The following is a 115,343-nucleotide window of genomic DNA, read 5'->3' as shown; positions in this document are numbered from 1 at the left end:
AGCCTCAAACTTAACAATATGGTCAAGTTTGTTTAACTGAGCGTTGCGAGTCGCCTGCGCCACTGCATTTTCACTAATGTCCAGCCCCAAAACGCTTTTAGCGCCATAATGTGCCGCGTGAATCTCAAACGTGCCTGTGTAAGTAAAGGCTCCCAGAACGTCAGCACCTTTTACAATATGCTGAATGGCGCGACGGTTATCCTGTTGATCAAGAAAATAGCCGGTTTTCTGGCCGTTTTCGATATCTACATGGAATTCTAAGCCATTTTCGTTAATGACAATGTTTGTATCGAATGGATCGCTTAAAAAGCCTTTTTGTTGCGACAAACCTTCCAATTCACGAACGGGTACGTCATTGCGCTCGTAAATGCCTTTGGGATTGAAAATAGACTGAAGGGCTTTTACAATAGCTGGCTTCCATTTGTCCATTCCGAGCGAAAGTGTCTGAATAACAAAGTAATCGTTGAATTTATCAATGATCAAAGCAGGCATTTCGTCGGCTTCTCCAAAAATCAGACGGCAGTTTTCTGTATACCCAATATGTTTTCTGTAATTCCAGGCATCAGCTATTCTTTGATGGAAGAAATTATCGTCTACCTGCTCTTTTTTACGGGTCAATAACCTGACAATGATTTGGGATTTGGGATTAATGTAGCCCCTTCCCACAAACTTTTCATCATGAAAAAAAACATCTACAGTATCTCCGCTCGTAACCGGTCCATCTATTCTATCTACTTCATTAGCAAAGATCCACGGGTGGCCATTGGCAATGCGGTGAGCAATTTTTTTCTTTAAAAACACTTTCGTCATGCCGCAAAAGTAAGGAAAAGCGAGAGGTGCGAGGTATCAGGTTTCAGGTATCAGCATATGTACGATGTACGGTGTAAGATGTACGATGTGCAGTCCGCACATCAAATAAACGTCAGATGCAAGACGTATAGGTTAAAATGGCGGGAGTCTCATTTGCACATTCGCCCATCCGCACATTCGCACATCTGCACATTCGCACATTCGCCCATTTTCAATTCTCCCTTTTCAATTTTCAATTGTTCTGTTCGCTACAGAACAACTTTTGTATCGATACCGTACACAGCCTGCCTTTCAGGAAATTTTGAGCTGTTTTGGAAGAATGCCATTTGTCGTTTTTTTTGAACCGGTCATCGGTATAAGTAGCCATTTGTCATGCAAAAGACCTTTTGGTGCCAAATGGGGCTGCCCTTTTGATTTATTCATGCCAGAAGAGCAATTCAAAAAATTCTAAAAAATTAAAATACTGTTTTATGAAAAAGATTATCCTTTTAACTTCTGTAATCGCAGTTCTTGCCGCAGTCGTTTTCAATCGTAAAATTAAAGAGGTGGTAAACCCCGAAAAACCGGTTTCAAAAGATATCAGTTTCGCTGTTTATGCCGGCGGTAATTATTCAGCCAGCGTGTATGATGCATCAAAAGCTCAATTGCACGTAACCATTTCTAAAATGAAAGGTCACAGGGAAAGCATTTTGTGGCAGAAAAATTTTGACGCTATGGAGTTGAAAAATATACCTGCAGAATGTAATGCAATTTCCCAGGTGGTACATATCAATAACCTGTTTGAAAAGAAAGAAGAATTGATAGTTACCTATACACTTACCTACGATTCAAGAGGAAGCATATTGCAACGTTACAGCGGCGAAGTTATAGCCAAAGGCAACCATGCCAACAAGCTGCTGATAGGTATATAATGCAGGGTTAAGCGCTGTTGGAATTGAGTTGGCGCGTTGACGCGAATCAGCTACATTCGCAATAGTGCTTAATCTCCTCTGTATGAAGAAAATATCGCTTTTTTGCTGCCTGGTTTTAATGACTGTCGTTATCACGAATGCAAAAGAAAAAATCAACATAATACCACGGCCCGTTAGTGTAACAGAAAAAGATGGTTCTTTAACATTAAATAGCAAAACAAACGTTTACGTTGCAGGTGATAAGGACCTGATCAGTACTGTTCAGTTTTTCACAAAGAAGATTCAAAGCGCAACGGGAATTGATCTCAAAATAAAAAACGTTGTGCCGAAAACCCTCCCAGCTTCAAGTATAGTAGTTCAAATTGCGAAGACATACGATAAAACGCTCCAGGAAGAAGGCTACTCACTAAAGGTTTCTCCGCTTAAGATTGAAATAACTGCAAACAAGCCACAAGGTATTTTTTACGGAATGCAATCCCTGCTGCAATTAATGCCTGCGGATGTTGAAAGTATTGAATTGAAAAGTCTTTCACAGGTTTCTGTTCCCTGTGTTGATATTACCGATTATCCAAGATTTGGATGGCGTGGAATGATGCTGGACGTAAGCAGGCATTTTTTCACTAAAAAAGAAGTAAAACAATATATTGATGAAATGGTGAAGTATAAATACAATACACTTCACTTACACCTTACCGATGACAATGGCTGGCGCGTTGAAATAAAAAGTATCCCTGGGCTTACCCAAAAGGGAGCATGGCGCGTTCCGCGTTACGGCAGATGGGGAAAGTTTGAAAGCCCGCAGCCAGATGAAAAAACAACTTATGGTGGCTTTTACACACAGGATGATATCCGCGAACTGATACATTATGCCGCCGACCGTTATGTAACGGTATTACCGGAGGTAGATATTCCCGCACACAGTCTTGCAATGATTTCTGCATTTCCCGGTCTTTCCTGCACTCAATTACAATATCCTGTTAACCCGGGAAGCGAGTTTTACAAAAAAGAAGATAATGCTTTATGCATAGGCAACGATTCTGTATTTCTTATGCTGGATAAGATATTTACGGAATTGGCACAACTTTTTCCGCATCCTTATATGCATGTAGGAGGCGATGAGGCTTATAAGGGCTTCTGGGAAAAATGCCCAAAATGCCAGAAAAGAATGGCGGATGAGCATTTAAAAAATGTGGACGAACTACAGAGTTACTTTATCAAGCGAATGGAAAATATGTTGTTGGCTAAAAATAAAAAGCTGATCGGCTGGGATGAAATATTGGAAGGAGGTCTTGCTCCCGAAGCTACTGTTATGAGCTGGCGCGGAATGAAAGGCGGTATTGAAGCTGCAAAAATGAATCATCACGTAGTTATGACACCTTATGACCACTGTTACATAGATCTGTACCAGGGAGAACCTACAAACGAGCCGGCTACTTATAGCATGTGCCGTTTATCTGACTCATATAACTGGGATCCGGTTCCGGACGGTGTTGATGAAAAATTTATTCTGGGCGGACAGGCAAATCTGTGGACAGAATCTGTTCCTAATTTTCGCCACGCCCAATATATGACCTGGCCAAGAAGTCTTGCACTGGCTGAAGTATATTGGAGTCCAAAAAATCAAAAAGACTGGAATAATTTTGTGGACAGGATGGAAACGCAATTGCCAAGATTGGATAAATCCGGCACCAAATACGCAACAAGTTTCTATAATGCCATAGTGAAGCCGGTAAAAGCTGACAACACAGAATCGCTTGCCGTAACACTGAGCAGTGAATTAGGCGGAACTGAGATATATTACACTTTTGATGGCACAGACCCGGACAACCACTCTCCAAAATACAAAGGAGAACCGATTGGTTTTTGGAAGGGTGCCGATGAAATAAGAGTAATAGTATATAAGAATAATCAGCCAGTAGGAAAACAGGTTAATTTAAAACTGGATGAATTAAAGAAGCGATTAAAATAACAGGTGTAATTTTTTCAGCATTACACCTGTTTGAAACATTTTACTTAAAAACTTCGTATCCGGAAAGCTGTTTCTTTAAACAAAACAATATCAGCAAATGCCCACAGTACTAATAACAGGAGGAACGGGAACAATCGGCAGCCAGCTAACGCACTTGTTGTTGCAGAAAGGATATAATGTAACGATACTGACAAGAAAAGTAAAAACGCATCAAACGCCACATGTACACTTTGCTGAATGGGATGTTACCAAAGGGACAATAGATATAAAAGCTGTTCAGGCCGCAGATTACATAATTCACCTTGCCGGTGCAGGAATTGCTGATAAGCGGTGGACCGGGAGCAGGAAGAGAGAAATAGTTGAAAGCCGCGTTAAAAGCAGCGCTCTGCTCGTAAAAGCTTTGCAGGAAAATCAGCATAATATAAAAGCTGTGATAAGCGCATCAGCAATTGGTTATTATGGAGTAGACACCACAGCAAGCAAACAAAACGGTTTTCGTGAAGATGATCCGCCGAGCAATGATTTTCTTGGAAGCACTTGCCAGCAGTGGGAAGCAAGCATACAGCCGGTAGAAAAGCTTGGCGTCAGATTGGTTAAGTTACGGACAGGCATTGCGCTAAGTACCAGGGGCGGTGCTCTTTTAGCCTTTTTAAAACCACTTAATCTTGGTCTCGCAACCATCCTGGGCAGTGGTGATCAAATGATGAGTTGGATCCATATAGATGACTTATGCAGGATGTATTTGTATGCGCTTGAAAATGAAAGTTTGAAAGGTGTTTACAATGCATCCGCCGCAGAAGTTGTAACCGACAAAAAGTTTGTACTTGCTCTTGCCAAAGAAACACGCGCGAATGCATATATACCAGTTCACGTGCCGGGCTTTGTGCTAAAGCTGGTTCTCGGCGAAATGAGCCAGGAAGTGCTGAAAAGTACAACGATAAATAATGCAGCGATAAAAGCAACGGGTTTTCAGTTTTTATACCCTTCGCTTGAGGCAGCGCTGCAAAACCTTAAGTAATGGAAAATTGAAAATTGACAATTGAAAATGTGGGCAGATGTGCAAATGTGTGAATGTGCAAATATGCGAATGTGCAGATGTGCAAATGTGCAAATGCGAGAATATGCAAATGTGCAGATTAAACATTAAACATCTAAAACGCCATCAAATATTAAATCGGACATCGCATCTTTGCATTACATCGTACCCGCCCGAACGTGCCGTCGGTACGGGCAGGCATCTGACATCGTACATCGTACATTGCCTGATACCTGACACCTCACACCTCCCCCTCACAAATCATCCCTTTCAAACTTTCTAAACGAAAAAAAGCAATAGATGGCAATATATACAAGAACGACTGCCAATAATACTGAGTCAGCGGGTGCATCTTTGTAGATCACTTTTTGTCCGAATGTAATGGGGATCAGTACATCGCTTGCTTCGAGCGGCATGTAATACCAGAAGCTGTGGCTCTCCAAAACTTTATTATCCATCAACCCTCCGATAAGTTGTTCAAATATTAATCCATACAGAAAAAAGATGGCCAAAGCAAGTCCGCTTCTCCTTAAAAGAACAGCTAATATCATCGCGAAAAACAGGTAGCATAAAGATTGTAAGAAGCAATACAAAATGTATTCAATTCCTTCAAATGAAAATGATCCGCTGAAATAGCTGCCATAAAGAACAGCTATGACTAAAGTGAATATGGTAGTTATCAAAGCCAAAGAAAGAGCTACCAGTATTTTAGAAAGAATGAATTGTCTTCTTGTAAGTCCGTCAATAATATTCTGGCGATGCGTTTTAAAACTGTATTCATTTGAAATAACGAGAATGATGAGCATGCCCGGAAAATAGAGCAGCCAGCTACTGATCCACGCAATTGTTTGATAGACTCTGGGATAATTATAAGGAAGCAGTTCAAACGGCGCTCCTGATTTTTTTATCTCATTCTGAAACTGGTAGAGAATATAGTTGATGCTGAAAAGCCCGATAATATATAAGCCGAGGAAAATCCAGAAAGCTTTATAGTTTTTGAGTTTAAGCCATTCTATTTTAAGTAAGTGTAACATGTTGAAATTTTTTCTGAGAAAGGAGACTGTGATGTTTTTTATCCTTCGTTAGTAAGTTCAAGAAATTTAGATTCAAGACTTTTTTTCTTTAGCTGAAGGTGCGTCAATACGATACCGTTATTAAAGCAATGCCTGTTTATTTTTTCAAGGTCGGCAGTTGCTGTTGGATAATGCAGTTGAATTTGCCTGTCGTCAACTTTTATAGATAGATAGCCATTCAACAAATGAAGTGCATTTTCTAGCCCGGTAATATCTTTCGCACTTACTTCAACAATGTCTTCGTTCACCAGCACTTCATCAACATGTCCTGAAGTGATGAGATTTCCTTGTTTTAAAATAGCGACATGCGTACAAACTTTTTCTACTTCATCAAGTAAATGACTTGCCATAATGATGGTTTTACCTTCACCTGCCAGTTGCTTTATCAGGGATCTTATTTCCGCGATGCCGACAGGATCAAGCCCGTTGGTAGGTTCATCAAATACCAGCACTTTAGGATCGCCTAATAAACAAGAGGCAATTGCAAGACGTTGTTTCATCCCCAGGGAGTACGTGCTGAATTTGCTTTGTCTTCTTTCATAGAGGTTGACGCGTCTAAGCACGGACGGGATTTGCTCATGGCCCTTACCTTTTATCTCCGCAGCGATGCGAAGATTTTTTTCCCCGGATAAATAATGATAGAAGTTAGGAGTCTCCAACAAAGTTCCAACCTGCTTTCTCACAGTAGCAGAAGATGCTTGTCCGAAGAACAGAAAGGAGCCGGATGTAGCTCTTAAAATGTCCATAATAATTCCGAGCATTGTCGTCTTACCACTGCCATTGGGGCCAAGTATACCAAATACGCTGCCTTCCGGCACATTAAAGCTTATATTGTTCAGCGCACGGATCTGTCCGTAATATTTCGTAAGGTTATTTACTGTTAGAACAGGAGGATTCATTGAATTATTTGAAAATTGATAATTGATAGTTGACAATTGAAAATTCAATGCGGTTTGATCAAGTATCAGGGTTGCATGTTGTTGGGCGTGTTCGTCCCAAAAACTTCACCAAACAGGTTGAATTAAAAACTGAATTTAAAAGTAAAACGCCACAATTCAAAAAAGGCGCTTAAAGTGATGAGCGGCGGGAGGAGTGAGGTTTCAGGTATCAGGCATCAGGTGTAAGGTATCAGGCTAAGGTAAAAGGCGCGAGGTATAGGAAACAAGTTATTAAGAATAATGAGATTCTGCGAGCGATGGTAACAAGTAGGTTTATTCACACATTTGCATATCCGCACATTCACCCATTTGCAAATTCGCACATTCGCACATTTACCCATCCGCACATTCTCAATTATTTAAAAGTTTTTCCAGCACATAATAAACCGCCGGGCAAAACGTGGAATTCTTCAGTGTAAGGTTCGGACGTTTTAAAATAACATCTTCATTTGTGTAGGGATAGCGCTCACAATCGGAAGGTCGTACTTCATAAATGCTGCAGTAATTGTCGCTGCCGAGAAATGGGCAGGGTGATTGCTTTACCACATAATCACCATCTTCATCGAGGCGCAGGTAAGTATCTATAAACTCGCTTTCGCGCATTTTAAAATGCTTGCTTATGCGCTTTATATCGGGAGTTTTAAAGCGTGGAGAATAATTCTTGCAACAGGCTGCACATTGCAGACAGTCAATTTTTTCAAATGCTTCTTCATGCAGATCCGGAAGTTTTTTTAATACTTTGTTCTTATCAGCTCTTTGAAGAAATTGTTTGTACTGCTTTTGATGCGCGGCAGATTGTTTTTGCCAGTTACTATTCAGATCGAAGGAGCTATTTTCTTTTTTATTGTCCATTATCTTTTACCACTGATACTGTTTTTATACCTTGTAACAGGTAATATTCAAACGAATATCATGTTTTCACATTTATTTGTAATGTTTGCTCTTACTTTGCAAAAATATTGAAACTTACCCCTTGTAGCATGGAAGCGCTAAGAGAATATTGGTTAATAATTATTACTACGCCTATTTACTTCATTATAATAGGTTTAGAACTGCTGCTTTCGCATCTTCAGCATTTCAAAGCATACACGCTGAAAGATACATTCACCAATTTGTACCTGATGCTCATTAATACTGCTATCGACATCCTTTTCAGGGGAATATATGTAGGCGTAATCTTTCAATATTTTTATGAACACAGGATAACGAACTGGCATCAGCCCATCAGTTACTGGTTGTTGCTGTTGTTTGCCGAAGACTTTCTCTATTATTGGTTACATAGATTTGATCATGAGATCCGTTTTTTCTGGGCAGCTCATGTAACGCACCATAGTTCTGAAAAATTCAACTTTACTGTAGGCTTCCGGTCATCTGTTTTTCAGCCTCTATACAGATTTATTTATTTTATTCCGCTCGCATGGTTGGGATTTAAGCCCCTGGATATTGTATTTATGTATTCAGCCACGCAGATCTGGGGAATATTTGTGCACACAGAATTTATAAAGAAGATGGGCTGGTTGGAACATATTCTTGTTACACCGTCGCACCACAGGGTACATCATGCCTCAAATGCTAAGTACCTGGACAAAAACATGGGTATGTTCCTGATCATCTGGGACAAAATGTTTGGAACCTTTCAGGCTGAGCTGCCGGAAGAAGATTACCAGCCGATCAAATATGGCCTTACTTCAAATCTCGAAAATCCTAATGCAGTAAGCATTGTGTTTCATGAATGGAACCAAATGCTTAAAGATATCAAACGGAAGGATATCGGTTTACAGGACAAGATGAATTATATTTTCGGACCTCCGGGTTGGAGTCACGATGGAAGCAGGCTTACCAGCGATCAAATGCGACAAAAAGAGAAAATTGAGGAGCTATCCGGGCAGGGGGTATCGCCTGAAATGATAGTTCATGATATATCTAACGCAAACGCTTGATTTTTTACATTTTTTTATCTCATTCAACCACTCTTGCACCCCTAAATGTCAGTATGAGCGGCTTTTCTTAAGTTTCCGCCCTGTTTTTACATATTAACAAAATATGCAGGTTGTTATGTTCGTGGCAGGACTTTAGCTTTATTATACCGTTGCAACCACGTACCTTTGCACATCTTTTTTAAAGTGGTCAACTTTCGTATATGAACTTATTCCAGAAACAATCAAATGAATTTATAGCCCGTCATATAGGCACTATTGGAGCTGAAGAGGCTATGCTGAAGGTCATTGGTGTTAACAGCATTAATGAATTGATAGACAAGACAATTCCGGCAAATATAAGGGCTACAAAGCCATTGAATGTTCCGGATGCGGTGAATGAGGCTGAACTATTGAAAGAGCTGAAGGATATTTCACTGAAAAACAAATTGTTCAGAAATTATATCGGGCAGGGTTACTATGATACCCTTACTCCGAGCGTAATCCTGCGTAACATTTTTGAAAATCCGGGATGGTACACACAGTACACTCCGTACCAGGCCGAAATATCCCAGGGAAGACTGGAAAGTCTCCTGAACTTTCAAACAATGGTAAGCGACTTAACCGGCCTGCCAATTGCCAACGCTTCTTTGTTAGATGAAGCGACTGCAGCAGCAGAGGCTATGAACATGTTCTTCCACCACTCGAACAAAAATCACAAGACAAAATTCTTTGTAGATAACAATGTATTCCCCCAAACAAAAGACGTTTTGCTTACAAGGGCAAATCCGGTGGGAATAGAAGTTGTATTTGGTAACTACGCTGAGGCTGCCATTGACGATTCATATTTCGGTGCATTGATTCAGTATCCTGATAGCACGGGTTCTATTGAAGATTTCCGTTCGTTTATTGAAACCGTTCACAACAACAGTGGTTTTGTAGCTATGGCTACAGATTTGCTGGCGCTGGCACTGTTAACTTCTCCGGGTGAACTGGGAGCAGATGTGGCGTTTGGTTCTGCACAACGTTTTGGTGTGCCTTTGGGATATGGCGGACCCCACGCTGCGTTCCTCTCTACAAAAGATGACTTCAAACGTACCATTCCCGGACGTATCATTGGTGTTAGTGTCGATGCTCAGGGCAACCGCGCATTACGCATGGCACTGCAAACAAGGGAGCAACATATTAAACGCGAAAAAGCGACTTCAAATATTTGTACTGCCCAGGCATTACTGGCCAATATGGCTGCCATGTATGCTGTATATCATGGTCCGGACGGATTGAAGGATATTGCTTCCCGTGTAGCTGTGTTAAGCCAGGCGTTGGCTTCTTCTTTAAAAGAACAGGGTTATACTGTAGCAAATGAAACCTTCTTTGACACAATTACCGTTTCAGGTGCTGACGTTGAGAAAATAAAAGAACTTTCAGAAGCAAAAAAGATCAATTTCAGGTATACCAATGGTTCTATAGGTATTTCTATTGATGAAACAACAACGCCGGAAGATTTGCTTGACATCGCAATAGTTTTTGCGGAAGCAAAAGGACATAATGTTGCAGGGATCAACTTTGACGAAGATGGTCAGTTAGCAAATATTCCAACCTTCGCGGTACGTACTTCAGAATATTTAACGCATCCGGTATTTAACACGCATAACAGCGAGAGCCAGATGATGCGTTATATCAAACTACTGGAGAATAAAGATCTTTCGTTAAATACTTCAATGATCTCTTTGGGTAGCTGTACCATGAAATTGAACGCTGCTACTGAAATGATTCCTTTAAGCTGGGCACACTGGAGCAAGCTGCATCCGTTTGCGCCTAAAGGCCAGGTGGGAGGATATGCTCAGATCATTAAAGAGTTATCAGAATATTTAAGCGAGATCACCGGTTTCGACGCCTGCAGTCTGCAACCCAACAGTGGCGCGCAAGGCGAATATGCCGGGTTACTTACAATCCGCAATTATCATATTGCCAACGGAAATCACGATCGCAATGTTATTCTTATCCCGATCTCTGCACACGGAACAAACCCCGCAAGTGCTGTTATGGGAGGAATGAAAGTAGTGGTAGTAAAAGCTTTGGAAAACGGTTATATTGATGTTGCCGACTTCAAAGCTAAAGCTGAACAATACAGTGCAAATCTGGCAGGTACCATGATCACCTATCCAAGTACCTATGGGATATTTGAAGAAAGCGTGAAAGAGATCTGTGACATTGTTCACCAACACGGCGGACAGGTTTACATGGATGGTGCAAACATGAATGCGCAGGTAGGATTTACTTCTCCGGGCTTGATCGGCGCGGATGTTTGTCACCTGAACCTGCACAAAACATTTGCAATTCCGCACGGTGGCGGTGGTCCTGGAATGGGCCCTATCTGTGTGAAGGCACATCTTGCTCCATATCTTCCAAAACATATCTCAGACGAAACAGGTGATGATCATAATGGCGCGGTTAGTGCTGCAGCTTATGGTTCCGCATCAATATTGCTGATCAGTTATGCATACATCAGAATGCTTGGTTGGGAAGGGTTGCAAAAAGCAACTGCTCATGCCATCCTGAATGCAAACTATATGAAGGCATTGTTGGAAAAAGATTTTGATATTCTGTATACAGGACACGAAGGAACATGTGCGCATGAATTTATTGTTGACCTGAGACCATTCAAATCAACTGCAGGCATCGAAGCGGAAGACATTGCAAAACGTTTGATGGACTATGGATTTCACGCACCTACAATGAGCTTCCCTGTACCTGGTACAATCATGATTGAACCAACAGAAAGTGAAGATAAAGGTGAGCTTGACCGTTTCTGCGATGCGTTATTAAGCATCAGAAGTGAGATCGCAGCAATTGAAAGCGGCGAAGCAGACAAAGCAAACAATCCGCTGAAAAACGCTCCGCACACCCAATTTGCAGTAATCAGCAGCGATTGGAACATGCCTTATACACGTGAGCAGGCTGCATTCCCGCTTGAGTATGTAAAACAAAACAAATTCTGGCCTTCTGTAGCAAGAATCAACAACACGTTTGGTGACAGAAATCTTATCTGTACCTGCGAACCGGTTAGTTCTTATGCAACAGAAGAAGCGTAGATAAAGTCAAAATTTCCCGCCTGACCAGTCGGGCAGAAAAAGTAAAAAGTAAAAATGACCGTGCACAAGTGCGGTCTTTTTGCTTTTTCGGAGTGTAATCGTACCCAAAAAAAGGTGCAAAGCTCATCATTAACATGAAGCTTTACACCTTTTTCTTCTTTTTGCTTTTTTATGTTCTTCTACTCTTACTGTCTTACTGTCTTACTGTCTTACTGTCTTACATGTCTTACTGTCTTTCCTGTCTTCCGGCCTTACTCTCTTACTATTTTACCATTTTATAAATCGCCTGAGCAGAATCCAAATGTTTTTGTAAGGTTGGTAAGGATTGGAGTGCCAGATTTTTAACGTCGCTATCTTTCAGATCTTTTCCTGCCTTTTCAAAGTCTTTGATGTCTTTCTTATGATCGTCAACCATCATGCTCATATATGCTTTATCAAAGTCCTTTCCTGTTTTTTTACTCATGTCATTTACATGCTTCTGTGCATTATCGCCCAGGTTTGCCGGCAGGGTAATGTTCTTAGCAGAGGCAAGTGATTTTAGCTGGTCATTTACTTTGGTATGATCATCAACCATCATTTTACCGAAGTCTTTAACGCGTTGGCTTGCTCCGTTTTGTTGAGCGAGTTTACCCAGTTCAACTTCCATCATTCCTCCATTTGCAGCAGCCACGGCAAAGTCTGCTGTTTCCTTGTCAACAGGAGTGGTAGCAACTTTACTTGAATCGTGGGTGTCATTGTCAGATGCCCTTGGTGTAGTATCCTTGTTCGCATTCATGGTTTTTGCGCTGTCCACACTATCGCGATTTCCCGTTCCGCCGCCACAAGCCTGTAGTAAGCAAACACCTGCAATTACTATAAGAGAACTCAACTTTTTCATAATTCTATTTTTTTGTTTACAATTGGTTAAATGCTTTTGTTTGTGGTATATTAACCAAATAATTTGCCAAGTGTTATTTTATTAATTATCAGCTATTTATTTTTAAAATTGTGGGTAAATAATTCAGTAAGGTGTAGATTATTTATGCCCATGAGGCGTTAAGCCACTAATGATCAGGCTGGAATTGCCGGGTGTTTTTTTAAGTACGAATTACGAAGTACGAAGTACGAAGTACGTTAGGTCAAAAAGGTTTATTTTTTACAGTCTTCATCATTTTCAATCTTTTCCTCTGTCTCCGCTGGGATCTCTTACATGTCTTACGGTCGTACATGTCTTACAATCTTACGATCTTACGGTCTTACGATCTTACTGTCTTCCCACGTGGCATTTTTTTTGAAACTTATCTTACAGTTAAACGATAAACATATTATTTATGGCAAAGAAAGAAACAACTCCCAAAAACGATTTACAGGATTCTCCGTCTGACAATAAAAAAATGCAGCAGGATGAAACGACCCTGGATCTTCCGGAAGTAAAGGATATTCCAGGTCAGGAACATGTGCGCCCAATGCCTTTTAATGAAATGAAGGATACAACGCCATCTTCTGCCGATGAAGAAGCTGAAGAACTGCTAAGTGATGTGAATGAAGATGATGAGGTTGAAGACGACGATTCAAACGTTACGGCTGAAGAAAAAGAACTTTTGCGCCAAACATCTGAAAGCATGTCCTCCGATGAGGATCAGGACGTCAGAAACGCACGCGTTGATAATGTTGATGACGAAGGTGATCAATTGAACGAGGCGATAGATGGATCAGGCCGTGAGCTGGATGTACCGGGTGCTGAAGATGATGATGACAATGAAGACATTGGCGAAGAAGATGAAGAAAATAATGATTATAGCTTAGGCGATAATAAGTAAGTTGTACGTGATACGTTATACGTTTTTTGTTTAAGGTCAAAAATAAAAGTCAAAAATGTCGGAAGAATATGGGAAACTGTAGCTAGTAGTTTTTTGACAGCAAATAAGACCTTGATGAGTAGAAAGCAACCACCGGCAACGTTATAACGTACAACGTACCACGTAAAACGTCCTAATTCTCCTGCTTGGTTAATATATCTCTTTTCAGTTTCTTCCAAACACTGTCAAAGCTGGAATGATTTTGCTGTTGCCATTCATGTAACTCGTTCATCAGGTTTTCTTTGCGCTGTTCTTCAGCCTTTTCAAAGAATTCCTGTAAAAAGGCTTTATCCTGATCGAATGCCATTTGATTATACAGCTCTTTCAGCGCCTGTTCTTTTTCAGTATTTTTTGTAGCAATGAGTTTTTCCATGTCTTCTCTTAGCCGCACTTTTTCATCATAAGAGCCGGCCGGGAGAAGATATTTTGCAATTACCGGCATCAGTTCAATCAGCATCAGCAATGCAACGAGCAAATAATACCTGATCTTAACTGCATCATTGTTTTGAACAAGATGTTGCAAGGCTTCTATGCGGGTTAAAAAGCCGTCATTCAATAGTTGATCAAAAGCCTTTTGTTGAAAATTTTTTTCGGCTTGTATGGCAGAAAGGCTGCTATCTAATGCATTTAGCTTAGGCTGGCTCTCAGCTTGTAGCTGTTTGTATTGCCCGTCTAGCTTTTCATATTCGTTCTGTTTTGCGCGTGCAATATCTTTTAATCCTACTTTACCGCTACCACCGGTTCCATCAGTTTCAGCAATAAAGCTTTCGCGCGCCTGGCTCACTTCATTATAGGAGCTCGTTAATTGTTGTTGAAGGGCAGCTTTTTGCTGCAGTATAAAAGTTGTTTGGCTGTTGTAGAGAGAATCCAGTTGTTTGGCCTTTAATCTTTTCTTTTGTTCATTGTCGAGGGATATCTGCAGATGTACTTCTTTATTGAAAAGAAACAACAAGGCTGGCTGAGCCATGAAAAAGCCAATTGTGCAGGCCAATAAACCCCTGAATAACAATGGTGCTATCTTTTTCTTGTTAGCTGATGTGATGCCCTTTATAAGCGCACGATCAATGCAAAGAATAATGCCTCCCATAAAAAGACCGAGGAGAATAGCCAATATATACTCGTGTGTAACGGTAATAAAGAAAAACGTCCATGCCAGCGTAGCAAACAGCCAGGTTCCCAGGACAGTCATGCCGGTGATGGCATACCGGTTTCTGTCAATTACGCATTCCTTCAGTAATTCCGGCTCTGCGGTCGCAAGCCACCATAAAAAGCGTGTAAACGGTGAAATTTTGTATGTTTCCCTTTGCGATAATGAATGTAGCGGTTGTTCCATATACGTAAGTTGTATCGGTTAGACCGGTTTTACCGGCTCAAAAGTTGGGAAACTTTGTCGTGTAAAGGTAAACGATAAAGACCCGGAAAAAGTATGCGGGGAAGGTTTCTTTGTGAAAATATTAGATAGGTATGAGGTGGCAGGTATCAGGCGTAAGGGCATAGTAATTGAAAATTGAAAGTTGACAATTGAAAATGATGGGTGAAAGTGCAAATGCGTAAATGTGCGGATGTGCAAATGAGTTGAGTCGCGCCATCATTTTCAATTTTCAATTCGCCATTATCAATTAAAACTACGGGTTTGTAGACCACATTCCCGCCTCTTTAATAAAGATTCTGCGGTTGAGTTTTAATTGAGCAATAATGATTTCTGCAATGTCTTCCGGCTGCATAACGCGGTCCGGATTGCCATCGGTAAGATTTAATGTCTTGGACAGTTCGGTAGCAACGGTGCTGGGCGTCAATGCGCTTACGCGGATATTCTGTTTTCTTACTTCCTGCATCAAAGATTCAGTCAATCCCATCAACGCGAATTTAGAAGCACTGTATGCGCTTGTAGAAGCAGCTCCGCGTTGACCCGCTGATGAAGAAATGTTGATGATATCACCCGCCTGCTTTTCGATCATTCCTGGTAGCACTGCTCTGGTAACGTAATAAACGCCCAATACATTTATGCGCATAATATTTTCCCAATCTTCCGGAGCCAGTTCAAGAAACTTTCCAAATTTGCCGACACCGGCGTTGTTTATTAGTATGTCAATTGATCCGAGTTCCTGCTGAATCTTGTTTACTGCATTTTCAACAGCAGTTCTGTCGCCAACGTCTGCCATAGCGATGGAAATTTTTATACCCGTGTCTTTAAGTTCTTCTTTCAGCTGCTCAAGATCTGACGCTGTTCTTGCCAATAATCCAACATTCACACCTTCTTTAGCTAATGCAATAGCAACACTTCTTCCGATTCCTTTGCCTGCGCCGGTAACCAACGCAACTTTACCTTTAATTGAGTCCATAGTTTAATTGAATTGAAAATTGAAAGTTGAAAATTGAAAATGATTGCAGCGAAAAATAGCAACACGATCCATGTATCTTACCTATTTTTCGTCACAAAAATCCGGCCCTAATAAATGACCAGAAAATATCTTTTGCAAATATCTTAATAAAAACAGGAAGACGTTCAACCTCATTTTCAATTGTCAACTTTCAATTTTCAATTAAAAAAAGTTTTTCGTCTTCCTGTAGTTTATCTTTTTTCCGCCTTGGCGTCTTCGTGGCCTATCTACCGCCCGGAGGGCAATGTTCTTTCAGATATGCTGTGAAAAGTGTGGCAAGATGCTTGCTTGTTCCCTCACCTTCACTTATGGCATGTGTTCTGTTGGGATAGCTCATCAACTGGAACTGGCGATTGTATTTTATCAGCTCATTGATCAGCATTTCCGCATTTTGATAGTGCACATTATCATCGCCGGTGCCATGGATATAAAGCAGGTTGCCCTTTAAATTTTTAGCGTGTGTAATGGGTGATCCTTCAACAAAATCCTGCAGGTTTTCCTGTGGAAGGCCCATATATCTTTCCTGGTAAATATTATCGTAGGTTAGCTGGTTGCCTACTGCTGCGATTGCAATTCCCGTAGAATAGATTTCAGGATATTGGAATAACAGGTTCAGCGTAGTAGATCCGCCACCGCTCCAGCCCCATACAGCAATGCGGCTTGCATCAACAAATGTCCATTTCATGATTTCTTTAGTTGCCATTGCCTGGTCACGAATGTTAACAACACCGATTTTCCGATAAATAGATTTGCGCCATTCACGGCCTTTAGGAGCAGGCGTTCCTCTTCCGTCAAGGCTCATATAGATATAGCCGTCTTCAGCCATATTACCGGTATAAAGACGATTTCTGCCGCTTCCCCAGCTATCTTTCACCGTAGCGCCCGCAGGCTCCGTATAAACGTTGAAAACGACAGGGTATTTTTTTGTAGAATCAAAGTTGAGTGGCTTTACCATCCAGCCATCTAAAGTAACTCCATCAACAGTAGTGACCTTAAAGAATTCAACTGTTGGTTGAGGAGATGCTGGTTTAGCTGGTGCAGATTCTTTTATGACTGCATGTTTCGCAAGGCTGATAAAATTTCTAACGGTTGGTGTATTTGCGTTGGAGAAAGTATGTTCTGCAAATGCGCCATTGGGAGAAACTGTATAATTGTGTGTGCCTTTTTCATTAGCAGGCGATAATAGCTCAGGCTTTGCATTTGCTTTTAATCCTATGCGGTACAGATATTTTTGTGTAGCGTTTTCAGGAGATGCAGAGTAGTAAACATAACCAGCTTTAGCATCGATTGCTTTGATGTCAATGATATCGAAGCTACCATTTGTGATCAATGTTTCTTTACTGCCATCGCGACTGATGAGATAGATATGACGCCAGCCGTCTTTCTCGCTTACCCACAAAAATGATTTCCCATCAGGCATCCATTCCCATCCTGTCGGATCACCTTCGTTCCATCGTTCTTTAGGATCTATCCATGCATTATCAGTTTCCTGGTAAATAGTTTTTGCTTCACCGGTAGTTGCGTTGCAGTACATGATCTTACTTTCTTGTTGCTTACGGTTAAGCTGTTGTATAACCAGCTCATCTGAATTAGCAGCCCATTCCATGCGGGGAATATAATGCTGACGCTGATCACCGGGAATATTCATCCAGGTTGTAGCTCCGGTGGCAATTTTGATCACACCAATCCTGCACGCAGAAGGACTTTCTCCTACTTTAGGATATTCAACCGGAACGGTGAAAGAATAAATTGAATCAGTATTATTGATCATCAAAAAATTCCTGATCTGAGTTGCATCAATCTGCCAGTAAGCAATTGACTTGCTATCATCGCTCCATCTGAAACCATCTCTGCAGCCAAACTCTTCTTCATACACCCAGTCAAATGTGCCGTTGATCATTCTGTCTGTTCCATCTTTTGTCAATTGTTGTTGGTTGGTACCGTTGGCATCTTCCATGTAAATATTGTGACCGCTTACATATGCCACTTTGCTGCCATCAGGAGAAAACTTGGCAAACATCAACGAAGAGGAAGGGAGCGATTTTCCCAACTTAACAAGTGAATTATCGGCCAGGCTCAATACCCAATAATCTCCCCGGGTATCATAGCGCCATACTTTTTTGGAGTTGGTGTAAATGAGTACCTTTTTTCCGTCCTGTGAGAAGAAAAAGTTGCGGACGGTTAATGGTTTGGATGAATCTTTTGGGGTAAGATTTGCACTTCCTGCTACAATACGTGTTGTAAAAGCAGGCAGTGCATATTGCACAATGTTATTATCTTCAAAGGCATAATAACCGTTTCCATCTTTGGTCCACTTGTATCCTTTCGGAGGTTGTGCAACAAGCGAAATGCAGCTAAGTAAAAAGATAAATACGAGTAGATTTCTCATTCATTGAAAGTTTAAGGGAAATTACATGATATGATTGAAAGTTTGCACGAATGCTAATATTGGTTAAGTAATAGTAAAAGGATGTAAGATGTTAGATGTATGGTGTACGATGTATGAAGACAGTAAGACCGCAAGACGTGTAAGACCGTAAGACATGTAAGACCGTGAGACATGTAAGATGCAAGAAAAAGGGCACGTTATATGTCTGATTTTTTGATGTCTGATTTGTTTAGGTGCTGCGGCTTAATTAAATCTAACCTGTCACACTCTTAAAAATGCAAATCATCCTCGCCACCTTTTTGAATTTTTACTTTTGAATTTTGATACACATTCCTGATACCTGAAACCTGAAACCTGACACCTGCACCCCAGCTAAAAAAGAAGGCCGTCGTGAGTACTACTCCGACGGCCGTGTTGATGATAAACGAAGTATTGTAAGATCAAACCTGAGCAACTGCTGATAGCTGATAGCTAATAGCTGACAGCTCTACTGTCTTCCCCCGCCTTGTTGCATTCTTCTTTGACGTGCTCTCTCTTCCATTGCTGTAAGTTTCTGTAATTCATCATCAGTTAAAATTCCTTTCAGCTTTTGATTTCTTTCGTCCTGCAACGTTTTCATCCTGGCCATTTTATCTTCACGGCTCATGCTCTGATCCATGAAGATCTCACGTTGCTTTGGCTGGTAGGATTGCACGATTGCAGCTACTGAGTCAGCCTTTGCATCAGAAAATTGTAATGAATCTTTCAGACGTTGCTTATACATCTGCATGTATTGCTCACCTCTCTGCCCGTTTTGTGCATTTGCTAAAGTGCAAACGGAAAGCACTATGGTTACTAAAGCGAGGATCTTTTTCATAACTAAATATTTAGAGTTAATGACTGCAAAGTGAATGCAATGTTTAAACTAACTATCTGAAGGCTTGTTCGTATTCGGCAGATCTGTTGATTTATGCGGCGAATTCCTCCTGTTTTGAGATCTCAGGCTCTTCATTTTTTGTTTTTGCTCGTCTGTCAATACTGAAGCCATTTGTTTTTTCCTGTCTTCCCTTAATTGTTTTAATTGAGCAGATTTTTGTTCCTGTGTAAGCGACTGGTCGTTTACAATTTTATCATGCTGTTCCTTCGCGCTTTTTCCATACTCTTTTAACTTACTTTTTTGATCAGCTGTGAGATTGAGTTGTTTATACATCTCATGCTGATGTTTGCCCTTGTGGTATTTGTGCGTTGTAGAATCGGGTGTTTGAGCAAAAGACGCACTCACTCCCAACACCAATGCTGCACATACGATCAATAGTCTTTTCATGTTTTTATCTTTTAGTTGAAGGATAGATGCAGGCTTATTAATGAAGTTTAAATCGATCTTGTTAAAAGGGCTTATGTGTCGGTGATAAGCCTCGGTGTATCGGCGAATCAGCTTTGAGCTATCAGCTGTCAGCTATGAGCTTGGAGTAAGGTATCAGGTGTCAGGTATCAGGTATCAGGGGTAGGGTGTAAGGCATTAGGGATGAAGTCAAAATTAAAAAGTAAAAATTCAGAAGGTGGCCAGGATGCAATTTGTATTTAAGCGAAAGGTGCGTCGGGCTTAATTAAATTGCGACATCTTACATGTCTCGCGGTTTTACATGTCTTACGATCTTACATGTCTTACGGTCTTAATAAAAAAAGCCCCGCCAGAAGACGGAGCCTTTTTATGTCATTAATACCAGTTATTATCTTAAGAACAACATTTCGCGGTATTTAGGTAAAGTCCACTCAGCATCATCAACAAGGTGTTCCAGTTTGTCAACATGGTAACGGATCTCGTCGAAGAAGGTTGCTTTAACCTGGCTTTCGTAAGCGATTGCTTTAGTGCGGATATCGCTGATGTTGTTAGCAATTTTTCTTGCTTCAACCATCGCGTCTACGCGAGTATAAACGATCTGTAAGTGCTCAGAGATCTGAGTCAGGATATCAAGCTGTGCCTTGAAATGGCTTTCTGGTAAACCTGCAGCTTTTAATGCAGCAATGTTTGCAGAAAGTTTGTTCTGATAGTTAACAGCAGAAGGAATAATATGATTAAGAGCCAGATCACCCATTACGCGGGCTTCAATCTGTACTTTCTTAATGTATTTTTCCAGTTCAATTTCATGACGAGCTTCTAACTCAACATGGTTGTAGATATTGTTTGATTCAAACAGGTGCTTGGCTTTTTCAGTAACCATTGCATCCAGTGCAAGCGGAGTTGTAGGGATGTTTGGCAAACCTCTGCGCTCAGCTTCGTGGTGCCATTCCTGGCTGTAGCCATCGCCTTCAAACAATACTTTTTTGCTTTCAACAATGTATTTCTGAATTACATGCATGATAGCAATTTCTTTCTTATCGCCTTTTTCAATTAAAGAATCTACTTCTTTTTTGAAGTTCTTTAATGTTTCAGCCATAATAGCATTCAATGCGATCATAGAGTTAGCGCAGTTTGCAGAAGAACCTACTGCACGGAACTCGAATTTGTTACCAGTGAAAGCGAACGGAGAAGTTCTGTTACGGTCAGTGTTATCCAACAGTAATTCAGGAATGCTCCTGTGAAGATCCAGTTTCAGGATAGCTTCATCTTGTTCGTCAAATTTATCACCAACTCTTGTTTCGATGTCTTCCAATACTTTAGCAAGATACTGGCCAACGAATACAGAGATGATAGCAGGAGGAGCTTCGTTTGCACCCAAACGGTGATCGTTTGCAGCAGAAGCGATAGCAGCTCTTAGAACGTCAGAATAGTCATGAACAGCCTTGATGGTGTTAACAAAGAATGTTAAGAACATCAGGTTTGTTTTTGGAGTTTTACCAGGAGCTAACAGGTTAACACCGGTATCAGTTGCCATACTCCAGTTGTTGTGCTTACCGTTACCGTTGATGCCGGCAAATGGTTTTTCGTGCAGCAATACGTGCAGTTTGTGACGTTTTGCAACACGCGTCATAACGTCCATCAACAAAGTGTTGTGGTCAACAGCAATGTTAACTTCTTCAAAGATAGGAGCAGCTTCAAACTGTGAAGGAGCTACTTCATTGTGACGTGTACGCAAAGGAATACCCAGTCTGTAGCTTTCTGCTTCGAAGTCGCGCATGAAAGCGTAAACTCTTTCAGGAATAGAACCAAAGTAGTGGTCTTCCAACTGCTGACCTTTTGCAGGAGCAGCGCCAAATACTGTACGGCCAGTTTGAACTAAGTCTGGACGCACACTTGCTAAACCTTCATCAATTACAAAGTATTCCTGTTCCCAACCTAAGGTTGCAGTTACTTTAGTAACGTTTTTGTCGAAGTAGTTACAAACTTCAACAGCTGATTTATTTAATGCTTCCAGTGCTTTCAACAAAGGAGCTTTGTAGTCTAAAGATTCACCTGTATAAGAAACGAAAATGGTAGGGATACATAAAGTCTTACCATTGCTCATTTCAATAATGAATGCAGGAGAAGAAGGATCCCATGCAGTATAACCACGTGCTTCGAAAGTTGCACGGATACCACCGCTTGGGAATGAAGAAGCATCAGGCTCTTGCTGAATCAAAGCAGCGCCGTCAAACTCTTCGATAGGTGTACCATCACCTTTTAAAGTAAAGAATGAATCATGTTTTTCAGCAGTAGTTCCTGTTAAAGGTTGGAACCAGTGTGTAAAGTGCGTAACACCTTTGCTTTCTGCCCATGCACGAATACCATTAGAGATCTGGTTTGCAACTGCACGATCAATTTTCTTTCCGCCTTTAATGCTCGCAAGAAGACTCTTATAACCTTCATCGCTCAGAAATTTACGAGCCGTAGCAAGTGTAAAAACATTCTCTCCGAAAATAGCAGTGATTTTTGGTGAACTGTCCACAGGGGTCTCTGTGCCTGTGATTAAATTTTTTAATGCCTCTGATCGTAATGACATAAACTGTTGGTTTTTTTATTGGTACTTGTTATAGGTGGTAAAAATAAGAAGGAATTGAATAAAAATTTAAAAAAATAATGTTGTTTGACGAAAATTTATAGAAAAAATTTAGTGTGCTAAAAATATATAAAAAAACATAATGCAAAATACAGCCGCTATATGTAATAATTTTAAAACCTGTTGCAGCAAGGGGTTTCAAAAAACTTTTGCAGTTGTGTAACCTGCTTTGCAGAGCATCGTTACATGATAAATAAAATATCATTCGCAAACTTGCATAATAAAAGCAATGCGATAATTAAACCTAAAACTATGCGTACAATAAAATCTTTGCTGCTGTTAACAATTGTGCTTGCCTCCCTGAGTTTTGTTGGCTGGAAGACCATAAAAGGGAATGGTGTTCTCAAAAAAGAAACCAGGCAGATGGCTGACTTTAATGGTCTTGCTTCCGGCGGACCGGTAAATGTTACGATACTTTATGGAAGTAATAATAGCATAGAGGTAGAGGGCGACGAAAACGTTCTGCCGCATCTTGAAACTTATGTAAAAGATAATAAGCTGAATATAAGACCAGAGAACGGGGTTACACTCAAATCGCAGAATCCGATCAGGGTAACGGTCAGCATGACCAAAATGACCGAAATATCAATGAGTGGCAGTGGAGAAATAAATGGTGAAGGAAATTTCTCAAATGATGCAGAGACTGAAATCAACATGTCAGGTTCAGGAAACATTAAGTTGGCTTTCGGTAAATTTAAAGATCTAAGCATCAGCATGTCCGGCAGCGGCAATATTCAGCTAAAAGGTAGCCCTACCGGTTCTTTGAGTACTTCTCAAAGCGGCAGCGGCAACATTAACTGTACTGATGTAGAAGCCGAAAACGTATCTGTAAAGATCAGTGGAAGTGGTAATGCTAAAGTGAACGCTACCAAATCAATTGACGCGCGCATTTCCGGCAGCGGCGATATATATTATAAAGGAACGCCTCAAAATGTGGATTCGAAGGTTGCCGGCAGCGGAAGAATCCAGAAGCTGTGAGCTTTTTAGCTATCAGCTATCAGCTATTAGCTTTCAGCCTGAATCACCTTGCCGGATGAGAAAACTCCTGCTATTAAATATATTGTTGTTTGGTTATAAGTAAAAGAGGCTTTAATTCAGTTAGATGAGTTAAGGCCTCTTTTGTTTCCTGGTTGGTTTTAAAATGTTTCGTTATAAAGAATTTACAAAAAACTGAACCAGCCCAAAATCAGGTACTTCGTACTTCGTAACTCGTACTTAGGAAGCGCCTGAGAATGTGACTCCAGTTTTAAGCTTTCAGCTTTGGGCTTTCAGCTTGTATTTACCTTCCAAGCCCTTACCTTTGCGCGGTAAAATTTATTCTTGCTGTGCGCTAAGCCAGTGGGAACCAAAATACTCAATCAATCTTTCAATGGAAGTTACCGTTAAAACCGCAGAAGAATTACGCCTCACCGCAGAAGAATTTGAGCTCATAAAACAAAAACTTGGCCGCGCGCCCAATTTTACCGAATTGTGCGCATTTAGTGGCATGTGGAGCGAGCACTGTAGCTATAAAAACTCAATCAAGTGGCTGAAAACACTTCCTCGTGAAGGCGGTCGCATGTTGGTGGCTGCAGGTGAAGAAAATGCAGGTTTGATGGATATGGGTAACGGTTTTGGTGTGGTGTTTAAAATTGAAAGTCACAATCACCCCAGTGCTATTGAGCCCTTCCAGGGTGCTGCTACCGGTGTGGGTGGCATTCAGCGTGATATTTTCACAATGGGTGCAAGACCTATTGCCTCTTTAAACAGCCTTCGTTTCGGTAATTTAAAAGATAAGAAGACACAGCGTTTATTAGCAGGTGTTGTACATGGTATTGGTCATTATGGTAACTGCTTCGGCGTTCCAACCGTTGGCGGTGAAGTATATTTTGAAGATTGCTATCATACCAATCCACTGGTTAACGCTATGAGCGTTGGTATTGTGAAAGTTGGTAAAACGATCAGTGCAACTGCAGAAGGACTGGGCAACCCGGTTTTCTTTGTAGGAAGTGCTACTGGTAAAGATGGTATTGGTGGTGCAAGCTTTGCGAGCGCCAACATTACGGAGGAAAGTACAGAGGAGCTGCCTGCTGTTCAGGTAGGTGACCCTTTCCAGGAAAAGAAACTACTGGAAGCTTGTCTTGAAGTGATTGATACAGGTGCTGTTGTTGGTATGCAGGACATGGGTGCCGCCGGGATCATCTGTTCAACTGCAGAAATGAGTGCAAAAGGTGGTGTAGGTATGCGCATTGATCTGGACAAAGTTCCAACACGCCAGCAGAACATGAAAGCGTGGGAACTGTTGCTGAGCGAAAGCCAGGAGCGTATGTTGATCGTGGTAGAAAAAGGCAAAGAAGAAGCTGTGTTGAAAGTGTTCGAAAAATGGGACCTTTCCTGCAGCCATATCGGTGAAGTAACGGACGACGGATTATTGAAGTTTTATATGCATGGTGAGCTTGAAGCTGAACTACCGGCTCATGAGCTGGTACTTGGCGGCGGCGCACCTCAGTATACACGTGAATATAAAGAGCCTGCTTACCTGGAAAAGGTAAAAGCTTTCTCAATTGATAGTGTTGAAGATGTTACTGATCTGAAAAAACAGGCGGAAGCATTGATTCAGATACCAAATATTGCCAGCAAACGTTGGGTGTACGTGCAGTACGACAGCATGGTGGGTACAGCAAATGCAAGTACCAACGCTCCAAGTGATGCTGCTGTAATCCTTGCTAAAGGAACAGGTAAGGCACTGACTGTAACTGTTGACTGTAACAGTAAGTATGTTTTTGCCGATCCATATGTTGGGGGAATGATTGCAGTTGCTGAAGCTGCAAGAAACATTGTTTGCAGCGGTGGTGAGCCTTTAGGTGTTACCAACTGTCTGAACTTTGGTAATCCTTACGATCCTGAAGTTTACTATCAGTTTGTAAAAGCCGTGACCGGCATGGGTGATGCTTGTAGAAAATTCAATACGCCTGTAACCGGTGGTAACGTAAGCTTCTACAATCAGAATCCCGAAGGTCCGGTATATCCAACCCCGACAATCGGTATGGTGGGTATTATCGATGATTTTGGCAATCGCATGACGCTTGACTACAAAGAAGCAGGTGATGTGATTGTGCTGATTGGTGAACAAAAGAATGATATTGCATCAAGTGAGTACTTGCATAAATTAAAGGGTGTCGAATTTTCTCCGGCCCCAGCGTTTGATCTTGATGAAGAATTTGCTATTCAGAAATTCATTGCTTCAGTTGTCAAAGAAAAACAGGTCAAAAGTGCGCATGACCTGAGCGAAGGTGGCTTGATCGTTACATTGATAGAAAAAGGATTTAACCGTGATCTTGGTTTTGATGTAACTGCTGACACAGATTTGCGTAAAGACGCATTCTGGTTTGGCGAAGCGCAAAGCCGTGCGGTAGTAACCTGCAGCAAACAACAGGCTGAAGATTTGAAACACAAGGCTGCCGCGGCTAATATTCCTGTAACTGTGTTAGGTACTGTAACTTCCGGAGAAATTAAAGTGAACGGCGAAAGCTGGGGTTCTTTGGTTGACTGGAAAGAGAAATATGATACAGCTATTGAGAAGATCATTAATGCATAGGCGTGAGGAGTGAGGTATCAGGTATCAGGTTTCAGGTGCCAGGTTTTTATGATGCCTCGTCTCTTATGTAGATGATAATTATATTAGAAGATTTATAGATAAAAGATCGCCGGCGAAGCCGGCGATCTTTTTTTTGTGCGTACCTGAAATGAATTTGCAAAATCAAAACTGAACAGCTGCTGATAGCTCATAGCTGACAGCTGATAGCTAAAAAAGCGCCAGCTTTTTGTTACATTTGTTGCCATTAAAATCGAAAAACGCATGTCGCAGCAAAATGAGTTGTCTAAGCAAAGTTCCATTGTAGTTACGGGAGCCGCGGGATTTATTGGTAGTTGCATGGTGCAATACCTGAATGAGCAAGGTTATGAGAATCTTATTCTTGTTGATGATTTTGGAGTAGAAGCAAAGCGGGTAAACTGGGAATCAAAAATATATAGCCATATTATCGAGCGCCAAAGCTTTTTTGACTGGATTGAGCAAAACGATCCGCAAATTGATTATGTTTTTCACTTAGGTGCGCGTACAGATACTACTGAATTTAATTATGCCATTCACCAGGAACTGAATGTCGATTATAGCAAAAGCATTTGGAAATATTGCGCAGCAAAACAGGTTCCGTTAGTGTATGCTTCTTCTGCTGCAACTTATGGTGCAGGTGAACTGGGTTATGATGATGAGCACAGTATTATAGATAAGTTGCATCCATTGAATCCTTATGGTGTTAGCAAAAACGAATTTGATAAGCTTGCGATCCTTCAGATACATACACCTCCGTTCTGGGCTGGATTGAAATTCTTTAATGTATATGGTCCTAATGAATATCACAAAGGCAGAATGGCCAGTGTAATATTTCATTCGGTAAACCAGATCAATAAAGAAGGGTATGTGAAGTTGTTCCGCAGCCACAAAAAAGAATTCCGTGATGGTGAGCAACTACGTGATTTTGTTTACGTGAAAGATGTCGTAAAAGTTATGTACTGGATGATGCAGCAAAGCCAGAAAGAAACGGAGAAACAACACAGCACAGCAGCAGGTGTATTTACTTCTTATACAAACAGCCTGAAAAGCGGCATGTATAACCTGGGTGCAGGAAAGGCAAGAAGTTTTAATGATCTTGTAAAATCAACATTTAAGGGACTTGATCTGCAACCAAAGATCGAGTACATCGATATGCCTGAAGATATCCGCGACAAATATCAATATTACACAGAAGCAAATATGCAGAAGCTGATCAGCGCCGGATATACAGAACCTTTCTATTCACTGGAAGAAGGCGTGGATGATTATGTTCGCAACTATTTAAAAGAAGGAAAAATCTGGTAGATCCGGCAAGTACGAAGTACGAATTAAGAAGTACGAATTAAGAAGTACGAATTAAGACGTACGAATTAAGAAGTACGAAGCGCATTGATTATTCAGGAAATCATGGGAATACATTTTACACATTGTCTGTTCTAAAGTTTTGAGCTTTAGGCTTTGGGCTTTAAGCTTAGAACTTTTAAAATTCTGTTTATGAGCAAAAAAATAGCCATCATCGGCGGCGGGAATTTAGGTTCAGCAATAGCTGAGGGATTGATCAACAGCGGTTTTACAAAACCTGAAAATATTGTCATAACCAAAAGAAACATCGTTACGCTACAACCGCTGGAGGAAAAAGGCGTAATGGTAACCAATGACAATAAGAAAGCAGTTGAGTTTGCAGATTATGTTATTCTCGCAGTGAAGCCCTTTCAGATAAAAGAGATCCTCGAATATTTGAAACCATCTCTTGATCCCAAAAAGCATGTACTGGTAAGCGTTATTACAGGCATATGGGTGAAGGATATCAAAGAGATCCTTGGTGAGGAATTTACTTTGTTCCGCGCCATGCCAAATACCGCTATAGCTATACAGCAAAGCATCACCTGCATTTGTAAACACAACGCCAACGAAGAGCAGATAAAATTTGTAGGAGATCTGTTCAACCAGCTTGGCAAGACTGTTTTCATCGAAGAAAAATTAATGGACGCGGCAACCGTGTTGGGCGCATGTGGTACAGCCTATGCCATGCGTTATATACGCGCCAACATACAAGGGGGTATTGAAATAGGATTTGATGCAGCTACTGCCTCGTTAATTGCGGCGCAGACTGTTAAAGGCGCTGCAGAATTATTGCTTACCAAGCACACACATCCGGAACAGGAAATTGATAAAGTAACAACACCCAAAGGATGCACTATCGCTGGTCTCAACGAAATGGAGCACCAGGGCTTCAGCTCTTCACTGATCAAAGGTGTAGTTACAAGTTATAAGAAGATTGTGACTGATATGTAGGGAAAGCTTAAAGCCTAAAGCTCAAAGCTTAAAACCTCGTGCATTGGAAAAGTTATTCTGTTATTTAATATGCCGCGCAGCCAAAAGCCGCGCGGTTTTTATTTTGATATAGAATGTCGTTTTGTTTGCGCCGCGTTTTCAACTTTGGGATATTTTGTATGTCGTGCAAATTACAGACTTGGCCACAATGATGTTTTTTCATTGCCGTTCCGCTTTAGCGAACGGTAAATGGAAATCTTTTAAAATGGCTTTAGCCACCCTGTTCTGGTTTTGGGCTAAAGCCTGATGAAAAGATCAATCCCAGTCGGTCGGCTAAAGCACGACGGCAATGAATAGAAATCAATCTGCCTCCAATAAATGACAGCTGGGATCTATCTATAGCTTGTAGGGCTTAAATATCAATCGAAAACGGATCAATGCTATTTTCTTATTGTCCCGTAGTACATTAACCTTTGACTGCAGCGCCAAACGGCCCGTTTTTTGTTTAATGATGGCGTCTTCGGATGTTTTATGAAAGCAGTTTAAAGGCTTAAAAAATAAAGTTATTGACCGGGGATTTTTAGCAAAAAACTAAAACTGCCGTAACTTATCGCCAACTAATATTATAATATCTTTACCTGTGATGAAAATATACTTAACTATTGTACTTGCGATCCTATGCCATCTGGGTTTTTCACAGGTTGCCAAAAAAGACTCTGTTCTTCTTGCTATGGAGGAGGCTATTAAAACAAATCCTCAAAAGGCTGATTTATACATAGAAAGAGCTAACATGAAACGTAGTGCAGGTGATAATGCAGGTGCGGCAACAGATTACTTTAAAGCAATAGAATTAGAACCGAATAATTCAAAAGCCTACGTAGAGTATGCCCGGCTTAATATTAGCCAGAATAACATGCAGGCTGCTGTGTTTGCGTTAAACAAAGCGATCGAAGTTAATCCGCAAAATCCGCAGCCTTATGTTGAATTGTCAAAACTTAACTTTCGCCAGCGGCAGATCAATGATGCGTTGAATAATGCAAGCAAGGCTATAGAGTTGGATGCCAACAATTTTGAAGCCTACATGGCGCGTGGAGATGTCTATTCAATGATGAATAAAAATACAGAAGCGTTAACCGATTATAATAAAGCAATTTCTCTTGGTAAGAGTAAATTGGCCAACGATTCCGCGATGGCTGCAGGGGTATATTTTAACATGGCTCAATGTAAAATGCGCCTGACGAAACCTGCAGAAGCATTGCCTTTTATCAACAAGGCCATAGAGCTTGGTTCAAACAGCAAGGATATTAATACAGCTGCATTGTACAACATGCGCGGAAATATTTACCAGGATCAACGCAAGTTTCAACAAGCCATAAACGATTTTAATAAAAGCATCAATCTTAACCCAAATTATCCCTATGCTTATTTAAGTCGTGCTATTGCAAAAGTTAACATGGCAGAAAATCAAAACGCAAAAGCGTATTCGCCCAAAACAGGCGGCCCGGCTGCTTTCATTAATTTAAGTCCACAGAATAACCTGATTGCAAATAAAGAACATTCTTCCACGATCGCCTCGGCATTAAAAGATTGCGATAAAGCAATTGAAATGGATCCTAATATGGCATCGGCATATTATATCCGCGGTCAAATAAAACAGACCTTGAAGCAAAACGATTTTTGCGAGGATTTGCTTAAGGCGCAGTCTCTTGGCATAGAAGTGCAAAAAGATCTTCTGAAAAAATGTGCGGAAGCTAAATAACTATTTTATCTGAAAAAAAATGTCAGACGTAATCAAATTATTCCATACATTACGGGTTGATTGATAGGAGCTAATTTTAATCATTCTCAATCGGAATCTTTCTAAACCAAGTTTTTCCCGATTATGCAAATACAGGAATTTGCGTCGGTTTACCTTCGCGGCCGAAAATTTGGACCTGATGAGATTTCTTCGTGTTGCTACATTGACCGCATTTGTTTTTGCTATAAGCAGCTCTTTCGCACAGACTATAAAGGGTAAAATATCTGGTACTGATCATCAATCATTAAGTGGAATTAATGTTCAGGTAGATAAGACATTTTTAGGAACTGTCTCCGACCAAAATGGCTTTTATCAGCTTAATAACATAAAGCCGGGTACGTATACAATTATAGCAAGTGGAGTGGGGCATGAGTCGTCCCAACAAACTATAACTCTCGAAGCGAACGAAGTAAAGGAAATCAATTTCATTCTTAAACCTTCTATAAGCAATTTAAAAGAAGTAACTATCACCGCAAGCCGCAGGGCTGAAATGGTGGATCGTACACCAGCTTCGGTACAAGTTCTCGGAGCCAAAGAATTGGCAAACCAATCCATCGTTTCTCCCAACCTGTCTGCCATGCTTGCGAATGCTGTTCCTTCACTGGCATTTGGCACAAATACCACAAGTAATACAGGACAAACACTGCGTGGAAGAAACCCGTTAATACTGGTCGATGGAATTCCACAATCAACACCTTTACGCAACGGTACAAGAGACATCAGGACAATAGACCCTTCAGTAATTGAACGTATCGAAGTGGTAAAAGGCGCTACTTCTATTTACGGAAACGGTGGAGACGGCGGTGTTATTAACTATATCACTAAAAAGCCACAAACATCAAAACCTTTCGCAGCTTATAGCTACCTGGCAAATACAGGAATGCCATTTCATTCTGACAAAACTATGGGTGGCCGTTTTGTTCAGCAATTCAGCGGGCGCCTGGATAAGTTTGATTATGTTGTTTCCGGCAGTTATGAACACACCGGTGTTTACAAAAGTGGTGATGGAGAAGTGATATCCCCTACTTATGGTTTGGGTGAAACGGATATGTACAACGCGTATGCAAAGCTTGGATATAACATCAATTCAAAACAACGCATTGAAGGGATGTACAATTATTACGGTTCTGAGCAAAAGACAGATTATGTAGTTCAGACCGGTAAATATGGTTCAATTCCAACCATAGGCGTACCGGGCAAAGTATTAGGCGAGCCGGGTGGAACTAGATATAATCACAATGCCTATGTTAAATACATGGCGAAAGATCTGTTCGCAAAATCCTCCCTGGAAGCAAGTGCTTATCTACAGAGTTTTTATACCATTTATGGTTATGAGCCTACGTACTTCGAGAACGGCGGACAATCAACCATTCAGTCAAATAAAAAAGGCGCACGCGTTTTCTTAAACACACCATTCAACATCAACAAATGGATAAAGGGTGATGTTGTTTACGGACTCGATCTTCTGAATGATAAGACAGGCCAGCCCCTGGTTGATGGGCGTGTTTGGGTTCCTGACATGAGCATGGTGAATCTTGCTCCATATGCACAGGCAAATGTTACGTTGTGGAATGACTGGATTGTGCGTTTGGGTTATCGTTATGATAATATCAATATCGACATTCCGGATTTTACGCAGGTTAAGGTATTGAACAGCACAACCGGAGGATATATCGGCGGACAAACCATAAAAGGTGGAAAGCTTTCTTTCAATGCATCAAGCTTTAACGCCGGATTACGTTATTCAAAGTATGAATTCTTCAAGCCATTCATCAGTTTCTCACAAGGCTTTAGCATGGTTGATATAGGCAGATATGTTCGTTCCGCCAAAGAAGACAATATTTCCAAAATGCAGATTCAACCGGTTAAGGTGAATAACTACGAAGCAGGCTTCAGCAGCAATTTTGGATGGCTTCAATTCACCGGAGCATATTTCATCAGTACAAACAAAATCGGCACTTCGCTGGTTCAGGACAGCACCGGCTGGCTTACACAGCAAACAGCGCCTGAAAAAACTTACGGCTATGAACTATCTATTGATGTGACGCCTATTCCCCAGGTAGGTTTTGGAGGTTCTTATACTTATGTTGAGGGCAAGGCTGATAAAAACAACAATAACCACTTTAATGATAAGGAAGATATTTACCTGATAGGCAGTAAAATCTCTCCACCCAAAGCCAGCGCTTATATCCGTTATGCTCCGGTGCAATCAGTAAGCCTGTATACACAGTGGGTTTATTTTGGTGACCGCCAGCGTTTTGCTCCGAAAAGCAATGGAAAATATAACAATGGAGAAGCTCCTGTCAACGGCGTTGGTATATTAAACTTCACCGGTAGCTGGCAAATCAGTCAACGGTTTAAACTCAGCCTTGGAGTTGAGAATCTGCTGAATACCGATTACTTCTCACCAATTGCACAATGGTCAGGTATGGATAATGACTATACCAAAGCAAATGGGATGCGGTATCAGTTGGGAGTGGGGATTAATTGGTAGGGAGCAATGTACGATGTGAAGCAATGTACGATGTTAGAAGTACGATGTACGATGTGAGTGAAAGTACGAATTACGAAGTACGAAGTACGTTAGGTGAAGCAACCTAAGTATTTATAAGCTCGTTGAAATTTAAAATTAAGCAAGTACGAAGAGATGCAACCTGATCGCATCAACGTACTTCGTACTTCGTAATTCGTACTTTGCATCTCTTACTTTGCAACTCCTGCTTATTTTTGTTTTTTGAATTTTTACTTTTGACTTTTGATTTCTCCTCATGTCGCGAAAACACAAAATGTATTTTTTCGTGCACCATTGGTGCGGATTACTGGTAGGGTTGTTCCTGTTATTGATGAGTATAACGGGGGCAACTCTTGTGTTTAGCGATGAACTGAATCACCGCGAAATAAAACCATTTCTTGCTGTTGATAATCCTTCGGGAGAAGTTCATATTGATGCATCTTTTAAAGACATACAGCAACAATATCCCGGCTGGGAGCTTCGCATTTACGAATGGCCAAAAGCCAATGAGGCGCTGGTATATGAACTAAGAAAAAAAGAAGACAGGATGCGCTTGTTTGTTCATCCTGTAACCGGCGCTATTACACATGTCGTTAAAGATGCCAACAATTCATTGCAACGGCGCTTGTTGCTGATGCATTATACATTGTTTTCGGGAACTACCGGAAAGATTATCATTTGCGTTGTAAGTGTTGTGTTTTTCCTGTCTTTATTATCCGGACTTTTCTTATACAGGCGGTCCATTTTAAAAGTATTGTCATTCAAAACAAAAATCCACTCACAAACACCGAGGGCATTCTTTTCTTCTCTTCACCGGGTAATTGGTGTCTGGTCGTTGCTCTGGAACTTACTGATCGTTGTTACAGGTTTTTCTTTGAGTTACAATATTGTAATGAATGCCATTAAGCCTGTAGCAAAGAAAACCGCCTCCGCAAAGAAAACAGCGTCTGTAACATCTCTCGATACCATTGTAAATAATGTTCATGCCACTTATCCGGAATTGGACGTCCACATGATCCGCGTGCCCGCTAATGCCGGTACCGTTGTTGTTAGGGGAAGTATGAAAAATGATCCTTCTTTTAGCGGAGAATACGCCAACACATTGCAGTACAACGGACAATCCTTTATGCTGGAAAAAAAGCAGTGGTTCAAATCAGCTGCATTTGGAGACAAATGGACATCCATTATTGGTCCGCTTCATTTTGGAAACTACGGCGGAATTTTGTTGAAAGTATTTTACGCATTGATGGGCTTAATCCCCGGATTACTGGCTGTTTCGGGGTTTGTGATTTGGAGGTATAGAAAAAGAAAGGTCCATTCTGTCAGTTTAGCATAAACTCATCTTCATCCATTTGTAAAGAGAAAAGGTGAGTGAATTGCACATTCTCTTGCCATACTGGGACGATAAGATGAAAGCCTTTTTCTTTTTTGATTAAAGGGATTAATTTGTTGGCATACAAGAACGAAAAATTTTTTTTATCGCTGCAAATAATTACACCGGGGGCCAGTGTATTAATAATGTCTCCATTGCTATCGAATAAAAACACTGTATTCTTTTTTCCTGTTTCCAAACTAAAGGAGTCAATAGATGGTCTGTTAGCCCGAAACTCTAACATGTTTTTGTAAACCCCTCTGCGATATATTGTATCTGTCAAAATTCTGATCTCATTTTTAGAATATCTCTTATTTATATCTTCGTCGGTATATGCCTTTCTGTTAAAAATTGTTGCTTCGTTTGCTTTTGCCCATTTATCCGCCAGGCAATCCATTAGCTTTTTTGTCAAACGATAAACAGCACTTGTATCACCTGTTGAGGTTTCAAACAAGGATGTGTCGATTCTCGTCGCAGGATACTGATATCCGTTTTTTCTGTAATAGCATTCTATTTCAGACCTGATTTCCAGATTTTGATCTCCTTGAAATTGAGGGAAACTCGTTAAGGTGTCCTTTCCGCGGACTCTAAATTTCTTTATATAACAAACAATTTCTGTGTTATTTTTTGTAAGACTTTGACTATAATGGTTATTGCAATAACCCGTAAGACTGTGAGCCAAACCTCCGGAGAGGCTGATCATACTGTTTTGCCCTATAGAAAAAATCGTCAGCCATTGAATCAGTTGCCCATAATTGCCAATTGATGAAGTATCTGTGCGTACGTCAGCAAAACTGATTTTTTCGAATGAAAAAGTTCTTCGTTCTGTACTTTTTGAGTCAATGCCCAGTGTTAAGTACTTAGTTTTTATTTTACTTATATACGCGGCATCTTTTTTTCTCTCTTTATACTGACCGGCAGCCATTTTACACGAGAAACCAATAATAAGGATGAACAGCGTACAGATTTTCATGACCGCGAAAATAGTGTATGCAAAAGAATCTGCACATCACAATTGTATAATATCGGCTGTCGTTTGTTTATTTCATCCTTTCCTGTATAAAAGCTATTGCCTTTTTATGTGCATCTTCGGTAGCCTCTTTATTATGGCTTGGATTGCTTGGATTTGCAAAACCATGACCGGCTTCATAGCGGTTTACATTTAGTTTCTTACCGGCAGCGGCAGCATCTTTTACAAACTGATCCACCATTTCGGGACTGGGGAATTTATCAAGATTGCCAAAAAATCCAATGATATCACAGTTCAGCGTTTTCAGGCGATTCACATCTTTTTCCGGCTGTCCATAATACATAATGCATCCCACCGCCTGTTTGCCTCCTTCAATTGCAGTTTGCAAGCTCCATCCTCCGCCAAAACACCATCCTAACGTAAATACCTTTGCGTTAGCTCCAACATAACCGTATGCTCCTTTAATAATATTCAATGCCCTGGTTGTAGTAAGGGCCTGCATGTATTTGACTGCACTGTCGCGGCCGGTTGCAACCTTATTATCATACAGATCAAGTGCAAGCACGTTTATGCCCAGTTCATTGCTTAGGTTTTCTGCCTCCTGTTTAATGTAGTCGTTTAATCCATACCATTCATGAATAACAAAGAGGTAATAGTTGGTGGCTTTGTCGGCTTTTATTTCAAAGGCATGTGCGTTCATGCCATCGGCAGTCTTATAATTAATGTCCTTCCCTTTGGGACTAACATAGGTAAAGGGTAGAGGATCCTCATGCGACATCGTAAATTCTTTGTTAGAACCATTGAGCGCATAAAGCTCGGTTGCCGAAGGCTGGCAGCAATTGTCCATATGCTGCGCAGATAGTTGCAGGGTAATCATTATCGCAAGCAAAAAAAGGGTGGATCTTTTCATGATTTATTTTTTGTATTAATGATTTTGTGAAAATGTTCAACAATGTTGATCCGGATTAAGGCGCCAAGAGATTTGTATGTACAACTTACAAAAATTTTATGGTGATTTTGTGCACAAGTTGCCAAACATTCAAAAGCCAAGTTTTTTTTGAAATAAAAATTGGCGTAGCTTTGCATGACCACTGATAATTATTCTTTGCTACTGACTATCCTTTTAAACTGGCAGATGTTTTTGAAGGCGTATAATTAACGTTCAGTAAAGAATTAAATCGTTGAAGGCATAGTCCGGTTAGCGGTTCGGCAGGCATCAAGCCATTAGCAATTCAGCCAGGTCAAAATAATATTTAAGATTCAGGAATTTAAATAGTTTAATAATTAACCATATTATTATGGCCAAGTACATTTTTGTTACCGGTGGTGTAACTAGCAGTTTAGGAAAAGGAATTATAGCAGCATCGCTGGCAAAACTTCTTCAGGCAAGGGGCTTTAAAGTTACCATTCAAAAGTTTGACCCCTATATTAACGTTGACCCCGGAACACTTAACCCATATGAACATGGCGAGTGTTATGTAACTGAAGATGGTGCAGAAACCGATCTTGACCTTGGCCACTACGAACGTTTCCTTAATATATTTACTACACAGGCAAATAACGTAACTACTGGTAGAATCTATCAGACAGTTATTAATAAAGAAAGAGAAGGTGCTTTTTTAGGAAAAACCGTTCAGGTTGTTCCACATATTACCGATGAAATCAAACGCAGGATGTTGCTGTTGGGCAAAGATGGCAAATACGACATTGTGATCACAGAAATCGGTGGTACTGTTGGTGATATTGAAAGTCTTCCTTTTATTGAAGCAGTGCGTCAGCTGCAATGGGAACTGCCCGAAGAAGATGTCGTGGTGGTTCACCTGACATTAATTCCTTATTTACGTGCTGCAAAAGAATTAAAAACGAAACCTACACAGCACAGCGTGAAAATGCTGAGCGAAACAGGTGTGCATCCTGATATCATCGTGTGCAGAACTGAAGAGCCGTTGAGCAATGATATCAAGAGAAAAATTGCGCTGTTCTGTAATGTCAAGCAGCAGGCAGTAATTGAAGCGATGGATGCGCCAACTATTTATGAAGTTCCTTTGGCAATGTTGAGAGAGAAACTGGATATTATCTGTATGAAGAAGCTCAACATTACTGAATATAAAGAACCTGAACTGGAAAAATGGAAAGGCTTCCTGGATAAACTGAAATATCCGAAGAGCAAGGTGACCATCGGTTTGATTGGTAAATACGTTGAGCTTCAGGATGCTTACAAATCAATCCTGGAAAGCTTTGTGCATGCAGGTGCTATCAACGAAGTAAAAGTTCAGGTAGTTAATGTGCACAGTGAATTTATTACTGAGGAAAATGTTGCCGAGAAACTGGATGGTCTGGATGGCTTGTTGGTTGCTCCGGGCTTCGGTTTGAGAGGCATTGAAGGAAAGATTTTTGCAGTTAGGTACGCACGTGAAAACGGATTGCCATTCTTCGGTATTTGTCTGGGTATGCAGATGGCTGTAATTGAATTTGCAAGAAATGTACTCGGACTTGAGAATGCGCATTCTACCGAAATGGATGCAAAAACTGACAACGCTGTGATCAACATGATGGAAGAACAAAAGAAGATCAAGATGATGGGCGGTACCATGCGTTTAGGTTCTTATCCTTGCGAAATAAAAGATGGTACGCTTGCTTACGAGATTTACGGTTCCAACCAAATTACTGAAAGGCACCGTCACCGTTATGAATTTAACAACCAGTACCTGGAACAGTTTGAAGTAAATGGTATGGTTGCGAGCGGTATGAATCCTGAAACAGGATTGGTTGAGATTGTTGAGATTCCAAGTCACCCGTTCTTTATTGGCGTTCAATACCACCCTGAGCTGAAGAGCACTGTGGAAAGTCCGGCACCTTTGTTTGTAAGCTTTGTAGCTGCAGTTAAGAAATATAATGATCAGAGAACTTCTGTAAAGAATCCAAAACTGCAGAGTGAGATTATTTAAGTAGCTAAGTTTTGATCGATGATAAAAGCAGGTTTGATAATTTTTTCAGGCCTGCTTTTTTTTGCGCAAGTGCGCGGGAGGGGAAACCACGGAGGCAGGGCGGCACTGAAGAAACACGACGGGTTTGCCACAAAGTTGCGAAGGCGGAAAGAAGCACAAAAGGTTTTTTGAACCACAAAGGCACCAAGCACACTCGGCCACACAAAGAAAAAAATTAAGAAAGCGCTAAAGCGCATAAAGGCGCAAAGCCTTCTCTGTGGCACTCTATATCTTCTCTTGTATTTTCTCTGTGTAACCCAAAAGTCAATAAGCGTATGATTTACAATGCACGTCAGTTCTGAGCTTTAGGCTTTGGGCTTTAAGCTTTATACTTAATTCAGTATTTTTGAGCACATCCTTATGGCGCACATACCACAATTTATTAGAGACCTGGCACTGATACTTGGCGCTGCAGGTGTAATAACCCTTCTGTTCAAAAGATTAAAGCAGCCTGTTGTTTTGGGTTATATACTTGCAGGGCTATTGGTTGGTCCTAACTTTCATCTGTTCCCTACTATCTCAGACGTTGATGATATCCGGATCTGGGCAGATATAGGTGTTATTTTTTTACTCTTTGCGCTTGGCCTGGAATTCAGTTTTAAAAAATTGATACAGGTTGGCGGTAGCGCCGGAATTACCGGTATTGTGGAAATATCCTGCATGTTTTTACTCGGTTATGTAACCGGCAAGTTCTTGAAATGGCCACCTTTTGACTGCATTTTCCTGGGTGGAATAATTTCTATTTCATCTACAACCATCATCTTTCGTGCGCTGGATGAATTAGGACTGAAGTCCAAAAAGTTTGCAACACTGGTGCTGGGTGTGTTGGTCATTGAAGATCTTGTCGCAATATTATTATTGGTGCTGCTTTCAACAGTTGCAGTAAGCCGCGAGTTTGAAGGCATGCAGATGTTGTTCTCCCTTTTCAAACTGCTGTTCTTTTTAAGTCTTTGGTTTATCACAGGCGTTTTTATCCTGCCCACATTTATGAAAAAAGCGTCACGGTGGTTATCCAGCGAAACATTGCTGATCGTTTCGTTGGCATTATGTTTAGGAATGGCGTTACTGGCTGATGGTGTTGGATTTTCTACAGCACTTGGAGCTTTTCTGATGGGATCTTTATTAGCGGAGACTACACAGGCAGAAAGAATAGAGCATCTTGTGGCTTCGGTAAAGGACTTATTCGGAGCCATCTTTTTTGTATCTGTAGGCATGCTGATCAACCCTGCTTTGTTGAAACAATATGCATTGCCTGTGTTGTTATTGATTGTACTGGTTGTGATAGGTAAAACGGTATTTGTGAGTTTGGGTGCATTGCTGGCTGGTCAGCCTTTAAAACAATCCGTACAAGCCGGAACTAGTATGTCGCAGATAGGAGAGTTCTCGTTTATTATCGCCACACTCGGTGTATCGTTAAAAGTAACGAGCGACTATCTCTATCCTATTGCAGTTGGTGTTTCAGTGATAACAACTTTCACAACGCCATTTATGATGAAGCTGGCAGAACCTTTGCATAAGTTCATTGAGAAGATTTTGCCGGCCAAATGGGTTACCAATCTGAACAGGTATAGCTCTAACACCCAAACATTGCAGAGTGAAAGCGACTGGCAGAAAGTGGTTCGTTCTTACCTGCAGTTAATGTTGTCAAATGCAGTTATAATAATCGCATGCATTCTGCTGGCCTCTTATTACGTTGAGCCCTTTTTTGAAGAAAAATTCGGTAACATCCTGGTTGCAAAAATTTCTGCGGTAGTACTCACTTTGGCGATAACATCTCCTTTCATTTGGGCGCTGACTGCGAGAAAAATGCGCGGACTTGCCTATAAGGAGTTATGGCTCGACAGCAAGTATAACCATGGGGCACTGCTGTTGCTTGAGTTGGCAAGAAACTTTGTCGCTATTTTCTGTTGGGGATTTTTACTGAACCGTTTTTTCTCTTTTTATATTTCTGTAATAGGAACACTTATCGCAATGCCTATAGTACTTTTTCTTTTCAGACAGAAATTGGAAAAGTTTTATGGCCGCATCCAAACCCGTTTCCTGGACAATTTAAACAGGAAGGAAGAAAAACAAAGCACGCCTACTTTCTGGGATGCTCACATGGTGGAATTTGAAGTAAGTCCATACGCAGCTTACGCAGGCAGGTCTTTACAAGAGCTTGCCTGGCGCGAGAAATACGCCATCAATATCGCCTACATTCTTAGGGCTGATAAAACCATTCCGACGCCTTCACGATACGACAAACTCTTTCCTTACGACAAAATTGGTGTGGTGGCTACGGATCAGCAATTGCAAGTAATAAAACCTGTTATCGAAAACGATGATTTCGTTTCCGTCAGTGCAACGGACGAAGAAAAGGAAAACATTGGCCTGATGAGTATTGTCATTGATGAGCACACCCGCCTAAAAGGTCTCTCTATCCGCGAATCAGCCATACGCGAAAAAACCAACGGCCTTATCGTTGGTGTTGAGCGCAATAACCAACGTGTCTTAAATCCTTCAAGTGACACCATTTTTGAATGGGGTGATGTGGTCTGGCTGGTAGGGGATAAGCGGAAGATCAGGGAGAATTACGTGAGGTGAGGAGTGAGCTTAAAGCCTAAAGCTCAAAGCTTAAAGCTTAAAGCTGTTGGAGGTTGTAAGTTATAAGTTGTACGTTTTACGTTTATCAAAGCGAAGGAGCATGCGGTGCCTTTTTTTCTTACGATCTTACGATCTTACTATCTTACGTGTCTTACGTGTCTTACGTGTCTTACGGTCTTACGCGTCTTCACCTTCCAGTTCTTTCAAAATCTTATTTACATCTTCCTCTGTAGTGGTAAGTTTTTGTTTGCAGATTTTGATGAGCTGCGCGGCACGTTTTACTTTTTCAGAAAGTTCATCTACGGTAATTTCACCCTGTTCAATTTCGGTTACAATGGCCTGCAACTCTTCAAATGCTTGTGTATAATTTAGCTCATCATTCATTTTCTGCTTTTTTATCGGTTGAATGTACAATGCTAGTAATATTTCCGTTAAAAACCGTGGTAGTAATTTTATCACCCGGCTTTGCATCCGTAGCCTCCTTTATGGCCCTGCCATTTAACAGGGTTATGCTGTAACCTCTTCGCAGCACGTTTACCGGACTCATATTCGTAACATTTTTGTCGATGCTGGTAAGAGTTGCGTCTGCCTGTTTAAAAAGAATGCAAGTCTGTTGGTTTAATTTGTCTTTGTAACGATCAATGCCTGTTCTGCTTAGATTCAATTGGAAGTTGCTCTCTTTGTGAATGGCAACAGAAAGTTCCTTGATAGCTCTTTTTTCCGAAACAGTAACAATGATTGCACTTTTGAAAATATCCTGTCGCGCAGTCTTCAAAAAGCTCCTTTCTTCTTTAAATCTGAATGATGTATGATAAAGCAAAGAGCGGGAGAGCCCTTTCATTTCGTGCTGATTGGCTGATAAAAGCTTTTGCGTTAGCGAACGGAAAAGTTTGATCTCCGTTTGAAATTGCGTTTTATCATCAGCGATCATTCGCCTTGATCGTTCTACAACCTTGCGGGCAGCTTCCCGTACTGGCGTGGAGAAATTATGAAAGTGCTGAATAAGATATTCCGCCAGCTTTGTAGGCGTAATTGCATTGGCAAAAGAGATCATCTCGCTAACGGTTTCATTGGTTGAGTGACCAATACCGGTGATAACGGGAATGGGAAAAGTGGCTATTGCTTTCGCCAGTTTAAAATTGTTGTAACAGGACAGGCCAACATCGCCACCGCCGCCCCTTATGATCGCAACTACATCGAAATGACTAATCGCCTTTTTTATCTTTCTAAGCTGTGCAGTTATATCAGTTACTGCTTTATCACCTTGCAGAATTGCAGGAAACAACATGTAAAAGAATCTATATTCCCAGGGATTGTTATCAATCACATTCAGGAAATCAGCATAACCCTTACTTGTCTCAACTGAAATAATGGCAATCCTTTGCGGCAAAAGTGGAAATTGTAATTGCTTGTTTCTATCGTAAAGCCCTTCTTCTCTAAGCTTGTCAATTGTTTCCTGTTTTTCTTTTTCAAGGTCACCTAAAGTATAGCTGGGGTCGATATCCTGGATCCAGAGGGAGAGGCCGTACACCGGATCGAATGTTATCTTGGCAAGAAACAAGATCTTAATACCGTCTTTCAATGGCTCTTTTAAAACGCGTTGAAAATTGCCATCAATCCGGCGGTAATCTTCTTTCCACAAATACGATCTTAACTGGGCGATCACCTTCCCGTTATTCTTTTCAACAAGTTCAGGATAACAATGGCCGGAATGCCTGTAAAAGTTCAGCTTGTTCATTTCAGCCTTCACCCAAAATGACGTAGAGTAGCGTTCATTAAGTGTTTTTTCAACACTCTTCGCCACCTCCAGCAACGAAAACACTTTCTTGTCATTCACCTGCTCCGGCATCCGTTCATTTTATCCGGCCAAATTACAAAAAGCAATCAACAGTCTCTAACACTTCTCGTATAATGCTTGTTACCTATCGGTACAATAAATAATAATTTTTATTCTTTGCCCAGCTCCTCACGCCTCAAACCTTATGCCTCACACCTCAAACCTTCACACCTCTTCGCTCTAATCAACGTATCACGTATAACTTATAACGAATAACCCGCTAATACTCCATCTTCCTCAAACTCGGCGCTTTTATCCATGTAGTAACCACAACGAGCAACGTCATACATCCACCAAAAACTACTGAAGGAACAACGCCAAGCAATCTTGCAGCCAGGCCACTTTCAAACTGCCCAAGTTCGTTACTTGAGTTTACGAACATACTGTTTACGCTCATAACGCGTCCGCGCATGTTGTCTGGCGTCTTCAACTGTGTGATAGTACCACGTACCACAACGCTGATGCCGTCAACCATTCCGCCGATCATTAAGGCAAAGAAGGAAAGAACATAAATTTTAGAGAGACCGAAAATAATAATACAGGTTCCATAAGTAGCAACGGCAAACAACAAGGTGCGTCCCTGGTGTCTTCGCAATGGAAAGAGCGTGAGTAAAACAACTATGCAAATAGCGCCGATATCCGATGCGGCATTCAGCCAGCCAAAGCCGACGGGGCTTACTTTTAAAATATCCCTGGCATAAACCGGCACCATGGCTACTGCGCCTCCAAACAATACAGCAAACATATCCAGCGATATGGCACTTAAAAGTTCTTTTGTTTTAAAAACGAATTTAAGTCCTTCCTTAACGCTTTCCCATGTGCGCTGTTCACCTTTTTCATTCGAAGCTGGTTTGTGTTTTAGTTTAAACAGAAAGAAAAATGAAATAAGGATAAAACAACAGATGGCCGTCAACGCGCCCGATATACCGGTGTAGGCGATTAACAATCCGCCTACAGCATGTCCGGTTACGGAAGCTGATAACCATGCACCCTGGTTCCACGTGGTTGCGTTTTGCAAGATGTTTTTAGGAACAATAAAAGCTAAGATCACATTAAACACCGGCCCGGTAAATGCACGAAACACCCCGGTGAAAAAGACAACCACATAAATGCAGATAGCGATCCAGTGTGCTGACAAGTGTCTTCCAGTAAAGGGAGTCGATAAAAATAAAAGAGTAGCAGCACAAAGAAAGTACAGCAATACACCGCGTAGCAGCATAAATCTTTTCTCGCTTATATCAATCACATGGCCGGCATATAATGCGAGGGAAACGGCGGGAATAACTTCAGACAAACCAACCAGGCCAATGGCAAAAGGTTTATTGGTTAACAGATAAATCCACCAGCCTACAAGTGTGCCCATCATTCGAAGCCCCATTATAAAGGCGAAACGGCCAATCAAAAGATTTTTAAATTCTGGAATTCTTACTGAAACAAAAGGATCGTTTTTTACAACTGCGACATCATTATCTGTGCTCATGTTCAACTATTTTCCTGGCCGTTTTGCAGGGGATATTTTGTATGCGGCCGATTGTTGGCAAATGTATAAATAAAATTGGCTGCCACTTGTTAGCTATCGGTGGGAGGGGAGAGGTAAGAGGTGTGAGGTATCAGGTATCAGGTGTCAGGTGTCAGCTATTAGCTGTCAGCTTTTAGCAATCAGCAGGGGAGAAAAGTTACTCTGCACATGGAGGGGCTAATGTTAAAGAAAGCTGTTACACAGACGTACTTCGTACTTCAAACTTCGTACTTGAAACAACATCGTACACCGTACATCTAACATCTAACACCGTACATCGTACATGGTACATGGTACATCGTACATTAAAATCATGGTAACGAAATATAATGTCTTCCCTCATCATAATCCTTTTCCAGTGCGTCTAGTATAACCTGTACATGTTGGTCGTTGCCGAGGAAATCGGCATTTGCGGCGTCGACAAATAAGGTTTTTATGTTATGTTGTTTGATGTAGTGCGTGTATGTTTCCTGGATATTAAAGAGATATTCGTCGGGGATGTTTTGCTCATACGAGCGGTTTCTTTTCCTGATATTTCTTTGTAACCCAGCCACCGGGACATGCAGGTAAATCAATATATCCGGAAAGACAAGCTGCTGGTGAATGATATCAAACAGGCGCTGATAGAGCCTGAATTCATCATCCGGTAAATTGACTCTAGCAAAGAGAAGGCATTTTGTAAAAAGATAATCGGAAACAGTGATGCTTTTGAAAAGATCAGTTGTGTGAATCATTTCTTTAAGCTGCTTAAAACGCTCCGCCATAAAAAACAGCTCGAGCGGAAAAGCAAACTGCTTGGGATTTTCATAAAATTTTGGAAGGAACGGATTATCGGCAAACTCTTCCAAAACCAGTCTGGCATTCAGTTTCCTGGCAAGTAAATGTGCCAGGGTTGTTTTGCCCGCGCCAATGTTTCCTTCTATTGTTATAAACTGGTACTTCATTGTGTTCAAACCAAAATTAAAAACCGCCGCCAAAAAGGTTATCAAATTTTATACACATTCAGGGGGTCCTTACATTCCTGCAATAATTCACTTATTGTTTTGTTTAGCACAGGATGTACAAGGTCGGGAGCAATTTCGTTCAAGGGTGTTAATGCAAATTTTCTTTCCGGCAAAAAAGGGTGCGGAACGGTTAACAGGGGTGTATTAATGATAAGGTCATCGATCAAAAGAATGTCTATATCGATAATGCGCGGTCCCATTTTTATGGTTCGTATTCTGCCCATTTGTTCTTCAATGGCAAGAATTTGCTTCATTAAGGCTTCCGGTTCAAGAGCGGTATCAATACAGATCACCTGGTTGTAGAAGGATTCCTGGTCTTCCAGTCCCCAGGCAGCAGTTTCATAAACGCCGGATAAATGCACTATTTCACCGCAAAACTGCTCTATTAAATTTTGTGCCCTTGACAAATAATCCATTCTATTGCCTATATTGCCGCCTGTCAGCAGGTATGCTCTATTCATAAATTGTAGGAATAACAGGCATCAAATATCTTTATTTTTAACAAGAGGAACTATATGAGAAGCTTTTTTAAAATATTCTTCGCGTGTTTGCTTGCACTGGTCATCTTTTCCCTTGTTGCTTTTTTTGTAGGGGCCGGCATAATTGGACGCGCGTTACAACCCGATAAACCTGAGGTAGGAAGCAAAGCTGTTCTTGTTATTGATCTGGGATCTCCCATAATGGAACAAACCAAAGAAAGCCCGATTGCTGAACTTGCAGGGAAAGAAGATGCCAACGCTTTGGGGCTGTATGACCTGGTACGAATGATCAGTTATGCTAAAAAAGATTCTGCCATTAAAGGTATTGTTCTTAAAGCCGGTTATAATGTAAATGGATTCGCTACAAATGAAGAACTGCGTGAAGCCATCGTTGATTTTAAAAAGAGCAAAAAATTTGTAATTGCTTATGGCGAGTACATGACCCAAAAATCTTACTACGTTTCAACTGCTGCTGATAAAATTTATTGCCACCCCCAGGGACATATTGAATGGGATGGTTTTACCAGTAATCTTTTTTTTATAAAAGGCCTGCTCGATAAATTGGAAATTCAGCCTGAAATATTTTATGCCGGCAAGTTTAAGAGTGCCACTGAACCGTTGCGTGCGACAGAAATGACCGAGCCGAACAGGTTACAGACAACCGTGTGGCTGAATGATCTATACAGCCATTTGTTACTGACAACATCTGAGGCAAGAAACATTGATACTGCAACATTGCATGCACTTGCCAATAATGGCACCATTCAATCGCCTGCTGATGCACTAAACAATAAATTGATAGATGGTTTGCGCTACGATGATGAGTGGAAAGCAGAGGTGGCAAAAAATCTTGGCGAAAAGGCCGACGCAAAGATCAATTTCATCTCTGCGTCAAAATACAACAAGGCAGCTGACTACAAAAAAGACGGAAAAAACAAAATTGCACTTATATATGCGCAAGGCGAAATTGTGAGTGGTAAAGGAGAAAGCGGACAAATTGCGAGCGATGAATTTAAGAACCTGATCCGCAAGGCCCGCACCGACGATGGAATAAAAGCCATTGTATTCCGTGTGAACTCTCCCGGGGGCAGTGCATTGGCGAGCGACATTATATGGCGTGAGATTTCCATGGCGCGTAAAGTAAAACCAGTAGTTGTAAGCATGGGGGACCTGGCGGCTAGCGGCGGTTATTATATTTCGTGCAATGCAGATTCTGTGTTTGCCGATTATACTACCATTACCGGTTCTATTGGCGTATTTACTATTGTGGCCAATATGCAATCGTTTTTCAAGAATAAGCTGGGTATTACCTTCGACAGGGTGAAAACAGCTCCTTATGCAGATATGGGATCATCTGACCGGCCGCTATCTGATGCTGAGAAGAAATTTATGCAGGCATCTGTGGATTCCATTTATTACACTTTTAAAAGCCGCGTGGCCGACGGTCGAAAAAAAGATATCGTCTTTGTTGATAGCATTGCGCAGGGAAGAGTTTGGACAGGCACCAGGGCAACCGGAATAGGATTGGTTGACAGAATAGGCACCTTGCAGCAAGCGGTTGATTGTGCTGCACGCATGGCCAAAGTAACAGACTACAGAACCCGGGAATATCCCGAACAAAAAAATCTATGGGAGCAATTGTTTGGAAGCTCTTCTTCCAGTGATGTAAAAGAAAAAGTAGTTAAAGAAGAGATCGGCGAAACCCAATATAACCTCCTCAAAAAATTAAAAAAAGTACAGACACTGTTTGATATTCCACAGACAAGAATGCCGTTTGACGCGGAAATCCATTAAAAATCGCTATGTATGATTTGTGGATGTCTGATTTGCTTAGGTGTAACAGGCTGCTAGTTGGGCTAGACCTCTCTTAAGGATCGCTCATGTCTGATGTAATAATCTCTGATTCGTTCAGGTGTAACAGGCTGTGGGATTTGATTTAAATGATTCAGGTTTTAGAATTTTGTATTGCCCGTAGGGCATTAAGCCCAATAGAAATATGCTGATCAAAATTCTTTCTTGTCCGTAGGACATTAACTGTTGCTTAAAGTTTTAGCTTTTACAGAAAAATGAAATGCTCAAATTGATAGAGCTCATAGCTAATAGCTGACAGCTCACAGCTACTTGCCCGTAGGGCATTAAGCTCAATAGAAATATGCTGATCAAAATTCTTTCTTGTCCGTAGGACATTAACTGTTGCATAAAGTTTTAGCTTTTACATAAAAATGAAATGCTCAAAATTGATAGAGCTCATAGCTAACAGCTCACAGCTAATTGCCCGTAGGGCATTAAGCTCAATAGAAATATGCTGATCACAGTTTATTCTTGTCCGTAGGACATTAACCTACTGATTAAGATTTTAGCTTCTACATAAAAATGAAATGCTGAAAATTGGTATAGCTCATAGCTGATAGCTGACAGCTATTTAAACAGTCTCCCGTCAAACGAAAAAACGCTTGTTTCTTTCAACTTCACTTTTGCAAAATCTTTGTGCAATGGATTGATGACGTAATTGTGCTCGAAAGGAATAATAGCTGAAGGAACTTTTAAAAGAAGGTTAGAAGAATGTGCAATGAATTCTGAGCCAATAAATCTTGTGTAATCAATATCTTTTTCCCAATTGGCTTTTAATTTTTTAGGAGTGATTTCCATGATGGAAGTATCTGGCACTTCAATAATCATCAGGCGATTATCTTTTATCTCGTCATAGCTCACGCTATGAATAAGTAATTCCAGCAAGGAAAGAGAAGTTGTAAAACTGGTATAAATGGCAGGGTAGCCTACATTGTTCCATCGTCCTCCATATAACTTTGCACCGTTACCACTTAAATCATTACTGTATTTTGTTCTGGCAAACCTGTATAATGTAATGCTCATATGTAAACGCCGTGTTGAATTCTGCCAAGGTCGTCGATAATATCCTGTATGCCCTGGGTTGAGTATAAAGATTCAAAATTAACGGTTTGTCCCAAAATGTTTTTTTCTCTTTTCAGCCAGCGATAAAATGCCTCTGCATCTGTAAATGTTTCCAGCCCCATGTGAATAAGCTGCTCCAGTTGCAGGATCCTGTCTACATAAATTCCTTCAAAACTCTTGTTATCTTTAGAATACCGTTGCAGTGTTTTTTCTGAAAGATGGAGGATGTTTGCCCATTCTTTTTGTGTAAAGGGCACAAGCCCGGCAATTTTCTCAAATTTTTTATATGGAAAATCTGCTACAGTAGGTATTCGTTTATTTGTAGGTGCATAGAAAACTGAAGGCTCCTCTGCTCTCAATGATTTTGTTCCGTGACTGAGCTTTTTCGGCTTTGCTTTTTTTGTCATACACGTCAATTGTCCTGCAAATATACGACAATTGTCCTTAAAATTCAAAAGTCAAAATTCAAAAGTTAAAAGGGCTTCTCAAAGCGTCAACAGGCATTCTGCAGGCGAAATGCTTAAGAAGGAATTTTTTAATTTTTACTTTTGAATTTTGCCTTTTGAATTTAGCTTTTGAATTTCCACATTTGTCAGATAGTTTTGTTTTTTTAAATTAAAGTAATGGACAAAGAGTACAGTCAGGTACAGGCAATGCTTTCAATAACAAGAGCGGGTTTAAAAGCAATTTTCAGAAGTCCTTCAGCAGTTATCTTCAGTATTGGTTTTCCTCTTATTTTCATATTGGTTTTTGGGTTTATCGGCGGCTCAAGTGGTATATCGCTCAATGTTGCTATTGACAAAAAATCAGATACGTTAAACCCTGTTTATACAATCGTTAAGCAAATTCCAAGCATTAAGATCAAGGAGAAGACAGATCTGGAATTGAAAGAAGATCTTGAGAAAGGTAGAATAACTGCCGTAATTAATATCCAGAAAAACGACGCGCAAAACCCTGCCTATGTGGTTAAACTTACTTCTTCAGAAGCAGTGAAACCTCAAAATCTGCAGGTGTTGCAGTCTATTTTAAATTCGGTTATAGGCAAAATTAATCAGCAACATTATCCTGATGCACCTTCCATTGCCGAAGTACAGCCTGATGTACAAAAAATTCCGGGCAGGGTTTACAGGCAGATCGATTTTATTTTGCCCGGTCAACTGGGGTTTTCCTTGTTAAGTGCGGGCGTTTTCGGTGTTTCATTTCTATTCTTTAGTCTTCGTCAGCAACTCGTGTTGAAGCGGTTCTTTGCTACACCCATTACCAAAACTTATATTGTTTTAGGGGAAGCGCTTGCGCGTGTTATATTTCAAATGATCACTGCAGTAATAATTGTAGGTATAGGTACTGTTGCTTTTCATTTCACGCTTGTACATGGGTTTACCACTTTCCTTGAAATATTGGTATTAAGTTTTATTGCATTGATCGTATTTATGGGGTATGGTTTTATTGTAAGTAGCGTTGCAAAAAATGAGAGCACCATTCCGCCTTTTGCCAACCTGTTTACCTTACCGCAATTTTTGCTTGCAGGTACTTTTTTTCCGGTAGATGTGTTTCCCAAATGGATGCAGTTCTTTTGTAATCTACTGCCGCTGACACATTTCAACAATGCAATGCGTGACATAGCGTTTGAAGGAGCCAGTTTAATTAGTGTTTGGAAAGAGATAGGAATAATGGTTATTTGGGGCGTTTTAATCTATGCGGTGGCGATAAAAGTATTTAAGTGGGAGTAGGGGGAAGTGAATGGTGAATAGTGAATGGTGAAAAGAGGATCAGTACTATTTTCTTTGGAATGCAAAAAAACAGGTAGTACTGAATTAGGAGCTTCGAAATGGTATTTTAAAAACAATTATCAAGAAAAAGATGACATGCGTTTAATTAAGTTAGCGGTTATAAGTTTTGTAGTGTTTTTTATTTTGCTGACGGCAATGGGAAGTCTGTTTCCTTCCAATGTGCTTGTGTCAAGAGCTGTTGATATTTCTGCAAGTCCGGATAGTATCCGGGCGTATATCGACGACTATCAAAAATGGAACGAATGGATGGAAGGTGCAAAAGAAAGTGAATACAAAGTCACCTCTTCTGACAGTGTGAAAGCTTTTTACGGCAATGTGATCATCACACTAATAAAGAAAGAACCCAATAAATGGCAGCATCGTTGGAAAGCTGGTAAATCTATTCAGCTATCATCCATACAAATAATTTCTTCAGGCTCGGTTAGCACTGTTCAATGGCAGTTTGAAGAGCACGTCAAATGGTATCCCTGGGAGAAAATCGGCAGCATGATGAACGATAAGATCCTCGGCGGCAATATGGAAAAGAGCCTGGCTAACTTAAAGAAGATAGTGGAAGGGAATTGACAGTTGACAGTTGAAAATTGAAAATGTGCGAGTGTGTAAATATGCAAATGTGAAAATGAAGGCCTTACAAAGAAATTGCCTCCATTTTCAATTATCAATTTTCAATTAATATAGCAATAATTACCTCCTTCACCCTTTCGTACTCTTCCTCTGTAATACAATACGGTGGCATTATGTAAACGGTATTGCCAAGCGGTCTTAGATAAATGCCGTGTGCTAAAGCTTTTTTGGTAAAGACGGTGCTAACGTTATTTAGGTATTCATCTTTTCCTTCTGCAATTTCAAAGGCGAGAATTGTGCCTTGCGTACGGATGTTTTTAAGACGAACCGGAAATTCTGCTGTCAGCAAGGTTTCTGCAAACAATTTGTTTTGTTCAGTCAACCAGTCAATCTGCTTTAAGCATTCTTCTTTCAAAAGCAGGTCAAGACTTGCAAGTGCTGCTGTACACGCCAGCGGATTTGCTGTAAATGAATGCCCGTGAAAGAAAGTCTTTAATTTATCGTCATTAACATAGGCGTTGTAAATCTTTTCTGTACAAGCCGTAACACCAAGCGCCATTGTTCCACCGGTCAGGCCTTTACTCAGGCAAATGATGTCAGGTTTGTTTTGCATGTATTCGCTACAGAAAAGTTTACCTGTGCGTCCAAATCCTGTCATTACTTCATCTGCAATGCAGATAATATCGTGTTGCTGAACGATGCTTAACAGTTCGTCAAGCATTGTTGCTTCATACATCTGAATACCGCCGGCGCCCTGGACCAACGGTTCGTAAATAAATGCAGCAATTTCATCCGAATGGGATGCTATAAGTTCTTTTGTCGCTTCGATGTTGTCTGCTGCAGGTGCATCAATAAAGATAACTTCGAATAATAAGTCGTGAAAAGCCATCGTGAAAACACTGCGTTCACTCACACTCATCGCTCCGAATGTATCACCATGATAGGCGTTTTTAAGAGCCAGTAACTTGTTCTTCTTTTTTACATCAACATCATTTTTGCGCTGGTTCCACCAATACTGCACGGCCATTTTTAGCGCCACCTCCGTAGAAGTTGAGCCGTTGTCACTATAGAATATTTTCGCAAAATTTCCAGGTAATATATCAATTAGTCGTTCTGCCAGATCAATCGCCGGCTGATGGGTAAAGCCTGCAAAGATCACCTGCTCAAGCTGCATCGCTTGCTGATACAGTTTTCCTGCTATATAAGGATGTGCATGCCCGTGAAGATTAACCCACCAACTGCTTATTGCGTCTATGTAAGTATTATTGTCTGCATCTATCAGTAATGTTCCTTCGCCCCTTATAATGGCAATTGGGTCAGCCATATTTTTTTGTTGTGTAAAAGGATGCCAGATGTATTTGCGGTCTTTCTCTATCATTGTCATGCCGCAAAGGAAAGGAAATCTTTTGAACCACGGAGGCTCGGCGATATGACGATACACGGCGTTTACTTAACAGTTGTATCATTATTATGTATCACCGACGATCGTTTGTGTGTCGATGAACTATCCTGATTTTTTTAAAAAAAATATCGTTGTGTTACTTAATGTCGTCTGTGTCTCCGTGGTTCAAAATTCCGTGGTTCAAAAAACTCAGGTTTCGTTTAATTCCCCCGAACTTGGTTCGTTTAATCGGAGATTCTTTGAAGATAGTTCTAAATGATTCTTCTGTCATTTCTTCCCATTCTTTCGAAGATAAATTCAACACTTCAGGAATAGGTGAAAAAGCACTTTCATTGTGCGGTTTGCTAAAACGGTTCCACGGACAAACATCCTGGCAAACATCACATCCGAACATCCAGTTCTGGAATTTGCCTTTCATGTCACCAGGCAATAACATGTCTTTCAGTTCAATCGTAAAATACGAGATACAGCTGCTACCATTGATCGTCTTGTCTTCCATAATTGCATCGGTGGGGCAAGCCTCGATGCATTTCCGGCAACTTCCGCAATAGTCTTTCGCAAAGGCATCATCGTAATCCAGTTCTATATCAACAATCAGCGTAGCAATAAAGAAAAAGGATCCTTGTTGTTTGGTAATAAGGTTTCCGTTTTTTCCAATCCAGCCAAGACCGCTTCGATTAGCCCAGCTTCGTTCAAGAACAGGTGCTGAATCAACAAATCCACGGCCATTTATTTCACCCAACTCGTCCTGCACAACTGCAAGAAATTCTCTTAGCTTAGCGCGAATCACTTCATGATAATCTTTGCCATAGGCATATTTGGAAATCTTTGGAGAACCTTCTTGCTGAAAATCTTTCGGGTAATAATTTTTAAGTAAAGTGATCACAGATTTTGCTCCGGGAACAAGTAATGAAGGGTTCGTTCTCAGGTCAAAATGGTTTTCCATATACTGCATTTTCCCATTCATGCCCTTTGATAACCAGGCTTCCAAACGGCGCGCGTCCTCATCAAGAAATACCGCTTTGGCTATTCCACAATAATCAAAGCCGAGCTGATTCGCAGTTTTTTTTATAAATGCGGTATGATCAGTTTTATTCAAATTTTTTTGACGATTTTGTGTAGATATTGTTAAATCCGTTAACATTGCAAAAAAATACCCTTTTTTGACTATTTATGAAAACAACCAGAATTTGCGCCCTGCTTCCCTTGGCCCTTTGTCTATCCTTGATATCCTATGCTCAGAAAGACAAAGCTAAATATAAGTTTGGCGATATTAAACCAGAAGATTTTGCCCCAACCGTTTACAGTGTTGACAGTAGTGCAAATGCAGTAATTCTTGCCGATGTAGGCGAGACAGTTTTTGAAGGGAATAGTAAAGGAAACTTTTCCCTGATATTTACGCGGCTAAGACGAACGCGTTTATTAAACAAGAACAGCTTCGATAATGAAGCCACTGTTGAAATACCCTTGTATGTTGATGGTTCAATCGAAGAAAAATTAGAGGATATTGATGCGGTAACCTATAACCTCGAAGATGGAAAGATTGTAGCCACAAAACTGGATAAGGCGTCTCTGTTTAAAGATAAAGCCTCCAAAAACTGGACATCGAGAAAATTTACCTTCCCGAATATTAAAGAGGGTTCTATAATTGAATATAGATATAAAATTAATTCGCCATATTATTCTAACCTGCGTTCATGGAACTTCCAGGGAAGCACGCCAAGGCTGTGGAGTGAATATTCGGTAACCATACCTAGCGATATCTTTGACTATGTAGTTACCCGGCAGGGTTACTTACCTTATGCTGTTGATACAGTATCGTCTTCAAGAGATTCCTATCATATTATGGTTCCGGGTGAAGGAGCAATGGATAGAAGTGAGTCATTCACTCTTTTCTCAAATACGGTAAGAGCAAAATGGGCCATTAAAGATGTGCCTCCAATTAAAGGAGAGAGCTTCATTACCACAATTGACAATTATCTTTCAAAAATTGATTTTCAGTTGCGCCGTATCAAATACTCTGCGACAAATGTTAAGGAGATTATGGGAACATGGTACCAGTTTGCTGAAAGACTTGTAAAGGATGAAAGCTTTGGAGAACCTCTTGGCCGCGGTAACGGCTGGCTTAGCAGCGATTTAAAAGCAGCTGTCGCTGGTGCATCTACGGACAAAGAGAAAGCCGAAAAAATCTACGCATATATCAGAGATAACTTTACCTGCAAAACACACGAAGGATTTTATATAACCAACACACTAAAGAAAGCTTACCAGGATAAAAGTGGTAACGTAGGTGATATTAACTTACTGTTAGTTGCCGCTTATCGCAACCAGGGATTTGAAGCTACACCTGCTCTTTTGAGTACGCGTGACAATGGTTATGCGAGTGAGTCTTACCCACTGTTGCATAAATTTAATTATGTAGTATGCAGGGTAAAAGTGGATGATCAATACTACATGCTGGATGCGACTAACAATAAACTTGGTTTCGGTAAGCTTCCGCTTAATCTTTACAACAAAAGCGCACGCATAATAGATTCTATTATGCCTGCATTGGTGCCTTTGGAGAGTGATTCACTCCTTGAGAAAAAGACTACAATGGTCTTCATTAACGAAGGGAAAAGCAAAAAGTTAGAAGGTAGTTTCACCAGCCATCTGGGATATTTTGAATCATTGCATTTGCGTGAAAATGGTGGTATAGGTAAGGGAGATGATTTCCTGAAAGAATTGAAGAAGAGAATGACGATTGATGTGGAATTGTCTGATGCGGCCGCAGATTCAATCAAGCAGCTTAACCTCCCGGTTGATGTACGCTACAACATGAAATTTGATTTTAAAGGTGATGATATTGTGTATTTTAATCCTATGCTTACAGAAGCAACCTTGAAAAATCCGTTTGAAAGTGCGGAAAGAAAATATCCTGTTGAAATGCCTTACCGCGCAGATGAAACTTATATTTTCAATATGCCCATCCCTGAAGGTTACAAAGTGGATGAACTGCCAAAGTCCGCTCGCGTTAAGCTAAACGACACAGATGGAATGTTTGAGTACATCATTATGCAATCCAACAATTCGATTCAATTGAGAAGCCGCATTCAGCTTAATAAAGCTGTTTTTGGTGCTGAAGATTATAGCACACTGCGCGACTTCTTCAATTTCGTTGTAAGTAAGCAAGGGGAGCAAATTGTATTCAAAAAAATATAAGAAAATGACTAAATATATATTGAGCTGCCTTGTTTTTGCAATGGCTTTTACCGCAGCTTTTTGTGGTGATACAAAATATCCGGTATCAACCATAGCAGACTCGTTAAAAAAGGGAGCGAACGCTGTTAAGCGATACGAGGAGATGGTTGTTGAGATAAAATCGCCATCTAGCGCAAAAATTTCAACTAGATATGCATATACTATTCTCAATGAGGAAGCCGTTGAATATTGCGAATTCGATGATTACTATGATAAGTTACAGGATCTCGGTTCCATAAGTGGAACGCTATATGATGCAACCGGTAAAGAGCTTAAAAGTGTCAAGAAAAAAGATCTGCAAGATTTAAGTTTGTATGGTTCAGGATTAATGGATGATACTCGTGCGAAAAAACATGATTTTTACTACAGGACTTACCCATTTACAGTTGAATATGAAGATGAGAAAAATTTAAATGGCATCTTTAATTTACCATCGTGGAATCCTCAACCTGCAGATGATGGTATTGCTGTTGAGTATAGCAAGCTGGTTGTTATTGCTCCTAAAGACTATGTTGTTCGCTTTAAAAACATTAACTATAATGGAACACCGGTTGTAACGGAATCCGGAAGTAAAAGAGTCTATACGTGGGAAGTAAAAAATGTTAAAGCTATACAAAAAGAAGTGTATTCGCCTGCGCTTCGGAATATTGTCACTACTGTATTACTTGCTCCATCAGAATTTGAAATTGAAGGATACAAGGGCAAAATGACTTCCTGGCTAGAATTTGGACAATTTATAAACACATTAAATGCGGGTAGAGATGTTTTGCCTGAAAACATTAAGCAACTAGTGCATTCCTTAACAGATAATATAAGCAGTGATCGGGAAAAGGTCGCTGTATTATATGATTATCTTCAAAAGAATAGCCGCTACATAAGCATACAGTTAGGGATTGGAAGTTGGCAGCCATTTGATGCACAATTTGTAAGCGCGAAGAAGTATGGAGATTGTAAAGCCTTGTCAAATTATATGGTTGCGTTATTAAAGGAAGGAGGCATCAAAGCAAACTATGTGTTAATTCGGGCGTTATCGAATGTCAGAAACATGGACGTTGATTTCCCTTCCAATCAATTCAACCACGCAACTGTATGCGTTCCCATGGGTAATGACAGTATCTGGCTAGAATGTACCAATCAGACAGTTGCGGAAGGATACCTTGGGTATCATACTGATAATAGAAATGCATTGTTGATCGATGCAGCCGGAGGGCACGTTGTGTTCACAAAAAAATATTCTGCGGAAGATAATTTCCAAACGCGAACAATAGATGCAATTATCGATAAAGAAGGCAATCTCACTGCAACAATCGCCGGAACCTATGCCTGTCAGTCTCAGGATGCATTGAGTAATTTGATTAATAACCATTCTAAGAAAGAGCAATTAGAACAGCTGAAAACTAAGTTTAATTTGGCTAGTTATGATGTTTCTTCTTTTGAGTATACAGAGGTTAAGCAGGAAAAGCCATTGATAAAAGAAAAGCTGACATTGCAGTCCTCGGGATATGCAACGGTTTCTGGAAAAAGGTTGTTTGTAACGCCAAATATATTAGCTCGTTATGTTAATAGCTGGAAGAAGGATACAGCAAGAAAGTATGACATAGTGGTTAAGTATCCTTTTAAAGATGTTGATTCTATCGTATTATTTATACCAGAAGGGTATGTTATTGAAAGTGCTCCAAAAGACAAAAGTCTATCAACACAATTTGGAACATATGAGGCTAGATACATCTTTGAAGGTAACAAGCTTATATACATAAGAAAATTTCATTGCAAAGACGGCACGTTCCCAGCCGGCGATTACAATGTATTGGCCGATTTTTACAATGATATTTCCAAAGCCGACAGAAGCAGAATTGTTTTTGTTAAGAAGGAATAGCTATTTAAGCAAACCAAAAACAAAAACGTGATGTTCTTTAATGAACATCACGTTTTTTGTCCGGGTAAATGCATGATGTAATAATATTATGCCACGGCTTCTACTTTTGATGGCAGGAATAAAAACCAGCCAAGCGCCATTAGGAGCGGAGAGTATTCGTCAAACTGTTTCCTGGTTTTTCTTTTCAGTCCCAGCGCATCTTTCAAAGAAGCGAAGTTGCAGTTCACCATAAACTGCTGCGAAGCATGTTTGAAAACAACCAGTTCATCAACCAGGCTGTTAATGCTATAAAACAAGCGCTGATCTTCCAATTCAATTACACCTTCGTTAGCGTGATTTTTTTCCGGAGCAAGTTGCGCAATGTTTATTCCATATTCATTTTTAAGTACGATGCGGTTTTTCAGGAAACCGGCTTTTTCGATTCGGAAAGCACGTTTACTTATCTCGCAATCAAGTCTCGCAGATTGCGTATCAGGATCATAAGCAAGTGCCAAAACCTTTTCTCCATTTTGCGAGAGCTCAAAGATGTTATAACCAAAACGATTCTCCCTTAAATTCCACTGTAAGGCTTTGTTCATAACACACGGTATTTTTCAGCCGGCAAAGTACAATGGATTTGTGATTTTTACTATGTGTTAACAATAAGTTCATATTGGAAGACCGTGAGACCGTAAGACCGTAAGACCGTAAGACCGTAAGACCGTAAGACCGTAAGACCGTAAGACCGTAAGACCGTAAGACCGTAAGACCAAAAAAAGACGTGTAAGATAGTAAGAAAGTAAGATAGTAAGATAAGAAAGCGCTGAAAATCAAAATGTTGTTTCACCTGAAACCGCCCTCTTACACATCTTACAATCTTACTGTCTTACGGTCTTCAAAAAAAAGAGGTTGCAATTGCAACCTCCTTAATATTTATAATCGCTGATCAACTTTCATCGTAGCTAAAAGTTGATAGCCAACAGCTCACAGCTATATATCAATTGCCTCTCCGTAAGCGGCTGCAGTAGCTTCTTTTACTGCTTCACTCATTGTCGGGTGAGGGTGAACTGCGTTCAGAATTTCATGAGCCGTAGTTTCAAGTTTACGGGCTACAGAAACTTCTGCGATCAGGTCGGTTACGCTCGCACCGATCATGTGAGCACCCAGGAATTCACCGTATTTAGCATCGAAAATCACTTTTACAAAGCCATCCGTGTTACCGGCTGCACTTGCTTTACCGCTCGCGATAAAGGGGAATTTTCCCACTTTAACCTCGTAACCAGCTTCTTTTGCTGCTTTTTCAGTATAACCAATGCTCGCAATTTCCGGTGTGCAATAGGTACAGCCCGGAATGTTGTTGTAATCCATTGGTTCTGGCTGGTGGTTATATTTCTTTTCAAGGTAACCAATATATTCAGCGGCGTTGATACCTTCTTTGGTAGCAACGTGTGCCAATGCTTGTCCGGGAGCACAGTCGCCAATTGCGAAAATGCCGGGAACGTTTGTTTGCTGATATTTGTCAACACTTACTTTACCTTTTTCAGTCTTAACACCTAATTCTTCCAGACCGATATTTTCAACGTTTGCAACAACACCTACTGCGCTTAATACAACGTCAGCTTCCAGGGTAATTACAGAACCGTCTTGTTTTTTAACCTGTGCCTTAACACCGTTACCTGTAGTGTCAACACTTTCAACAGTAGAGCTCGTCATTACTTCAATGCCTTGTTTCTTAAATTGTTTTTCCAATTCTTTAGAAACATCTTCATCTTCAATAGGTACAACTCTTGGTAAGAATTCAACTACAGTTACTTTTGTTCCTAATGTACTATAGAAGTATGCAAATTCAACGCCTATCGCACCGCTACCCACCACAATCATGCTTTTTGGCTGGTTAGGTAACACCATCGCTTCACGATAGCCGATTACTTTTTTACCATCAATTTTCAGGTTAGGCAGTTCACGTGCGCGACCACCAGTAGCGATAACAATATATTTACCTTCTACTAATTGTTTGTTACCATCAGCGCCGGTTACCTCAATTTGTCCTTTAGCTTTCAGTTTACCATATCCCATGATCACATCAATCTTGTTCTTCCTCATCAGGAACTGAACACCCTTGCTCATTTTGTCCGCAACACCACGGCTACGTTTGATTACACCGCCAAAATCATGTTCAACACCAGAAGTGTTAATGCCATAGCTTGTGCTGTGCTTCATATATTCATACACTTGCGCGCTTTTCAGTAAAGCTTTGGTAGGAATACAACCCCAGTTAAGGCAAATACCGCCAAGGCTTTCTTTTTCAATGATTGCTACTTTAAATCCCAGCTGAGATGCACGGATAGCAGCAGGATAACCCCCGGGACCACTACCCAAAACAATTACGTCGTATGCCATGATTTTTATTTTATTTATTGTCATTGTGTATTGGCTGGTATAAACTCAATAGGTTAACAAAGCTTAACGCCGGCCAATTGATTTGCGGTTGCGAAAATACTTGCAAATGGTGAAACGGCAAAAAGGGCGGATTATTAGTCTGTTTTTTTGTAGAAAGAGACTCTTGCAGATGTTAAAACAGGTTATTTCTCAGCTAAGAAATGTTTCGGATCGACAGCCTTTTTTATCAAATAAAAACACCTTCCAGTAACTATTTGATAAAATCATAATGTATTAAAAAATCGTGACAACACCCCTCATTTTCAACTTTTACCGTATCTTCAACGCGTACTAAAGGTTGCCTGCCATACGTACAAACGCTTATTAATTATTATGGACATCACTACTAACAATGCCTTGCAGCAGTTTAAAAACCTGGTGGGTATCAAGTTTCAATTGTACAATAGTCTTTTTACCGCTTTACCATTTCACAGAATTGAAAAAACCGGGATTTTATTGTCCCTCTTTCTGATTCATTGCGAAGAAGGCTACCGAAAGAAACAGAGTCCTCAAGAATTAATAGAATCCTTTTTAAAACAATATACTTCTTACGGAAAAGAACAGGAACAACTGGATCTGTTGTTCCGTTTTGTTCAATATTCGGAAAGACAGGTGGTATTATTTGATGCATTGGAAGATGCTGCTTTTACCACAGTTAATGACGTAAACGGTCCGGGCACGCTGAAGCAGCTACAATCTGTAGTTGAGCAAACCCATAATGAAGAAGCACTGGCCGAAAAACTGAAGGATTTTTCTGTTCGCCTGGTGCTTACCGCACACCCTACGCAGTTTTACCCGGGTGAGGTGCTGGGTATTTTAAATGATCTTTCAAAAGCATTGATTGAAGATAACACCGCACTTGTTAATACATACTTACAGCAATTAGGTAAAACGCCTTTCTTAAAGAAACAAAAACCAACACCATATGATGAAGCCATCAGCCTGGTTTGGTACCTGGAAAACGTGTTTTACCAGGCGTCTGGACGTATTTTGTCTGCGCTGAAAAGCGGCTTACAGGATATTAACTGCGATAAAAATCCATTGATATGCATGGGTTTCTGGCCTGGTGGCGATAGGGATGGCAATCCGTTCGTTACCTGCGATACAACACTTAAGGTTGCAGAAACTCTGCGCAAAGGAATCATCAGATGTTATTATTATGATGTAAGAAGATTGAAACGCAGACTTACATTTAAAGGTGTTGAGAATGTATTGCAGGAAATGGAAGACACGCTGTACAATAATCTTTTCCTGACCGACCAGACAACCGACTTGAGCAAAGAAGATATGCTGAACACGTTGTATGGCGTTCGCAAAGTGCTGATTGAAGAACACAACGGTCTGTTCCTGCATCATGTAGATAATTTTATCAGTAAAGTAGAAGTGTTCGGTTTGCACTTTGCCTCGCTGGATATCAGGCAGGATAGCAGCATTCATGAAAAAGTATTGAGTGATATTGTTGAAAAAACAGACTCACTGCCCAGGACCTATCTGAGCATGACCGATGATGAAAAGATCAACGCATTGCTAAATGTTACTAAAAAGGTCAATATTGACGAGTTGTCCAATGATCTGAACAAGGACACCTTAAAAACTATTGACAGCGTTAAGACCATCCAGAAATATAACGGAGAAATGGGCTGCCATCGTTATATCATCAGCCATAGCACAAGCGCATTAAACGTATTGGAAGTCTATGGTTTGTTCCTGCTGGGCGGATGGAAGAAAGAAGACCTTAAAATTGATATCGTTCCTCTTTTTGAAACCATTGATGACCTTCAGAGCGCAGCCGCCGTAATGGAGTCGTTGTATGAGAATCCGGTGTACAGCAAGCATCTGCAAATGAGAGGGCGCAAGCAAACCATCATGTTGGGCTTTTCCGATGGCACAAAAGATGGAGGTTACCTGATGGCTAACTGGTCCATCTACAAAGCGAAAGAAGAATTGAGTGCGATCTCCAAAAAATATGATATCGATGTGGTGTTCTTTGATGGTAGGGGTGGGCCTCCTGCGCGTGGCGGTGGAAAAACGCAGAAGTTCTATGCTTCTATGGGCAAGAATATTTCCAACAAAGAAATTCAGCTAACCATACAAGGACAAACTGTTAGTTCCAATTTCGGAACGATAGACTCCGCACAATACAACATTGAGCAATTGTTGAACGCTGGTATTACCAATGACATTCTCCAACAAAAAGCAACCTTAACAGCTGAAGAAGATGCATTATTAAAAGAACTGTCGGACGAAAGTTTTGCTTCTTACTCCGCTTTAAAAAATCATGCTTATTTTCTGGAGTATTTAGCGGTGGCCAGCCCGTTGAGATTTTATGCCGAGACCAATATTGGTAGCCGGCCTGCGAAACGCGGAGGTTCTGCTAAATTAAATATGAATGATCTGCGTGCCATTCCGTTTGTTGGGGCATGGAGCCAGTTGAAACAAAATGTAACAGGCTACTATGGCGTCGGCGCTGCTTTGAAAAAGCTCGAAGAAAAAGGAAAATGGGATGAACTGACAACATTATACAAACGCTCACTTTTCTTCAAAACGCTGATCGATAATTGTGAGATGGCTATGAAGAAAAGCTTCTTCCCGCTCACAGAATATTTGTCCGGTCATCCCAAGTATGGCGAGATCTGGAACATGATTTATGAAGAATACGAATTAACGCGCAAATACATTCTGAAGCTTTCTGAAAAAACAGAATTAATGGCTGACTATCCGGTGGATCAGCTGTCCATTCAAATGCGTGAAAGAATTGTATTGCCGTTGGTTACCATACAGCAATTTGCATTAACCCGCCTGCGTCAATTGGATGAACATTTGATTTCAGACAAGGTTAAATCAACGTATGAAAAATTGATTATGCGTTGTTCGTTTGGGATAATTAATGCGGGAAGAAATTCGGCGTAACACACGTAGAGACGTTGCATTGCAACGTCTCTCAACCGAGCGTCGCCAACATTTCAAATACCCGGTCAATAAAAAAAGACGTTGCAACGCAACGTCTTTTTTTATATAAATCCTATCCCTCTATGTGGCGTTTCTATACACATCAATATACCGGCAAACATCATTGAGACGTTGCACTGCAACGTCTCTACCGATTTAACACCTCATCAATCGATCCCTTCAAATCCATATAAATATCTTTCTTTTGTTCGTTCAACAACGTCTTTACAAACACAATTGCGGCATAACCTCTTTTGGTGTCGATCAATGGCCATGTGCCGAATAATCCGGGGCTGGCAACGCAGGTCGCCTTGCCGCTGGCGTCTGCTTCCTGTACCCATTCGCCCAGGGCATAATTAAAACCTTCGGCAACAGCAGGCGCATATTTGATCATGCTTAAATTGGTTACCGGTTGTTGCATCAATTCAACCGACTGTTCAGATAAGAGTCTTTTGCCATTAAACATGCCCTTATTCAGCAGCATAACCAGGAAATTCATATAATCATTCGCGGTGCTTTTCGCGCCTCCGCTGGGGTTAACCGCTTTCTCGCTCGCAAATGTGGTGTTGCGCATATTCAAGGGGCGAAAAAGCTTTTCCTGCATAATCCTGTCGAAAGGTTTTTTGGCAATCACTTCCAAAACCCTTCCGGCAATATTCAAACCGATTGCGCTGTATCGGAATTCAATACCTGGTTGAACCTGTAATTCATGTTTTGAAGCAAAGTCATTCACTTCCTCTTCCAGTGAATTATAGCGGCTCAGTTTTATAATGCTCATTAATCCCGGTTTCTCACCGGCTATTCCTGTAGTATGAGACAGGCATTGCCTGATTGTAATAAAGCCTTTACCATACGGATTAAATATCGGCAGGTATTTACTCACTTTATCATCAAGTGACAGTTTGCCTTCATCCACAAATTGCATCACCAGCGCCGCGGTTAACCACTTACTGCAACTAGCGATCGGCGCAACAGTATTGGCCTTAAAATCTCCCATTTCTTTTTGATAGATAACCTTGTCTCCTTTATAAATAAGTGTTACCACATTAGAGCTGAGCTCTTTTTGATGTGATTGTAGTTTGCTGTCTAACTCCCCAAAATTGTATTGTGCCGATCCGGTCTGAAAAAATAACAGGAAAGTCATTAGTGCGCTGACTTTCAGGCAGATGAGTGCGGGTTTTTGTGCCATAATTTCCTGGTTAGTACGGTTGGATTGAGTTTTGTGTGATAAAATGAAATTTATTGAAGATAACAATAAAACGATGCGCTATCAGTAAACCATACTTTTTTTAAATGGTTATTATGGTAGCAGCCGGAAAAAAATATAACTATGAACTTAAATAATTATACGATCAAAGCACAGGAAGTTATCCAGCAAAGCCAGCAACTGGCTTTTAATGGTAACAATCCGAATATTGAAACGGAGCACCTGTTGAAAGCGTTGCTTGAGCAGGAAGATTCACCCGTTGAATACCTGCTTAAGAAAAATAATGTTACCCTTAACCTGGTAGAGAATAAGTTGAATGATCAATTAACGCGGTTACCCAAAGCGTCTGCTGATCCTGCACAAACTGTTTCGCGCGACCTGAATAATGTGTTGTTGCGTGCCAACAGTGTGTTGAAGCAATTTGATGATGAATTTGTTACACCTGAGCATTTATTGCTGGCAGTATTACAGGGGAATGATAACACGGCAAAATTGCTGAAAGATGCCGGCCTTACAGAAAAAGGACTGGTTGCTGCGATAAAAGATTTACGTAAAGGTGAATCCATAAAATCGCAAACACAGGAAACACAATTCAATGCTTTAAATAAATATGCAAAGAACCTGAATGAGCTGGCAAGACAAGGTAAGCTTGATCCGGTGATTGGCCGTGATGAAGAGATAAGAAGAACTCTTCATATTCTTAGCCGCAGAAGCAAGAATAACCCGATTTTGGTTGGTGAGCCAGGCGTTGGTAAAACAGCCATTGCAGAAGGTTTGGCGATGCGAATTGTGAACGGTGACGTTCCTGAGAATCTGAAAAGCAAAGTGATCTTTGCGTTGGATATGGGCCAATTGATCGCCGGTGCAAAGTATAAAGGTGAGTTTGAAGAGCGATTAAAGAGTGTTGTAAAAGAGGTATCTACAAGCGATGGAGAGATTATCTTATTTATAGATGAAATCCATACACTGGTTGGTGCTGGCGGTGGCGAAGGTGCGATGGACGCGGCCAACATTTTAAAGCCTGCACTGGCGCGTGGTGAATTGCGAGCGATAGGTGCAACAACCTTAAACGAATATCAAAAATTCTTTGAGAAAGATAAGGCGCTGGAACGTCGTTTCCAGAAGGTAATGATTGAGGAACCTAGTGTGGAAGATGCGATATCTATCCTGCGTGGTTTAAAGGACCGTTATGAAACGCACCATCATGTGCGTATTAAAGACGAAGCGATCATTGCTGCCGTTGAGCTTTCGCATCGCTATATAACCGACCGTTTTTTACCCGATAAAGCGATTGACCTGATTGATGAAAGTGCAGCCAAGTTGCGTCTTGAAATGAACTCAATGCCGGAAGAGCTGGATAAAATGGAGCGTTTGATCAGGCAATTGGAAATTGAAAGAGAAGCGATCAAGCGTGAAAATGATGAATCAAAGCTGAAGGACCTGAATACGGAAATTGCAAATCTTTCTGTTGAAAGGGATACGTTCAAAGCTAAGTGGAAGGAAGAAAAAGAACTCGTAGAAAAGGTGCAGAACGCAAAAGCTGGTATTGAAGAGCTGAAATTGGAAGCTGAAAAAGCAGAGCGTAACGGCGACTATGGTAAAGTAGCTGAGATTAGATATGGCAAGATTAAAGAGCAGGAAAAACTGATTGCCGATCTTTCTGTTCAGCTTTCTGAGATAAGCGATAAGCGGATCATGAAAGAAGAGGTTGATGCGGAAGATATAGCGGAAAGCGTTGCTAAATCAACAGGTATTCCTGTAACAAAAATGTTGCAAAGCGAACGTGAGAAATTGCTGAACCTGGAAGATGAATTGCACAAGCGTGTTGTTGGGCAGGACGAAGCAATTGTGGCGGTGGCAGATGCAATCCGCAGAAGCCGTGCCGGTCTACAGGATCCTAAGAAACCTATTGGTTCATTTATATTCCTTGGTACTACCGGTGTTGGTAAAACAGAGTTGGCTAAGGCACTTGCAGAGTATTTGTTTGATGATGAGGGAATGATGACGCGTATAGATATGAGTGAGTACCAGGAAAAACATACAGTTTCCCGCCTGGTAGGTGCGCCTCCCGGATATGTGGGTTATGATGAAGGTGGCCAGTTAACAGAATCTGTTCGCCGTAAACCTTACAGTGTTGTGTTGTTGGATGAGATTGAAAAGGCTCACCCGGATGTTTGGAACGTGTTGCTGCAGGTATTGGATGATGGCCGTTTGACCGATAATAAAGGTCGCGTGGTGAATTTTAAGAATACGATAATTATTATGACCAGCAATATCGGTAGCCACCTGATCCAGGAAGCTTTTGAAGACGTGAATGAAAGCAACGTCGAACAGGCCACCGACAGGGCAAAGGCCGAAGTGATGAATTTGTTGAGACAAACAATTCGCCCTGAGTTCCTGAACAGGGTTGATGAGATCATCATGTTCCATCCATTGTTGAAAAAAGATATACAGAATATAGTCAGGATTCAGTTAGATCAGTTGAAAAAGCTAGTCGCGCAGAATGGAATTACATTAGAGTTTAGTGATTATTTGTTGGAATTTCTTTCAGAGAATGGGTACGATCCGCAGTTTGGTGCGAGACCGTTGAAGCGTTTGATTCAGAAAGAAATAGTGAACACATTGAGTAAGAGAATTCTTGCAGGTGATGTGAGCAGGGAACACCCGGTGTTAGTGGATGTGTTTGATGGGGTGGTAGTGTTTAGGAATGAGTCTGCAGAAGCAGTGAAATAAGAAGAAATGTGTTTAGTAAGGAAGATCCCGCCAGTTTTGGTGGGATTTTTTTGTTGAACCACGGAGACACTACAGTACGGAGAGTGCGATGATTTTTAATTAATTGACAATTGAAAATTGACAGTTGAAAATGAAGAAGGGGTAGATGTGTGAATGTGCAAATGGGTAAATATGCAAATATTCAGATGCCTCGCCGGGGAGTTATTTTTCTTAGCAAAAAAACGGTTAAAGGATTAGGAACATATTGATCATCGAATCGCATAACCGCCGCTCCTTGGCGTCCGCCGCGTGAAACCTTCGCTTAAAAAGCTCATAGCTGACAGCTGATTGCTCACAGCTAAAAAAGCGTTTGCACGCCGTAAGCGACTTTAAGCTCGTGTTCCAATAACCATTTCTTGCGCCAGAGACCGCCGGCATAACCAACCAGGGCTTTGTTACTTCCAATAACGCGGTGGCAGGGGACAATAATGGCAATATTGTTTCTGCCGTTGGTAGCTGCAACAGCTCTTATGGCTTTTGGATCGCCGAGACGGCGGGAAAGATCGAGATAGCTGATTGTTTTGCCAAAAGGGATATTGATCAACTCACTCCAGACACGTTGTTGAAATTCTGTACCCTGCTGGTAAACAGGAATATCAAAGACCCTTCTTTTGCCATTAAAAAATTCGATCAGTTCTTCCGTGCATTGATGCATGACCTCGCTTACGCCCGGTTCTCCATGCGTAACCTGATCCGTATTATCAACAAAGGTGAGTTCAGAAATATAGTGGTCCGAGCCTCCGATTTTCAGGAGACCGATGGGGCTTTGATAATATGTATAGTAGAGTTCCATTAGCTATTAGCTGTCAGCAATCAGCTTTCAGCGGGGAAGGAGTGAGGTGTAAGGTGTCAGGTGTCAGGTATCAGGTGTTTACCTACATCGTACACCGTACATTGTTTCACATCTGACATAAAACATAAAACTGAGCCTGTCTCACCTAACGGACTTCGTACCTCGTAATTCGTACTTAATCACATCACCCCACATCGTACACCGTACATCTAACATCTTACATAAGTATGAGCCTGTTTCACGTAGCGTACTTCGTACCTCGTAATTCGTACTTAATCCCATCACCCCACACCGTACATCGTACATCGTACACCAGACATCTTACATAAGTATGAGCCAGTTTCACTTAACGTACTTCGTACCTCGTAATTCGTACTTACCTCACATCGTACATTATCCGATCTTCTGCCCATTCTTCACCGGCCTTTCCGTCCCTAATAAAATTACCTTATTATTTTCATCATACACGCCCAGTACCAGGCATTCGCTGAAAAAATTAGCTATTTGTTTTACTGGAAAGTTTACAATGGCTATAACCTGCCTGCCGAGGATCTCATCTTTATTATAATGATCTGTGATCTGGGCAGAAGAACGTTTAATTCCAAGAGGGCCAAAGTCAACGGTGAGTTGGTATGCCGGCCGTTTTGCTTTAGGGAAATCAGTCACTTCAATTACTGTTCCACAGCGAATGTCAATCTTTTCAAAGTCTGCCCACCCGATCAAATTCTTTTCCATTTAATTTTCTTTTGTCAGATTTTATTGCCAATTTCAATTCTCTTTTTCAAATATAATCTTACAAAATCAAAAAATAGCACTTATGAAGCGACATGCAACTGCCGTTTGGAACGGCTCAGGCAAAGAAGGTAGCGGAAATCTGACCACCCAGAGCGGAGTGTTGGATAAGACGCAATATTCTTTTAATTCGAGGTTTGCAGAAGGTATAGGCACTAATCCGGAGGAATTGATTGCAGCAGCACACGCAGGTTGTTTTACTATGAAACTGACTTTTGTGCTGGGCGCCGCCGGCTTTACGCCTGATTCTTTAGAGACAACTGCGCATGTAAGTCTTGAAGATGGTACAATCACAGAATCTCATCTTGTATTAAAAGCAAAAGTACCAGGCATCAGCAAAGAAAAATTTGACGAAAGCGTAAAAGATGCTGAAGCAAATTGCCCGATCAGCAAAGCGTTGAACACGAAGATAACTACTGAGGCAACGCTGGAAAGTTAGTTATACGTTGTAAGTTTTACGTTGTACGTTTTCCACCTTTTACGATTATGTAGTAAATAAAGAAACAGGCCGCTTAACAATATAAGCGGCCTGTTTCTTTATTTCCGGGAGCTTAAATCTTCCCATTTAATGAACGTATAACGTAAAACTTACAACGTATAACTCACCTGAGGTAACTTCTGATGAACCACGCCCATTGTTCGTGATCCTGTAAAACCCTGTTCACAAAATCGCTGGTGCCTGTGTCTTCAAATTTTTCATCAAAATCACGTACATCTTTTCTCAGATAGCGTACGATGGTTTCGTGATCGTCCAACAGGTTCTTCAACTGCGTGCGTTGATCATTTGTGTATTCCTGCTCTTCCAGGTTGCAAATTGCCAGATAGTCTTTTAAACGTCCTTGTGCATAATGTCCGAGAGATCTGATCTTTTCAGCAATTTCATCAATCAGGTCGGCTTGTTTTTCGTAAAGGCCTTCATAGAATTTATGCATTTCCATAAAGTTATCGCCTTCAACATTCCAGTGATAGTTCCTGGTTTTTGTATAGAGGATGTGTTCATCCGCAAGCAATACAGAAAGCCTGTTTACAATTTCTCTTACATTCTTTTCTGATAAACCAAGGTTTGCCTTAATTGCTTCATGTTTAGCGTGTCCATTTCCCTGTGCTGCCTGAACTTTAACATCAACCTTGGGAGCTTTCTTTTTGTCTGTAGTTTGTTTCATAAAGAAAAATTTAGGTTAATTGGAGTGCGAGTGTTGCGTAAAGGTAATACAAACAGCAGACCAAAAAGTTATGGAATTTTTGCATGTAACCATGAGGAAATATTATCCTGCCATAAATGGAATTACAAGTGTTCCCACTCTGCAGCCGATGTGAAAAAATTGTATTATAGGTGGTATGTTAAGAAAAAGATCAGTGCTCAAGCAACTCGCAAAGATCTTTCAATTCCTGTTTTTTGTATTTAACGTGAGGCGCGTTAAAACAATTGATCAGTTCCTGAATGAGCATTTGTATGATCTGTAAGTTGCTCATCGGTTTAAAGTAGTAGGGATAAGATTCGAAATTGTTGCGTGTCAGGTAATTCTCAACATCTTTTTGCGTAAAGGCCTGACCGTTGGTGGCATCTACATAAAACTGGATATATTGTTTGGGATTCCCCCTATGTATAGCCGGATCATAATCGCTGTTGAAAAAGGCCAGGACAAACTGGCGGGGAACATTTATTGCTTTTACAGGAATGTCCAGAAGGTCGGCCAGTATCAAATACAAAATACCGTTTGAAACAGAATTGCCTTTTTTGCACTGAACAACTTTATGCAGAAAATAATCATCGGGGTTGGAATAAGAACGTTCCACTCCTTTAAGATTGTAATAGTTGTAGACTATGCTGGAAATTACGTTGGCGTGTTCAAGCGGTGTAAGAAAACTATTTAATTCGAGCCATACATTGCGGCGCATTTTCTCAATCTCCAGGATAACAGGAGTTGTCTGCAGATCCGGATATTGAAATTTTGCCACGAGCAATGCACCAAAAAGTAGATCATGATAAGCACTGTCCCGCCACTCGGTCAAATCATGCATCAGGTCAGAATAATGCAGCCTGTGAATGATCATTTCAATCCGTTCCTGAACTTCTTCGCAAGGTGAGTTTTCCCATAAATTCTCCAGGTTAGGAATAATGCCTCTTCCATAATTAACGATCCTGTCAGAAACCGTGGTAAAGATATCTTCATCAGGGTCATCGATCAGAGTAAAGAGTGCTGATATTTCCTTATTTTCTTGCATTTAAGTCCGGAGTAATTTCTGATACAAACTAAATATATTTTTTTTGAAATTCATAGTGTTAGTTATTCAGTATGTGTGGATTAAGTGGGAAAGCTCAAAGCCTAAAGCCCAAAGCTTAAAACAATTGTCTTCGCAAGAACAAAATTATTTCTAATAACGGATAGAAAAAGCTTAAAGCCCAAAGCCTAAAGCTTAAAACGATTGTCTACACAGAAACAAATGATCACTCCCAATTGGTTATAAAACAGCTCAAAGCCTAAAGCCCAAAGGCTAAAGCAATCGCCTACTCATAAACAAATAATCACTCCCTGTTGGATATTAAAGCCTAGGAACATGTGGATAACTTATCTCGCTTAGTTTTAGACTTTAGGCTTTCAACTGATTATAAAAAAGCCTGGAATCAGTGGGTAGTCTGTCCCCCACAGTTTTAGGCTTTGCGCTTTAGGCTTTAAGCTTTCAACTGGTTATAAAAAAGCCTAAACCCATGGAGTAACTTGTCTCCCACAGTTTTAGGCTTTGCGCTTTAGGCTTTAAGCTTTCAACTGGTTATAAAAAAGCCCACAACCATGGAGTAACTTGTCTCCCACAGTTTTGGCTTTGCGCTTTAGGCTTTAAGCTTTCAACTTGTTATAAAAAAGCCTAAAACCATCGGGTAATCTCACCCTTATAGTTTTAGGCTTTGTGCTTTAGGCTTTAAGCTTTCCTACTTCTTCTTCGTCGCCGCTTTCTTCGCAGCAGCCTTTTTAGGTGCCGCTTTCTTTGCGGGAGCTTTTTTCGCAGCAGCTTTTGTTTTAGCTGCAAAGGCGTTTGGTACTTGCTCTTCAATCATTTTCTTTACATCGTCCAGGCTTATTTCGGCCAACTCTTCCGGCGTGTATTTGCCACCAGCCGGATTCTTACCGAGCTTAAGCATTTTTTTGTTGAAACGGATGAATGCTCCCCAACGGCCATTTTCAATAGAGATCTTTTCAGCTGGCCATTGCTGGATATAACGATTCGCTTCCTTGTCCAGTTTCTTTTCTATCAACTCTTTAATATCATTATCGGACAATGCATCAAAATTGTAGGCACGAGGTACATTAATAAAGATGTCATTCCATTTAATAAACGGACCAAATCTTCCTTTCCCTTTCGTTACAGGCTTTTCTTCATAATAGCCGATAGGTGCGTCTGCCTTTTGTTTATCGTTGATCAGTTCAATTGCACGGTTCAAATCCATCTCGTACAGGTCTTCTGTTCTTGGAATAGAAATGAATTGTTCTCCGAACTTGATGTATGGGCCAAAGCGGCCGATGTTTACTGCTACTTCCTGTCCTTCAAATTCACCAACGGTGCGCGGTAATTTGAAAAGATCCATTGCCTCATCGTAAGAAATGGTCTCAATGCTTTGGTTTTGTTTCAGCCTCGCGAATCGCGGTTTTTCCTCGTCATTTGCATCGCCGATCTGAACCATCGGACCAAAGCGACCCATACGGGCAACTACTTTCTTGCCGCTTGCCGGGTCAACACCCAATTCTCTTTCACCTTTAATTCTTTCTGCGTTTTCAAGCGTATGCTCAATATCCTGTTTAAACGGATGGTAGAAGCTGTCCACCATTTTGCGCCAATCCTTTTTACCGTCAGCAATTTCATCAAACTCACCTTCTATGCGCGCGGTAAAACCATAATCCATCACATTATCAAAATACTGGTTCAGGAAGTCGGTAACCACCAGGCCAAGGTCAGTTGGGAACAGTTTTGCTTTTTCTGCACCTGTATTCTCATGTTCCGTATGCTTTGTCACCGCATCTTTATGCAATGTCAGAACGCGGAAATCTCTTTTTACACCTTCCTTATCGCGTTTTTCAACATAGCCTCTTTTTAAGATGGTTGTAATGGTTGGAGCGTAGGTCGAAGGACGTCCGATACCCAGTTCTTCCAGTTTCTTTACAAGTGAAGCCTCAGTGTATCTTGGTGCCGGTCTTGTAAAGCGTTCTGTGGCTTTCATTTCTTTAAATGCAAGTTGCTGGCCAGCAGTAAGTGGAGGCAGGACGCTATCAGACGCTTCGTCGTCGGAAATATCCTCTTCATCACGATCTTCCATATAGGCTTTTAAGAAGCCATCAAACTTCAATACTTCGCCCTGTGCCGCCAGTTCAGCATGATTGGTTGAAACATCAATTTTGGCAATGGTTTTTTCCAGTTCAGCATCAGCCATCTGCGAAGCGATTGTACGTTTCCAGATCAGTTCATATAAACGGCGCGCATCATGGTCATCCACTGATGTATTCTCCATGTAAGTCGGGCGGATAGCTTCGTGCGCTTCCTGTGCACTTTCGTTCTTGTTTTTATATTTTCTTATTTGAACGTATCTGTCGCCGTATTGTTTGGAGATCTGTCCTTTAATATCATTAATAGCAGTGTCGCTCAGGTTAACACTATCCGTACGCATATAGGTAATATAACCGCTCTCGTACAGCTTTTGCGCCAGGAGCATTGTTTTGCTAACGCCGTAGCCAAGCTTACGGCTGGCTTCCTGCTGAAGGGTAGAAGTCGTGAACGGCGCCGCCGGAGATTTTCTTGCCGGTTTAACCTGTATATCCTTTACCTTATATGTAGCACCGATGCAACTGTTCAGGAATTTTTCAGCATCTTCAGCTTTGTTCTGTCTTGCACCTTCAGCTTTAAATGTTACATTTCTGTTATTCAGATCCGGTGCGGTAAAAAACGCTTCAACTTTAAAGCTGCTTGTTGCTGAAAATGCGTTTATCTCTCTTTCTCTTTCTGCAATCAATCTCACCGCAACGCTTTGTACACGGCCAGCACTTAAAGAATTACGCATGCTCATTTTGCGCCACAAAACCGGGCTCAGTTCAAAGCCCACAATTCTATCCAGCACACGTCTTGCCTGCTGGGCGTTCACCAGGTTCATATCCAGTGTACGCGGTGTATCAACAGCTTTTTTTATCGCAGGCTTGGTAATTTCATGAAACACAATGCGTTTGGTAGTTGCAGGATCAAGGCCCAATACTTCACATAAATGCCAGCTAATAGCTTCTCCTTCGCGGTCCTCATCCGTTGCTAACCAAACTTCGTCAGTTTTTTTTGCCAGTGTCTTCAAATCCCTCACCACTCTTTCTTTTTCGTCCGGTACAATATAACGGGGTTGGTAGTTGTTTTTAATGTCAATGCCCATCTCGTCCTTCTCAAGATCACGAATGTGCCCGTAGCAGCTTTTTACCTCGAAATCTTTGCCAAGGATTTTTTCGATGGTCTTTGCTTTTGCAGGCGACTCCACTATCAGTAAATTCTTAGCCATTCAGTTTATTATTGTCGGTTGTTGTTACTATTTGGTTGAATTTTTTAGTAGGCCGAAAAAGGATTTTCACCGATTAAAATTCGATTTTTCCCTTTTTAATTTTTGGCGGCAACTAATGCAATATTAAATTAATCGGATTAAATGCAAAAAAAACCTGAAAAGACAATGTGGCGACAATGTTTGGTTATAGACCATAGAACTGAGGCTGGTAAAGGAAAGTTTGGTTAAATTAATTTTATTGATAACGGGAAATCTGGTAGAAATGAGCATATTAAGTCCATATATTCAGTAGACTGTCAAAATTTTTACCCGTAAAACGTTATCTGTTTATTTTTTTATTAGATTTGAACAAACGATTGCGCATTTGAAAAATTCCGTCACGATAAAAGACATCTCGCGGGCTTCCCAAGTGTCGATTACAACTGTATCACGGGTATTGAATGGTTTGTCCCGGCAATACAGGATCAGCGAAGAGACGCAGGATATTGTCAAGGCAATAGCCAGGGAATTGAATTACCGGCCGAACCAGACTGCCGTAAATCTCAGGCGCCAAAAAAGTTACTCAATCGGACTAATCATACCGAGCCTTTCCAATCCATTCTTTTCCAATATTGCCAGCATTGTAAACCATGAACTTAGAAAAAGAGGTTATTCCGTTATTCTTACCGATAGCGGGGAAGATGAACAAACTGAAATAGAAGAACTGGATCTGTTATTGGACAGGCAAATTGATGGCCTTATTGTTACCCCGTCAGGCTCCAGCTACGATCATATTGAAAAAGCTTACAATAACGGCCTGCCCACTGTTTGCATCGACCGGTATTTTGAAGCAACTTCAGTTCCGTATGTAGCCACCGACAATTACCAGGGAGCTTATGAACTTACCACCCATTTAATAAATTATGGACATACACGTATTGCCTGTTTGCAAGGCGTTCATCACGTAATGCCCAATGTTCAGCGTACAAAAGGATATCAACAGGCTTTGGCAGATCATGGGCTGACTACATATTATATAGGAGGGACCAATTTCAGCGAAGAGAATGGTTACACTGAGACCCACCGGTTGTTGCAACGAAAAGACAGGCCAACCGCCATATTTGCTTTAAGTGATACGATTGCTCTCGGTGCAATAAGAGCAATCAGGGAGTATGGACTCATTATTCCGAAGGACATTTCACTGGTGACATTTGACAACGCCATTTATCTTGATTACATGGCGCCGGCTATAACCAGCATTGTGCAACCTGTGAATGAGATTGCCAGGGTTTCAATCAGAATATTACTCGACAAATTAGAAAAGATGGATATACCTGAATTCAACGAAGAAAAGGTGACGATTGAACCAAAAATAGTCTATCGTGATTCTGTAGCAAAGGTTTAAGTCTGCTATCCATTTGATACGGTTGTTGAGCAGTAAGCATGCTTGAACTTAAGTACTTCGTAAATCGTACTTCGTACTTAGGAAAGATGATGTTTCTTAAAAAAAAATATTGATTGTCGATCACATAAAACAGATCAAAACGATTGCTCGTATGATGCAACAAACAAGTGCCGGGAAAATTATTGTTGTAGGAAGCTCGAATACGGATATGGTGATAAAAACCACCCATTTGCCGTTGCCAGGTGAAACTATATTGGGTGGCACTTTTTTTATGAATGCAGGAGGGAAGGGTGCCAACCAGGCCGTTGCTGCAGCAAGGCTGAAAGGAAACGTGGCTTTTATTGGAAAGGTTGGTAACGACATGTTTGGCGAGCAGGCGCGGGAATTGTTTCAAAAAGAAGGCATTGATGTTTCGGGTGTGGTGACAGATGCACAGCATCCGTCAGGCGTTGCTTTAATAACAGTTGATGAAAAGGGTGAAAATTGCATAGCTGTTGCCTCTGGCGCAAATGCCAACCTTTTAAAGAAAGACATTCAGTTTTTTGAACAACAAATTCAGCAGGCAACGATAATATTAATGCAATTGGAAACGCCGTTGGAAACAATTGAACACGTTGCCGGAGTTGCTTCATCGGCAGGTGTAAGCGTTATTTTGAACCCTGCTCCCGCAGCGCGATTGACAAACGATTTACTGAGCAATGTTGCGATAATTACACCGAACCAGACGGAGGCTGAAATCTTAACAGGAATAGCAGTTACTGATATGTCATCCGCAGAACAAGCCGCCATCATTTTGTGTGAAAAAGGTATTGAGACAGTAATAATTACCATGGGCGCGAAAGGCGCTTTTTTATATACCGGTGGAAAAGGGGAACTAATTGCATCCGAAAAAGTTATTGCTGTAGACGCAACTGCGGCCGGAGATGTTTTTAATGGCGCTTTAGCGGTTGCCTTATCAGAAAATAGGACGATAAGAGATGCGGTGGTTTTTGCCTGCAAAGCTGCAGCTATCTCGGTCACCCGTTTAGGTGCGCAATCATCGGCGCCCTACCGCAACGAAATAAATATTGATCAATAAAAAAATAAAGCTTGTCAAATGAAACTTTCAGCTTTTACAAAATTCGGCCTGGCGATTGTTTGTTGGCTTTTTGCTGCATCCTTATATGCGCAATCAAAAAACATCAGCTTTACAAAGGCGCAGTTGAAGGATAAGATCAAAGGCGGATGGGCCGGGCAAACTATCGGGGTTACGTTCGGTGGTCCTTATGAATTTGGCTTCCAGGGCACTTTTATTGGAGACTATCAGCCTTTAAAATGGTATAACGGTTACCTGAAAAACACCATGGTGAATAATCCTGGTTTGTATGATGATCTGTATATGGATCTCACGTTTGTAGAAGTATTTGAAAGATATGGACTGGATGCACCGGTCGATTCTTTTGCCAATGCATTTGCACATGCCGGTTACATGTTATGGCATGCCAACCAGGCTGCACGTTACAATCTCCTGAACGGAATTAAAGCGCCTGAAAGCGGAAGCTGGAAACATAATCCACATGCAGATTGCATCGATTATCAGATAGAAAGTGATTTTGCAGGATTGATGAGCCCGGCGATGCCGAATGCAGCATCTGCCATCAGTGACAAAATCGGTCACATTATGAATTATGGAGATGGTTGGTATGGCGGTGTTTATGTTGGTGCAATGTATGCGCTTGCTTTTACTACGGATAATATGGAAACAATTGTTACGGATGCGTTGAAAACTATTCCACAACAAAGTGAGTTTTACCAATGCATAAAAGACGTGATTGGTTGGTATAAAAAATACCCGGACGACTGGAAACAAACATGGTTCGAAGTACAGAAGAAATGGGCCGATGATATTGGTTGTCCGGAAGGTGTTTTTGCGCCTTTTAATATTGATGCAAAAGTGAACGCGGCTTATGTTGTGATCGGGTTATTGTATGGAAAAAATGATTTTACAAAAACGTTGGAAATCGCTACGAGATGCGGACAGGATGCTGATTGTAATCCTTCAACTGCCGGTGGTGTACTGGGTGCGGTGTTAGGGTATGATAAAATTCCCGCATACTGGAAAATGGGATTGCAGGAAGCTGAAAGCATCAAGTTTAAATACACCAATATGAGCCTGAATGATGTGTACGAAACAGGCATGAAACACGCGCTTGCTAATATAGAAAGAAACGGTGGAAAGATAAATGGTGACAATATAACCATACTGCTACAGCAACCCACCACCGTTAAGTTTGAAAAAAGCTTTGACGGCTTGTTTCCTATCGCGAAAATGCCGGTAAAATGGAATGATGCAAAAACAGAAGCTACTTTACAATTTGAAGGAACAGGTTTCGCGCTGAAAGGAGAATCTGGTAAATGGGGAAATAGTTCTGATGTAGTGTTTAAAACAGAGTTATATATTGATGACAAACTGGTAGAATCGCCATCATTACCGGAAAGCTATACCACCCGCCGTTACGAATTGTGCTGGAAGTATGATCTGCCAAAAGGAAAACACACTGTTGTCTTTAAAATGACGCCGGATGCTGCCAAACAAATAAAAGTAGGAGACGCCATTATTTATAGTGATAAACCGGTCGATGGGGTGAATGCAAATGCGGGAAGGTAGGTGTGAGGCGTAAGGTATCAGGTTTCAGGTATCAGGTATAAGGTAGCAGGTATAAAGACGTGAGGTAGAAGGCAGGAGGTGTGAGATGAAAGTGAAAAATAGGCTGCTGAACCTAAGTACTTCGTAAATCGTACTTCGTACTTAAATTAATCGAACGACAAAACATCAGGCGTCATACATCTAACATCGTACCCGCCCGAACGTACCGTCGGTACGGGCAGGCATCTAAAATCGTACATTGTACATAATTACATCATCATGTTTATCATCCAAAACTACACCACTGCGGTATTATGTTGTTTTATAACCATGCTGTGCTGGGGCTCATGGGCCAACACACAGAAGCTGGCCGGTAAAACCTGGCGCTTTGAATTATTTTACTGGGACTATGTTGCAGGTATTTTGCTATTCTCTATACTAAGTGCTTTTACACTTGGAAGCTTTGGTGAACAGGGGAGAAGTTTCGTCGAGGATCTAGACCAGGCAGATATATCCAATATGGTGAGTGCATTGATAGGTGGTATCATTTTTAATGCTGCCAATATCTTATTTTCTGCAGCCATTGCTATTGCAGGCATGTCGGTGGCGTTTCCCATTGGTATTGGTCTTGCACTTGTTCTGGGCGTATTAATAAATTATATTGGTGTACAGAAAGGCAACGCCGTTATGTTGTTTACAGGTGTTGTATTGGTGACGATTGCCATTATCATTAATGCTGTTGCTTATAAAAAAGCAAGCACCGGAGATCAGAAAGTATCAACAAAGGGGATAGTTATTTCGCTGATTGCGGGATTGCTCATGTCGTTCTTTTACAGGTTTGTTGCCGCTTCTATGGATATAGAAAATTTTGAGCAACCGCAAGCCGGTAAAATGACTCCTTATACAGCCGTTTTTATTTTCTCAGTCGGGATCTTTCTAAGCAATTTTGTTTTCAACACTATTTTGATGAAGCGACCTGTGGTTGGTGAGCCGACAAACTACGCAGCTTATTTCAAGGGGCGGTTTTCAACACACATGGTAGGTGTTCTCGGTGGTTTGATCTGGGGTCTGGGTAACTCTTTAAATCTGCTTGCTGCAGGCAAAGCGGGACCAGCTATTTCTTATGGCCTCGGACAGGGAGCTACACTTGTTGCTGCGTTGTGGGGTGTGTTCATCTGGAAGGAATTTATAAATGCACCCGCCGGAACAAATAAGTTACTTGCCGCAATGTTCCTGTTTTTTGTAGCCGGCCTGGCCCTATTGATTTATGCCGGCTTCTGAAACGACTTAACCAGCAATGATTAATGTCGTTTACTTAAGATGTTGCAACAAAATGAACCAGCCAGCGACCAGGTACTTCGTACCCGCCTGAACGTGTTCAGTACGGGCGGGCTTCGTAAATCGTACTTAAAAGATAAACAATCACCATAAACATGTTTTTCCGTATATGATCCACACTCCATTTGCTAAACTAACTGTTGCGATTTTTACCTTATCCTTTTTTGTTGCCTGTAAAAACGAAACGCCATCAGCCTATACGGGTTGGTCCGTTGTAAATGGAAACGCAACTGGTAATAAATATTCATCGCTGGAACAGATTGATACAACCAACGTTCAGCGCCTGCAGGTAGCCTGGACATACAATACAGGTGATGCTGATACGGCTGCGCATTCTCAAATACAATGTAATCCCATCATTGTCGATGGCATCATGTATGCTACATCTCCCCAGCTAAAATTGATCGCCGTGGATGCTGCAACCGGCAAAGAAAAATGGGTATTCAAACCGTTTGAGCAGGTTGAAGGCGATAAAGAAGGTCATTTTATTTTAAATAACAACAGAGGTGTTGCTTACTGGACAGATGGCAAAGATGACAAACGGATCTTTTATACAGCGGGTTCATTTGTACATGCTGTTAATGCTACTACAGGCAAGTTGATCGAAAGTTTTGGCAATAAAGGAAAAATTGATTTGCATGATGATCTTGGAGCCGATGTTCATGATCTGTTTGTAACAGCTACATCAGCGCCAACTGTGTACAAAGATCTTGTGATCACCGGAACGCGTGTGTCTGAAGGTATGGATGCGGCGCCCGGACATATTCGCGCTTATGACGTCCGCACAGGTAAAATGCGTTGGATTTTCCATACCATTCCTCAACCTGGCGAACCGGGTTACGAAACGTGGGAAGACAAAGATGCGTGGAAAATGGTAGGTGGCGCCAATAACTGGATGGGATTGACAGTAGATCACCAACGGGGCATAGCTTATGTTCCGATTGGTTCTGCATCGATGGACTTTTATGGTGGAAAAAAACTGGGATCGAACCTGTATGCAGATTGCATGCTCGCACTGGATGCTGCTACCGGTAAGTTAAAATGGCACTTTCAGTTTATCCATCACGATACATGGGACTGGGACCCATCATCAGCTCCCGTTCTTACGACCATTCAGCATGAAGGGAAAGATGTAGATGTTGTAGCACAAACAACGAAGACCGGCTTTGTGTTTGTTTTTGACAGAGAGACCGGCAAATCGATCTTTCCAATAAAAGAAACACCGGTAGATACAGCCACAAAGCTTGTGGGCGAAAAACTTTGGCCAACACAACCTGTTCCGCAAAAGCCTGCACCGTTTGTAAGGCAAACATTTGGCGAAAAAGATATCAATCCCTACCTACCAAAAGAATCCTATGAAGATGTAAAATCAAGGTTGAAAACTTACCATACCGGGATGTTCACTCCTCAATCAAAAGAAGGAACAGTGATCTTTCCCGGTTTTGACGGCGGTGCTGAATGGGGCGGTCCGGCAGTAGACCCTGAATCCGGCTTGTTATATGTAAACGCGAACGAAATGGCCTGGATTCTACATATGCTGGATGTTGACAAAACAAAACAAACGTCTGAAACATACATCAAGGCAGGTGTGCGTTTGTACAAACAGCATTGCATGTCATGTCACGGCCCTGAAAGAAAAGGCGGAGGAAACTACCCTTCTATTGTTGATGTAAATAAAAAGCTGAACGAAGATTCTTTCATCGACTTTATTAATCACGGCAGAAGGATGATGCCTGCATTTCAATACCTGAAGCAGGAAGAAAAAGAAGCGATTGCATCTTTTGTTCTCGATATAAAAAGTAATCAGCAAAAGAAATTTGTATCAGTACCCACAGCCGCAGAAGTTTTTCGCAATGTGCCTTATACTATCTCCGGATATATTAAGTTTTTGAGCAAAGAGGGACTGCCTGCTATAGCGCCGCCCTGGGGAACTTTGACTGCTATCAATTTGAATACAGGTGAACATGTTTGGAAAACAACATTAGGAGAGGAGGCTGAATTAAAGGCCCGTGGAGTACCTCCTACCGGAACGGAAAATTATGGAGGACCGGTTGTAACGAAAGGCGGATTGTTGTTCATCGGAGCATCAAAAGATGGAAAATTCAGAGCCTTTAGTAAAGCTACCGGAACGTTACTCTGGGAAACAAATCTTCCTGCGCCGGCTTTTGCTACGCCCGCAGTCTATTCCGCCAATGGCCGTCAATATGTTGTGGTTGCCTGTGGTGGAGGTAAATTGGGCACTAAATCCGGGGATGCTTATGTTGCTTTTGCGCTGCCGGAAAAAAACAAGTAACAAGACGTAAAGAATACAAACAGCTTTGATCGATTCACAAACAAAAGGAAATGATAAAGAAAATTTTGCTGATCGCAACCGTTTATCTGGTAACTATATTGTCAGCTCAAGCACGGCAGGATAATCCTGTGCCCGTTATTTTCGATACGGATATGGGCCCCGACTATGATGATGTTGGTGCCATTACATTGTTGCACGCGTTTGCAGACAATGGGGATGCCAATATACTTGCTACGATCGGCAGTACAAACTACGTAAACGTTGGCCCGGTATTGAGCGTGTTGAATACCTATTTTAAGAAACCGCAAATACCTGTAGGTGTGCCAAAAGGCAAGGCAGTTGGTTTACGCGACTGGCAGCATTGGAGCGATACACTTGTAACTAAGTATCCACACACTCTTAAATCAAATGAAGAAGCGGAAGATGCCATTGTGCTTTACAGAAAAATTCTTTCAGCCCAACCTGACAACAGTGTTACGATTGTTACAGTTGGATTTTTTACTAACCTGTCAGGTTTGCTTCAATCATCTGCTGATAAATATTCTTCGCTAAGCGGCAAAGATCTCGTAAAGAAGAAAGTAAAACTGTTGGTGAGTATGGCCGGTGGCTTTCCTTCCGGCAATGAATTTAACGTAAACAAGGACGCTTCTGCGTCAAAGAATGTTGCAGAGAATTGGCCCACGCAGATTCTCTTCAGTGGTTTTGAGATTGGGAAAAAAATCAAATGCGGTTTGCCGTTGATTCATAATGATGCAATCCACAATAGCCCGGTGAAAGATGTTTTCCGTATCAGTATACCTATGGCCGCAGAAGACAAAGATGGCCGCATGAGTTGGGATGAAACAGCTGTGCTGGTAGCCGTAAAGGGATATGCAGATTTCTACACGATACAACGTGGGACAATTCATGTAGATGAAAAAGATGGAAGCAATACCTGGACGAATGATGAGAAGGGTCGACATGCCCATCTGATAGAAAGGGCCCCGGTAGAAGAAGTAAGAAATGTGATTGATAAGCTGATGATGCATCAACCGAAGTAGCTTTCAGGTATCAGGTATCAGGTATCAGGTAATAGGAGGCGTAGGGGATGAGATGTAAGGTATAAGGCATGAGGCGTAAGGTCTGAGGTGTGGAGCAAGGTTCAGTAAATGTAATATTACAGAAGGTATTTGGTATCAGCTTTCCCATACAATTCGCTTTTACCTGATACCTGACACCTGATACCTCACGCCTCACACCTCATACCTCTTTCAAAAATTCAGTGACCTTCTTCTGCACATCACGATCGTGATAAATTTTATTGTGGCCGAGTTTATGTGTTGTGATGAACCGGATATTTGGGAGTGACATATCGCGGATGATTTTTGTATCTTTATAAGGACAAATTCTGTCGCCGTCGTCATGTATCCATAGTACGCTGGCTGAAGTGAGCTGAATGGAGCGCGTGATGGAATACCATTCAAGTGGTTGTGCATTTACGCTGTAAATAAGCTCGTTAATTTCTTTTCTCACTTTTTCATTAATGTCCATTACTTTGTTAAAATGATTGATGGCTGTAGTGCTTTCTGTTGCCGGTGCAATCAGTACAATCTTTTCTACGGCACTTCCATTCATCTGTTCTACTGCCAGTGAAGTTGCCAATCCTCCGAATGAATGAGAGATGATACCATAAAAAGGGCCATAAGTATTCTCTAACAGCAATATCATTTTATAATATAGCAGTGCGGTTATTTGTTTACCATCGCTAATGCCATGTGCAGGAGCATCAAATGCTGCAACGTCAAACCCGGCATCGAGCAAATCCATAACATATTGCTCAAACTTATAGCTGCAACTGTCGAAGCCGTGACAGATCAATATTTTTTTGCCGTTAGGATGTGAATTTTTCCAGGTAAATCCCCTGATCGTTAAACCATCAAGTTGTACAGACGCTTTTTCAGCATCTTTAAAAATTTCGGGAGCTATCTTTTTTTGTCTGCTGCTAAATGGTGTGCAGAACAACTCAAAAGCAATGACAGCAGCCTTCTTCGCAGATATTTTGCTGAGCAGTGCAATTTTTGATTTATAGTACCCAAACACAATCCTTTGTGTTAATTTCGATTTCATAATGTCAAAGTTATGGATGTAGTAATAATCGGAACAGGGAATGTGGCAACGGTGCTCGGGCGGATGATCACGGCAAAACATACAGTTGTACAGGTTGCCGGGCGAAATGAGCAATATGTAAAGGAGTTGTGCAATGAGTTAGGATGTGATGGAACTACCGATTTTTCACAAATGAACAAAAATGCGGACCTGTATATTATTGCTGTTTCCGATAGTGCTATTGCTGCCATTTTACCCAACCTGCCGATAAAAGACAAGCTCGTGGCACATACTGCAGGTTCGGTAAGCAGGGATGTACTGAAAAATATTTCCGATAATTATGGCGTTATCTATCCGTTACAAAGCATTCGTAAAGAGAACAAAAATATCCCCCACATTCCTTTATTGATAGATGGGTCATCCGATGCTGTTATATCAGACCTGCTGGCATTTGCGCAGTCCATAACACTTCTCACGGGCACAGCTACCGACGAACAGCGCGTTAAGCTCCATATCGGCGCAGTCATTTCATCCAACTTTGTAAATCATTTATATGCACTCACAAAAAAGTTTTGCGATAAAGAAGGTGTGCTGTTCAATCATCTTATCCCGTTAATTGAAGAAACTGCAAAGCGGTTACAACATAACGATCCTGCATATATGCAAACCGGTCCGGCAATCCGTCGCGACATGATCACTGTAAAAAAGCATTTGCACTTGCTTGAAGAATATCCCAAACTACAAAGCCTTTACAAGGAGCTGAGTGAAAGTATAATGGAGGGGATTTGATTTGAGATTAAATATGGATCTCTGATGTCTGACTTTATGATCTCTGATTTCTTACCGCCGGGAGTTATCAATTCAATAATCATTTTGGTCCTAAAATCCAGATAACAGTACCGCGTAACGACTTCTGCTTGTTTCCCGAAGAATATCAGCCCGATCAACAATAGCGAAACCAGACATCAGAAAATCAGAGATCAGCCATTTGCATTCAATCTCAAATCCTCCAAAAAGAAACCCCGCAGGTAAACCTGGCGGGGCGTTTATGAGCAAGCAACCGATAATACAAAATAGTGCGTTAATATAGCAACAAATCTCAATTTTATACTACTAAATTAGCACTTTTTTTCTAATGCGAACACCTGTTTGTTTTTTATTTATGTCGGGAAAGCCTGTTTTTCAAGTATTATCCATTTAGTCGCGTGAAAAACATTGTTTTGTGATAGCTTTGCAGCCCAAATTAATGATGAATGTATACGGTAAAAATTAATTTTGAGCAGAAAGGTCTTGATCCGGTTATACTTACGAACATTGAATCCGACCAGAGTTTGCTGGAAGTATGTCTTGACAACAACATTGAATTGCATCATAATTGCGGTGCTGTTTGTGCTTGCAGTACCTGCCATCTATACGTAAATAAAGGAACAGAGCTGATAGAAGAAATTAGCGATAAAGAAGAAGATTTTATAGACCGCGCTGTAAATCCACGTATTGAATCCAGGTTAGGGTGCCAGTGCATTTTGCTCAGCGGAAACGGTGGTGGAGAAATAGAAGTAACACTTCCCGACCAAACACAGTTCCTGGGCGAATAATTTCATTTGCAAAAAGCTTACATAATTTAAAGAAGAAAAATTTTAATATGACATTTGAACCACCAATTCACTGGAGTGATCACGAAGACATTGCCATGAAACTGTATGAGCGATTTGGAGATGATTTCAATGAAGGAAGAATTTATCGCGTACGCTTCACCGATCTGCTTGAATGGGTACTTGAAACACCCAATTTTCACGGCACTCGCGAGCAGTCTACCGAAGGACACCTGGAAATGATACAGAGCGCATGGGTGTATGAATGGAGAGACAACCAGAAATAATTATATGCATGTGCGGATATACAGCAATTATCCGCACATGTTTAGTTTGAACATTCACCCGTTTTAGTATTCTTATCATGAACGTTCTCGAAATATTTAAAGGTATAAACACATTTGTTTTTGATGTTGATGGTGTAATGACCGATGGCTCGCTGTTGGTTATGCCCGGGGGCGTAATGGTAAGACGTATGAATATTAAAGACGGTTATGCCTTACAGCTGGCTGTTAAAAAGGGCTACAATGTAGCTGTTATTTCCGGCGCTTTTTCGCAGGAAGTAAAAGAAAGGTTGAATAAACTGGGCATTACCAACGTGTTCATGCGAGTGGAAGATAAAGCTGCCTGTTTACTCGATTACTTGAAAAGTATTGGAAGCACGACTGCTGAAACCCTCTTTATGGGCGATGACATTCCGGACCATGAAGCCATGAGACTTTGCAAATTGCCCTGCAGTCCCACAGATGCCGCTATAGAAATAAAAGACATCTCCTTATATATATCACCGTTGACCGGCGGCGCAGGTTGTGTTCGTGATGTGATCGAAAAAGTGTTAAAATTAAACGGTGGCTGGGAACTCAAAACCCATATAAAGGCGCAGTAATTCTTGGTTAAAAGAATTTGTTGCCTATTTTTATCCCTATAAAATATTGTTTTGAAGTTAGTTAGCGCATTTTTCAGACTTGTTCGCTGGCCCAACCTGGTGTTTATCGCACTTACACAAGTGCTTTTCTTGTATTGTGTAATATTACCGGCGTTTAACAAAGCCGATCTTGTGCCTAACATTTATGGCTGGAGGTTTTTTCTTTTGTGTGCGTCATCAGTGCTGATTGCTGCAGCCGGATACATCATCAATGATTATTTTGACCTGGACATTGACCAGGTAAATAAGCCTGATAAATTGGTTGTTGAAAAAATTATAAAACGCCGATGGACCATCATCTGGCATCTTGTGCTAAGTATTGCGGGGATAGCTATGGGTTTTGTTATTGATTTTACTTCAAGAGCATACCTGCTTGGGTTTGCAAACATTCTCTGTGTTATCCTTCTGTTTATTTATTCCATTTCGTTCAAGAAGAAGTTTCTGATAGGCAACGTATTAATATCCTTACTTACCGCATGGGTAATATTGGTAATTACGTGGGCCGAGAACAGTCATATTCTGGGTTTCGATTCAAATGATCAGTTAAATGTAAACAAGATCATACGCGTTACTTTCCTCTATTCCGGATTTGCTTTTATTATTTCCCTGATCAGAGAAGTAATAAAAGATATGGAAGATATTGAAGGTGACCGGCGTTACGGTTGTAAAACCATGCCCATTATGTGGGGCGTGAATGCAACAAAGGTTTTTGTAGCAGTATGGCTGATAGTGCTGGTGGCTGCATTGCTTATTGTACAGATCTATGCATTGCGGCTTGGCTGGTGGATTAGTGTTATCTATTGTATTCTGCTAACGGTGGCGCCTTTGCTGTGGATACTAAAAAAATTATATACAGCAGTAAGTTCCGAAGATTACCATAAATTAAGTTCGTTGATAAAACTGGTAATGTTTACGGGAATTCTATCGATGATCTTTTTCAGAATATATTCATAGTGAAAAGTGAATGGTGAATAGTGAAACGGGTAACAGCATTCTGAATCACGATCAGTTTTTTTAAAATGAATGTCTCATTCCAACAATAAACAGGTTTCACCTTTGACTATTTACTATTCACTATTCACCATTGACCATTCACTACCATGCCTCTTCCATTTATTATACTAGCCTCGCAATCGCCACGTAGAAAACAATTACTTGAATGGGCGGAAGTTCCGTTTGAAATTGTAGTACGGCATTCCAATGAGGACTTTCCTGAAGATTTACCTATTGAACAGGTGCCGATTTTCATTGCTCGCAATAAAGCAATAGCGGTTAAGGACTATTGTATTGAAAATGATATTCCCATACAACCGGTGTTGGCTGCAGATACCATTGTTGTTTTGGATAACAAGGTAATTGGAAAGCCAAAAGACAGAGAGGATGCCATTGCCATTCTTACTGCATTATCCGGTAAAAAACACCAGGTGATCACAGGTGTGTCTATTCTTTCAGAGAACGATGATATTGCTTTCGCTGACATAACCGATGTTTATTTTCATCCTATTACACAAGAACAAATAGAGTTTTATGTCGACAACTACAAGCCTTATGACAAAGCTGGCGCATATGCCATACAAGAGTGGATTGGAGTTGTCGGTATAAAGTCCGTAAATGGAGATTTCTATAACGTAATGGGCTTGCCTGTAAGCAGAGTGGTGCAGGAGCTGGAGAAGCTGTGAGCTTTTAGCTATGAGCTGTTAGCTTGGGTATCAGGTGTCAGGTATCAGGTTTCAGGTATGAGGCATAAGGTATGAGGTATGAGGATTGATGCATAAGGTTCGAAGGGATTTCGATAGTGCATATTTTTTATTGCTTGCTCTAAAATCGTCATTTTCATATAAGCTTTTGATTGTTGGCTTTTACCTAATACCTATACCTCATGCCTTAGTCCTTACATTGCCAATCTCACACAAACCTGAAATCTGAAATCTGATACCTGACACCTGATACCAGAAACCTCTCACCTCATACCTTTTTTCTTCCTACATTCGCAGCAATAAGCTAATAGCTAATAGCTCACCGCTTTAAACCCTTAAACTCATGACCGAACGTTTACTCCAGTTTATCTGGCAATTCCAATATTTTAATCGTAAAAGCCTGCTGACAACTAATAATGAATGCTTGCTGGTATTGGTACCCGGACAGCTAAATCATAACCAGGGGCCGGATTTTCTCGAAGCCAAAATTAAAATAGATAATACCATTCTTGCCGGAAGCATTGAATTGCACCTCGTAGCGTCGCATTGGTACATTCACTCACATCATACAGATCCTAACTACAATACAGTTATACTACATGTTGTATGGCAGCATGATAAAGATGTGACTTTAGCCAACGGATCAGTATTGCCATCGCTGGAGCTGCAGCCGCTTGTTTCTATTCTTATGCTTCAGCAGTACGAGGCATTGATGAATAGTAAAAGTTTTTCAGCATGCGAAAACCAGTTACCATTATTGTCTCAAATAGGATGGATGAGCTGGAAAGAGCGACTGGCTGTGGAACGGTTGTCTGCACGGTCACAAAACGTGCTTGAACTTTTTCAGGAAAGCGGCAATCATTGGGAAGAAACTTTTTGGTGGATGCTTGCCAGAAATTTTGGCGTGAAAGTGAATATGGAGTCTTTTGAATCTATCGCCAAAAGTATTTCCATCAATATTCTGGCAAAACATAAGAGTCAGCTTAATCAACTCGAAGCGCTTTTATTAGGGCAGGCAGGACTGTTAAACGATGATTTTGAAGAAGCATATCCACAGATGCTGCAGCGGGAATACCGTTTTCTCAAAGCAAAGCATGGATTGGAGCCCGCGCTTATTTCTCCGGTGTTTCTAAGAATGCGTCCGGCTAATTTTCCCGGATTGCGTCTGGCGCAATTGGCTACCCTGGTTTATTCAGCATCTCACTTGTTCTCCAAAATAAAAGCTGCCGACACCATTTTTGAGTTAAAAGGATTATTGAATATAACGGCCAACGATTACTGGCATTATCATTATCGTTTTGACGAGGAGACTACTTTCAAACCTAAACATCTTGGCGATCAGATGATAGAAAATATTATCATAAACACTATCGCGCCGGTATTATTTAGTTATGGACAATACCACAATGAGCATCGCTGGAAAGACAAATCAGTCGACTGGCTATCACAACTCCGCTCAGAGGACAATAACATAACAAAGCACTGGAAAGAAAAAGGCGTTTCGTGCACTTCGGCTTTAGATTCCCAGGCCTTACTTGAACTGCATAAAAATTATTGCAACAGGAAGGAATGTTTGAGATGTGCTGTAGGAAGCAAAATGCTAAAAATCGCTGATGTCTGATTTGTTGATCTCTGATTTGTTCCGGTGCAACAGCTTGCTTTTATAATTACCATTTCCCCGGCGATTTGCTGAAACAATTCAGTTAGCGTTCCAAAATCCGCATCGTTCCAAATTAGACATCATCGATTTTTTGCCAGATGAATTTAGTCTGCAGCCCAAATCCGGATCGCCCAGATCAGAGATCAATAGATCAGACATCAGCGATTCTTAATCCCATTTCCTGGGAGATTTGCTGGATGCGTTTAGTCAGCATGTTAAATCCGCATCGCCCAGATCAGAGATCAACAAATCAGACATCAGCGATGTCTCTCTACCAATTAAACACTACATCCTGAACCAGGTCCGGATGAAGGCTCTTAGCTACAGGGCAGGTGATTGCTGCTCTTTCAAGAACTGTTCTTTGTTTTTCGTCAACCTGTAAACCCTCAGGAAAATTAAAAGTCACTTTTATGCCACCAATTCTTCTTGGTTCCGCTGCCATTATTTTGGTGATTTCTATGGATGTGCCATCAAGATTTACCTCTAAATCGCGTGCTTTTATACCCATAATAGTCAGCATGCAACTACCCAGCGCCGTTGCCACAATATCCGTTGGAGAAAAACGTTCTCCTTTTCCATGGTTGTCTGTTGGAGCGTCCGTTTCAATAATAGTATTACTTTGCAAATGTGTAGCCTGTGTTCTCAGATCACCTTTATAAATAATTTGTGAGGTCATTATATTGTTTTTTCTAAATTTACAAGCAACAAATATACATAACGTGAAGAAGATTATTCTGGTTTTAACGGTAAGCATGGCGGCATTGTTTGTTAATGCACAGAGCAGCAGCAAGGAACAGAAAAAGCAGGAGAAGAAAGATCGCGTCAATCAACTGATCAAACAAGAGGAAGAAGGCACGATTATTTTTAACAAGCAGGGAGCCTTCGGCATCAAGTTAAGCACAGACGGTTATGGTATATTTTATGAGCACGGCAGGTATAAAACAGTAACAAAAACATTCTTGTGGTGGGTAGAGCTTAGCGAGCGCAAACATCCCAAAGAGGAAAAATCCCCCGGAGCGCCAATTGGCGGATTTTCGATAGGCAATCCCTACGTATATGGTAAAATAAACAACTTTTATTATTTGAACCTTGGCCTTGGAGGGCAGCGATTAATTGGCGGCAAGGGCAACAAAAATGGTATCGCCGTTTCCGCTATCTACGGCGGAGGTTTTTCTGCGGGATTGTTAAAGCCATATTATCTTACAGTGGGAGATTCGGCATCTAACAATGCAATTGATATCCGTTATACCGATCAGACGGCTCACCAGTTTATAGACGCGACCAATATTTTAGGCGCAGCAGGTTTTACAAAAGGTTTTTCCCAGATAAAATTTGTACCCGGCGTTCATGCCAGACTTGCACTACGTTTCGATTACGGACGCTTTAATGAACTCCTTTCTGCAGTAGAAACCGGCGTAACCGCTGCCTATTATACACAGGATATTGCTCAAATGATTGGGTCCGAACCCAAGAAGTTCTTCTTTAACGCTTACGTTGCCGTGGCATTTGGTAAGAGAAAGTAAGTTATTTTTGCAGATAGCGAGCAGTCGAAGCGATTTTAAAAATTTATTAATTTGTTGATTTTCAACTGTTTGATAATTTTTTTGCTTCAGAGCCATAGCAGTGGTTGGCTGCATCACGCTTGTTAAATACCCCAAATCCGGTTAAACAGTTTAGAGAAAACAACCTTGTCGAGTGATGGATGACGACTGCAGTGCAGCCGGAATCGATAGAGAGACAGGCAAAAAAGAAAAGAAGATGCAGGAATTACCCGTTGTTTCTAACGTAAATACAGAAGAAACTAAAGTTAAAAAGCCCAATTGGCTTAGAGTTAAACTACCGATAGGAGAGAGTTACAAACATGTACGCGGGCTGGTAGATACACACAAGTTGCACACAATCTGCGAAAGCGGAAATTGCCCGAACATGGGCGAGTGTTGGGGAGCAGGAACGGCAACATTTATGATTCTGGGTAACGTGTGTACCAGAAGCTGCGGCTTTTGTGCCGTTGCCACCGGTCGTCCTGAGTCTGTTGACTGGGATGAACCGCAACGTGTGGCAGAAGCCATCAACCTGATGAAGGTTAAACATGCGGTTATTACCAGCGTAGACAGAGATGAACTGAAAGACGGAGGCTCTATCATCTGGCACAATACTATTAAAGCTGTAAAAGCATTAAATCCCGAAACAACTTTGGAAACGCTGATTCCCGACTTTAAGGGTAAGGCTGAAGATATTCAACGCGTGATTGATGCTGCGCCGGAAGTGGTGAGCCACAATCTGGAAACAGTGGAAAGGTTAACCCGCCAGGTGCGCATTCAGGCAAAATACCGCAGAAGTATTGAAGTGCTTCGCATTTTGAAAGAAGGCGGTATGCGTACAAAAACCGGCATTATGCTCGGATTGGGCGAAACCAAGGAAGAAGTTGTTCAGGCGTTGGAAGATCTGGCAGCTGCCAGGGTGGATGTAATTACTTTGGGGCAGTATTTACAACCAACCAAAAAGCATTTACCTGTTCAGCGTTTTGTGCATCCTGATGAATTCGCAGAGTTGCGAGAGATTGGGTATGAGCTTGGATTTGACTATGTTGAAAGTGGCCCGCTGGTTCGCTCATCTTATCACAGCGAACGTCACGTGTTCCCTGGCTATGGAAGAAAAAAATGGGAAGATGAGAAGGCGCTTAATGCTGCTGTTTAAAATAGGTTCAACTTTTTACAGAAACGTCTCTTCATTTTGGGGAGACGTTTTTTATTGGGATCTGTCTTGATTGGGATTTTTTGTCGGGACCGGGATTTATGGGATTAAATGATTGACAGGATTTTTGAATAAGAAGAATATTTTCTATCGAACGTGGAGATTGAAAAATATTGAAATGATTGAGCCTGAAGAAATCAGACATCAGCCATTGTATTACATCTAAAATCGTACACCGTACATCGTACATCATTTCACAGCCTTAAGCTCAAACCCAAATTCGCTGCCTTCGCCAATTCTGCTATTGACCCAAATACTGCCACCCTGGGCCTCTATGAATTCTTTGGAAATGGCAAGACCCAGACCGGTACCGCTACGCTCTTTGGTGCCAGGCACTTTGAAATAACGATCAAATAATTTAGGCAGATATTTTTCGTCAATACCCAGTCCGTTATCCTTGACGTAGAATTTGATATGATCTCCTTCCATTAAAGCACCGATGTCAACCACGGTTTCCTCCGGCGAATATTTGATGGCATTGGTAAGCAGGTTAATAAGCACCCATGTTGTTTTTTCCGAATCTACATTTACTGGTAACAGATTTTCTGCCAGGAATTTTCTTATCAGGATTTTCTTTTGCTCAGCCTGCACCTGTACGGCCTGAATTGCCTGTTCTGTGATGGCTGCAGGTTCCGTTGGATGGAGCTTTAGTTGAATATTGCCGGTTTCTACCTGCGACATATTGAGCAGTTCACCTGTGATCTTTAACAGCCTGTCCGAATCATCATTAATGCTTTTGATCAGGTCCTGTTGTTCTCCGTTTAATCCTCCTACACGGGTATCGTTTAGCAGGCTTGCACTCATCTTAATGGACGATATGGGTGTTTTAAGCTCATGCGATACGGTAGCAATGAAATTTGTTTTTGCCTCATTCAGTTCATGGAACGGTGTGATGTTACGTAATACGATCACCTGGCCGATCACCTGCTGATTATTGGTTACATCAAAAATGTCTTTTATAAAGTAGCTTTCTTTATTGTCCGCATATATCTTCAGTTCTTTTTTGTTGGTTTCAGTTTGCAGTAGCGTGCGCATCAGATCGTTGCTTACAGCAATATCAGCAGCGTATCTTCCAATAATGTCCTGCTCATTTATGCCGAGTAAATTTTGCGCAACAACGTTTATAAAAAGGATGTTTTTGTTCGCATCAAATCCAATAATACCATCCTTCATCTGGTTGATAATAGTTTCTATGCGGCTTTTTTCAAATTTGATTTGTGCGAGATTGCTATGCTCATATTCATCCAGTTTTTCCGCCATCCCGTTAAATGCATTGGCCAGATCTTTAAACTCGTCATTCTGATCAAGCCTGATCCTTTTCTTATAGTTTTTGTTAGCAATCTCTGTAATACCTTCTGCCAATACTCTTACTGGATTGGAAATGACCGACGGAAAATTATAAATGAATGTAAATACGACTAGAATGAGTGCTGTAAAGATCAACGTGAGCCATAGTTTAGCATCCTCCGCGGTTCGTTTTGCTACAGCATTTTTTCTCAGAATTGCTTGTTGGTTAACTTCATTGATCTGCTCAATAGCTTGCCGCATTCCGGTCTTCCTTAAGGAATCATTTATATCTAGTTTTAGCGCTTCAAAATTGTCGCGCAGTTTACTCACAGCCTCCTGTTCTCCATTCTCAGTAATATTAAGCTCTTCTTTTTTTAGATTGCTTTCAATAGTTGCCAGTGCGGAGGCATCTTTACCAATATAATCCAGGGACTTGGATATATTTGTGCACGCTACAAGGCTTTCATAGTTATTTTTAAGAACATTGTCGGCATCATTGCTCAACCTGTTAATATAAAAAAATCCCATGCCGCCGAACACGAGTATAACCGCGAAGAGAAACGCCAGTCCAAGGGATAATTTAGTTTTTAAACGAAGTGCCATAAAGGATTTTTAGAAGCTTAAAGCCTAAAGCTCAAAGCTTAAAACTATTCAGTGCATCAGCTCGTTTGATTTACTGCAATTTCACATTCGATGCACTCAATTTTATATCATAACCAGCTTTGGGCTTAAGCTTGTTTTTATGATAAAATTACGATATCAATATCTGCAGCAGACAATTTATTCAGCAATTGATTAAACACCGCTGTATTTAAAATTACATTAACAAGGCTCAGATGTGGTTTGCCAATGCAAATGGTCGTTATCCCCTTTTGTTCTGCAACCTCCCAAATCGCCTTCGCAATATTGGTATTTTTTAGTTTGATGATTTCGCCGCCCAATTCTGTCGCCAATTTAAAATTATTGATCAAATGCCGTTGAGCAGCCAGGCCGATCTTATCACCGTCTTCTTTAGGTGTTTGTACATAAAGCAAATACCATTTGCTGTTGTAATAAGCAGAAAGGCGGGCAGTTTTCCTGATTACTTTTCTTGCCGTTTCGTGATTGCTGCTAATACATGCAAGAAAACGTTCTGCGCGGATATTGCCTGTTCTTGGAATCTCGGTCTCAATTTTTCTTTCCACCTGGGAAGCCACTTCCTTAAGCGCAAGTTCTCTCAGCTGAAGTATTTTTTCTCCCTGGAAAAAATTGCGCAGGGCAGTATTTACTTTATCGGATGTATAGATCTTTCCCTCTTTCAAACGTGTGATGAGTTCATCAGCGGTAAGATCAATATTAACTACTTCATCCGCTTGTTGCAGTACACTGTCGGGAATTCTTTCCGATACATCAATGCCGGTTATATTCTTCACTTCTTCATTCAGACTTTCAATGTGCTGAATATTTACTGCGCTGATCACGTTGATTCCCGCATCGAGTATATCCATCACATCCTGCCAGCGTTTTTCATTTTTGCTGCCCTCAATATTCGTGTGAGCCAGCTCGTCAACAATCACTATTTCAGGATGGAGGTTTAAAACTGCCTGTATGTCCATTTCATCCAGTTCCTTTCCCTTATAAAAAAGTTTTCTTCTGGGTATAACCGGAAGACCATCCAGCAACGCGTGTGTTTCTTTACGGCCGTGTGTTTCGATATAGCCGACAACAACGTCAACCCCATTGCGTAATAATGTTTGTGCCTCCTGCAACATGCGATACGTTTTTCCTACGCCGGCACTCATGCCAATATAGATCTTGAACTTGCCACGCCTGGATTGCCTTATCAGTTCAAGGAAATGCTTTGCGCCGTTATTTTCATTTTCACTTGCCATACAATCGGTAAGCGTTGATTTTTTGCTTTATTAAGTAAAAAGTAAAAATTCAAAAGTCAAAATTCAAAAGCCTCTATTGTGACGTTGCTTTTAAACTCATCAACAGGACTGCATTGATAGTTTTTACTTTTTACTTTTGAATTTTAAAAACTTATAGCGAGGGCTGTTGTTATAAAGAGGTCATTTGCCGTCAGACTTCTGTCCTGCTTTACAAAGATATCATCCTTGCTGTTTAGGTTTCTCACCTCAATCCTCCAGACAGCTTTGTTATAAATTGACCTGTCATAATTAATGCTATAGCCAAATGTCTTAAAGCCGTTTGGTGTTCCGGATGATATGATTACGCCGTTTTCATCATTATAATATTCCCCTCTAACAGCAATCGCGTTTTTGTTATCAAATGTATATTTTAAAATAACAGCGGGGGAATACCATGTGTTCATAGCAGAACTGCCTTTGCTTTTTTGTTCAAGACCATAATCAATTCCTGCGGCTGCAGAAAACTTGCCGTTGAATTGAAATATGCCATACAGGTCATTGAAATATCTCATTTTTCTGACGCTATCCGGCTTGTCGTTACCAACAAACGTGCTATAATTCAGTGTTACTTTCTCTGATGGTTTGTAAGTAACCTGGGTGCCAAAAGCCGGCGTAGTATTTCCATCAACACGCTGAATGCGTTGCCACCCATTCAATACAAGTGCACTTAGAAACCATTTTTCATTTTTGGATGTATAGCTCAGTTTTGCGCCTGTCTCAAAATACGGAGAGTTGTCAGCCATTAAACTTCTCGTTAATGTCCAGCAGTCTTTGCCGACAGCGCTTTCAAAGCCAATGTGCGAACTGAATATCCCGGCATCCAGCCACAAGTTTGCCTTTTTAGCCAGCCTGATGCCTGCATTTGCCTCATAAATGTTTTTTAGTACACCAGGTTCTGCACTATAGTTAGCGTTTACATAAGTGCCCGCAGCGAGTGCCAGATTCGCCCTTATTTTTTCAGTTGAGTAGGCTGCCTTTATATAGGCAAGGTTAATATTAACTTCATTATTCCGGTTATAGCTATATAAAAAAGAAGATTTGGTGTTGTTTTCCGGCTTGTTGAAATCATAGCTGTAATATGCTTCTACGTAACCGGAGATTGTGAGCGATTTTTCTTCCGTGCTGTCTTGCGCAAACAGGCTATTACCTGTAAGCATTAATGCTGTTGTAATTAATCTGGTCTTCATGATTCTGAGCTATGGGCCATCAGCTTTTAGCTATGAGCTTTTGGCAATGTTGTAATTAATGAACTGTCTTTCTAAAAGCAAACTTTTTTGATTTTTTACTTTTTACTTGCATCCAGTGCTATGTTTAATTTGAGTACATTAACTGTAGCTGGTCCAAAAAGGCCAAGCAGTGGCTTCTTTGTTTGCTGATCAATCAATTCATTCAATTTATTTTCGTCAATATGACGGAGCGCAGCTATTCGTTTCACCTGAACTTTGGCAGCGAGAGGAGAGAGGTCCGGATCAAGGCCGCTTCCTGATGCTGTTACTAATTCCACAGGAATTTGTTCCTTACGGATGCCGGGATTATGTACCAGGAAAGTATCTATGCGATCCTGTACTGTCTTTAAATAATCCGGGTTAGTGGCACCTTTGTTACTTGCCCCGGAACCTGCTGCATTATAGTCAACTGCAGAAGGGCGTCCCTGGAAATATTTGTCATCACTAAATTTCTGACCAACGTTGGCGTAACCCACCACTTTAGCATTCACTACAATTCTTTCTCCGTCACCACCACCCGGAGTTAGTTTGCCGATGGCGGCGATAAGCAGCGGATAAATAACTGCTAACAGTACAATAAGTACCAATGTTAGTCGTAAGGATGGTGAAATATACTTTTTCATTTTTTTAGATTTTATCGTGTGCCGGATAATGTTTCGTCCGGTTACTTTTATTTCTTTTTTTTACGTTTAGAAGAACAAGCCCAGTATCATGTCAATGATCTTGATGCCGATAAAAGGGGCAATAACTCCACCTACACCGTAAATCATCAGGTTTCTTCTTAGCAGTGCGCTTGCGCCAATCGGCCTGTAGGCAACGCCACGCAGAGAAAGTGGTATCAGCAGAGGAATAATGATAGCGTTGAAGATCACTGCGGAAAGAATCGCACTTTCAGGGCTTTTCAGATGCATAATGTTTAGTGCCTGCAATGCCGGAATAGAGCTGATAAATAAAGCGGGAACAATTGCAAAGTATTTAGCCACATCGTTGGCAATGGAAAAGGTTGTTATTGTTCCGCGGGTTATTAATAATTGTTTTCCTATTTCAACAATTTCAATCAGTTTGGTGGGATCGTTATCAAGATCGACCATGTTACCGGCTTCTTTTGCAGCCTGGGTACCACTATTCATTGCAACACCCACATCAGCCTGTGCAAGTGCTGGCGCATCGTTTGTACCGTCACCCATCATGGCCACCAGCTTGCCACCAGCCTGTTCTTTCTTGATGTAGTTCATTTTATCTTCAGGCTTGGCTTCTGCAATGTAATCATCGACACCGGCTTTTTCGGCAATGTATTTTGCTGTGAGCGGATTATCTCCGGTAACCATTACAGTTTTTACACCCATCTTGCGAAGGCGTTCAAAGCGTTCCTGTATGCCTGGTTTGATGATGTCCTGTAACTCAATAACACCAATCGCTTGCTGGTTCTGGCTTACCACCAGCGGAGTGCCACCGTTTGATGCTATTTCTTTTACTTTTAATTCTGTTTCGGAAGGAATAGAGTTTCCAGCCCGCACAACTATGTTTCTAATAGAATCGAAAGCTCCCTTGCGGATCCTGATGCCATTGGGCATATCAATACCGCTTGATCTTGTTTCGGCTGTAAATCCTACAAACTTTGCATCTCTTGTGTTGAACGATGCACCATTTATGTTAGCAAGCTCAATAATTGATTTTCCTTCTGGTGTTTCATCTGCCAGCGAAGCGAGCACACATGCTTCTACAAATGTTTTCGAATCTATGTTTTTGGCGGGCCAAAAATGAGTGGCTTTTCTGTTACCGATGGTAATGGTACCAGTTTTATCCAGTAACAAAGTATCAATGTCGCCTGCAGTTTCCACAGCTTTGCCGCTTTTAGTGATCACGTTTGCACGAAGTGCCCTGTCCATACCGGCAATACCGATGGCGCTTAACAAGCCGCCGATTGTTGTCGGGATCAAACAAACGAACAGGGATATAAATGCAGCTATTGTTATAGTTGTGTTTGCATAATCGGCAAAAGGTTTTAACGTAACACATACTATAATAAACAGTAGCGTAAAGCTTGCAAGTAAAATGGTTAATGCTATTTCGTTTGGTGTTTTTTGCCTGCTGGCGCCTTCTACCAGTGCGATCATTTTGTCCAGGAAGCTTTCACCCGGTTCTGTTGTAACACGAACCTTGATTTTGTCTGACAGAACTTTTGTACCACCGGTTACACTTGATTTGTCACCACCTGCTTCACGAATGACCGGTGCTGATTCTCCTGTAATAGCACTCTCATCAATGGTTGCAAGTCCTTGAATAATTTCACCATCCATCGGAATGATGTCTCCGGCTTCGCAGATAAACATATCACCTTTCCGTAATTTAGAAGACGGCACAATATGAATTTCATTTGTAAAGATCTCGCCAACTGCGGAGACTTTCTTGGCAGGAGTATCTTCTCTTGTTTTACGTAAGCTATCCGCCTGGGCCTTGCCTCTCGCTTCAGCAATCGCTTCAGCAAAATTCGCAAAAAGCAATGTAAGGAACAACACCGTAAATATGGTTAGGTTATAACCAAAGTTTCCGACTGATTTATCGTTGGCGGAATAAGAATAAGCTGTGATAAAAAGCATTATCGTTGTGCCGATCTCTACCGTGAACATTACCGGGTTACGGTACATCATTCGCGGATCCAGCTTTACAAACGATTGTGCCAGTGCTGGAGCAACCAGCTCTTTTGACAATAGTGATGATGTATTTTTTGAACGTTTCATTTTCTGAAATTTTTTAATTGCGAGGAGGGGTATCAGGTATCAGGTATCAGGTATCAGGAATACATTGTCTATCCTTTTTGTCTCACGCCTTACGCCTTTTTCAAGCCTCAAGCCTCAAGCCTCACGCCTCAAGCCTCAGACCTGATACCTGATACCTGATGCCTGAAACCTATCTACCTATCTGAAAATACTCTGCTAACGGTCCCAGCGTTAATGCAGGGAAGAATGACAGAGCTGTTATGATTACGATAACTGCGAACGTCATTACACCGAAAGTGAGTGAATCTGTTTTTAATGTTCCCGCTGATTCGGGTATGTATTTTTTGTTTGCGAGTATGCCGCCAATGGCGATAGGGCCAATGATCGGAATAAACCTTGCGAGGATCAACACAAAGCCGGTGCTAACATTCCAGAAAGTATTGTTGTCTCCCAGGCCCTCAAATCCACTACCGTTATTGGCGTTTGCTGAAGTAAATTCATAAAGCATTTCTGAGAAGCCGTGATAACCCGGATTATTAAGCCACGCGGATGGTTTTACTGCCCACGCAATATCCGGATGGTGTGCCACAAAATAGGCGGCCAATGCTACACCTCCTTTAATAAGGAACGCTGAAAGTAAAGTAACCAGTGCTGCAATTTTCACCTCACGGGCCTCGACTTTATGTCCCATAAATTCAGGGGTTCGTCCTACCATCAAACCTGATATAAACACTGCGATAATGATATAGATATAATAGTTTAAGAATCCCACACCACATCCGCCATAGAAGGCGTTCACCATCATACCCAACAACTGCATAGCGCCGGAAACCGGCATGCTGCTATCGTGAAATGAGTTTACTGAACCTGTTGAAATGATTGTGGTTACAATACTCCAGTAGGCTGATGCTGCGGGACCAAAGCGGACCTCTTTGCCTTCCATGGCGCCTGTGGGCTGTGCAATGCCCATTTTTGCGATCTCCGGGTTTCCATTTAATTCTGTAACCACAGTTGGTATGAGTAAACACAACATTCCAATTGTCATAACACCAAAAACAACATAAGCGAATTTTTTGCGCCTGATGTAAAAACCCATTGCAAATAACATTGCCACCGGGATCAATACCTGTGCAATAATTTCAACCATGTTGGTAAGATAGTTGGGGTTTTCGAGCGGGTGGGCTGAGTTTGTGCCAAACCAACCACCACCATTAGTTCCAAGGTGTTTAATGGCAACAAACCCGGCAACAGGTCCGCGTGATACGCTTACTGTATCTCCCTGGTAAGTTGTAATTGTATCTTTCCCTTTATAGCTTGTAGGGCTGCCGTTAAAAGCCATTATAACGGCCATGATAATACATAATGGTATTAAGATTCTTGTTATCGTCTTAACGAAGATCTTCCAGAAGTTACCAAGGTTATTGGTTGTTTTTTCTTTGATACCATTCAGTAATCCTATTAATGCTGCAATACCTGTTGCGGCACTAACAAACTGAAGGAACATTAATACCAGGGTTTGAGTTAAATAGGTTACACCTGTTTCTCCGGAATAATGTTGCAGGTTACAGTTCACGAGGAAACTGATGGCTGTATTAAAGGAAAGGTCCGGTGTTTGGCCAGGATTGCCATCCGGATTCAGCGGCAATTTATCCTGGTACAGTAACATAAAAAAAGCATATACAAACCATACAAGGTTGATGGTTAGCATTGCTTTGAGAAACTCCTTCCAGTTCATTTTTTTATTAGGATCAATGCCGCTGAGCCGGAAAATAAAGCGTTCCAGCGGATTCATAAAGTCAGTAAATGTTCTATCGCCGTTAAATACTTTGGCAATGTATTTCCCAAGGGGAAAAGCCAGTAGCACTGTAAGAAGGAACGATACGACTATGCCTGTTATTTCTGTGTTCATGTTAAGTGATTGATTGGGTGACTATAGTGAATGGTGAATGGTGAAGAGTGAAAGGTTGATCCTTTTAACTGATTGTGACTTTTGCAAGTTGAAAAAGCGAAGCCTGCCTGCATTTTTGACTCTTCACTATTGACCATTGACCATCAGAATTTTTCCGGTTTTAACAGCACATACAGCAGGTAAATAAATACTGCAATGCAGATGATTAGAAGCGTGTTGATCATGTTGTTTATATTTTTTCAAAAAAGTCTATCGATTTATAAAATAGCCAAAAGCAAATGAGTGCCGCGATGATTAAGAGTACTGTTAACATATTTGTGAATTTTATTTAGTCTTCAGAGTGGTTTACCTGCTTTATATAAGTTGAGTAAAGTGTTACAGGTATTCTGGCCTGAATAATTCTCCATTCAACGCGGTTGCATAAATGCCGCATAGTTGAAAAAGAAAAAATGAACACATTCTCAATTGCATTTTTTACAATCTCATTTCCTTTTACATAGATCCTGTCTGCGAGTTTCATACATTTTTCAACGATGTGCAGATTGTGGTCATGCACATTTTCTTCTGTGTACCGGGCAAACACCTCCACAACTTTTGTGATGTTACCATTGTTTGAAAGTTTTGCCAGTGGTTCTCTGATCTCAGGAAATTCATCTGCTATTAGTGCCGGTACTTCGTATTGGTTTAGCATATAAAAGAATTTGATAAGAGGATGCCAAAATGAGTGCCGCAGGCGAAGTATGTGATCTAATTCATTTATTATCAATTAGTTTGGTTGGATTGGCGTTTTCTGACTCATTAAGAAACCCTTCCGTTTTGAAAAGGTTTTTTCATTTTGAAAAAGCTTCTGATGAGTTGTATAAATCGCGTAGTCGTCGCATTACGTTGATATATAAGCGATCCGCCTGATACCGGAACGGTTGAGATATTCTGGCATCTAAATAGAAGAGATAGCTGAAAAAAAGAAATGGAAAACACCAATGTAGTCGTTCGCGTGGCTTCTGCAGAAGACGCCAGGTACGCGGCGGAAATTTCGGACGAAACAGAACGATCGGCCATCGCAAGAGGAACGGGAATCTCAAAACGACCAGTAGAATATATAGTGGAAAAAATGTTACAAGGGAAAGCTGTAATTGCAATTGACACCAATGGTGAATGGGCTGGATTTTGTTATTTCGAGATCTGGAGTAATGGTGAGTTTATTTCTAATTCCGGCATGATTGTAAAACCGGATTTTAGAAAACATGGTATCGCTCATATGCTTAAGAATGCGCTGTTTGACATTTGCCGTCAAAAATATCCTGCAGCAAAAATCTTCAGTATTACAACGGGGCTCGCCATTATGCACATGAACAGCGAACTGGGTTTTGAGCCGGTTACTTATTCTGAGATATGCCAGGAGGAAGGCTTCTGGCAAAATTGTAAAAGCTGTGTGAACTATGAGATACTTTGTCAAAAAAATCGTAGCAACTGTTTGTGTACAGCAATGCTATATAATGGCAAACAACAAAATGCAAAACAAATAGAAGAAATTTGAATCATGATACAGCTTAAAGCCCAAAGCGTAAAGCCTAAAGCTGACCGAAACGAGTTTTTTTGAACCATATAAGGGATGTAAGGGATTATAAGAATAAGCGCAAAATTTTGTATCAATTAGAACAGTTCACATACTTCTGTACCGCGTATCCTTTTGTATTCTTATATCCCTTATATGGTTCAAAAAAAATCATGTTTTCAGCGCAAGCTGGCTTATTTTTTTGTTCAACAATTTTTTCTCCGCATCAGACTTTGTCATGCCGATTGCTGTTTCGTAAAAGGCCTTTGCTTTATTAAAATCCTTGCACGCATAAACATCACCCATAAGGCTGTGGTATAAATAGTTTTTTTGCCACTCTTTATTGCACAGAGCCTGTTCTACTTCCTTCAATGTCTGTTCTGCGCCATATACTTTAAATATTACTGTAAGACGGTTTAACAACACAATAGAAGACGGATTGATAGCAGCGAGCATGTCATAATATCGCAGGATGTTTTTCCAGTTGGTTTGTTCAAAGGACGGCGATATACAATGCTCGTAAGCAATGGCCGCTTCTATGTGATACGAGTTGATCTCGTTGCCGAAAGCAGCTTTGTTCAGGTAATCGTATCCTTTGTCTATCAGTGAGCGATCCCATTTGCCACGGTCCTGATTTTGAAGCAATATAATTTCATGGTGTTCATCAATCCTGCTGTTGATACGTGCGGCGTGAAAGCACATGAGCGCCATGGCTGCAAAAGTTTCTGGCAGTTGAGTGCTGCTATGTACGCAGAGCAGGTTGCATAAATACATGGATTGATCAAGCAGGTCTTTTCTTATCAGCTTGTCAGCATGTGTTGAACTGTAACCTTCATTGAAGAGAAGATAAATGGTTCTTAGTACTGTCCCCGTTTTGTCTTTTAAATGCGATGCTGGTGGAAATTCGGGTTTTATTTTTTTTGTTCTGAAGAACTCTTTAGCGCGATATAAGCGTTTTGATACAGTGTCTTCCGATGTAACAAAAGCCTTTGCTATTTCTGCCGTGGAAAATCCGCAAAGTATTTTTAGCATCAGCGTAATTTGATTCTCTTCTGATAGCTCTTCATGGCAGCATGCAAACATCATTCTTAAAAGATCGTCTGTTATTTCATCTTCATTCCACAGTTTATCAATAGTTGACGTTAGCGTGTATTCCGATTGCAACAACATTCTTTCAGGATCGCTGAAATCTATGGATCGCGAAAATTTGTTCTTCCTGATAAAGTCGATCGCCTTGTTCTTTGCTGCGCGCATTAACCACGCAGAAGGGCTATCGGGTATGCCGTTGAGCGACCATACGCGCATAGCATTAATGAAAGTTTCCTGTATAACATCCTCAGATAGCTGCAAGTTTTCTGTTCCAAATATTTTGATAAGAATGGCCGACATCTTTCCCGCTTCACGCCTGAAGAGATGATCAGTTAATTTGTTGATGTTAAATTGTTCACTCAAATGGCTGTTTTATCGTTGAAATAAATTTCTGCATGTTTTCTTTCTAACTCGTTATTGATAGTACTTAACAGTAGTTATTGTTACACGGAGAAATACAGGAGAAGACACAGAGTTACACAGTGCTTTTTCGATGAAGATCCGTCATCTCATTTTTTATTTCTTCTTTTTAGAAGCCTTTGCTTTTGGATTATAGTCGAGACACAAATTGATCCAGTATTTAAATTCGGCATTCGTTTTCATGCCATCTTCACTTACATAAACATAGCCTTTCATTGGCCTTGAGGCAAAATCCATTTCACGGCAGCCGCGTTTTCCCATGGCCTCTTCATAGCGTTCCTCACCTATTCGACACATCATTTCATCGCCGATAACACCCACGCACATTTTATCATTTACCATATAACAAATACCGCCAAACATGAGTTTTTCTTCAACATTGTGCTCGTTAATTAAAGCCTCGCGTATCCTGTTGCTTATTGTTTGGTTGAAAGCCATAGAAAAAGTCAAAATTAAAAAGTCAAAATTCAAAAACTGTCCGGAGAGCGAACTAAAGTTAAAAACATTCAACCATTAAGCCAACTCTGTTAAATCATTTGCACATCTGCACATTCGCACATTTTGAATTTTGACTTTTTACTTACTATCACATTTTCATTTCCATTATCGATCTCACTTCTACAATGCCCGATTCGCTTTCAAGAATAGGACATTGTTTGGCGATTTCGACCGCCTCATCGTAGCTGTCGGCCTTACAAACAAGATAACCGCCTACCATTTCTTTTCCTTCAATAAAAGGCCCATCAGTAACCAGTTTACTGGTTCCTTTAACCACTTTACCTTCCGGTTTTAAAGGTTGGGCAGGACCAAGCTTTCCCTGCGCTGAAAGGTTCGCCATCCATTGTACCCATTTTTGCATGTCTTCCTGGTATTCCTGCGCTGATTGATCTCTGTCCATGCCCTTACCTCCTCTGAATAATAAAAGATACTCTGCCATTATGTGTTGTTTTAAATGATGAATTAATACTGTATACTAAAGAATCTACAAAAGACAAACTTGTTTTAAATAAGATACTTTGCACTCAATGCCTTTTCCTTCAATAGCTTAAGAAAAATCAGCGTGCTCAGGATCAAGTACTTCGTACCCGTCCGTATGCGTATTCGGCGCGGGCGGGCTTCGTAATTCGTACTTGAGCAGGGAGCATTATCCTTAAGGAAACGGCATTAAACTATGAACAATTATTTGCCTGCATGTAGTGCCATGCGATTGCCTTCAGTGTCTGTAAAGAAGGCCATATAGCCGATCTCATCGGTGATTTTGGTTTTGGGCATTAGCACCTTTCCTCCGGCATTTTCTATTTTGTCGATCACTGTTTGAATTGCAGGATTGGCATTCAGATAAACAATGGTTCCATCTTTGCCCGGTACATGCATTTGTCCTTTTACAAGCGCGCCGGATACTTTACCATTTTGCATTTCAGGATCCGCGGGAAAGAAAGTCATTTCCATACCCATCATGTCTTGCGTCTGCATCTGGATATCGAAGATGGTTTCATAGAATTTTTTGGCACGGGCAGTGTCAGTAACCGGTATTTCAAACCAGTTTAAGGCATTGGTGTTGGCGGATAGCTTTTCCATTTTTATTGTTTTTGGTGATGAAGAATTATAATGAGTTGCTGCCTGGAAAACTTTTATTGTGTAACCAGCTTTTTAATATTCCGGAGTGGTTTGTTATTTCTTTTCAGTAGGATAAGTGAAACCTGTGGTTTCCTCTTTCATTTTGATGGAGCGTACTTCAATTCTTGTGTTTTTGTTAAACGCGAATTCAGGATTGGCTTTGGCAATTTCAAGTGCTTCCTGTTCGTCTTTTGCAAGAATATGATAGTAGCCTCCTATAACCTCGGGTGTTTCATTAAATGGTACTTCTTTCCATCCGTTTTCATTGCCCGAGATTATTTTACCAGTTCTTTCAATGGGTTGCGCAGCAAGTAACCTGCCTTCTTTTTTTAATTTATTAATGTATTGTTCACAACTTTTGAGGAATTGTTGGTGAACATCGGGTGACAATTCCGTTTTACTGTCAGATTGTTTCCGGATAAAAAACATAAATTCTTTCATGGCAGAGCGATTTTGTTATAAATATTAAAAAAGCTCAAATTGAAGCGATTAGCAATAATTGGAATCATTAATATTTCATTGCTTCTTTTGTATAGAATTTTTTCAGAAAAGCTAGTTGACCTATACTGTAGCTCTCGTGCTGAACAAGGAAGGCGAGCGTGCCGCCGTTTGTAGAATCTCCAATCGGATTTCCCCTTTGGGCATCCGTTTCAAGCTGCTCTGGCGTTACATTTTGTATGGCACCTTTAACATGCTCACTTGCATTGTGCCAGTCAGCTTTGAGCTTTTCCAGCGAAGGAAATTGATCTGATTCGCTATATGGCCTGAAGTTTTCAAACATTCCTGCATAAGGATTGGTGATGGGCTTGCCCAGCAACATTGACATGTTGAACCTGGCCCATGCGGTATGTGTTGCAATCCAGATAACGGGATTGTTATGGTCGCTTATTCTTTCCTTTGCCAGATCCTCTGTAAATCCCTCCAGGGTGTTTAAAAAGAGCCGTTCATTCAAATTAATAATCAGTGCAAGGCTATTAATTGAGTTTGACATAAAAGAAGATTTTATGCGTTCTTGGTTATGACGAACGAGCAGGGGCAATTTGGACAGGAGTGCAAAAAAAGGAGGATTTTTTTCAATGGGGTAACGCTGTAATTGTCCCGATGCTGGCTCATTTTTTTTTGAATGATGCAGTAGGATAGCAGTACAACACCGCAGGATGTGAAAAGTTGAACGGATTTAGAAAATTAAAGAAAACTTATTAGAAGGCAGAAAAGTGCAGCTACTAAAGTATTAAGAAAATTGACTGCATTGTTATTCAATAGATGTCTTCTTTCCCATGATGCGCCGAGTAAAGAATCTGTAAGATTGCCAATAGTGCCGGCGATAACGATGATCCAAAAATGCGAGACCTGCTTTGTAAACAGAACATAGACTACGGCGATGAGCGCACTGCCCGCAAATCCGGCTAATGTGCCTTCAAGACTAATAACACCGTTTAGTCCGCGTGTATCTTTTTTTAATGTAAGAATGTTGTAAAATCGTTTGCCGTAAACATTTCCCAACTCAGAAGACAGTGTATCTGCGGTTGCAGATGAAAAAGATGCCGCCATCATCAAGCCTGACAAAGTAGTATACTGTGGAAGGAAAACTGTAAGTAAACCCATTAATCCCGCTATGCCTGCATTTGCTAATACCTGGCCCGTTGTTCGCCGGCCTTTGTTTTGTTCCGCTATTAATAGCCGTGCTTTCTTATTATACTGCCACGAGGAAGCAGCAGTTCCCAAAATAAAAAATGAAGCCATTACAGCGATTCCCGCATATCCGGCACCTAAATATACCAACCAGCCGACACAGGCGCCTGCAATGCCCGCTAATGGAGTTAATTTACGCAGCAATACTGCGGCGATAGCACCAACGGCGAGAAGGAGAAGCAGTTGAAAATTGACAGTTGACAATTGAAAATGGAAATTTCGGATGTCTGATTTCTAATTTCGGATGTCTGATTTTTAGATCTCTGATTTGTTTGGAAGCTGACGTTTTCGCTTAGATCTACCAGGTGGAAAGCTAATAGCTCACAGCTGAAAGCTCATAGCTAAACAAGGTATCCAAACAATGTATCATTCTTATTCAACTCAGTAAAGTCTATGTTGTATTGAAGCATTTTTTCAATCAACGCCTGGTAGTCGTGTTTGTTTTGTAATTCAATACCAACCAGTGCGGGACCAATTTCTTTGTTGGTTTTGTGTACATATTCAAACCGCTTGATATCGTCGGTAGGACCAAGTACAAAGTTCAGGAAGTCGCGTAATGCGCCGGGTCTTTGCACAAAGCGAATAAGGAAATAATGTTTCAGGCCTTCATATTGAAGAGAGCGTTCTTTAATTTCAGGCATGCGATCAATATCATTATTGCTGCCGCTAACAATGCACACAACCGTTTTGCCTTTTATCTGGTCCGCGAAATCGTCCAGGGCTGCTATAGATAAAGCACCCGCAGGCTCAGCAACAATCGCATCTTCGTTGTACAATTTTAAGATGGTAGTGCAGACTTTCCCTTCGGGGACAAGACGCATATCATCTAAAACATCTTTGCAGATGTTGAAAGTAAGATCTCCAACACGTTTCACCGCAGCGCCATCAACAAAGCGGTCAATGTTGTCCAGTAAAACAGGATGACCAGCTTTCAGCGCTTCAAACATAGATGGAGCACCTTCCGGCTCAAGCCCGATTACTTTTGTCTGAGGGGAAAATGTTTTAAAGTATGAACCTACACCTGAAGCAAGCCCTCCGCCTCCAACAGGTACAAAGAGATAATCAATATTGGAAAGATCTTCCAGTATTTCAACGCCAACGGTTGACTGACCTTCGATGATACGATAATCATCAAAAGGAGGGATGAAGGTCATGGAATGTTCTTCCGTATAGGCTTTTGCGGCATTGGCACAATCGTCAAACGTATCACCCACCAATTTGATTTCGATATTATCTTCTCCAAACATTTTGGTTTGGTTTACCTTTTGTTTGGGAGTGATAATCGGCATAAACACTACTCCTTTAATGTTCAGCTTTTTGCAGCTGTATGCAAATCCCTGGGCATGGTTGCCGGCGCTGGCTGTAGTTACACCATTCTGCATTTTTTCTGCAGGCAGTGCACTCATCATATTGTACGCGCCACGCAATTTGTAGGAACGAACAATCTGAAGATCCTCACGCTTCAGGTACACATTCGCGTTGTACCTGCGGGAAAGATTCAGATTAAGCATTAAAGGCGTTCTGTTCACGACTTTCTTCAACCTGAAAGAGGCTTCGTGAAAGTTGAGCTTATACACGGTGTCGGTAGCGTTCATTGGTAAAGTGATAGTGAAAAGTGAATAGTCAATAGTGAAAAATGCAAGCTTACCTGCAATTTTTTTACAGGTCGATTGTGTGAAAAGCCAATTTTATTTGTCAAAATGAAAGCTGTTGCCAGTTTATTAAGCAGGCAACACCTTTCACTATTGACTATTGACCATTCACTTCTAAATCTATTTTTGATTCTCAGGTCTCAGGCTTCTAACTGTTTTACCAGCTTGCCACATTTCGCTTTCGCGCAGTTCTTTCAGCTCAACTTCCAGTTTTTCACGGTAGTCAGTTTTGCTGTTGCTGTCGATAGAGCGTTTAGATTCCTGGCCTGTTGCCACGCTTTCATATAATTCGTTGAATACAGGAGCTGTAGCATCACGGAATTTTTTCCACCAGTCTAACGCACCACGTTGTGCAGTTGTGGAGCAGTTAGCATACATCCAGTCCATACCGTTTTCAGCTACTAACGGCATAAGGCTTTGTGTAAGCTCTTCAACTGTTTCGTTGAAAGCTTCAGAAGGAGAGTGGCCCTTGCTGCGTAATACATCGTACTGAGCAGCGAAGATACCCTGGATAGCACCCATCAAAGTACCGCGCTCACCTGTAAGGTCGCTGAATACTTCTTTCTTGAAATCTGTTTCAAACAGGTAACCGCTTCCTACTGCGATACCCAAAGCGATAACGCGCTCTTTAGCTTTGCCGGTAGCATCCTGGTAAATAGCGTAGCTGCTGTTTAAGCCGCGACCCTGTAAGAACATTCTGCGAAGAGAAGTTCCTGAACCTTTAGGAGCAACAAGGAATACATCAACATCAGCAGGGGGAACGATGCCAGTCTGCTCGTTGAAAGTGATACCAAAGCCATGAGAGAAATACAATGCTTTACCTGGAGTTAAATTCTTTTTTACTGTTGGCCATAATTCAATCTGAGCAGCATCGCTTAACAGGTAGCAGATAATGGTACCGCGTTGTAACGCTTCTTCAATTTCGAATAAGGTCTCACCAGGAACAAAACCATCAGCTATTGCTTTATCCCAGGTTTTGGAATTTTTACGCTGACCAACGATAACGTTGATTCCGTTGTCGCGTTGGTTTAAAGCCTGGCCAGGACCCTGCACGCCATACCCGATAACAGCTATTGTTTCATTTTTTAAAACTTCCTGAGCTTTGCTAAGTGGAAACTCTTCACGAGTTACTACATTTTCTTCCACTCCGCCAAAATTTAATTTTGCCATTTTGGTTTATTTGTTTTGAAATTTTGAGATTGGTTTTTATGAGAGATTTGAAATTTGAGATTTAAGATTCTCAAGGTTCAAGTTCGTTTGTGTTTGTTGTTTATAATAATCTGATGTAACCAGTTTTTTTATTGCGTTTGCTATGCCCAGGTGAAGACTTTCGTGTGCGGTGGCACAGGTAAGAACTTCTTCAATCGAGTGCATTTCATACTTGAATGTTCCTGTAGCAAAAGGCTGTATTTGCTCAAACCTGTTTGCCGCCAGATCACTTTCAATTTTGTCCAGGTTAGCGAATGCAAGCCTTTTCAAGTCATTTAGTTCTTCTTCCGTTATGAAACTTTCCGGCCTTGTTCCTTTTTTGTATTTGTCGAAATATGGATTGTCTGCATGCTTATCAACACCTGAACTTATATAGCAAAGTGCAGTAGTGCTTGTGATTATATGTCCAAAATTCCAAACAATATTATTATTGAAGCCTGCCGGTATTTCATTCAATTGCTCAATACTCAAATCTTCTATCAGCCCGAGAAATATTTCTCTTATTCGTCTAATGTATTTTGTGGTGTATTGCATGTGGTTAAATGAACGTTTCTCTAACAATAAAATCAATCCGTTTCCATGATGCTTTCACAACGTAAAACGTATAACTTATCACGTACAACTTGTTTACATTGTGAACACTTCATCCTGTTTATCCAGGAATTCGTTTTCTATAACTTCTTCTGCCGGTTCTGCCTGGTCGAATTCTTTCAACTTTTCGTGGAAGCCTTTGCTGGCTTTTATAATGGCAACTCTTGCACTGCGAACGAATTCAATCAATCCGTATGGTTCAAGCGCTTTGATCAAAGTATCGATCTCTTCACGGTGACCTGCAGTTTCAAATACAGTATAGTCCTTGCGGATCACGACTGCTTTCGCGCCGTATTGACGAAGTAAACGTTCTACTTTTACTTTTTCAGCAATTACGTCAGTCGGTACTTTGTACAAAGCCAGTTCTTGCCAAACCAATTCTTCGTTGGTGTTGTAGTATGCTTTCAACACTTCAACCTGCTTTTCTATCTGGCGGCAAAGTTTGCGAACTACATCTTCTGTTTCGTTGATCACAATTGTAAAGCGGTGTACACTTTCAACTTCAGAAGGAGATGTGTTCAGGCTTTCTATGTTGATCTTACGGCGTGAGAAAATAATTGCGATGCGGTTAAGTAAACCGATCTGGTTTTCTGTATATACCGTTATTGTGAATTCTTGTTTTGACATCTTTTAAAATTGACAGTTGACAATTGAAAATTGATAATGATAATTATATGGAACAACCGACAGATTAATTTTCAACTGTCAATTTTCCATTTTCAATTATTTAAGCCTTATTTCGGAGACTCCGCAACCTTGCGGAACCATTGGGAACACGTTGTTTTCTTTACCCACCATTACTTCCAGCAAATATGCCCCGTCATGATCCAACATGGTTTTTACTGCGTTTTTTAAATCTGCCCGCTGATCAATTTTTTTGCCTTCAATGCCATAGCCTTTGGCTACCTGTACATAATCAGGGCTGGTGATATTAACAAATGAATAACGTTTGTCATGGAACAATTGCTGCCACTGACGCACCATTCCGAGGAACTGGTTGTTCAGGATCAGGATCTTTACTGCAGCACCAAATTGCATGATTGTTCCTAATTCCTGAATAGTCATTTGAAAACCACCGTCACCGATGATAGCAACAACAGTCTTGTCAGGAGCGCCATATTTAGCACCGATTGCAGCAGGTAAGCCGAAGCCCATTGTGCCAAGACCGCCGGAAGTTACATTGCTCATGGTATTGTTATACTTCGCGTAACGGCAAGCGACCATTTGGTGTTGTCCAACGTCTGTAGCGATGATTGCGTTGCCATCCGTTAATTCGTTGAGCACTTTTAATACTTCACCCATTGTCAGGATCTCTGTAGAAGGATTTAATTCTTCATTGATCACTTCTTCCACTTCTTTCTTTTCCAGTTCACGGAACTTAGCCAGCCATTCTGAATGATCACGTTTTTCAAGCAAATCGGTCAACAATGGAAGCGTCTCTTTACAGTCACCCCAAACAGGAACGGCTGATTTTACGTTCTTGTCTATTTCAGCAGGATCAATATCAAAATGAATAACCTGTGCTTGTTTGGCATATTTGTCCAGTCTACCTGTAACACGGTCATCAAAACGCATTCCCACCGCAATCAATACATCACATTCGTTTGTTAGAACGTTGGGAGCATAGTTACCATGCATACCCAGCATACCAACTCCTAAAGGATGATCCGTTGGAATGGCGCTCATACCCATGATGGTCCATGCAGCAGGAAGTCCTGTCTTTTCTATGAAAGCTTTGAATTCTTTTTCAGCACGACCAAGGATAACACCTTGTCCAAAAATTACGAAAGGTTTTTTAGCTTCGTTGATCAGTTTTGCTGCTTCAACGATATATTCTTTGCGGACAGTTGGTTTTGGCTTGTAGCTTCTGATATGATTACAAGGAGTATAACCTGAATATTCAAACATCTGCAACTGTGCATTCTTTGTGATATCGATCAACACGGGACCTGGTCTGCCAGTCTTTGCGATGTAAAATGCTTTAGCAAGAACAGAAGGAATTTCTGTAGCATCAGTAACCTGGTAGTTCCATTTGGTAACCGGTGTGGTTATATTGATCACATCCGTTTCCTGGAAGGCATCAGTACCCAACAGGTGCGCAAATACCTGACCTGTTACACACACAAGAGGTGTACTATCGATCATCGCATCAGCAAGACCTGTAACCAGGTTTGTTGCACCGGGACCGCTTGTCGCAAACACCACACCCACGCGGCCGGAAGCTCTTGCATATCCCTGCCCGGCATGTATGCCCCCCTGCTCATGACGGACCAGTATGTGCTCCAGTCTGTCAGTGTAATCGTACAACGCGTCATAAATAGGCATAATAGCGCCTCCGGGATAGCCGAAAATAGTATCCACTCCTTCAGCCAGGAAAGCTTCAAGAACGGCTTGTGAACCACTTATGGTTTTGGGTGCTTCTGCAACCTGTTTTTTCGTTTCTGCTGCGTCCAATATGGTTGAGTTACTCATAATGATGAATTACTTGATGATCAATTAATAAAAGTGAATGGTGAATGGTCAATAGTGAAAGGTGGATCTTCGTCTCTGTACAATAACCTCATTCCTACGCCTTACACCTTATACCTCACACCTGATACCTTTCTACGCTTCATCCGTTACACAACCTTCTGCGGCTGTTTTAACGCACTGGGCATATTTGTATAAAATACCTTTTGTTGCTTTCAATGCTGGTTTTTTCCATGCTGCTCTCCTCTGTGCAATTACATCTTCAGCTACTTTTAGCGTAAGTGTATTTTTAACAGCATCTATTTCAATGATGTCATTGTCTTCTACCAGTCCGATCAAACCACCTTCATACGCTTCGGGAGTGATATGGCCCACAACAAATCCATGCGTTCCGCCGCTGAATCGTCCGTCGGTGATCAAGGCTACTGTTTTACCTAAACCAGCACCGATGATAGCGCCTGTTGGTTTCAACATTTCCGGCATACCAGGAGCTCCTTTAGGACCGATGTTCCTGATCACAACAACATCACCCGCGTGAACTCTTCCGCTTTGCAGACCTTTGATCAGGTCATGTTCTCCGTCGAATACCCTTGCCGTTCCTTCAAAACGCTCACCTTCTTTACCGGAGATCTTTGCAACGCTTCCGCCTTCTGCAAGGTTACCGTATAATATTTGTAAGTGCCCTGTAGCTTTTAACGGCGTTTCCAGCGGCATAATTATTTTTTGTTGGTCGAAGTCAAGTGTTGGAGCGTCTTCGAGATTTTCTGCAACAGTTTTTCCTGTTACAGTCAGGCAATCCCCATGCAACAAACCTTTGCTCAATAAGTATTTCATCACTGCAGGAACACCTCCATACTGGTGAAGATCTTCCATCAGGTATTTACCGCTTGGTTTGAAGTCAGCCAATACAGGAACCCGGTCGCTGATCGCCTGGAAATCATCCTGTGTTAAAGGCATATCCACGCTTTTTGCAATCGCAATCAGGTGTAATACTGCGTTTGTGCTTCCACCTAACACCATGATAACGGTGATCGCATTTTCGAAAGCTTTACGCGTCATGATGTCGCGTGGCTTAATATCTTTCTCCAACAATATTTTTATTGCAGCACCGGCAGCTTCACATTCCTGTTGTTTTTCCTTGCTTAAAGCAGGGTTGGAAGAAGAATAAGGCAGGCTCATACCTAAAGCCTCAATAGCGCTGGCCATTGTATTTGCAGTGTACATACCACCGCATGCACCGGCACCCGGACAAGCATGTTGAACAATACCTTTAAAATCCCCTTCGCTGATGTTGCCTGCAATCTTTTGACCCAATGCTTCGAATGCACTTACCAGGTTCAGGTCCTGTCCTTTATAATGGCCCGGAGCAATTGTTCCACCGTATAGCATGATAGAAGGACGATTTAACCTTCCCATCGCAATCAAAGAGCCTGGCATGTTTTTATCACAACCCGGAATGCAAACCAATCCGTCATAATACTGAGCGCCTGCATTTGTTTCAATACTGTCGGCGATAACATCACGACTAACAAGGCTATAACGCATACCATCTGTACCCATGCTGATACCGTCGCTCACACCAATAGTGTGAAAACGCAAGCCCAGCAATCCTTCTGTTGCATTTATGCTTTTCCTTACACTTGTAGCCAGATCATTCAGGTGCATGTTACAAGGATTACCATCCCATCCCATGCTTGCAATACCTACCTGTGCTTTCTTGAAGTCTTCTTCTTTAAAACCGATAGCATAATACATTGCCTGTGCTCCCGGCTGTGTTTCGTCTTGTGTTAAAACCTTTGAGTATTTATTCAGATCGCTCATTTGATTGAGATTATTTTATTGATTAGGATTTTTTTGTCTGGATCGGGATTTGGAGGATTAGTGGATTGTGAGATTATTATCCCGTTAATCCTTTAATCCGATAATCCTGATCAAGACTGATTTTGATTTGGATTTTGTCCGGATCGGGATTTGGCGGATTAGTGGATTGTGGGATTATTATCCCGTTGATCCTTTAATCCGATAATCCTGATCAAGACTGATTTTGATTTGGATTTTGTCCGGATCGGGATTTGGAGGATTAGTGGATTGTGAGATTATTATCCCGTTAATCCTTTAATCCGATAATCCTGATCAAGACTGATTTTGATTTGGATTTTGT

Annotated in this window: 92 protein-coding genes (1 of these 92 cut by a window edge); 39 read left to right on the top strand and 53 right to left on the bottom strand. The window is 41.1% G+C overall.

Annotation, left to right across the window (positions count from 1 at the left end; genetic code table 11):
- Positions 1-810, bottom strand: the 5' portion of a protein-coding gene (locus QTN47_RS09885) for a class I SAM-dependent rRNA methyltransferase (protein WP_369329195.1). The gene continues 366 nt to the left of window position 1, outside the view; 810 of the gene's 1,176 nt are visible here — the first part of the coding sequence; it begins with the start codon at positions 808-810; the stop codon falls past the left edge of the window.
- A 470-nt stretch (positions 811-1,280) separates the two neighbouring features.
- Here QTN47_RS09885 and QTN47_RS09880 point away from each other — a divergent pair, with 470 nt between their 5' ends.
- The 3 genes from QTN47_RS09880 (at position 1,281) to QTN47_RS09870 (ending at position 4,708) form a co-directional block, all read left to right on the top strand.
- Entirely contained in the window at positions 1,281-1,721 is a 441-nt protein-coding gene (locus tag QTN47_RS09880) for a hypothetical protein (RefSeq protein ID WP_369329194.1), read from the top strand.
- Between the two features lie 82 nt (positions 1,722-1,803).
- Entirely contained in the window at positions 1,804-3,690 is a 1,887-nt protein-coding gene (locus QTN47_RS09875; protein WP_369329193.1) for a family 20 glycosylhydrolase, read from the top strand.
- 97 nt (positions 3,691-3,787) lie between these two features.
- Positions 3,788-4,708, top strand: a complete 921-nt coding sequence (locus QTN47_RS09870) for a TIGR01777 family oxidoreductase (protein ID WP_369329192.1) — start codon at positions 3,788-3,790, stop codon at positions 4,706-4,708.
- A 272-nt stretch (positions 4,709-4,980) separates the two neighbouring features.
- Here QTN47_RS09870 and QTN47_RS09865 read toward each other — a convergent pair whose 3' ends face one another.
- The 3 genes from QTN47_RS09865 to QTN47_RS09855 form a co-directional block, all read right to left on the bottom strand.
- Positions 4,981-5,760 (bottom strand): ABC transporter permease, encoded by a 780-nt coding sequence (locus QTN47_RS09865; protein WP_369329191.1) that lies wholly within the window; start codon positions 5,758-5,760, stop codon positions 4,981-4,983.
- A gap of 38 nt (positions 5,761-5,798) precedes the next feature.
- Entirely contained in the window at positions 5,799-6,698 is a 900-nt protein-coding gene (locus QTN47_RS09860) for an ABC transporter ATP-binding protein (protein ID WP_369329190.1), read from the bottom strand.
- 390 nt (positions 6,699-7,088) lie between these two features.
- Positions 7,089-7,589 (bottom strand): YkgJ family cysteine cluster protein, encoded by a 501-nt coding sequence (locus QTN47_RS09855; protein ID WP_369329189.1) that lies wholly within the window; start codon positions 7,587-7,589, stop codon positions 7,089-7,091.
- A 128-nt stretch (positions 7,590-7,717) separates the two neighbouring features.
- Here QTN47_RS09855 and QTN47_RS09850 point away from each other — a divergent pair, with 128 nt between their 5' ends.
- Entirely contained in the window at positions 7,718-8,677 is a 960-nt protein-coding gene (locus QTN47_RS09850) for a sterol desaturase family protein (protein ID WP_369329188.1), read from the top strand.
- A 200-nt stretch (positions 8,678-8,877) separates the two neighbouring features.
- Entirely contained in the window at positions 8,878-11,748 is a 2,871-nt protein-coding gene (gene gcvP / locus QTN47_RS09845) for an aminomethyl-transferring glycine dehydrogenase (RefSeq protein WP_369329187.1), read from the top strand.
- A gap of 262 nt (positions 11,749-12,010) precedes the next feature.
- Here the strand turns inward: gcvP and QTN47_RS09840 are convergent, their stop codons facing one another.
- Entirely contained in the window at positions 12,011-12,625 is a 615-nt protein-coding gene (locus QTN47_RS09840) for a DUF4142 domain-containing protein (RefSeq protein WP_369329186.1), read from the bottom strand.
- A gap of 433 nt (positions 12,626-13,058) precedes the next feature.
- Between QTN47_RS09840 and QTN47_RS09835 the strand changes: the two genes are divergently transcribed.
- Positions 13,059-13,547, top strand: a complete 489-nt coding sequence (locus tag QTN47_RS09835; RefSeq protein ID WP_369329185.1) for a hypothetical protein — start codon at positions 13,059-13,061, stop codon at positions 13,545-13,547.
- Between the two features lie 172 nt (positions 13,548-13,719).
- Here the strand turns inward: QTN47_RS09835 and QTN47_RS09830 are convergent, their stop codons facing one another.
- From QTN47_RS09830 to QTN47_RS09805, 6 genes are all read right to left on the bottom strand, one after another.
- Positions 13,720-14,919, bottom strand: coding sequence for a DUF4407 domain-containing protein (locus tag QTN47_RS09830; RefSeq protein WP_369329184.1), 1,200 nt, complete (start codon positions 14,917-14,919; stop codon positions 13,720-13,722).
- A gap of 292 nt (positions 14,920-15,211) precedes the next feature.
- Positions 15,212-15,928, bottom strand: a complete 717-nt coding sequence (locus QTN47_RS09825) for a 3-ketoacyl-ACP reductase (RefSeq protein WP_369329183.1) — start codon at positions 15,926-15,928, stop codon at positions 15,212-15,214.
- A 262-nt stretch (positions 15,929-16,190) separates the two neighbouring features.
- A complete protein-coding gene (locus QTN47_RS09820) occupies positions 16,191-18,356 on the bottom strand; it encodes a S9 family peptidase (RefSeq protein WP_369329182.1) in 2,166 nt (721 codons plus the stop codon).
- A 487-nt stretch (positions 18,357-18,843) separates the two neighbouring features.
- Positions 18,844-19,212: a hypothetical protein gene (locus QTN47_RS09815; RefSeq protein ID WP_369329181.1), complete on the bottom strand. Its 369-nt coding sequence runs from the start codon at positions 19,210-19,212 to the stop codon at positions 18,844-18,846.
- Positions 19,213-19,260: 48 nt separating this feature from the next.
- Positions 19,261-19,659 (bottom strand): Spy/CpxP family protein refolding chaperone, encoded by a 399-nt coding sequence (locus QTN47_RS09810; protein ID WP_369329180.1) that lies wholly within the window; start codon positions 19,657-19,659, stop codon positions 19,261-19,263.
- Between the two features lie 406 nt (positions 19,660-20,065).
- Positions 20,066-22,255, bottom strand: a complete 2,190-nt coding sequence (locus tag QTN47_RS09805) for a glutamine synthetase III family protein (RefSeq protein ID WP_369329179.1) — start codon at positions 22,253-22,255, stop codon at positions 20,066-20,068.
- A gap of 309 nt (positions 22,256-22,564) precedes the next feature.
- On the opposite strand from QTN47_RS09805, the gene QTN47_RS09800 reads away from it, so the two are divergent.
- The 7 genes from QTN47_RS09800 (at position 22,565) to QTN47_RS09770 (ending at position 33,827) form a co-directional block, all read left to right on the top strand.
- Entirely contained in the window at positions 22,565-23,290 is a 726-nt protein-coding gene (locus tag QTN47_RS09800) for a head GIN domain-containing protein (RefSeq protein WP_369329178.1), read from the top strand.
- A 391-nt stretch (positions 23,291-23,681) separates the two neighbouring features.
- Positions 23,682-25,889, top strand: a complete 2,208-nt coding sequence (purL, locus tag QTN47_RS09795; RefSeq protein ID WP_369329177.1) for a phosphoribosylformylglycinamidine synthase subunit PurL — start codon at positions 23,682-23,684, stop codon at positions 25,887-25,889.
- A gap of 261 nt (positions 25,890-26,150) precedes the next feature.
- Positions 26,151-27,212 carry an ADP-glyceromanno-heptose 6-epimerase gene (locus tag QTN47_RS09790; protein ID WP_369329176.1) on the top strand — a complete coding sequence of 354 codons (1,062 nt, stop codon included), beginning with the start codon at positions 26,151-26,153 and terminating at the stop codon, positions 27,210-27,212.
- A gap of 189 nt (positions 27,213-27,401) precedes the next feature.
- Entirely contained in the window at positions 27,402-28,202 is an 801-nt protein-coding gene (proC, locus tag QTN47_RS09785) for a pyrroline-5-carboxylate reductase (RefSeq protein WP_369329175.1), read from the top strand.
- 622 nt (positions 28,203-28,824) lie between these two features.
- Positions 28,825-29,940 (top strand): tetratricopeptide repeat protein, encoded by a 1,116-nt coding sequence (locus tag QTN47_RS09780; RefSeq protein ID WP_369329174.1) that lies wholly within the window; start codon positions 28,825-28,827, stop codon positions 29,938-29,940.
- A 178-nt stretch (positions 29,941-30,118) separates the two neighbouring features.
- Entirely contained in the window at positions 30,119-32,473 is a 2,355-nt protein-coding gene (locus tag QTN47_RS09775) for a TonB-dependent receptor (RefSeq protein ID WP_369329173.1), read from the top strand.
- 274 nt (positions 32,474-32,747) lie between these two features.
- Positions 32,748-33,827 (top strand): PepSY-associated TM helix domain-containing protein, encoded by a 1,080-nt coding sequence (locus QTN47_RS09770; RefSeq protein ID WP_369329172.1) that lies wholly within the window; start codon positions 32,748-32,750, stop codon positions 33,825-33,827.
- On the opposite strand, the gene QTN47_RS09765 is transcribed toward QTN47_RS09770, so the two are convergent.
- Together QTN47_RS09765 and QTN47_RS09760 are read right to left on the bottom strand one after the other, a co-directional pair.
- The gene (locus QTN47_RS09765; protein WP_369329171.1) at positions 33,814-34,836 is read right to left on the bottom strand and encodes a hypothetical protein; all 1,023 of its coding nucleotides are present in this window, start codon (positions 34,834-34,836) and stop codon (positions 33,814-33,816) included. The genes QTN47_RS09770 and QTN47_RS09765 overlap by 14 nt on opposite strands.
- A 67-nt stretch (positions 34,837-34,903) precedes the next feature.
- A complete protein-coding gene (locus tag QTN47_RS09760; protein ID WP_369329170.1) occupies positions 34,904-35,743 on the bottom strand; it encodes a dienelactone hydrolase family protein in 840 nt (279 codons plus the stop codon).
- A gap of 388 nt (positions 35,744-36,131) precedes the next feature.
- On the opposite strand from QTN47_RS09760, the gene pyrG reads away from it, so the two are divergent.
- Complete coding sequence (gene pyrG, locus QTN47_RS09755; protein ID WP_369329169.1) at positions 36,132-37,781, top strand: CTP synthase; 1,650 nt, start codon at positions 36,132-36,134, stop codon at positions 37,779-37,781.
- A gap of 399 nt (positions 37,782-38,180) precedes the next feature.
- Positions 38,181-40,403 (top strand): cation:proton antiporter, encoded by a 2,223-nt coding sequence (locus QTN47_RS09750; protein ID WP_369329168.1) that lies wholly within the window; start codon positions 38,181-38,183, stop codon positions 40,401-40,403.
- 177 nt (positions 40,404-40,580) lie between these two features.
- Here QTN47_RS09750 and xseB read toward each other — a convergent pair whose 3' ends face one another.
- From xseB to folK, 5 genes are all read right to left on the bottom strand, one after another.
- The gene (gene xseB, locus QTN47_RS09745) at positions 40,581-40,787 is read right to left on the bottom strand and encodes an exodeoxyribonuclease VII small subunit (protein WP_369329167.1); all 207 of its coding nucleotides are present in this window, start codon (positions 40,785-40,787) and stop codon (positions 40,581-40,583) included.
- Positions 40,780-42,252, bottom strand: a complete 1,473-nt coding sequence (gene xseA / locus QTN47_RS09740) for an exodeoxyribonuclease VII large subunit (RefSeq protein WP_369329166.1) — start codon at positions 42,250-42,252, stop codon at positions 40,780-40,782. The genes xseB and xseA overlap by 8 nt, the downstream gene beginning before the upstream one ends.
- 208 nt (positions 42,253-42,460) lie before the next feature.
- Entirely contained in the window at positions 42,461-43,720 is a 1,260-nt protein-coding gene (locus QTN47_RS09735) for an MFS transporter (RefSeq protein ID WP_369329165.1), read from the bottom strand.
- 350 nt (positions 43,721-44,070) lie between these two features.
- A complete protein-coding gene (locus tag QTN47_RS09730) occupies positions 44,071-44,703 on the bottom strand; it encodes a deoxynucleoside kinase (protein ID WP_369329164.1) in 633 nt (210 codons plus the stop codon).
- A 41-nt stretch (positions 44,704-44,744) separates the two neighbouring features.
- Entirely contained in the window at positions 44,745-45,224 is a 480-nt protein-coding gene (gene folK, locus QTN47_RS09725) for a 2-amino-4-hydroxy-6-hydroxymethyldihydropteridine diphosphokinase (RefSeq protein WP_369329163.1), read from the bottom strand.
- Between the two features lie 54 nt (positions 45,225-45,278).
- Here folK and sppA point away from each other — a divergent pair, with 54 nt between their 5' ends.
- Positions 45,279-47,036, top strand: coding sequence for a signal peptide peptidase SppA (gene sppA, locus QTN47_RS09720; RefSeq protein ID WP_369329162.1), 1,758 nt, complete (start codon positions 45,279-45,281; stop codon positions 47,034-47,036).
- A gap of 624 nt (positions 47,037-47,660) precedes the next feature.
- Here sppA and QTN47_RS09715 read toward each other — a convergent pair.
- Both QTN47_RS09715 and QTN47_RS09710 read right to left on the bottom strand, forming a co-directional pair.
- The gene (locus QTN47_RS09715; protein ID WP_369329161.1) at positions 47,661-48,116 is read right to left on the bottom strand and encodes an RES family NAD+ phosphorylase; all 456 of its coding nucleotides are present in this window, start codon (positions 48,114-48,116) and stop codon (positions 47,661-47,663) included.
- Complete coding sequence (locus QTN47_RS09710; protein ID WP_369329160.1) at positions 48,113-48,562, bottom strand: Xre family toxin-antitoxin system antitoxin; 450 nt, start codon at positions 48,560-48,562, stop codon at positions 48,113-48,115. The genes QTN47_RS09715 and QTN47_RS09710 overlap by 4 nt, the downstream gene beginning before the upstream one ends.
- Before the next feature lie 216 nt (positions 48,563-48,778).
- On the opposite strand from QTN47_RS09710, the gene QTN47_RS09705 reads away from it, so the two are divergent.
- Positions 48,779-49,885 (top strand): ABC transporter permease, encoded by a 1,107-nt coding sequence (locus QTN47_RS09705; RefSeq protein WP_369329159.1) that lies wholly within the window; start codon positions 48,779-48,781, stop codon positions 49,883-49,885.
- A gap of 135 nt (positions 49,886-50,020) precedes the next feature.
- Positions 50,021-50,509: an SRPBCC family protein gene (locus QTN47_RS09700; RefSeq protein ID WP_369329158.1), complete on the top strand. Its 489-nt coding sequence runs from the start codon at positions 50,021-50,023 to the stop codon at positions 50,507-50,509.
- Between the two features lie 94 nt (positions 50,510-50,603).
- On the opposite strand, the gene bioA is transcribed toward QTN47_RS09700, so the two are convergent.
- Both bioA and queG read right to left on the bottom strand, forming a co-directional pair.
- The gene (bioA, locus tag QTN47_RS09695; protein ID WP_369329343.1) at positions 50,604-51,887 is read right to left on the bottom strand and encodes an adenosylmethionine--8-amino-7-oxononanoate transaminase; all 1,284 of its coding nucleotides are present in this window, start codon (positions 51,885-51,887) and stop codon (positions 50,604-50,606) included.
- A gap of 160 nt (positions 51,888-52,047) precedes the next feature.
- Positions 52,048-53,010 (bottom strand): tRNA epoxyqueuosine(34) reductase QueG, encoded by a 963-nt coding sequence (gene queG, locus QTN47_RS09690; RefSeq protein WP_369329157.1) that lies wholly within the window; start codon positions 53,008-53,010, stop codon positions 52,048-52,050.
- A 74-nt stretch (positions 53,011-53,084) separates the two neighbouring features.
- Here queG and QTN47_RS09685 point away from each other — a divergent pair, with 74 nt between their 5' ends.
- Together QTN47_RS09685 and QTN47_RS09680 are read left to right on the top strand one after the other, a co-directional pair.
- Positions 53,085-55,112 (top strand): DUF3858 domain-containing protein, encoded by a 2,028-nt coding sequence (locus QTN47_RS09685; RefSeq protein WP_369329156.1) that lies wholly within the window; start codon positions 53,085-53,087, stop codon positions 55,110-55,112.
- 142 nt (positions 55,113-55,254) lie between these two features.
- A complete protein-coding gene (locus QTN47_RS09680) occupies positions 55,255-57,027 on the top strand; it encodes a DUF3858 domain-containing protein (protein ID WP_369329155.1) in 1,773 nt (590 codons plus the stop codon).
- Positions 57,028-57,113: 86 nt separating this feature from the next.
- On the opposite strand, the gene QTN47_RS09675 is transcribed toward QTN47_RS09680, so the two are convergent.
- Entirely contained in the window at positions 57,114-57,605 is a 492-nt protein-coding gene (locus QTN47_RS09675; RefSeq protein WP_369329154.1) for a hypothetical protein, read from the bottom strand.
- A 391-nt stretch (positions 57,606-57,996) separates the two neighbouring features.
- Positions 57,997-59,406 carry a dihydrolipoyl dehydrogenase gene (gene lpdA / locus QTN47_RS09670; protein WP_369329153.1) on the bottom strand — a complete coding sequence of 470 codons (1,410 nt, stop codon included), beginning with the start codon at positions 59,404-59,406 and terminating at the stop codon, positions 57,997-57,999.
- Positions 59,407-59,778: 372 nt separating this feature from the next.
- Here lpdA and QTN47_RS09665 point away from each other — a divergent pair, with 372 nt between their 5' ends.
- Positions 59,779-62,355, top strand: a complete 2,577-nt coding sequence (locus QTN47_RS09665) for a phosphoenolpyruvate carboxylase (protein ID WP_369329152.1) — start codon at positions 59,779-59,781, stop codon at positions 62,353-62,355.
- Between the two features lie 187 nt (positions 62,356-62,542).
- On the opposite strand, the gene QTN47_RS09660 is transcribed toward QTN47_RS09665, so the two are convergent.
- Complete coding sequence (locus QTN47_RS09660; RefSeq protein WP_369329151.1) at positions 62,543-63,583, bottom strand: serine hydrolase domain-containing protein; 1,041 nt, start codon at positions 63,581-63,583, stop codon at positions 62,543-62,545.
- A gap of 141 nt (positions 63,584-63,724) precedes the next feature.
- Between QTN47_RS09660 and clpB the strand changes: the two genes are divergently transcribed.
- Positions 63,725-66,334 carry an ATP-dependent chaperone ClpB gene (clpB, locus tag QTN47_RS09655; protein ID WP_369329150.1) on the top strand — a complete coding sequence of 870 codons (2,610 nt, stop codon included), beginning with the start codon at positions 63,725-63,727 and terminating at the stop codon, positions 66,332-66,334.
- A gap of 337 nt (positions 66,335-66,671) precedes the next feature.
- Here clpB and QTN47_RS09650 read toward each other — a convergent pair whose 3' ends face one another.
- Together QTN47_RS09650 and QTN47_RS09645 are read right to left on the bottom strand one after the other, a co-directional pair.
- The gene (locus QTN47_RS09650) at positions 66,672-67,166 is read right to left on the bottom strand and encodes a methylated-DNA--[protein]-cysteine S-methyltransferase (RefSeq protein ID WP_369329149.1); all 495 of its coding nucleotides are present in this window, start codon (positions 67,164-67,166) and stop codon (positions 66,672-66,674) included.
- Between the two features lie 393 nt (positions 67,167-67,559).
- A complete protein-coding gene (locus tag QTN47_RS09645) occupies positions 67,560-67,901 on the bottom strand; it encodes a tRNA-binding protein (RefSeq protein ID WP_369329148.1) in 342 nt (113 codons plus the stop codon).
- Between the two features lie 82 nt (positions 67,902-67,983).
- Here QTN47_RS09645 and QTN47_RS09640 point away from each other — a divergent pair, with 82 nt between their 5' ends.
- On the top strand, positions 67,984-68,397 hold the full coding sequence (locus QTN47_RS09640) for an OsmC family protein (RefSeq protein WP_369329147.1): 414 nt from the start codon (positions 67,984-67,986) through the stop codon (positions 68,395-68,397).
- A gap of 163 nt (positions 68,398-68,560) precedes the next feature.
- Here the strand turns inward: QTN47_RS09640 and QTN47_RS09635 are convergent, their stop codons facing one another.
- The 3 genes from QTN47_RS09635 to topA all read right to left on the bottom strand — a co-directional run bounded on the left by QTN47_RS09635 (position 68,561) and on the right by topA (position 73,482).
- A complete protein-coding gene (locus QTN47_RS09635) occupies positions 68,561-69,121 on the bottom strand; it encodes a Dps family protein (RefSeq protein ID WP_369329146.1) in 561 nt (186 codons plus the stop codon).
- A 190-nt stretch (positions 69,122-69,311) separates the two neighbouring features.
- Entirely contained in the window at positions 69,312-70,184 is an 873-nt protein-coding gene (locus QTN47_RS09630) for a transglutaminase family protein (protein ID WP_369329145.1), read from the bottom strand.
- 703 nt (positions 70,185-70,887) lie between these two features.
- On the bottom strand, positions 70,888-73,482 hold the full coding sequence (topA, locus tag QTN47_RS09625) for a type I DNA topoisomerase (RefSeq protein WP_369329144.1): 2,595 nt from the start codon (positions 73,480-73,482) through the stop codon (positions 70,888-70,890).
- A 364-nt stretch (positions 73,483-73,846) separates the two neighbouring features.
- Here topA and QTN47_RS09620 point away from each other — a divergent pair, with 364 nt between their 5' ends.
- The 6 genes from QTN47_RS09620 (at position 73,847) to QTN47_RS09595 (ending at position 82,163) form a co-directional block, all read left to right on the top strand.
- Positions 73,847-74,866 (top strand): LacI family DNA-binding transcriptional regulator, encoded by a 1,020-nt coding sequence (locus tag QTN47_RS09620; protein WP_369329143.1) that lies wholly within the window; start codon positions 73,847-73,849, stop codon positions 74,864-74,866.
- Between the two features lie 151 nt (positions 74,867-75,017).
- Positions 75,018-75,944, top strand: coding sequence for a ribokinase (rbsK, locus tag QTN47_RS09615; protein WP_369329142.1), 927 nt, complete (start codon positions 75,018-75,020; stop codon positions 75,942-75,944).
- Between the two features lie 18 nt (positions 75,945-75,962).
- The gene (locus tag QTN47_RS09610) at positions 75,963-77,513 is read left to right on the top strand and encodes an ADP-ribosylglycohydrolase family protein (RefSeq protein WP_369329141.1); all 1,551 of its coding nucleotides are present in this window, start codon (positions 75,963-75,965) and stop codon (positions 77,511-77,513) included.
- A gap of 258 nt (positions 77,514-77,771) precedes the next feature.
- Positions 77,772-78,773: a GRP family sugar transporter gene (locus tag QTN47_RS09605; protein WP_369329140.1), complete on the top strand. Its 1,002-nt coding sequence runs from the start codon at positions 77,772-77,774 to the stop codon at positions 78,771-78,773.
- A 166-nt stretch (positions 78,774-78,939) separates the two neighbouring features.
- Complete coding sequence (locus QTN47_RS09600; RefSeq protein WP_369329139.1) at positions 78,940-81,123, top strand: outer membrane protein assembly factor BamB family protein; 2,184 nt, start codon at positions 78,940-78,942, stop codon at positions 81,121-81,123.
- Positions 81,124-81,173: 50 nt separating this feature from the next.
- On the top strand, positions 81,174-82,163 hold the full coding sequence (locus QTN47_RS09595) for a nucleoside hydrolase (protein WP_369329138.1): 990 nt from the start codon (positions 81,174-81,176) through the stop codon (positions 82,161-82,163).
- Positions 82,164-82,362: 199 nt separating this feature from the next.
- Here the strand turns inward: QTN47_RS09595 and QTN47_RS09590 are convergent, their stop codons facing one another.
- A complete protein-coding gene (locus tag QTN47_RS09590; RefSeq protein WP_369329137.1) occupies positions 82,363-83,229 on the bottom strand; it encodes an alpha/beta hydrolase in 867 nt (288 codons plus the stop codon).
- Positions 83,230-83,241: 12 nt separating this feature from the next.
- Between QTN47_RS09590 and QTN47_RS09585 the strand changes: the two genes are divergently transcribed.
- The 7 genes from QTN47_RS09585 to QTN47_RS09555 all read left to right on the top strand — a co-directional run bounded on the left by QTN47_RS09585 (position 83,242) and on the right by QTN47_RS09555 (position 89,043).
- On the top strand, positions 83,242-83,997 hold the full coding sequence (locus QTN47_RS09585) for a Rossmann-like and DUF2520 domain-containing protein (RefSeq protein WP_369329136.1): 756 nt from the start codon (positions 83,242-83,244) through the stop codon (positions 83,995-83,997).
- A gap of 464 nt (positions 83,998-84,461) precedes the next feature.
- Positions 84,462-84,803, top strand: a complete 342-nt coding sequence (locus QTN47_RS09580; protein ID WP_369329135.1) for a 2Fe-2S iron-sulfur cluster-binding protein — start codon at positions 84,462-84,464, stop codon at positions 84,801-84,803.
- Positions 84,804-84,850: 47 nt separating this feature from the next.
- On the top strand, positions 84,851-85,087 hold the full coding sequence (gene iscX / locus QTN47_RS09575) for a Fe-S cluster assembly protein IscX (protein WP_369329134.1): 237 nt from the start codon (positions 84,851-84,853) through the stop codon (positions 85,085-85,087).
- Between the two features lie 77 nt (positions 85,088-85,164).
- Complete coding sequence (locus QTN47_RS09570) at positions 85,165-85,686, top strand: KdsC family phosphatase (protein WP_369329133.1); 522 nt, start codon at positions 85,165-85,167, stop codon at positions 85,684-85,686.
- A gap of 51 nt (positions 85,687-85,737) precedes the next feature.
- On the top strand, positions 85,738-86,679 hold the full coding sequence (locus QTN47_RS09565; RefSeq protein ID WP_369329132.1) for a geranylgeranylglycerol-phosphate geranylgeranyltransferase: 942 nt from the start codon (positions 85,738-85,740) through the stop codon (positions 86,677-86,679).
- Positions 86,680-86,825: 146 nt separating this feature from the next.
- Positions 86,826-87,404, top strand: coding sequence for a Maf family nucleotide pyrophosphatase (locus QTN47_RS09560; RefSeq protein WP_369329131.1), 579 nt, complete (start codon positions 86,826-86,828; stop codon positions 87,402-87,404).
- Positions 87,405-87,765: 361 nt separating this feature from the next.
- Positions 87,766-89,043 (top strand): DUF2851 family protein, encoded by a 1,278-nt coding sequence (locus QTN47_RS09555; protein ID WP_369329130.1) that lies wholly within the window; start codon positions 87,766-87,768, stop codon positions 89,041-89,043.
- 310 nt (positions 89,044-89,353) lie between these two features.
- Here the strand turns inward: QTN47_RS09555 and QTN47_RS09550 are convergent, their stop codons facing one another.
- Entirely contained in the window at positions 89,354-89,758 is a 405-nt protein-coding gene (locus QTN47_RS09550; protein WP_369329129.1) for an OsmC family protein, read from the bottom strand.
- Positions 89,759-89,801: 43 nt separating this feature from the next.
- Here QTN47_RS09550 and QTN47_RS09545 point away from each other — a divergent pair, with 43 nt between their 5' ends.
- Positions 89,802-90,605 carry a hypothetical protein gene (locus QTN47_RS09545; protein WP_369329128.1) on the top strand — a complete coding sequence of 268 codons (804 nt, stop codon included), beginning with the start codon at positions 89,802-89,804 and terminating at the stop codon, positions 90,603-90,605.
- 175 nt (positions 90,606-90,780) lie between these two features.
- A complete protein-coding gene (gene lipA / locus QTN47_RS09540) occupies positions 90,781-91,779 on the top strand; it encodes a lipoyl synthase (protein ID WP_439100178.1) in 999 nt (332 codons plus the stop codon).
- 246 nt (positions 91,780-92,025) lie between these two features.
- Here the strand turns inward: lipA and QTN47_RS09535 are convergent, their stop codons facing one another.
- From QTN47_RS09535 to QTN47_RS09500, 8 genes are all read right to left on the bottom strand, one after another.
- Positions 92,026-93,726: a HAMP domain-containing sensor histidine kinase gene (locus QTN47_RS09535; RefSeq protein WP_369329127.1), complete on the bottom strand. Its 1,701-nt coding sequence runs from the start codon at positions 93,724-93,726 to the stop codon at positions 92,026-92,028.
- Positions 93,727-93,863: 137 nt separating this feature from the next.
- Positions 93,864-94,994 (bottom strand): sensor protein KdpD, encoded by a 1,131-nt coding sequence (locus QTN47_RS09530; RefSeq protein ID WP_369329126.1) that lies wholly within the window; start codon positions 94,992-94,994, stop codon positions 93,864-93,866.
- A 143-nt stretch (positions 94,995-95,137) separates the two neighbouring features.
- Entirely contained in the window at positions 95,138-96,220 is a 1,083-nt protein-coding gene (locus QTN47_RS09525) for a porin (RefSeq protein ID WP_369329125.1), read from the bottom strand.
- A gap of 95 nt (positions 96,221-96,315) precedes the next feature.
- Positions 96,316-96,882: a K(+)-transporting ATPase subunit C gene (locus tag QTN47_RS09520; protein WP_369329124.1), complete on the bottom strand. Its 567-nt coding sequence runs from the start codon at positions 96,880-96,882 to the stop codon at positions 96,316-96,318.
- 66 nt (positions 96,883-96,948) lie between these two features.
- A complete protein-coding gene (gene kdpB, locus QTN47_RS09515; RefSeq protein WP_369329123.1) occupies positions 96,949-99,000 on the bottom strand; it encodes a potassium-transporting ATPase subunit KdpB in 2,052 nt (683 codons plus the stop codon).
- A gap of 169 nt (positions 99,001-99,169) precedes the next feature.
- Positions 99,170-100,888 carry a potassium-transporting ATPase subunit KdpA gene (kdpA, locus tag QTN47_RS09510; protein ID WP_369329122.1) on the bottom strand — a complete coding sequence of 573 codons (1,719 nt, stop codon included), beginning with the start codon at positions 100,886-100,888 and terminating at the stop codon, positions 99,170-99,172.
- A 143-nt stretch (positions 100,889-101,031) separates the two neighbouring features.
- The gene (kdpF, locus tag QTN47_RS09505; protein WP_369329341.1) at positions 101,032-101,112 is read right to left on the bottom strand and encodes a K(+)-transporting ATPase subunit F; all 81 of its coding nucleotides are present in this window, start codon (positions 101,110-101,112) and stop codon (positions 101,032-101,034) included.
- A gap of 104 nt (positions 101,113-101,216) precedes the next feature.
- A complete protein-coding gene (locus tag QTN47_RS09500) occupies positions 101,217-101,579 on the bottom strand; it encodes a DUF7674 family protein (protein ID WP_369329121.1) in 363 nt (120 codons plus the stop codon).
- Positions 101,580-101,855: 276 nt separating this feature from the next.
- On the opposite strand from QTN47_RS09500, the gene QTN47_RS09495 reads away from it, so the two are divergent.
- The gene (locus QTN47_RS09495) at positions 101,856-102,425 is read left to right on the top strand and encodes a GNAT family N-acetyltransferase (RefSeq protein WP_369329120.1); all 570 of its coding nucleotides are present in this window, start codon (positions 101,856-101,858) and stop codon (positions 102,423-102,425) included.
- A gap of 189 nt (positions 102,426-102,614) precedes the next feature.
- On the opposite strand, the gene QTN47_RS09490 is transcribed toward QTN47_RS09495, so the two are convergent.
- From QTN47_RS09490 to ilvD, 13 genes are all read right to left on the bottom strand, one after another.
- On the bottom strand, positions 102,615-103,895 hold the full coding sequence (locus tag QTN47_RS09490; RefSeq protein ID WP_369329119.1) for an RNA polymerase sigma factor: 1,281 nt from the start codon (positions 103,893-103,895) through the stop codon (positions 102,615-102,617).
- Between the two features lie 153 nt (positions 103,896-104,048).
- Complete coding sequence (locus tag QTN47_RS09485; RefSeq protein ID WP_369329118.1) at positions 104,049-104,390, bottom strand: TfoX/Sxy family protein; 342 nt, start codon at positions 104,388-104,390, stop codon at positions 104,049-104,051.
- A gap of 148 nt (positions 104,391-104,538) precedes the next feature.
- Positions 104,539-104,889: a YciI family protein gene (locus tag QTN47_RS09480; protein ID WP_369329117.1), complete on the bottom strand. Its 351-nt coding sequence runs from the start codon at positions 104,887-104,889 to the stop codon at positions 104,539-104,541.
- Positions 104,890-105,131: 242 nt separating this feature from the next.
- Positions 105,132-105,530 (bottom strand): VOC family protein, encoded by a 399-nt coding sequence (locus QTN47_RS09475; RefSeq protein ID WP_369329116.1) that lies wholly within the window; start codon positions 105,528-105,530, stop codon positions 105,132-105,134.
- Positions 105,531-105,623: 93 nt separating this feature from the next.
- Positions 105,624-106,010, bottom strand: coding sequence for a YciI family protein (locus tag QTN47_RS09470; RefSeq protein ID WP_369329115.1), 387 nt, complete (start codon positions 106,008-106,010; stop codon positions 105,624-105,626).
- 67 nt (positions 106,011-106,077) lie between these two features.
- The gene (locus tag QTN47_RS09465) at positions 106,078-106,560 is read right to left on the bottom strand and encodes a DinB family protein (protein ID WP_369329114.1); all 483 of its coding nucleotides are present in this window, start codon (positions 106,558-106,560) and stop codon (positions 106,078-106,080) included.
- A 194-nt stretch (positions 106,561-106,754) separates the two neighbouring features.
- Positions 106,755-107,465, bottom strand: a complete 711-nt coding sequence (locus QTN47_RS09460; protein WP_369329113.1) for a DUF92 domain-containing protein — start codon at positions 107,463-107,465, stop codon at positions 106,755-106,757.
- A 137-nt stretch (positions 107,466-107,602) separates the two neighbouring features.
- The gene (ilvA, locus tag QTN47_RS09455) at positions 107,603-108,856 is read right to left on the bottom strand and encodes a threonine ammonia-lyase (protein ID WP_369329112.1); all 1,254 of its coding nucleotides are present in this window, start codon (positions 108,854-108,856) and stop codon (positions 107,603-107,605) included.
- Positions 108,857-109,033: 177 nt separating this feature from the next.
- Positions 109,034-110,083, bottom strand: coding sequence for a ketol-acid reductoisomerase (ilvC, locus tag QTN47_RS09450; protein WP_369329111.1), 1,050 nt, complete (start codon positions 110,081-110,083; stop codon positions 109,034-109,036).
- Positions 110,084-110,119: 36 nt separating this feature from the next.
- Positions 110,120-110,656, bottom strand: coding sequence for a DinB family protein (locus QTN47_RS09445; RefSeq protein WP_369329110.1), 537 nt, complete (start codon positions 110,654-110,656; stop codon positions 110,120-110,122).
- A gap of 93 nt (positions 110,657-110,749) precedes the next feature.
- Positions 110,750-111,340 (bottom strand): acetolactate synthase small subunit, encoded by a 591-nt coding sequence (gene ilvN, locus QTN47_RS09440; protein ID WP_369329109.1) that lies wholly within the window; start codon positions 111,338-111,340, stop codon positions 110,750-110,752.
- A gap of 96 nt (positions 111,341-111,436) precedes the next feature.
- Positions 111,437-113,185, bottom strand: coding sequence for a biosynthetic-type acetolactate synthase large subunit (gene ilvB / locus QTN47_RS09435; protein WP_369329108.1), 1,749 nt, complete (start codon positions 113,183-113,185; stop codon positions 111,437-111,439).
- Positions 113,186-113,317: 132 nt separating this feature from the next.
- Positions 113,318-115,003 (bottom strand): dihydroxy-acid dehydratase, encoded by a 1,686-nt coding sequence (ilvD, locus tag QTN47_RS09430; protein WP_369329107.1) that lies wholly within the window; start codon positions 115,001-115,003, stop codon positions 113,318-113,320.
- Positions 115,004-115,343: the final 340 nt, after the last annotated feature.

It is taken from the genome of Danxiaibacter flavus (genome assembly GCF_041060425.1).
GTDB classification, from domain to species: domain Bacteria; phylum Bacteroidota; class Bacteroidia; order Chitinophagales; family Chitinophagaceae; genus Danxiaibacter; species Danxiaibacter flavus.
Note: the sequence above shows the minus strand (reverse complement) of the source record. Positions and strands in the feature narration are given on the sequence as shown.

Bases quoted from the DNA above. Each gene is read 5' to 3' on its own strand.
- QTN47_RS09880 (WP_369329194.1), top strand. From the start codon at position 1,281: ATGAAAAAGATTATCCTTTTAACTTCTGTAATCGCAGTTCTTGCCGCA.
- QTN47_RS09875 (WP_369329193.1), top strand. From the start codon at position 1,804: ATGAAGAAAATATCGCTTTTTTGCTGCCTGGTTTTAATGACTGTCGTT.
- QTN47_RS09870 (WP_369329192.1), top strand. From the start codon at position 3,788: ATGCCCACAGTACTAATAACAGGAGGAACGGGAACAATCGGCAGCCAG.
- QTN47_RS09865 (WP_369329191.1), bottom strand. From the start codon at position 5,760: ATGTTACACTTACTTAAAATAGAATGGCTTAAACTCAAAAACTATAAA.
- QTN47_RS09860 (WP_369329190.1), bottom strand. From the start codon at position 6,698: ATGAATCCTCCTGTTCTAACAGTAAATAACCTTACGAAATATTACGGA.
- QTN47_RS09855 (WP_369329189.1), bottom strand. From the start codon at position 7,589: ATGGACAATAAAAAAGAAAATAGCTCCTTCGATCTGAATAGTAACTGG.
- QTN47_RS09850 (WP_369329188.1), top strand. From the start codon at position 7,718: ATGGAAGCGCTAAGAGAATATTGGTTAATAATTATTACTACGCCTATT.
- gcvP (WP_369329187.1), top strand. From the start codon at position 8,878: ATGAACTTATTCCAGAAACAATCAAATGAATTTATAGCCCGTCATATA.
- QTN47_RS09840 (WP_369329186.1), bottom strand. From the start codon at position 12,625: ATGAAAAAGTTGAGTTCTCTTATAGTAATTGCAGGTGTTTGCTTACTA.
- QTN47_RS09835 (WP_369329185.1), top strand. From the start codon at position 13,059: ATGGCAAAGAAAGAAACAACTCCCAAAAACGATTTACAGGATTCTCCG.
- QTN47_RS09830 (WP_369329184.1), bottom strand. From the start codon at position 14,919: ATGGAACAACCGCTACATTCATTATCGCAAAGGGAAACATACAAAATT.
- QTN47_RS09825 (WP_369329183.1), bottom strand. From the start codon at position 15,928: ATGGACTCAATTAAAGGTAAAGTTGCGTTGGTTACCGGCGCAGGCAAA.
- QTN47_RS09820 (WP_369329182.1), bottom strand. From the start codon at position 18,356: ATGAGAAATCTACTCGTATTTATCTTTTTACTTAGCTGCATTTCGCTT.
- QTN47_RS09815 (WP_369329181.1), bottom strand. From the start codon at position 19,212: ATGAAAAAGATCCTCGCTTTAGTAACCATAGTGCTTTCCGTTTGCACT.
- QTN47_RS09810 (WP_369329180.1), bottom strand. From the start codon at position 19,659: ATGAAAAGACTATTGATCGTATGTGCAGCATTGGTGTTGGGAGTGAGT.
- QTN47_RS09805 (WP_369329179.1), bottom strand. From the start codon at position 22,255: ATGTCATTACGATCAGAGGCATTAAAAAATTTAATCACAGGCACAGAG.
- QTN47_RS09800 (WP_369329178.1), top strand. From the start codon at position 22,565: ATGCGTACAATAAAATCTTTGCTGCTGTTAACAATTGTGCTTGCCTCC.
- purL (WP_369329177.1), top strand. From the start codon at position 23,682: ATGGAAGTTACCGTTAAAACCGCAGAAGAATTACGCCTCACCGCAGAA.
- QTN47_RS09790 (WP_369329176.1), top strand. From the start codon at position 26,151: ATGTCGCAGCAAAATGAGTTGTCTAAGCAAAGTTCCATTGTAGTTACG.
- proC (WP_369329175.1), top strand. From the start codon at position 27,402: ATGAGCAAAAAAATAGCCATCATCGGCGGCGGGAATTTAGGTTCAGCA.
- QTN47_RS09780 (WP_369329174.1), top strand. From the start codon at position 28,825: ATGAAAATATACTTAACTATTGTACTTGCGATCCTATGCCATCTGGGT.
- QTN47_RS09775 (WP_369329173.1), top strand. From the start codon at position 30,119: ATGAGATTTCTTCGTGTTGCTACATTGACCGCATTTGTTTTTGCTATA.
- QTN47_RS09770 (WP_369329172.1), top strand. From the start codon at position 32,748: ATGTCGCGAAAACACAAAATGTATTTTTTCGTGCACCATTGGTGCGGA.
- QTN47_RS09765 (WP_369329171.1), bottom strand. From the start codon at position 34,836: ATGAAAATCTGTACGCTGTTCATCCTTATTATTGGTTTCTCGTGTAAA.
- QTN47_RS09760 (WP_369329170.1), bottom strand. From the start codon at position 35,743: ATGAAAAGATCCACCCTTTTTTTGCTTGCGATAATGATTACCCTGCAA.
- pyrG (WP_369329169.1), top strand. From the start codon at position 36,132: ATGGCCAAGTACATTTTTGTTACCGGTGGTGTAACTAGCAGTTTAGGA.
- QTN47_RS09750 (WP_369329168.1), top strand. From the start codon at position 38,181: ATGGCGCACATACCACAATTTATTAGAGACCTGGCACTGATACTTGGC.
- xseB (WP_369329167.1), bottom strand. From the start codon at position 40,787: ATGAATGATGAGCTAAATTATACACAAGCATTTGAAGAGTTGCAGGCC.
- xseA (WP_369329166.1), bottom strand. From the start codon at position 42,252: ATGCCGGAGCAGGTGAATGACAAGAAAGTGTTTTCGTTGCTGGAGGTG.
- QTN47_RS09735 (WP_369329165.1), bottom strand. From the start codon at position 43,720: ATGAGCACAGATAATGATGTCGCAGTTGTAAAAAACGATCCTTTTGTT.
- QTN47_RS09730 (WP_369329164.1), bottom strand. From the start codon at position 44,703: ATGAAGTACCAGTTTATAACAATAGAAGGAAACATTGGCGCGGGCAAA.
- folK (WP_369329163.1), bottom strand. From the start codon at position 45,224: ATGAATAGAGCATACCTGCTGACAGGCGGCAATATAGGCAATAGAATG.
- sppA (WP_369329162.1), top strand. From the start codon at position 45,279: ATGAGAAGCTTTTTTAAAATATTCTTCGCGTGTTTGCTTGCACTGGTC.
- QTN47_RS09715 (WP_369329161.1), bottom strand. From the start codon at position 48,116: ATGAGCATTACATTATACAGGTTTGCCAGAACAAAATACAGTAATGAT.
- QTN47_RS09710 (WP_369329160.1), bottom strand. From the start codon at position 48,562: ATGACAAAAAAAGCAAAGCCGAAAAAGCTCAGTCACGGAACAAAATCA.
- QTN47_RS09705 (WP_369329159.1), top strand. From the start codon at position 48,779: ATGGACAAAGAGTACAGTCAGGTACAGGCAATGCTTTCAATAACAAGA.
- QTN47_RS09700 (WP_369329158.1), top strand. From the start codon at position 50,021: ATGCGTTTAATTAAGTTAGCGGTTATAAGTTTTGTAGTGTTTTTTATT.
- bioA (WP_369329343.1), bottom strand. From the start codon at position 51,887: ATGATAGAGAAAGACCGCAAATACATCTGGCATCCTTTTACACAACAA.
- QTN47_RS09685 (WP_369329156.1), top strand. From the start codon at position 53,085: ATGAAAACAACCAGAATTTGCGCCCTGCTTCCCTTGGCCCTTTGTCTA.
- QTN47_RS09680 (WP_369329155.1), top strand. From the start codon at position 55,255: ATGGTTGTTGAGATAAAATCGCCATCTAGCGCAAAAATTTCAACTAGA.
- QTN47_RS09675 (WP_369329154.1), bottom strand. From the start codon at position 57,605: ATGAACAAAGCCTTACAGTGGAATTTAAGGGAGAATCGTTTTGGTTAT.
- lpdA (WP_369329153.1), bottom strand. From the start codon at position 59,406: ATGGCATACGACGTAATTGTTTTGGGTAGTGGTCCCGGGGGTTATCCT.
- QTN47_RS09665 (WP_369329152.1), top strand. From the start codon at position 59,779: ATGGACATCACTACTAACAATGCCTTGCAGCAGTTTAAAAACCTGGTG.
- QTN47_RS09660 (WP_369329151.1), bottom strand. From the start codon at position 63,583: ATGGCACAAAAACCCGCACTCATCTGCCTGAAAGTCAGCGCACTAATG.
- clpB (WP_369329150.1), top strand. From the start codon at position 63,725: ATGAACTTAAATAATTATACGATCAAAGCACAGGAAGTTATCCAGCAA.
- QTN47_RS09650 (WP_369329149.1), bottom strand. From the start codon at position 67,166: ATGGAACTCTACTATACATATTATCAAAGCCCCATCGGTCTCCTGAAA.
- QTN47_RS09645 (WP_369329148.1), bottom strand. From the start codon at position 67,901: ATGGAAAAGAATTTGATCGGGTGGGCAGACTTTGAAAAGATTGACATT.
- QTN47_RS09640 (WP_369329147.1), top strand. From the start codon at position 67,984: ATGAAGCGACATGCAACTGCCGTTTGGAACGGCTCAGGCAAAGAAGGT.
- QTN47_RS09635 (WP_369329146.1), bottom strand. From the start codon at position 69,121: ATGAAACAAACTACAGACAAAAAGAAAGCTCCCAAGGTTGATGTTAAA.
- QTN47_RS09630 (WP_369329145.1), bottom strand. From the start codon at position 70,184: ATGCAAGAAAATAAGGAAATATCAGCACTCTTTACTCTGATCGATGAC.
- topA (WP_369329144.1), bottom strand. From the start codon at position 73,482: ATGGCTAAGAATTTACTGATAGTGGAGTCGCCTGCAAAAGCAAAGACC.
- rbsK (WP_369329142.1), top strand. From the start codon at position 75,018: ATGATGCAACAAACAAGTGCCGGGAAAATTATTGTTGTAGGAAGCTCG.
- QTN47_RS09610 (WP_369329141.1), top strand. From the start codon at position 75,963: ATGAAACTTTCAGCTTTTACAAAATTCGGCCTGGCGATTGTTTGTTGG.
- QTN47_RS09605 (WP_369329140.1), top strand. From the start codon at position 77,772: ATGTTTATCATCCAAAACTACACCACTGCGGTATTATGTTGTTTTATA.
- QTN47_RS09600 (WP_369329139.1), top strand. From the start codon at position 78,940: ATGATCCACACTCCATTTGCTAAACTAACTGTTGCGATTTTTACCTTA.
- QTN47_RS09595 (WP_369329138.1), top strand. From the start codon at position 81,174: ATGATAAAGAAAATTTTGCTGATCGCAACCGTTTATCTGGTAACTATA.
- QTN47_RS09590 (WP_369329137.1), bottom strand. From the start codon at position 83,229: ATGAAATCGAAATTAACACAAAGGATTGTGTTTGGGTACTATAAATCA.
- QTN47_RS09585 (WP_369329136.1), top strand. From the start codon at position 83,242: ATGGATGTAGTAATAATCGGAACAGGGAATGTGGCAACGGTGCTCGGG.
- QTN47_RS09580 (WP_369329135.1), top strand. From the start codon at position 84,462: ATGTATACGGTAAAAATTAATTTTGAGCAGAAAGGTCTTGATCCGGTT.
- iscX (WP_369329134.1), top strand. From the start codon at position 84,851: ATGACATTTGAACCACCAATTCACTGGAGTGATCACGAAGACATTGCC.
- QTN47_RS09570 (WP_369329133.1), top strand. From the start codon at position 85,165: ATGAACGTTCTCGAAATATTTAAAGGTATAAACACATTTGTTTTTGAT.
- QTN47_RS09560 (WP_369329131.1), top strand. From the start codon at position 86,826: ATGCCTCTTCCATTTATTATACTAGCCTCGCAATCGCCACGTAGAAAA.
- QTN47_RS09555 (WP_369329130.1), top strand. From the start codon at position 87,766: ATGACCGAACGTTTACTCCAGTTTATCTGGCAATTCCAATATTTTAAT.
- QTN47_RS09550 (WP_369329129.1), bottom strand. From the start codon at position 89,758: ATGACCTCACAAATTATTTATAAAGGTGATCTGAGAACACAGGCTACA.
- lipA (WP_439100178.1), top strand. From the start codon at position 90,781: ATGGATGACGACTGCAGTGCAGCCGGAATCGATAGAGAGACAGGCAAA.
- QTN47_RS09535 (WP_369329127.1), bottom strand. From the start codon at position 93,726: ATGGCACTTCGTTTAAAAACTAAATTATCCCTTGGACTGGCGTTTCTC.
- QTN47_RS09530 (WP_369329126.1), bottom strand. From the start codon at position 94,994: ATGGCAAGTGAAAATGAAAATAACGGCGCAAAGCATTTCCTTGAACTG.
- QTN47_RS09525 (WP_369329125.1), bottom strand. From the start codon at position 96,220: ATGAAGACCAGATTAATTACAACAGCATTAATGCTTACAGGTAATAGC.
- QTN47_RS09520 (WP_369329124.1), bottom strand. From the start codon at position 96,882: ATGAAAAAGTATATTTCACCATCCTTACGACTAACATTGGTACTTATT.
- kdpB (WP_369329123.1), bottom strand. From the start codon at position 99,000: ATGAAACGTTCAAAAAATACATCATCACTATTGTCAAAAGAGCTGGTT.
- kdpA (WP_369329122.1), bottom strand. From the start codon at position 100,888: ATGAACACAGAAATAACAGGCATAGTCGTATCGTTCCTTCTTACAGTG.
- kdpF (WP_369329341.1), bottom strand. From the start codon at position 101,112: ATGATCAACACGCTTCTAATCATCTGCATTGCAGTATTTATTTACCTG.
- QTN47_RS09500 (WP_369329121.1), bottom strand. From the start codon at position 101,579: ATGCTAAACCAATACGAAGTACCGGCACTAATAGCAGATGAATTTCCT.
- QTN47_RS09495 (WP_369329120.1), top strand. From the start codon at position 101,856: ATGGAAAACACCAATGTAGTCGTTCGCGTGGCTTCTGCAGAAGACGCC.
- QTN47_RS09485 (WP_369329118.1), bottom strand. From the start codon at position 104,390: ATGGCTTTCAACCAAACAATAAGCAACAGGATACGCGAGGCTTTAATT.
- QTN47_RS09480 (WP_369329117.1), bottom strand. From the start codon at position 104,889: ATGGCAGAGTATCTTTTATTATTCAGAGGAGGTAAGGGCATGGACAGA.
- QTN47_RS09475 (WP_369329116.1), bottom strand. From the start codon at position 105,530: ATGGAAAAGCTATCCGCCAACACCAATGCCTTAAACTGGTTTGAAATA.
- QTN47_RS09470 (WP_369329115.1), bottom strand. From the start codon at position 106,010: ATGAAAGAATTTATGTTTTTTATCCGGAAACAATCTGACAGTAAAACG.
- QTN47_RS09465 (WP_369329114.1), bottom strand. From the start codon at position 106,560: ATGTCAAACTCAATTAATAGCCTTGCACTGATTATTAATTTGAATGAA.
- ilvA (WP_369329112.1), bottom strand. From the start codon at position 108,856: ATGAACGCTACCGACACCGTGTATAAGCTCAACTTTCACGAAGCCTCT.
- ilvC (WP_369329111.1), bottom strand. From the start codon at position 110,083: ATGGCAAAATTAAATTTTGGCGGAGTGGAAGAAAATGTAGTAACTCGT.
- QTN47_RS09445 (WP_369329110.1), bottom strand. From the start codon at position 110,656: ATGCAATACACCACAAAATACATTAGACGAATAAGAGAAATATTTCTC.
- ilvN (WP_369329109.1), bottom strand. From the start codon at position 111,340: ATGTCAAAACAAGAATTCACAATAACGGTATATACAGAAAACCAGATC.
- ilvB (WP_369329108.1), bottom strand. From the start codon at position 113,185: ATGAGTAACTCAACCATATTGGACGCAGCAGAAACGAAAAAACAGGTT.
- ilvD (WP_369329107.1), bottom strand. From the start codon at position 115,003: ATGAGCGATCTGAATAAATACTCAAAGGTTTTAACACAAGACGAAACA.